The following is an 88,380-nucleotide window of genomic DNA, read 5'->3' as shown; positions in this document are numbered from 1 at the left end:
CACCAACCCTCCTTTCCCCCCCCCCCCCCCCGGCCTCCCCCCCCCCCCCCCCCCCCCCCACCCCCCCCCCCGCCCCCCCCCCCCACCCCCCCCCCCCCCCCCCCCCCCCCCCCCCCCCCCCCCCCCCCCCGGGACCCTTTCCCGACGGAGGACATCGATGTTCGGCGACTACTCGCTTGGTGACCTTGGCTCCATCTTCGTCATGCAGGGCTTTGCAGGACTGATCCTGTTCTCCGTCTACGTCCTGATGGCGCTGGGTCTTGCGATCATCTTCGGCCAGATGGGCGTCATCAACATGGCCCATGGCGAGTTCATGATCCTTGGGGCCTACGTCACCTGGATGACCTCGAGCTTCTTCCAATCCTATTTGCCGAGCCTGTTCAGCGGCTATTTCTTCCTCGCGATGATCCTGGCCTTTGTCGCATCCGGTGCGTTGGGGATGCTGGTGGAATGGGTGCTGATACGGCATCTCTACAAGCGCCCGCTCGACACGCTGCTCGCGACTTGGGGCCTCAGCCTGATCCTGCAACAGGCCTATCGCTCCGTGTTCGGCGCGCGCGAGGTCGGCGTCGAGCTGCCGCAATGGATGCTCGGCTCGCTGCACGTGACCGACAGCATCGAAGTGCCGATCAACGGCGTCTTCGTGATGTGCCTCACCGTCCTGATCACTGTCGGCGTCGCCTACGTGATGTACAAATCGCGCTGGGGTCGACAGGTGCGCGCCGTCGTGCAGAACCGCATCATGGCCGGTGCCGTCGGCATCAACACCGAAAAGGTGGATCGCTACACTTTCGGCCTCGGCTGCGGCATTGCCGGTGTCGCTGGGAGCGCCTTCACCATGATCGGCTCGACCGGGCCGACCTCCGGACAGCTCTACATCGTCGATACGTTCCTGGTGGTCGTGTTCGGCGGCGCGGCAAGCCTGCTCGGCACCATCGCATCGGCCTTCTCAATCTCGCAGACCCAATCCACCCTCGAGTTCTTCCTGTCGGGCTCGATGGCTAAGGTGCTGACGCTGCTTGCCGTTGTCGGAATCCTGATGCTGCGGCCGCAGGGTCTCTTCGCCCTCAAGGTCCGCAAATAACAAGAAGCAGGCAAGTCATGGTCATCAACTCACGCTTCTTCAATCGATCCGAGCTCATGGGCTTCCTCGTGCTGGCCGCCGTGCTGTTCGTCATCCTGCCGCTCTCGCTGGATGTGTTCCGTCTCAACCTCGTCGCGAAGTATCTGACCTACGCCTTCGTCGCGCTCGGTCTCGTGCTGTGCTGGGGCTACGGCGGCATTCTCAGTCTGGGGCAGGGCGTGTTCTTCGGCCTCGGCGGCTATTGCATGGCGATGTTCCTCAAGCTGGAGGCCTCCAGCGTCGAAAATACCAAAATCCAGTCGACGCCAGGCATCCCGGACTTCATGGACTGGAATCAGATCACGTCACTGCCACTGTTCTGGCAGCCGTTTCACAGTCTCGCCTTCACCATCCTCGCCATCATCTTGGTCCCCGGCATCTTCGCGCTGATCATCGGCACTGCGATGTTCAAGCGGCGCGTGGGCGGCACCTACTTTGCCATCATCACCCAGGCGGTGGCGGCCATCCTCACCATCCTGATCGTGGGCCAGCAGGGCTACACCGGCGGCATCAACGGCATGACCGACCTGCGCACCCTCAAGGGATGGGACATCCGGCCCGACCACGCCAAGGTCATCTTGTACTTCGTCGAAGTGGTGCTGCTGTTCGCCTGCATCGGCATCGCGCAGTTCATCCGCCTGACCAAGCTCGGCCGCATCCTGGTGGCTATGCGCGAACAGGAGGACCGCGTCCGCTTCTCCGGCTACAGCGTCGCCAACTTCAAGATCTTTGCGTTCTGTATGGCCGCGGTTTTCGCCGCGATCGGCGGGGCCATGTTCGCGCTCAATGTCGGTTTCATGTCGCCGTCCTTTGTCGGCATCGTGCCGTCGATCGAGATGGTGATCTACACCGCGGTCGGCGGACGGATGTCGATCTTTGGCGCGATATGGGGGGCCATTCTGGTGAACTTCGCCAAGACCAGCCTGTCGGAATCCTTTCCGCAACTCTGGCTGTTTGGTCTCGGCGCGCTGTTCATCGCGGTCGTGCTCGCTTTCCCGAACGGCCTGTCGGGGCTCTGGGCCGACTATGTGCAGCCGCGCGTCGACCGCCTTTTCGCCTCGCGCAAGAAGCCGGGCTGGAGCGACAATTCGGTTGCCGACGGCGCACCAGCAGAGTGAGGAGACCATCATGCTCGTTGGTCATCAGCCCAAGGAATTCCTGCTCGCGGTCTCCGGGCTGACGGTTTCCTTCGACGGCTTCAAGGCCGTCAACGATCTCTCGTTTTACGTCGAGGAGAACGAGATCCGCGTCATCATCGGCCCCAATGGGGCCGGCAAGACCACGGTGCTCGACCTGATTTGCGGCAAGACCAAGGCGACCGAAGGCTCGATCCAGTTTCGCGGGACCGAGCTGACCAAGCTGAAGGAGAACGAGATCGTCAAGGCCGGCGTCGGCCGCAAGTTCCAGACGCCGTCGGTGTTCGAAGACCTCACCGTGTTCGAGAATCTCGAGATCTCGTTTCCGCGCGGCCGCACCGTATTCGGCTCACTCACGTTCCAGCGTGACCAGCTGGTGAGGTCACGCGTCGGAGAGGTTGCCGAGATGATCTTCCTCAAGGACAAGCTCAACACCTATGCCTCCGAGCTCAGTCATGGCCAGAAGCAATGGCTCGAGATCGGCATGCTGCTGATTCAGGATCCTGACCTACTGATGCTGGACGAGCCCGTCGCCGGCATGAGCGTGTCCGAACGCACCAAGACCGCCGAGCTGCTCAACCGCATCATCAAAAATCGCTCGGTGCTCGTGATCGAGCACGACATGAAGTTCGTCGAGGACATCGCGCACAAGGTCACCGTGCTTCACCAGGGCCAGATCCTCTCGGAAGGCACCATGGAAAAGGTGAAGAACGATCCCAAGGTCGTCGAAGTTTATCTCGGTCACTAAGGAGCGCGACGATGCTGGCTATTTCTGATCTTCACGTCGCCTACGGCCAGAGCGAGGTGCTGCACGGGCTCAACGTCAAAGTCGCGCCCAACGAGATCGTGGCGATCATGGGTCGCAACGGCATGGGCAAAACCACGCTGATGAAATCGCTGATGGGGATCCTGCCGGCCAAGAGTGGCTCGGTGACCATGGACGGCGCCGAGCTCGGCAGCCTGCCGAGCTACGAGCGGGTGGCCAAGGGGCTCGCCTATGTGCCGCAAGGCCGCATGATCTTTTCTACCATGACGGTGAAGGAGAACATCGAGACCGGCCTCGTGGTCTCCGGCGGAGCCGAAGTGCCCGGTGACATCTACGAACTGTTTCCGGTGCTGCTGGAGATGAAGGACCGCCGTGGCGGCAATCTCTCCGGCGGCCAGCAGCAACAACTCGCGATCGCTCGTGCGCTGGCGACCAAGCCAAAAGTGCTGCTGCTCGACGAGCCGACCGAAGGTATCCAGCCGTCGATCATCAAGGAGATGGCGCGCACGCTCAAGCGCATCCGCGACGAGAAGGGGCTTTCAATCGTCGTGTCCGAGCAGGTCCTGAGCTTCGCGCTCGATATCGCCGACCGTGTGCTGGTGATCGAGAACGGCGAGATCGTCCGTGATGATCCGCGCGGCGCCGTCGATGCCGCGCAGGTCTCGAAATATCTGTCCGTCTAACCAACCGTGTAAAAGGGGAGCTTCTCGATGCCAGAGACACTGATCAAGGTCGATCTCACCAAGTCGGCCTATGAAAATGACATGGTGCATAACCGCTGGCACCCCGACATTCCGATCGTGGCCTGGGTCAATCCCGGCGACGACTTCATCATCGAGACTTATGACTGGACCGGCGGTTTCATCAAGAACAACGATTCCGCCGACGACGTGCGCGACATCGATCTGTCGATCGTGCACTTCCTCTCCGGCCCGATCGGCGTCAAGGGCGCCGAGCCCGGTGACCTCCTCGTCGTCGACCTGCTCGACGTTGGCCCGATGAAGGAGAGCATGTGGGGCTTCAACGGCTTCTTCTCCAAGCAGAACGGCGGCGGATTTCTTACGGATCATTTCCCGCTGGCGCAGAAGTCGATCTGGGACATCAAGGGTCTCTACACCTCGTCGCGGCATATTCCGGGCGTCAACTTCGCCGGCCTGATCCATCCCGGCCTGATCGGCTGTCTCCCCGATCCGAAGATGCTGGACACCTGGAACAAGCGCGAGGCCGAGCTGATCGCAACCAATCCGACCCGTGTGCCCGGCCTCGCCAATCCGCCGTTCGCGCCGACCGCTCATGGCGGCCGCGCCAAGGGTGAGGTCAAGGACAAGATCGGAGCCGAAGGCGCGCGCACCGTGCCGCCGCGGGAGCATGGCGGCAATTGCGACATCAAGGACCTTTCGCGCGGCTCGAAGATCTACTTCCCGGTCTACGTGCCCGGCGCCGGTCTCTCGATGGGCGATCTCCACTTCAGTCAGGGCGACGGCGAGATCACCTTCTGCGGTGCGATCGAGATGGCCGGCTGGCTGCATCTGAAGGTCGAGGTGATCAAGGACGGCATGGCGAAGTACGGCGTCAAGAATCCGATCTTCAAGCCGTCGCCGATCACACCGAACTACAAGGACTATCTGATCTTCGAAGGTATCTCGGTCGACGAGGCCGGCAAGCAGCACTATCTCGACGTCACCATCGCCTACCGCCAGGCCTGCCTGAATGCGATCGAATATCTGAAGAAGTTCGGCTACTCCGGCGCCCAGGCCTATTCGATCCTTGGTACGGCACCGGTTCAGGGGCACATCTCCGGCGTCGTCGACGTGCCCAATGCCTGTGCCACGCTATGGCTGCCGACGGAAATCTTCGACTTCGACGTGATGCCGTCCTCGGCAGGTCCGATCAAGCACATCAAGGGCGATATCCAGATGCCGATATCGCCGGACAAGTAATCCCTGCGCGACCGGATGCGAGACGGCGTATCTGTCGCCCCGCATCCGCCGCGACAGTTCTCTCACAGACAACAGCGTAGGGATGATGCGATGCCGGTCTATGAATATCTCTGTGACGATTGCGGTCCGTTCAAGGATATGCGCCCGATGGCCGAATGCGACGATCCGCAAGCCTGTCCGCAATGTGAAATCATGGCGCCCCGCGTGATTCTGACCGCCCCGAACTTCTTCTGCATGCCGTCGGAGACGCGCAAGGCTCACGCCGCCAACGAGCGCAGCACGCACGCGCCGCAGACGCTGGCGCAATACAAGGCCTCGCATGGCCCCGGTTGCGGCTGCTGCTCCACGGGTAAGAATTCGTCAAAGAACGCGCCGGATAAGAACAAGCCGGCGCGGCTGGTGACCAAGACCAGGAGCGGTGCCAAGGGTTTTCCCACCGCGCGGCCCTGGATGATCAGTCACTGATTCACGCGGCAATCTCAAACAGAGTAGAGGAGCAATTCAAATGCTTCACGGTGACATCTCCAGCAGCAACGACACCGTCGGCGTCGCGGTGGTCAACTATAAGATGCCGCGCCTGCACACCAAGGCCGAGGTGCTCGACAACGCCCGCAAGATCGCCGACATGGTGGTGGGCATGAAGACCGGCCTTCCCGGCATGGACCTGGTGATTTTCCCGGAATACTCCACCCAGGGCATCATGTACGAATCCAAGGAGATGTATGAGACCGCTTGCGCGGTGCCCGGTGAAGAGACCGCGATTTTTGCGGAGGCCTGCCGCAAGGCCAAGGTGTGGGGCGTGTTCTCGCTCACCGGCGAACGCCACGAGGAGCATCCGCACAAGGCGCCCTACAACACCCTGATCCTGATGAACGACAAGGGTGACATCGTGCAGAAGTACCGCAAGATCATGCCGTGGGTGCCGATCGAGGGCTGGTATCCCGGCAATTGCACCTATGTCTCCGACGGCCCGAAAGGGATGAAGGTCAGCCTGATCATCTGCGACGACGGCAACTTCCCGGAGATCTGGCGCGACTGCGCCATGAAGGGGGCCGAGCTGATCGTGCGCTGCCAGGGCTACATGTATCCGGCCAAGGAGCAGCAGATCCTGATTTCAAAAGCGATGGCATGGGCCAATAATGTCTATGTCGCGGTCGCCAACGCTGCCGGCTTCGACGGCGTCTATTCTTACTTCGGTCACTCCGCGATCATCGGTTTCGACGGCCGCACCCTCGGCGAGTGCGGCGAGGAGGACTACGGCATCCAATATGCCCAGCTGTCGAAGCATCTGATCCGCGATGCGCGCCGCAACGGCCAGTCGCAGAACCATCTCTACAAGCTGGTCCACCGCGGCTACACCGGCATGATCAATTCCGGCGAAAGCCCGCGCGGCCTCGCCGTCTGCCCCTATGATTTCTACAAGAACTGGATCGCCGATCCCGAAGGCACCCGGGACATGGTCGAGGCGATGACGCGCGCGACGCCCGGTACCGCCGAATGCCCGATCGACGGCATCCCGAATGAAGCGGCGCCCACCAATTACTAAGCCGTTGCCCAAATCAGTGTGTGTGAAGGCGTGCCGCTCGCTCCCGTTGGGACGCGGCGCCGCCCCAGATGATCAGTCATTGATGTGAACGACGGTCAATATTGCGACCGAACCGAACACGCAAACGTCGTGGATCGACCAGGCTGCGCCGGAAAAGCGTGCCTCTGGTGCAACATGGTCCGCTGAATCAGTCCGGTTTTGCTGTCCCCCAGCGATTCCGCCGATTCCGTAGTTCCACGGAGGGGCCCGGCGGCCTAGTTTGCCGGCGGCGCCGCTGGGGAGCGCTGGACTGAGGGCATCAAAGTGGAATTTGGGCCGCCGAGGGCTGGTCGGATTGGGCTGCGCCTTGCCGCGGTCGCTTCGTCTGTCGTGGCGGTCGTTCTCAGCCTCGGCCTATCGGCGACACCTGCGCAGGCGGACTGCGCGCCCGACCCGGCGGCAAGCGGGCAGACCGTCACCTGTAGCGGCACCGATGCCGACGGCTTTGCGGCAAGCGGCGGCGTCACCAATCTGACCGTAAATGTGCTGACTGGCGCCAGCGTCAACGATAACGGCACGGCGGCGATCAACGTCAATGACACCAACGTCATCACTAACAATGGCACGGTGGCGGCGGGCTCGGGCCTCACCGGCATCAATGGCGGCAATTCGAACACCGTGACCAACAACGGCGCCATCACGGTGCTTGATAACGGCCTCGGTATCTCCGCGCTCGATCACAACATCATCATCAATGCCGGGACCGTCACCACCGGCGACCACGGCAGCGCGATCTCGGTAGGAAACAACAATAGCGTTAGCAACAGCGGTGCGCTGTCCATCGGCGCGTCGGGCGCGGGCATCTTCGCGGTCCAGAGCAACACGATCACCAACGCCGCGACGGGCACGATCACCGGACTCGATGATTCAATCGGGATTTTCGCTTCGTTCGGTGGCACGACCGTGACCAATGCAGGCGCGATCAAGGTCGGCGATTCCTCCGGCTTCTCCGGCGGCATCGTTGCGACCATGGATAACAACACGGTCACCAACACCGCCACCGGCACGATTTCGGTCGGGCAGGGTGCCGCTGGCATCTTTATGCAGGGTAGTTTTCAAATCGTCAGCAATTTCGGCGCAATCACGGCCGGCGACTTTGGTGCCGGCATCGCCTTGTTCGGTGATGACGCCAAGGTCACCAATAGTGGCTCGATCAAGTCGGGCGATGGCACGTCCGCCGGCATTGCGGTGCAGGGCAATCGGGTCGCGATCAACCAAAACGGGACGATCAGCGTGGGTCTGGGCGGTGCGGGCATCGCGTTTACGGGCCTGTCCTCCACGATCAGCAACAATGGACGGATCACAGGGGCCGATTTCGCCGAGGGCATCGTAGCTCTCGGTGATTCCAACACCATCATCAACAGAGGTACGATCACGGTCGGCGATTCCGGCTTCGGCATCGACGTGAGCTCGTTCACAACGACAAACCACGTTGTCAATACCGGAACCATCACCGTCGGTGCTGGCGGCGTCGGCATCAGCGTGAGCGGCGGGGCCAACGTCTTCAACTCCGGGACCATCAACGCTGCGGCCGGAATCGCTGCAATCGAGTTTTGTGCCTGCGGCCCCAACACGCTGACGCTAGGACCCGGCAGCATCATCAACGGCCTGGTGCTCGGCACTGGCGTCGACACGTTCCAGCTCGGAGGCATCGGCAAGGATACGTTCAACCTCGACCTGATCGGTCCCCTTCTTCAGTATGACGGCTTCTCGACCTTCAACAAGGTCGACAATTCGACCTGGACGGTGACCGGCACGGGTAATCAGGACTGGAACGTGCTGGGCGGCACGCTCACGCTGGCCGGCACCATCAATGGCAATGTGAGTGTCGCGGCCGGCGGCACGTTCGGTGGCGTCGGCACGGTCGGAAGCTCCATCTCCGTCAACGGCGGCACGCTAGCACCGGGCAGTCCCACCGGGACGCTCAACGTGTCCGGTGATCTCTCGTTTACGTCGGCGTCGCACTACATGGTGCAGGTCTCGGGCACCAGCAACGGCGTCGCGGTCGTCACGGGAACGGCGACGCTCGCCGGCGCCACGGTCGTCGTCGTACCGACCGGCTCGATCGCGAAGCACTACACGATCCTGAACGCGGGCACGCTGCCCGACAGCTTCAATCCGGTCGTCGCGGGTTTGTCGTCGAACCTGCATGCGACCCTGAGCTACGACCCCAACAACGTCTTCCTGGATCTCGCGCTGGGCTATGGCGGCGGCCTCAATATCAACCAGCAGAATGTCGCCAACATTCTGACGCACTACTTCGACAACACCGGCAGCCTTCCCGTGGTGCTGGCGAATCTCTCGCCGACGGGACTGACGCAAGCCTCCGGCGAATCAGGGACGGGATCGCAGCAGACGACGTTCAATGCGATGAACCAATTTATCGGCTTGTTGACCGACGTCTTCAGCGCGGGACGCGGCGGCGCACCGGGCGCGACGCCCTATGCCGACGAGACGAACGCGACTGCCTATGCCGCGACCCGCAAGAACGCCAGCGACGCCCTTGCTTCGATCTACCGCAAGGCACCGCCGCTGACATTCGAGCAGCGCTGGGACGTCTGGGCCGCCGGCTATGGCGGCTCGCAGGCGACTGACGGCAATGCGGCGCTTGGCTCGAACAACGCCACCAGCAGCGTGTACGGCACGGCGGTTGGTCTGGATTATCGCTTCTCGCCGTCGACGATCGTAGGTTTTGCGCTCGCCGGCGGCGGCACCGGCTTCAATGTCAACGGGCTCGGCTGGGGCCGCTCGGATTTGTTCCAGGCCGGCGCCTTCGTGCGTCACAACGCAGGACCGGCCTATGTCACGGCCGCGCTGGCCTATGGCTGGCAGGACGTCACGACCAATCGCATCGTCACCGCCGCCGGCGTGGATCAATTGCGTGCGCAGTTCAACGCCAACGCGCTCTCGGGCCGTGTCGAGGGCGGCTATCGCTATGCCTGGCAGTGGATCGGCCTCACCCCCTATGCAGCGCTCCAGGCCACCGTGTTCAGCCTTCCGAGCTATTCGGAGTTCGCTGTGGTCGGCAGCAACGTCTTCGCGCTGAATTATGCCGCCAAGGACGTGACCAGCACCCGCACCGAACTCGGCCTGCGCGCGGACAAGTCCTTTGCCGCAGCCGGCGGCCTGATAACCTTGCGCGGCCGCGTCGCCTGGGCGCATGACTACAATCCGGATCGCACCATCGGTGCGGTCTTCCAAACGTTGCCGGGATCGGCGTTCGTGGTGAACGGCGCCGCCCAAGCACACGATTCCGCGCTGACCACAGCGGCGGTGCAGATGAGCTGGATGAACGGCTGGTCTGCGTCGGCGACTTTCGAGGGCGAGTTCTCGAACGTCACCCGCTCTTACGCCGGCAAGGGCGTCGTCCGCTACGCGTGGTAGGCGCTACCGTTTCTGCTGCGCCGGCTTCCGGGGCGGTCGCGGAGCGGCGGCCGGCGTGGGTGTCCCGCTCATCTTGTTGACGGCTTCGCTGACGTCGAGCAGCGAGCGACGGATGTCATCGAGGAAGTTCGCCGATTTCTTTTTCATGGTGTCGGCGAGTTCGTGCAATCCCTGGATCTTTTCGAACAGCTCATCCGCCTTGCCGTCGGCAAAGCCGGGCACCACGCCTTCGATCTTTGTGACCGCCTTGTCGAAGCCCGCGAAGGCGCTGTCGACCCTGGCCATGACGGAATCGATTTCGCCGCCCTTGCTCCGGAGATCGGCGGTGTAGTTCTCGAACGTGCGCAGGCCTTCCTTGATCGCCGGGGCGTTGCTGACGATCGTACGGTCGACGCTATGCAGGGTGTCGACGATCGATTCGGCATCGCTGAGATCGGCGGTCAGCACGGGGACGCCGTCCGAGTCCAGCGGCACTGGCGGCGCCGAGGGCGCGCCGCCGATCAGCGAGACCGCGGCGACGCCGGTGAGGCCCTGGAACTCGATGCCCGCGACGGTGTCCTTGCGTATCGGCGCGGTATTGTCGAGCATCACCAGGGCCACGACCTTGCGCGGATTGTCCAGCTTGATCGACAGGATTTGGCCGGCGGGGACGCCATCGAAATTGACCGGTCCGCCGCGGCGCAATCCGCTGGCGGAGCCCCCCTCGAATACCACGCGCAACTGGCTGCGGCTCTGGAGGGTGCGCCATTTCTGCACGCCGAGCACGCCGCCGAACGCCACGGCGATCACCGCCAGCGTCGCCGTTCCGATCACCAGATTGCTCGCGCGTGCCATGCGGGATGATTTTACGGCCAAAGCGGGGAAGTTGGAAGGATGATGGCGTGGCCGCAATAATAGGATGGGCGAGTTAGGGAAGCGTAACCCGCCACTTCCTCTCGCGTTTTGTCGCAAGGATTGGCGGATTACGCTGCGCTAAACCGCCCTCAGCGACATCAATGCCCGGCGGTGTTCATGGCCGCAGCATTGTTCAGCACGATCAGGGCATCGACGGCGACGCCTGTTTTGGCATTGATCAGGAACGGATTGACGTCGATCGAGGCGATCCGGTCGCCAGCATCCGCGATCAGGTTGGACAGGCCGACCAGCGCCTTCACCGCGGAGGCCTCGTGCAAGGCCGGTTTGCCCCGATAGCCGCGCATCTTGATACCGGCCTTGGTGCGGCCGATCAGGAGTCGAGCCTCAGCCTCGTCCAGCGGCGCGCCGGCGAGCGCGACGTCCTTCATCAGCTCGATGTCGATGCCGCCGGTGCCGAACAGCACGACCGGGCCCATCTCGGCATCGAGGGAGGCGCCGACCACCAGTTCCAGATCTGCCTTCACCTGTTGCGCGATCAGGATGCCGTCGAGCTTCGGCTTGCCCTTCAGCTTGCTCACCCGCGCGGTGATGTCGGCGAACGCCTTCTTCACCGCGGCCGGGTTGTTGAGATTCAGCACCACGCCGCCGATATCTGATTTGTGCAGGATCTCGGCGCTGACGACTTTGGCCACGACGGGGAAGCCGATCTGCTTGGCGATTTTCACGGCCTCGGCTGCCGTCTGTGCGATTGCCTCCTTCGAGATCGGGATGCCATAGGCCTTCAGCAGCTTCTTGGAGGCGACCTCGTCGAGCGCGGCGCCAATTGCCGATTTCAGCGCCTTCTCAAGCACGGCGCGCGCTGCAGGCTTCGAGCTGGAGACGATATCAGGCACTTCCTTGCGCAGCTTGGCGTAGTCGAGCAGCGACTTGATCGCAGTCACCGCGCGATCCATGCCCTGCATGACCGCGAGATGCGGCAGCGACTTGCGCAAGGTCTTGGTGAACTCCGTGAAGCCGATCGACATCGCGCTGATATAGATCACCGGCTTGCCGGCCCGGCTCGCCATCTCGTCGACGATGCGCAGATTGCGCTCGCGCAGCTCGTGCGGCGCTTTCGGCAGCTCGGCATCGATGATGACGATGTCGATATCGGGGTCGTCGATCATCAGCCCGATCGATTTCATGTAGACGGAGGGATCGACCACCGCGGCAAAGCCGGCGTCGAGCGGGTTGCCGACGATCGAGCCCGGCCCGAGCATCTTTGCCAGCTCCGAGCCGACATGCGAGCTGAGTGGTGCAAAATTCAGGCCTTCTGCATCGAAGGCGTCGATCAGCATGCCGCGCTTGCCGCCGGATAGCGTCACTGCGGCGAGCCGGTCGCCCCTGGGCACTGCGGCGTGGACGAAACATTCGGTGGTCTCGATCAGCTCGTCGAGCCCGCCGACCCTGATGACCCCTTCGCGCGTTGCAATGGCGTCGAAGGTCTCGATCGAGCCCGCGAGCGCGCCGGTATGTGCCATCGCCGCCGCGCGGCCGCCCTCGGACGCTCCGAGCTTGAGCGCGATCACCGGTTTGCTCGCGGCGCGCGCCGCCTTGCAGGCGTCCCGGAATGCCTTGGTGTTGCGCACGCCTTCGAGGTAGACCACGATCACCTTGATGCTAGGATCCTCGGCGAAATAGCGCATCAGGTCCGGCGTCTCGAGCCCTGCCTCGTTGCCGGTCGTCACCATGTAGCCGACCCCGACGCCGCGATCTTCCAGGGCCTGGCGGATCGCCATGACGATGGCGCCGGATTGCCCGGCAATCGCCACCGCGCCCTGTTCCATGGTGACGATACGGTCGTCGATATTGGTGAAGAGCTTTTCGCCCGCGCTCAAATTGCCGAGGCAGTTCGGGCCGGTGACCGCCAATCCCGTCTCGCGCACGGCCGCTTGCAGTTCGGCGGCGAGCTTCTGGCTTTCCTCGTCCTGCAACTCGCTGAAGCCCGAGGTGACGATGGTGGCCGAGCGCGCGCCGGCCGCGGCGGCATCGCGGATCACCTGCACGGCAAAGCGCGCCGGCACCAGCACCAGCACGTGGTCGGGCTTCTCCGGGAGGCTTGCAAAGTCCTTGTAGCAGGGGACACCCCAGATGGTGTCGCGCTTGGAATTGACGGGATAGAGCCCGCCCTCGTAGCCGTATTTGACCAAATTGTTCCAGATGCGCTCGGCATAGTTGCCGGGCTTGTCGGTCGCGCCCACCAGCACGATGTTGCGCGGATGCAGCATGGCGTGGATGCCCTTGACGATGTCGCTGGCATCGGGCGGCGGAGACCATGGGCGCGATGAAGCTGAGGCGGCAGATACGCGAGCTTCCATGGTGTGACCTCACCTGTTGTTCTTGTTGGCGGTGCGTCACTCTGTTCTATGGCGAGTTCTTCGGACTGGCAACCACGTGGGCGGGTATGCCGTGCGGTGGAATGAGCGCGCGCCAAGCCCTGGTGATCGACATTTTGGGATCACTGCTCGCGCCGTGGTTCAGTATCGCAGGATGCCGAGCTTGTAGGCGTAGTGATAGGCCAGCTGCTTCGCCAGATAAGGAGCGATGGCGCGCCGGATCTGCATCTGTGTCGGTTCGAAGCCGAGAATGCGTCGCCGCAGGATGCCCATCTCCCTGACGCCGACCGCATAGGTCGATGCCGTCTTTTGTGCGTCATGGATTCGGAAGCAGGCGAGAAATCGCGGCAAGCGTGCAAATTTGAATCCTGCGGCTTGCGCCCGCAGGATGAAGTCCCAGTCCATCGCGTAGTGTAAGCTCTCGTCGATCGGCCCGATCCTGTCCCATACGCGCTTGCGCCAGAACATCGTCTCTTGCGGAATGTAGTCGGCATATCGCAACGCCTTGCCGTCATGAGGCGGCAGCACGGCGCGGCCGACCTCGAGTCCCTCGCGATCGATGAAGACGCGATGGCCGTAGACGACGTCGACACGCGGATGTGCGATGAAGTAATTTGCGACATACGCAAGTGTCCCGGGCAGCAGCACGTCGTCGCTGTTGAGATAGGCCATGATCTCGCTCTCGGCGCCGACGAAGCCGAGATTGATGGCGCTGGATTGCCCCTTGTCCGGTTCGCTGCTCCAGCTCAGGCTATCGCCGCGCCTCTTCAGGAGATCGAGCGTGCCGTCGATCGAGGCGCCGTCCTGCACGTGATAATACAGGTCCGGATAGTTCTGGCTGACGATGCTGTCGATCGTGGCGCCGAGATATTGCGCATGGTTGTAGCTCGGAGTGACCATCGCGATTCTGGGCGCGCCCGGATGGATCGCAGGAGCTCGCGGGAAAGCCGTCAGGTTGAGCAGGCGCGGCGGATATTGCTCGAAGGTCCACATCGGCGGGCGGCGCCAGAGGCTCCGAAGCGAGGAGCGTCTTTGCCCGGCGGCGATAAGATCCTGGTTCCTCTCCAGGAGCGCGACGCGGCTTTCCAGCTGTTCGAGACGCTGCCTGAACTCCTCATCCATCACCGTCTTCTCGCAAATTACAGCGGAAATGCTCAATAGGCCATTCTGATGGGTCTGCGGTCGACGGCGCCGGTTCAGGGGTTCCATCGAGCGGCATTGTCCCTACAGGTCGGGCGGATTCAAGAGGGGGGTGCGGATCGATTGCGAACCGCTATTCATCAGTGCCGATCAGGGTAGCATGCAGGATGTAGCGCTCGGGGCCGGACGCGACGGCGTTGAACGGCCAGCAGGTCGCGAGCACGAGTTCGGCTGCCCGTGCCGCAGGATCGATCCCCGAGGCATCGAAGCGAACCACAGCGGAGGAATCCGCGCGAAAACGAAAGTGCTTGCCATCACTGCGTGTGACGTCGATCAGGTCACCAATGGCGACATTCCGCAGGAAACGGAAATGAGTGTCGCGGTGCGCTGCATATACGGCAACGCCCCGCTCGCCCGCGTCAGCCGTTTGGCGGATATGGCCGGGCCCGAAAGCGAGCGCCTGGCCGCTCGCGCCTTCCAGTACGATCGCGCGGGCGCCGATCCGCCTCACCTCGATTCGCGCAACCGGCCAAGTATCGGCCCATGACCATGGCCTGACCACCTCGCCGGTCGCAACGCTCTGGTCGAATGCGCGCTCCAGCAGCACCTGCGCGAGCCATGCTTTGGCATGGATGTAGGCGCCGTCGCCGAACAGGATGATGCCGATCAGGGCGAGAGCGAGGGGAGAGATGATGCGCGGCATTGTACTAATTCCCGTCATTGCGGGGAGCGAAGCGACGAAGCAATCCAGACTGTCTCCGTGGATGAGTTTCTGGATGCTTCGCTTGCAATGACGAAGGTGAGAGGGCGAGTTCAAAAAGGCGCGCGCGGCCGTTGGTGTGTGGGACGGGCAGCCGCGCGCGCTAACAGAGGAGTTCGGGGGGCTCCTCTCTCAAGCGGCGTCAGTGAGCAAGGACTGACGCCGCTTGAACACGAACAGGATCAGGGCGAGCACGACCAGGATCAGGCCTGCGGTCATTTTCAGCTCGGCCGAGGTCGCGGTCTTGGGCAGGCGGATCGCATCCGGTGCAGCGGGCGTCGGTCGCCTCGTGGCCGGCTGGTTGCGTGCATCGGCGTGACGCTCGCGGAGCTGCGCTGGGACCTGCTGTCGTTCGCCAAAGACCTTCGCGAAATCCCAACCGGCCGGCAGGTTGATCGGCAATTCGCTGGGCTTGAGCGGCTCGCCTTCGGGACGGCTCGGCGTCTTGTCGACCGCGACGAGGCTGGTGAGCCGCGTGACGATCTGATGGTCGAGCGCCAGTGCCAGGATTGCCTTGTCCGAGTCTTCGGGCGTCATTTCGCGCAGGGTGCGCGCCACTTCGGCATCGGCGATCTTGCGCTTGGCCCAAAGCTTCGACAGGCCGTTGCCTTCGGCCGTATTTTGCAGCGGCAGCGTCACCGACCATGGGCGGTCACCGACGCGGCCCTTGATTTCGACCGAGCCCGCAACCGTGTCGAGCTTTGCCGCCAGCACCAGCGGCTCGTCGCGATAGACGTCGGGAATGATCGTCGGTGTGACGTCGGCCTTCGCTTCGGAGAACTTTACGCTCAGCCCGGTCACGGCCGGGTTCTCGAGCTTGGCAAACAGGCCGCGCATACGCTCCTCGACCTGCTCGACGGAGCCGATATGGGTGAAGGCACCGCGGCCGAGCTCGGCGGCGCGCGTCATCAGATAGGTGTTGGGCGCCGACCCGATGCCGACCATGAACACGCGCGAGCGGCCGCGCATCGCCGTGATCGTTTCGAACAATTGCTGCTCGTTGCCGATCGCACCGTCGGTCAGGAATACGACCTGGCGAACCATGCCGGCGTCGCCAAGCTTGTCGGTCAGCGCGGCCCGCATCGCCGGCACCATCTCGGTGCCGCCACGCGCCTGCAGCGCGCTGACGAACGAGGTGGCTTCACCGACACGCTCGGCATCCGCCGCGACGGAGACCGGAAACAGCACGTCCATGGTATCGTCGAAACGGATGACGTTGAAACGGTCGGTCGGCTGGAGACGGGAGAGCGCGTAGGTGAGGCTCGCCTTGGCCTGAACGATCGACGTGCCGCCCATCGAGCCGGAATTGTCGATCACGAATATCACCTCGCGCGGCCGCGGCTTCTGCGTCGCCTGCTCGGCGGCGGGCGGGGTGACAAAGGCAAGCAAATAATCGGCGTCGCCGACGCGCTCGCGAAATAAGCCGACCGACGGCGCCTTCACGGCCGCTGGCTTCCAGGTCAGTTCGAAATCGCGGTCGGCAGCCACGGCACCGTCGGCAAGCGAGACGATTCGCATCGTATTGTCCGGGCTCGCGACCTTGACGTTATGATGGGGGCTCGTGACCTCGCCGAGCGCAAAGCCGGCGTTCAGACGCACCGTGATGCTGGTCGGATTGACCGGTGCATTCCTGGCGGGATCCAGCACGGGCGGCGAGATGCGGTCGCGGTCCGGCACCGGGTCCGAGTTGGTCGCGCCCCAGCCGGAGCCATCGTTGCGGAAATCGACGCTCTGGACGATCGGCGCCGGATTGTAGCGCGGCCCGACCACCAGCGGCAGGCGCAGCGAATATTCGTTGCCGGATTGATGCACCGGCTCCTGATATTCGATCTGCACCAGCACGGTTTCGCCAGGGCCGATATTGGCGACCGAGTTGGTGAAGATGTTCGGCCGCTCCTGCTCGGTGAGCGCGGCCTTCTGGCCGGCGCGGCGCGCCTCTTCGTAGATCATGCGCGCCTGTTGCCGCTCCTTGATGTCCCCGACGATGACGCGGTTGCCGACCACCATCTTCAGCGAATCGACGGCGCCGTCCGCGGGGAGCGGATAGACATAGGTCGCCTCGACCCAGTCCTTCGTCGGGTTGCGAAAGATTTGGGTGACTCGTGCTCGCAGTGTCGGGCCCGACACCGTGATGTCGACGTCGATGCCGAGGCGGATCGCTTCCGTGTAGGCGCCATCCTCCTTGAGGAGGAGAGAACCGGATTTGGCATCGCCGGGCTGGAGCAGGCTGGCCTGCTCCGTCGTCGCCGACCAGCCCGGCTCGAAGCTCACCAGCAGGGCCACGAAGGCGACCAGCATCACCGCGATGCCCTGCGCCAGAAGGAACAGTCCGACCACGATCAGTCTGCCCAGCCAAGGGTGTTCGTTGCTGTCCGTCGTGTCAAAAGTATCCATTTGGCCTGCTCCCGAGCATGTTTGCTGGCCCCGAGCATCCGCCGGGACGGCCCGATTTCGCGAGCAGAATGATCGGCAATGTTCCGCCACGGCCGGCCCGGCCGGCCGCCTCCGAGATGGCGAAGTGCGGTTTTGTGCTGGTTTGTCCGTCCTGCTAGGATGTCGTCCTGGAGCAGGGCCACGATGCAGACGCAGGACAAATTCACCGACAAGCAGCTGTCGGACGAGCAGAGCCGCGAGATCGCGGAGACCATTCGCGAGGAGCTCGCCAGGCGCCGGATCTCCCGGCAGGCGCTGGCCGAGCAGGCCAAGCTCAGCCTGTCGACGCTGGAGAAGGTGCTCGGCGGCCGACGGCCGTTCACGCTGGCGACCACGGTGCGGCTGGAGCAGGCGCTGGGCGTCTCCCTGCGCAGAAGCGCCGCCGTAGTGACGCCTCCGGCCGCAAACGATGTCGCGCCCGACAGCCTCGGCTCCTATGCCCATCGCGCGGTGACGTGGCTCGAGGACGTCTACATCACGCTGCGACCGTCGTTCGGCGACAAGGACGCGATCTTCGCCTACCGCACCGAGATCGTCTGGGAGCCGAAGGTCTCTTCACTGGTGTTCCGCGAGGGCGAGCGGACCGATGCCGCCTATGAACACACCGGCGAGGTCGCCGTGCCGCATCAGTCCGGCTTCATCTATCTCGTCATCATCAAGCACGGCCAGCATCGCGTGATCACTGTGTCGCGGCCGACGGTCGCCGGCGAGATGTACGGGATCATCTCGACGCTCCGCGCCGGTCCCGGCTCGCAGCTGACGCCGATCGCAGCGCCGATCGCTTATGTGCCGCTCCGAAACTTCGCGAAGCCCTCGCTGGGTCGGGTCGCGCCCGGCGATGCTAACCACGAATTGTACCAAAGGCTTCTGCGCCGAACGGTGGAAGAATCGTTCGCGCTGTTTCTGTCGGTATAGCCCGCAAGAAATTATCCGGAATGACGAGCATGCGTCTATAAGGGGACATGCAGGACGCGTCCGCACTCTACGACGGCAAATCTCCGCTGTTCTCAATCATTATCCCGCTCGAATCTCACCGCGGGCAGTGGGAGATGTCCTGGCTCGGCTGGACGTCGCAAACTGCCGACACATCGCTCTACGAGATCATTCTGGTCGTGCCTCCGGATTTCACGGCACGCGAGCAGTTGAAGGCGCTGGCCGGCAACAGGGCTCGCCTCGAATTCACCGATTCCGAACACGACATCGGGCTCTGCGCATTCGGCGCGACGAAGGCGCGCGGCAGCTATCTGTTCTTCACGGAATCGCACTGCCGGCCCGAACCCGACGTGATCGAACTCTGCATTCGCGCGATCGATGCTCATCCCGATTGGGCCGGCTTTTCCTGCCGTTCGATCCCGATCTGCCATAACCGGTTATCCGTGGCAGAGGCCGCCATGTACCAGGCCGACATCGAGTTCGGTATGAAGCAGCATCCCTGGCGCAAGGTCCTGGATCAGTGTTTCGTGACGCGGCACGACGTCTACCGGGAATGCGGCGGCCTGCGCGAGGAGCTCGGTCATTTCGCCGAATGGGTGCTCGCCGCCGCCTATCACGCGAGAGGTCATTCCATCGGCTATCTCGAGGAGGCGCGCTTCCATCACTACTATGTCGGTGAGATCGGCGAGCTGAAGCAATTCACGCTCGACTTCGTGCAAGGCGAGATTCGCTATCTGAGCGAGGCCCGCAACGATGCCGGCAGCGAGCTGCTCGACATTCCGGTCGAGTGGAGCTCGCGGAGCGAGGCCGGCGCGTCGCTCGCCCGCAATGCACTGAACGCGCTCCTGCGCTCCAGCCTCGGTGACGGCGGGGGAGGGCCTGGCGAGAAATGGCTGGCGGTATGGCGTTGGGCCGTGCCGGCGCTGCTCGGCGGTCTCGGCGCGCGCGGTTTCGCGCGGCTGGCGGCATGGCACGCGCGGGCCGTGCTGGTCGCTGTGACGGCCGCCGGATCGAGCGATGCGATCGCGCGATGGATGCGGCGATACATCGCCGCGCTGATCCGGCATCAGAGGCTCGATTGCATTCACCGTCTCGGACGAGATGCGGGACCTGTTGACGGGCTCCTTGGTGAGCGCGTTGTCGCGCAGATCGGATTCCATGCCGAAGAGTTCTCTGCCGGTCACACTTTCCGCTGGAGCGAACCAGAGGCAGCCGTGCGCATCAAGGGGAAGCCGGGCCGCACCATTGTCCGCGTTCGAAGCCCCGCACTTCGCGCACCGCTAGATACGATAGACACGCGATTCTATGTCGATGGCACGGCCATCCGCCCCGAAGCGGTCGTGACCGGTTGTGACAGCTACACACTGAGCCTCGATCTGCCGCCGTCAGGCATCGCCACCCTCGCCTGGGCATGCCCCATGTTCAGGGGCGTCGGCGATTCGCGTCGTCTCGGCCTGCCGATCGCGGGCATCGACGTCGGCGACGACATGATCGAGGTTGAAAGCGCGGGAACAGCGCCGTCGCTTGCTGGAAAAGAATAGCGGCCCTTCGGCCGCTATTCGGTCGATTCAGGCTGTTGCTCTCAGTCGAACTAGCCGCCCGTTTCGGCGCTGATGATATCGCCGAACAGTTCCCACTGGCCCTTCTTGAACCGCCACATCTTGAGCTGCTCGATCGGCGCGAAGTCCGTGGCGGAGGTGTTGATCTTGATGCCCGGGATCAGTGTGTCGGGCACGAAGTCCTTGAGGCTCGCTGCCTGCTTCATCACATTCTCACGGGTCAGATTGTCGCCCGCCTGCTTCAGCACCTGCACCATGGTCTGGGCTGCGGCATAGGCGTAAACCAGATTGGCGTCCGAAATATTTGCACCGGGTATGTATTTGTCGACGAAGACCATGAACTTCTTCATGCCCTCATCATCCTTCCACTGCGGATCCGACGCATCCTTCAGATAACCAGCCGACAGCACCCCTTCGGATGCCTCGAGTCCGGCAGGCTTCATCACCGCGCCGATGGACACCGAGACATCGGTCATGAGATGCATCGGCTTCCACTCAAGCTCCGCGATCTTCTTGATCGCCTGCGCCGCGAATTTCGGCGTGGCGATGTTCACGAAGACATCGGCGCCGGTGCCCTTGAGCTTGACGATATGAGCATCGATCGAGGGTTCCGACGTCTCGTAGCTCTCTTCGGCCACGATCAGTTTCGATGCCTTGTCACCGAACACGTCCTTGATGCCGGCGAGGTAGTCCTTGCCGAAATCGTCGTTGGCATAAAAAATCGCGACCTTCGCGTCCGGCTTCTCCTTCAGAATATACTTCGCGAAGATCTGTGCCTCGACGCGGTAGCTGGGCTGGAAGCCCATCGTCCAGGGAAAGTTCTTCGGGTCATTCCACTTGCTGGCGCCTGTGGCGAGGAACAGCTGCGGCACCTTCTTGGAATTGTGATACTTCTGCACGGCGGTCTGGGTCGGCGTGCCCAGCGCGTTGAACACCAGGAAGACCTCGTCGCTCTCGATCAGCTTGCGGATCTGCTCAACGGTCTTAGGCGGCGAGTAGCCGTCGTCGTAGGAGATCCAATTGATCTTTCGGCCGTTGATGCCGCCCTGATCGTTGATCATCTTGAAATAGGCTTCCTCGGTCTTGCCGATGACGCCGTAGGCGGAAGCCGGGCCGGAATAGGCCTCGACATTGCCGATCTTGATCTCGGTGTCGGTGACGCCGGTGTCGTACGCCTTTTGCGCATACGCGGTTTGGGCTGTCAGCAGCACCAACGCCGTTGCTGCGGCGAGCAGGGAGAGTTTCTTGTTCATGAAAATTCCTTGGCTTTTCTGGGTTGGAACACGCACGTCAAAAAGAAAAGTGCCCGCGAGAGGGGCGCTTTGATCAGGCGTTGGCGGCTTTCTTGTCGACTTCCGAGGCGCCCGAGAATTCCTTGCGCAAGGTCGGCTTGTGGATCTTGCCGGTGGCGTTGCGGGGTAACGCATCGACGAAGCGGACCTGGCGTGGACATTTGAAGCGCGCGAGATTCGCCGCGCAGTGCGCGAAGACATCTGTCTCGGTCAACCGCTGGCCGGGCTTGGCCGCGACGATGGCGAGGCCAACCTCGCCCCATTGCGGATCGGGAATGCCGATCACGGCGGCTTCCGCGATAGCGTCGAGTTGGTGCAGGACGTTCTCGACCTCGGCCGGATAGACGTTCTCGCCACCGGAAATGTACATGTCCTTCCAGCGGTCGACGATGTAATAAAAACCTTCCTCATCGACGCGTGTCGCGTCGCCCGTGTGCAGCCAGCCATCGGTGAACGACGTCTTGTTCGCCTCCGGCCTGTTCCAGTAGCCGGGCGTAATGTTCGGTCCCTTGACCCAGAGCTCGCCGAGTTCGCCGACATCGGCGTCGCCGCCGTCAGGACGCACGATGCGCACTTCAGTGTGCAGCACCGGCTTGCCGGCGGAGCCGGCTTTCCGTGCCGCATCCTCGCGGTCGAGCACCAGCACGGCCGGCGAGGTCTCGGTCATGCCGTAGCCCTGCTGGAGTGCGACGCCACGCGCCTCCCACACCTTGAGCAGCGGCACCGGCATTGGTGCGCCGCCGACACCTCCCACGATCAACCGGCCGAGGTCGGTGGTCGCGAACGCCGGATGCTGGGCCATGAACTGGTAGATCGCGGGCACGCCGAAGAACACGTTGATGCCCTGTGCGGGATCGTTGATCAGGCCGAGCGCCGTGCCGGGATCGAAGGCGCGCATGATCATCACGGTGCCGCCGGCGTGCAGCACCGGATTGGTGTAGCAATTCAGGCCGCCGGTGTGGAACAGCGGCAGCACGGTGAGCAGCACCGAGGACGGCCCGATGCAGGCGGGGCCGCCGAGATTGACGCAATTCCAGAAGGTCATGCCATGGGTGATGGTGGCGCCCTTGGGATGACCCGTTGTGCCCGAGGTGTACATGATGGTCGAGACGTCATCGAGGGTCACCTCCTCGATTTTCTCGAGTGGCTTTGCGGCGGCGATGCCGGCCTCATAAGTCCCGCTGGGGCCAAGCAGCAGGCTCGTCGCAATGCCGCAGAGCCTTGCCACGGCCAGCGCCGTTTCGGCGAGATCGGTGTCGTGGATCATCACCTTCGGCGCGCAATCTGCGGTGATGAACTGGAGTTCGGGAACGGTGAGGCGGGTGTTCAGCGGCACGAAGATCGCACCTAACCGCCCGCAGGCGAATTGCACCTCCAGCGTATCGGTCGTGTTCAGCGCCAGCACCGCGACCCGCTCGCCGCGCGAGACTTTCAGCGCATGGCGCAGAAATGACGCGAGACGCGAGATGCGCGCGTCGAGCTGCGCATAGGTAAAGCGGCGCTCGCTCGCGAGGTCTATCACCGCAATCTTGTTCGGTGTGCGGCGGCCATGGTGGGCGATCCAGTCGTAGTAACGAACGGCCAAGAATTCCTCCCTCGGCGGACTTGTGCCGCCCGCGTCCCTATTGCCATGCACCATGCCCGGCATGGCCCAAGGGCCAGCCGGAGTTTGTGCACCATCCTTTTTTTGATCCGGAGTTGGCGCGCGAGCGATGAAAATCGTCTTGCGTTGAGTTGCTAGAGCGAGCTTGCTTGGAGCGGGGCTCGGCCAGCCACTCCGCGCAAGTGAGCCGCCAAGGTTCCGGCCATGGTGGACGAGACGAATCCGCCAGCAAGGCGAGAGTGCGATGATGAGCCCGTTCTATACCGCCGAGCATGACGCCTTTCGCGAGGTGATGCGCCGCTTCGTCGACAAGGAGATTGCGCCCTTCGCCCACGAGTGGGATGAGGCCGGTGAATTCCCCCGCGCGCTCTATCGCAAGGCGGCCGAGATCGGGCTCTTGGGACTCGGTTTCCCCGAGGAATATGGCGGGATCGCCGCCGACCAGTTCATGAGGATCGTCGCCAGCCAGGAGCTGGCGCGGGCTGGCGCCGGCGGTGTCAGCGCCAGCTTGATGAGCCATACGATCGGTTCGCCGCCGGTCGCGCGGGCCGCGCGCCCCGAGGTGAAGGCGCGCGTGCTGCCTCAGGTGCTCGCGGGTGAGAAAATCTCCGCGCTCGCGATCACCGAGCCGGGCGGCGGCTCTGATGTCGCGGGCCTCCGCACCAAGGCGCGGCGCGACGGAGATCACTACGTCGTGAGCGGCGAGAAGACCTTCATCACATCCGGGATGCGTGCCGACTATTTGACCGTTGCGGTGCGCACCGGCGGCGAGGGCGCCGGCGGCGTCAGCCTGCTCCTGATCGAGGGGGATACGCCCGGCCTGTCCCGGACAAAGCTGAAGAAGATGGGCTGGTGGGCCTCCGACACCGCGACCCTGCATTTCGACGAGTGCCGCGTACCGGCGGAAAACCTGATCGGCGAGGAAGGCCAGGGGTTCAAGATCATCATGCGGAATTTCAACAGCGAGCGCATGGGCATGGCGGCGGGCTGCACCGCGTTCGCGCGCGTCTGCCTCGACGAGGCCATTGCCTACGCCAAGGAGCGCAAGACCTTCGGCAAGCCGCTCGCGCAGCACCAGGTGATCCGCCACAAGATCGTCGACATGGCGCAGAAGGTCGCCGCATCGCAAGCGATGCTGGAGATGCTGGCCTGGCGGCTGGAGCAGGGCGAAAGCCCGGTCGCCGAAATCTGCATGATGAAGAACCAGGCGACCCAGACGATGGCGTTCTGCGCCTCGGAAGCGGTGCAGATTTTTGGCGGCGCCGGCTTCATGCGCGGCATCAAGGCCGAGCGCATCTACCGTGAGGTCAAGGTCAACGCGATCGGCGGCGGCACCGAGGAGATCATGAAGGATCTCGCGTCGCGGCAGATAGGGTTGTGACCTCTTTCTCCGTCATGGCCGGGACGAGCCCGGCCATGACGAGCACCTCAGAGATACCAAGAACTGGGCTAATTAAGATGCTGTTCACCGCCGACCACGACGAGATCCGCCGTTCCTTGCAAAAATTCATTGCCAACGAGATCAATCCGCATGTCGATGAATGGGAGAAGGCCGACATCTTCCCGGCGCACGAGCTGTTCAGGAAGATGGGCAGGCTCGGCTTTCTCGGGCTGAACAAGCCGGTCGAATTCGGCGGCTCCGGCCTCGACTATTCCTATGCGCTGATGATGGCGGAGGAACTCGGCGCGATCAATTGCGGCGGCGTGCCGATGGCGATCGGGGTGCAGACCGACATGGCGACTCCTGCGCTGGCGCGGTTCGGCTCCGATGAAGTGCGGCGCGAATTCCTGGCGCCCTCGATCTCTGGCGACTATGTGGCCTGCATTGGCGTCTCGGAGCCCGGCGCGGGTTCTGACGTGGCCTCGATCAAGACCAATGCGCGCGGGGACGGCGACGATTACGTCATCGATGGTGGCAAGATGTGGATCACCAACGGCACCCAGGCCGACTGGATCTGTCTGCTCGCCAATACGGGCGACGGGTCCGTTCACCGCAACAAATCGCTGATCTGTGTGCCCATGAAGACCAAGGGCGTCACGGTCGCGCGCAAGCTCGACAAGATGGGCATGCGTTCCTCCGACACCGCGCAGATCTTCTTCGACAATGTCCGCGTGCCCAAGCGCAACCGGATCGGCGAGGAGGGCAAGGGCTTTACCTACCAGATGATCCAGTTCCAGGAGGAGCGGCTCTGGGGTGCGGCCGCCTGCCTGAAGGCGCATGAATACATTATCAACGAGACCATCGAATACACCCGCAATCGCAAGGCCTTTGGGAAGTCGATCCTCGACAACCAGGTCGTTCATTTCAAGCTCGCGGAGATGCAGACCGAGGTCGAGCTGTTGCGCGCGCTGATCTACTGTGCCGGAGAGGCGCTTGTGGCGGGCGAGGATGTCACGAAACTTGCGACCATGGCCAAGCTGAAGGCCGGGCGACTCGGCCGCGAGCTTACCGACGCCTGCTTGCAATATTGGGGTGGAATGGGCTTTACCAACGAGACGCCGGTCAGCCGTGCCTATCGCGACAGCCGTCTGACATCGATCGGCGGCGGCGCCGACGAGGTCATGCTGATGGTCCTGTGCAAGATGATGGGGACGCTGCCCGGCAGCAAAGGAAGTTCCTGATGATCACGCTCTATCACTGCGACGCCGCGCGCTCATTCCGTCCGCTCTGGATGCTGGAGGAGATGGGGCTGCCCTACGAGCTCAAGATGCTGCCGTTCCCGCCGCGGGTCTTCGCCAAGGAGTATCTCGCGCTCAATCCGCTGGGCACGATTCCCTTCATGGTCGACGGCGAGACGAAAATGACCGAGTCCTCCGGCATCTGCCACTATCTCGGCATCAAGCATGGACCGACGCCACTGATGGTCGGACCCGAAGATCCCGCCTATGGCGCGTTCGTGAACTGGATGTATTTCAGCGACGCCACGTTAACCTTCCCGCAGACGCTGGTGCTCCGATACACCCAGCTCGAGCCGGAAGAGCGCCGCAATCCGCAGGTCGCCGGCGACTATGCCAAATGGTTCTTGGGCCGCCTGCGCGCCGTCGAGGCAGCCACCGCAAATACCGAGGCCTTGTGCGCGGGCCGCTTCACTGCCGCCGACATCGTGATCGGTTACGCGCTCCGCCTCGCCGATACTATCGGGCTTGCCAAGGATTTTGGGCCAAATGTCGCAGCCTATTGGGCACGCTTGCAGCAACGGGATGGTTTCAAGCGCGCGGTTGCTGCGGAGCAACAGGCCGGCGTCGAGCAGAACGTGGCGCCAAGGGTGAGGGCCTGATTGTCGTTCTGGCGAAAGCCGGGACGGCCATGTTGCCGGGAGTTCCGGGTCGTCGGGACTGCCGCTGTTTTGCGCTTCATGATAGCGCTATCCCGCCGTGACAGCGCCCAGATTTCCGCTAAGGTGACCTCCGTCCGCAGCGGCCAAAGAGCCGCGCGAGGAGGATCCCAATGGAAGATAACGGTCGCGAATCCGACCATTTGATGCTGATCACGCCGGAGCGGGTATTCTATGCCGGCCTGCTCGGCCGCCCCCGCAAGCGGACGCCCGGCTGCTGCCATGTCTATGTCGCGGTGAAGGGCAGTCTGCATCTGACGATCGATGATGCGCTCGCCACCGGCGAGCTGTTCGTTACCCTACCGAACCAGCGGCATTCCATTGCGAGCGACTACCGCACCGCGATCAGCGTGACGCTGGAGCCGGAGAGCATGCCCGATGGCGTGATCGAGGTCCTGGCCGAGCGGCTCACCGGACCCGACAGGGCCGTCTATGCCCGCAAGATCCTCGCCGCCTACACGCTGCTGCGCCAGCGTCGCTACGGCGACATCACCACCGCCGAATTCGACCAGATGTGTTTTGGCGAGGCGCTGCCGCGCCGCGTGCTCGACCCCCGCGTGACGCGTGCGGTCGCCCGTATCGGCCGCTTCACGGGCGAACCCGTGACGGCGGACACATGCGCGGCGGAGGCCGGACTTTCCGCTTCGCGCTTCCTGCATCTGTTCAAGGAAGAGACCGGCATCTCGTTCCGCTCCTTCCGCGCCTGGAAGCGGGCGCGTCACCTGCTGCACTTCGCCAACCAGGACCTCAACCTCGCCCATCTCGCGCAGGACATCGGCTATCCCGACTCCACCCATTTCAGCCACTCGATCCGCCGCTTCTACGGCCTGAAGCCGCGCGCGATCTTCGTCGGCTCGCGCGATCTCGCGATCTATCGCAGCAGCGAGACCGTGAGGCTGGCGGAGGCGAGCTAGCGTCGTCTCGTAGGGTGGGCAAAGCGAAAGCGTGCCCACCATCTTCGCGAGGTATTGAGAGATGGTGGGAACGGCGCAAGAGCGCCTTTGCCCACCCTACGGTTTATCGCCTTTTTCCAGCTTCTCCGCGCAAGAAGCCGCCTGCCGCCCATCACATGATCGCAAACGTTGAATTATCAACGTGCGAGACATTCAAGGCATGAGCGACAAGGCCGTCATCACCTGCGCGCTGAACGGCGTGCTCACCGACCCGAAGCAGCACAACGTGCCTGTCACGCCCGAGCAGATGGCGCGCGAGGCCAAGGCTGCGTTCGATGCCGGCGCGTCCATCATGCACATCCATCTGCGTCAGCAGGCGCCGGACAAGGGGCATCTGCCGTCCTGGGAGGTCAGCGTCAGCAAGGAGATCCAGCAGGCGATTCGCGAAGCCTGCCCTGGCGTGATCATCAATCACACCTCCGGCGTCTCCGGGCCGAACTACAACGGTGCGCTGGATTGTATCCGCGAGACCAGGCCGGAGATCGCGGCCTGCAATGCCGGCTCGCTAAATTACCTGAAGGTGAAGGCCGACAACAGCTGGGCCTGGCCGCCGATGATGTTCGACAATGCGGTCGAGAAGGTGAAGGACTATCTCGACGTCATGAACGCGGTCGGTACCATCCCCGAATTCGAATGTTTTGACGTCGGCATCGTCCGCTGCGTCGGCATGTACCGCCAGGTCGGCATGTACAAGGGCCCGCTCGAGTATAACTTTGTGATGGGCGTCGCCTCCGGCATGCCGTCGGATCCCGATCTGCTGCCGATCCTGATTAAGCTGAAGCGTCCCGAGGCGCAATTTCAGGTCACCGCGATAGGCCGCGAAGAAATCTGGCCGCTGCACCAGCGCTGTGCGGAGCTCGGCGGTCATCTGCGCACCGGTCTCGAAGATGCCTTCTATCTCGCCGACGGCAAGAAGGTAACGTCGAACGGCCAGCTGATCGACGCCATCGCCGCCTGCGCCCGCCGTGCCGGCCGCGAGATCGCGAGCCCGGCGGAAGCGCGAAAGATTTTTGGGACGAATAGGTAAATTATCGCCTCAACCGTCATTGCGAGCGAAGCGAAGCAATCCAGAATCTTTCCATGGATGCGCCTGGATTGCTTCGTCGCTTTGCTCCTCGCAATGACGAGCAGGATTGAGTCATGTCCATTCTCGAAAACACGATTTCTCCCGGCAGTGCCGCCTATCGCGCCAACCGCGACGGCATGCTTGGCCTGATCGACCGCATGCGCGCGCTGGAAGAGCGCACGCGTGCGGCATCAGCCGCGGCGAAAGACCGCTTCCACAAGCGCGGCCAGCTGTTGCCGCGCGAGCGCGTCGCGCTGGTGCTCGATCCCGGCGCGCCCTTCATCGAGCTGTCCACGCTCGCCGGCTACATGTTCGACGTATCTGATCCGGACAAGAGCGTCCCCGGCGGCGGCGTCATCGCCGGCATCGGTTTCGTCTCGGGCATCCGTTGCATGGTCAGCGCCAACGATTCCGGCATCGATGCCGGCGCGCTTCAGCCCTACGGCCTCGACAAGACGATACGCGTGCAGGAGCTCGCGCTGGAGAACAAGCTGCCCTACGTCCAGCTGGTCGAAAGCGCCGGCGCCAATCTCCTGCGCTACCGCGTCGAAGACTTTGTCCGCGGCGGCAACATCTTCCGCAATCTCGCGCGACTCTCCGCAGCGGGCCTGCCCGTCGTGACCGTAACCCATGGCTCCTCGACCGCCGGCGGCGCCTATCAGACCGGCCTGTCCGACTACATCGTCATGGTCCGTGGCCGCACCCGCGCCTTCCTCGCCGGGCCGCCGCTGCTGAAGGCCGCCACCGGCGAGATCGCGACCGAAGAGGAGCTTGGCGGCGCCGAGATGCACACGCAGGTGTCGGGACTTGGCGACTACCTCGCCGAGGATGACCGCGACGCCCTGCGCATCGCGCGCGAGATCATGGCGGCGCTGGAATGGGAACGGCCGGGCAGGGCGAGCGCGGAATATAAGCCGCCGCGCTACGATCAAGACGAACTGCTCGGCATTATGCCGATGGACCACAAGCGCTCCGTGGACATGAAGCAGGTGATCGCACGTATCGTCGATGATTCCGACTTCACCGAGATGGCGCCGAACTACGGCCCGGCCACCGTCTGCGGCCATGCCCGCATCGAGGGCCAGACCATCGGCATCATCACCAACAACGGTCCGCTCGATCCGGCCGGTGCCAACAAGGCGACGCATTTCATCCAGGCGTGCTGCCAAACCCGAACGCCGCTGCTCTATCTGAACAACACCACCGGCTACATGGTCGGCAAAGCTTACGAAGAAGCCGGCATGATCAAGCATGGCTCCAAGATGATCCAGGCGGTGACGTCGGCGACAGTGCCGCAGATCACCATCTATTGCGGCGCCTCGTTCGGCGCCGGCAATTACGGCATGTGCGGGCGCGGCTTCCATCCGCGCTTCTGCTTCTCCTGGCCCAACGCCAAGACTGCCGTGATGGGCGGTGAGCAGGCCGCCGAGACCATGGCGATCGTCACCGAAGCCGCAGCCGCGCGTCGCGGCAAGCCGGTCGAAAAAGAAAAGCTCGATGGCATGAAGGCGCAGATCGTCGGCGTGTTCGACGGCCAGATGGACGTGTTCTCGACCAGCGCGCGCGTGCTCGACGACGGCGTGATCGATCCGCGCGACACCCGCGCGGTGCTGTCCGAAGTGCTCGCGATCTGTCGTGAAGGTGACGCGCGGAGCCCACAGCGCATGCAATTCTCGGTGGCCCGCCCATGAGGAACGGATCAGTGCAGCACCGGCCGTTCTTCAAGGTCCTGATCGCCAATCGCGGCGAGATCGCACTGCGGGTGATGCGCAGCGCGCGGAAGCTCGGCCTCGGCGTCGTCGCGGTCTATTCGGATGCGGATAGGGATGCGCTTCATGTGCAACAGGCCGACCAGGCCGTGCGAGTCGGCGAAGCGCTGCCGGCGCAGTCCTATCTCAACATCGCCGCGATCATAGCGGCCGCAAAGGCCAGCGGCGCGGATGCCGTTCATCCCGGCTATGGCTTCCTCGCCGAGAACGAGGAGTTTGCGCAAGCCTGCAAGGATGCCGGCCTCGTCTTCATCGGCCCGTCGCCGCAGGCGATCGAGACAATGGGCAACAAGGCCGGTGCCAAGGAGATCATGAAAAAGGCCGGCGTGCCCGTCGTGCCCGGCTATCAGGGCGCCGATCAGGGCGATGAAGTCATGCTCGCGGAGGCGAGAGAGATCGGCTTTCCCGTGATGATCAAGGCGGTCGCCGGCGGCGGTGGGCGCGGGATGCGGCTCGTGGCGGATGCCAATTCGTTCCCGGATGCACTGCGTAGCGCGCGGTCCGAGGCGAAGGCGGCGTTTGGCGATCCGACGGTGATCCTCGAACGCGCCATCCAGAATCCCCGTCACATCGAAATTCAGGTGTTCGGCGACAGCCATGGCAACGCCATCCATCTTGGCGAGCGCGACTGCTCGGTGCAGCGGCGGCACCAGAAACTAATCGAGGAGGCGCCGTCGACCGCAGTCACGCCCGACCTGCGTGCGAAGATGGGCGAGGTCGCGGTCGCCGCGGTGAAGGCGTTGCGTTACGAGGGCGCCGGCACGCTCGAATTTCTGCTCGATGCGAGCGGCGGATTCTACTTCATGGAGATGAATACGCGTCTCCAGGTCGAGCATCCCGTCACCGAGGCCATCACCGGGCTCGATCTCGTCGAATTGCAGCTGCGCGTCGCGCGCGGCGAGTCGCTGCCGGTCAAGCAGCAGGACATTCGCTTCACAGGCCACGCCATCGAGGTGCGGCTGTGCTCGGAGGACGCCGCGCAGGATTTCATGCCGCAGTCCGGGCGCATGGCGCGCTGGCAGGTGCCGGATGGCATCCGCGTCGAACATGCGCTGCAATCGGGCTCCGAGATTCCGCCGTTCTACGATTCCATGATCGCGAAGGTGATCGGCCATGGCGCGACCCGCGAGGAGGCGAGGGGGCGGCTGATCGTCGGCCTGGAGCAACTGACCGGATTTGGTGTGACTACCAATCAGACTTTCCTGATGTCATGCCTGCGTCATCCCGGCTTCGCCAAAGGCGAGGCGACCACGGCGTTCATTGGTGCCCATCGCGACGAGCTGCTGGCGCCGCGCGCGGACGCCGCATTCGACATGGCCTTGGCCGGCCTGCTGCTCTACGTCACGAACCCCCAGGCACCGTCGTGGCGCCGCGGACGGAGCCTCGCGGCAACGTTCCCGCTGCCGGCGAAAATCGAGATCGCAGGCCAGGCGCTTGAGCTAGAAGTCTGGCGCGAGCGCGATGGCAGCTACATTGTTGCCAGGGACGGCCGGCAAGACAAGTTCGAGATCGACCAACTCGATCTCGACGTGATCCGCTTCCGCCATGACGGCGTGATGGACAGTGCCAAATTCCTGCGCGACGGCGACCGGCTCCACCTCCAGCGCCGCGGCATCCCGCTCGCGGCGACCGATCTCACCCTCGCCGCGCCGAAGGCGGCCGCAAGCAACGGAGACGGCAAGGTTCGCGCTGCCATGAACGGCCGCGTCGTTGCCGTCCTGGTCAAGCCGGGCGACCGCGTCACTGCCGGCCAGCCGGTGATGACGTTGGAAGCGATGAAGATGGAGCATGTCCACAAGGCCGGCATCGACGGCGTCGTCGCCGCGATCGACGTCGCCGAGGGCGAGCAGGTGACAACGGGCCGGATCGTGGCGGAGATCGGGGCTGAGTAGGGCGGCAAGCTCAACTCGTCGCCCCGGCGAAGGCCGGGACGACAGCGGAGCTACTGGCTCCGCCCCGTTCCGCCATTGAGCAAGCACGCCACCTGGTGCCCGTCCCCCGCGTCCACCAACGCCGGTCGTTCCGTCCTGCATCGCTCCATCGCATACCGGCAGCGGGTGTGAAACGCACAGCCCGGCGGCGGATTGACCGGGCTTGGCACGTCGCCGTCGACCAGCGGCACGAGCTTTTTGGCGAGCGGGTTGGCGACCGGTACCGAGGCGAGCAGGGCCTGCGTGTAGGGATGGCGCGGATTGCGGAACAGCTCGTCCTTGTCCGCGATCTCGACGATGCGGCCGAGATACATCACGGCGACGCGGTGACTGATATGGGCGACCACGGCGAGGTCATGCGCGATGAAGAGGTAGGAGAAGCCGTGCTGCCGTTGCAGATCGATCAGGAGATTGATCACCTGCGCCTGGATCGAGACATCGAGCGCGGAGACCGGCTCGTCGCAGACGATCAGGCGGGGCCCGAGCGCCAGCGCGCGGGCGATGCAGATGCGCTGGCGCTGGCCGCCGGAGAATTGATGCGGGAAGTTGCGCATCTGGTCGGGCCGCAAGCCAACCTGCTCGAACAGCTGTGCGGTACGTGCCTCCAGCGCTTTGCCGGTCGCGAGCCCGTGCACGAACAGCGGCTCGCCCACGATGTCTCCGGCAGTCATGCGCGGGTTGAGCGAGGCGAAAGGATCCTGGAATACGATCTGCATCGAACGACGGTGTGGCCGCAGCGCGGACTTGGAGAGATGCGTGATGTCCTCGCCTTCGAGGCGAATCTGGCCCGAGGTCGGCTCGACCAGCCGCAGCACGCTGCGCGCCACCGTCGACTTGCCGCAGCCGGATTCGCCGACAAGGCCCAGCGTCTCCCCGACCCCAACCGAAAACGAGACGCCGTCGACCGCATGCACTGTGCCGATTTGTCGGCGCAACACGCCGGCGCGCACCGGATAGTGCTTCTTGAGTTCGGTGACTTCGAGCAGTGCGTCGGTCATGCCACCTCCGCCACTTCGGCTGCGCGCCAGCAGGCCGCGAGATGGCCGCCGCCCCAATCGATGAGCGGCGGATATTCGGCCTCGCAGCGCTTGATCGCGAGCTTGCAGCGTGGCGCGAACGCGCAACCTTTGGGCAGCCCCACCAGCGACGGCACGGTGCCGGGAATTTCGTTCAACCGTGCCGGCGCGGCAACGCCGGGCGCCGGCACCGCCGGGATCGATGCCATCAATCCGCGCGTGTAGGGGTGCTTTGGCGCGGCGAACAGCGCCTCGACGCTCGCTTCCTCGACCTTGCGTCCCGCATACATCACGATGACGCGTTGCGCGGTCTGCGCGACGACGCCGAGATCATGCGTGATCAGCACGAGCCCGGTGCCGAGCTCTTTCTGAAGGTCTAGGATCAGCGCCAGAATCTGCGCCTGGATGGTGACGTCGAGCGCGGTCGTGGGCTCGTCCGCGATCAGCAGCACCGGCCGGCACGCCAGCGCCATCGCGATCATGGCGCGCTGGCGCATGCCGCCGGACAGCTGATGCGGATATTCCCGCGCGCGCCGAGCCGGCTCGGGGATGCGCACCAGGCGCAGCATCTCGATTGCGATGCCCCGGGCCTCTTTGCTCGACATGTTCCGGTGCAGCCGCACGGTCTCGACGATCTGGTCGCCGATCCGCATCACCGGATTGAGCGAGGTCATCGGCTCCTGGAAGATCATCGAGATGCGGTTGCCCCTGACGGCACGCATCTCTGCTTCGTCCAGCGTCAGAAGGTCGGTGCCTTCGAGCGTGACGGAGCCGCCGACGATGCGGCCGGGTGGATCCGGCACCAGCCGCATCAGCGATAGTGCAGTGACGCTCTTGCCGCAGCCGGATTCGCCGACGATCGCCAGCGTCTCGCCGCGCTTCACCGTGAAGGAAACATCATCGACGGCCTTGAACAGACCGGAGTTGGTGAAGAACACCGTCTTCAGGTTCTTCACCTCGATCACGAGATCGGAGTTCTCAGCCATCAGCCGCGCTGCCGGGGATCGAGGATGTCGCGCAAGGCGTCACCGAACAGATTGGCGCCGAACACCGCGAAGCTGATGGCGATGCCCGGGAAGATCACCAGCCATGGCGCCGTGCGGACATATTCGGCGGCGGATTCAGAGAGCATGCGCCCCCACGACGGGTACGGCTCGGGAATGCCGAGGCCGAGGAAGGAGAGCGAGGCTTCCGTGAGGATAGTCGAGCCGAGCTGGGCCGTCGCAAGCACGATCAGCGGCGCCAGCGTATTCGGCAGCACGTGACGGAGCGCAATGCGTACCTCGCTCATGCCGATCGACTTGGCGGCCTCGATGAATGGCAGCTCGCGCAGCGCCAGCGTGTTGGCGCGGATGACGCGCGAGACGGTCGGGATCAGCGGAATGGCGATCGCAATGATGACGTTCGGCAAGGACGGCCCAAGCGCCGCGGTCATGATCAGGGCCAGCACCAGCAGCGGCAGCGCCTGGAGGACATCGGAGACGCGCTGGAACACGAGATCGACCCAGCCGGAGAGATAGCCGGAGGTGAGGCCGACGATCACGCCGATGCTGCCGCCGAGCGCCGTCGAGCCGATGCCGACCGCGAGCGAGATCCGCGCGCCATGAATGATGCGGCTGAAGACATCGCGGCCGAAGGAATCCGTGCCCATCCAGTGTGCCAGGCTTGGACGCGCCAGTGCCCGAGCGGCATCGATCGTCAGCGGATCGTAACGCGCGATGAAGTCGGCGAAGATCGCGGTGAACACGAACAGGGTCATGATGACGAGCCCGGCCGCGCCCAGCACATGCCGCTGCGCCAAAAACAGCACGCGCCGCCAGCCGACGGTCGCGTGCGCCCCGGCGCGCCTCAGTTCAACGTCATAGTCGATCGCAGCCAACAGGTTCTCCTAATCCGTGTACCGGATACGCGGGTCGAACACCGCGTACAGCATGTCCACGATGAAATTCGCGCTCACCACGACGATGGCAATCAGCATCACCAGGTTCTGCACGATCGGATAATCGCGCCAGCGAATCGCCTCGACCAGGAAGCGCGCGACGCCGGGGATGTTGAACACCGTCTCCGTCACGATGAGGCCGCCGATCAGGAACGCCGCTTCGATGCCAATCACGGTGATGACGGGCAGAATCGCATTCTTCAGCGCATGCTGATAGTTCACAGCGGCGTCCGATGCGCCCTTGGCACGCGCGGTGCGGATATAGTCCTGCCGCAGCACCTCCAGCATCGAGGATCGCGTGATGCGCATGGTCAGTGCCGCGCTGCGGAAGCCGACGGCTGCGGCGGGCACGGCATAGGTCGCAAACGCTTCCAGCCAAGTCGCTGGATTCGGGTTGAAGATCGGCATCTGGTTGAACATCGCCACCGAGGCGGTGAGGATGAGCAGGCCAAGCCAGAACGAAGGCAGCGACAATCCGCTGAGGCTCACCACACGCAATGCGTAGTCGAGCCTCGTTCCCTGCTTCACCGCGCTGATCACGCCAAGGGGGATGCCGATCGAGGTCGAGAACAACAGCGCCAGGCCCGCGAGCCGTGCGGTGATCGGGATCCGTGGCAGGATCTCCTGGAGCGCCGGCTTCTCGGAGACGTAGGAGTAGCCAAAATCGCCGCGCAGGAAGCCGCTGATCCAGTGCCAATATTGCACCACCAGCGGCTGGTCGATGCCGAGCTCCTTCTCCAGATTGGCCTTGTCGGCGGGGTCCACATAGCCCGCGGCGGCGAACAGGATGTCGACGATATTCCCGGGGACGATGCGCAGCAGGAAGAAGATGACGATCGAGATCCCGAACAGGGTCAGGAGCATCAGCAACAGGCGCCGCACCAGATAGGCAAACATGCATCGCCTCCCGTCGAACCCGTCAGCCGCCCGCGCTACTTGTCCATCCAGACGTCCTCGTAGCGATAGCCATTGTAGGAGCTGTTCGACATCACCGTCACGCCCTTGACGTAAGGTTGCCAGCAGCTGCCGGTACGTGCGTGGAAGATGATCGGGCGGGCGACGTCCTCCTGCAGCTTCTTGTCGATGTCCCACACCAGCTTCTTGCGCTTGTTAATGTCGGTCTCCTGGGACTGCACGTCGAACAGCTTTTCGATCTCCTTGTTGCAGTAATTGGTGTAGTTGCGCTCGGAGCCGCAGGAATAGTTCTCGTAGAAGGACTGGTCGGGGTCGTCGACGGCATTGCCGGTCAAATTGAGCCCGAGCATGTAATCCTTCCGCGCGATCTTCGGGAACCAGTTTGCGGTCTCGACCACGTCGAGCTCGCCGTCGATATAGATACTCTTGAGCTGATCGATCAGAATCACCGCAGGATCGCGGTAGACCGGAATGTTGCGGGTCGAGACCTTGACGGCGAGATGCTTATCCGGCCCATAGCCGGCCTTCTGCATCAGCTTTTTCGCTTCCTCACGGTTGGCGTTGATGTCGGGGCCGTAGCCCGGAATGGTCTCGAGCATCTCCTTCGGCATCCCCCACAGCCCATTCGGCGGCGGCAGCAGGGTGCCGCCGATGTCACCCTGGCCCTCGAACAAGATCGAGATGAAGGCCTTTCGGTCGAGCGACAGCGCCATGGCGCGACGGATGTCGATATTGTCGAACGGCGGCGCGGACGAATTGACGATGATGTTGGTGGCGACATTGTTGGGCTCGACCACGCAGACCGCGTTCGGCGCCTGCGATTTGACGTCCTTGAGCAGCGGGATGCTCACCTCGGTCGGGAAGGTCATGTCGAACTTGCCGGCGACGAACGCGAGGATCGCGGTGGAGCGGTTCGGGATGATGGTGAACTCGATGCCGTCGAGATAGGGCCGGCCCTTGCGCCAATAGTCGGGATTGCGGGTCAGCTTGATCGATTCATTGGCCTTGAACTCGACGAACTTGAACGGCCCGGTGCCGATCGGGTGCGTGCGCATGTCGCCGGGCGAGACGTGGCAGGGATAGACCGGCGTGTAGCCCGAGGCGAGCAGCGCCAGCAGCGAAGGCTGTGGCCGCTTCAGATTGAAGGAGACCTCGAGATCGCCGTTGGTGGAGACGTCGTTGACCTGTTCGTACCAGCTCTTGCGCGGGTTCTGCCGGAACTTCTGCTGCGACTTGCCCATCAGCATGTCGAAGGTGCATTTGACGTCCGCCGAGGTGAACGGCTTGCCGTCGTGCCACTTCACGCCCTGGCGTAGCTTGAAGGTCAGCGTCTTGTTGTCGTTGACCCAGGCCCAGCTCTCGGCGAGCTCGGGCACGATGGTGTCCATGCTGTTCTGCGCCACGTCCTGCTTGTAGATGACGAGGTTGTTGAACACCGGCATGAAGGGAACGTTGAGCGAGTAGGTCGCGCCTTCGTGGATCGAGGCATTGCCGGGACTGTCGCGGTGGTACATCCGCAAAATGCCGCCCTGCTTGGGCTCGCTGGCGAGTGCAACGCTCGAAAACGCAAGCAAAGATAGCGCCGCCGTCGCGGCGAGCGCCCGTACGCTCCGCATCCTCGTCCTCCCTGGACATCGGCCTTTTGCGGCCTGTTTGTCCCGACGATAGCGGCGCGTGCGCGGTGAGGCAACCGTCAAGGTCCGCTACTCTCTTGGCAATTCGGACGACGGAAGGCCGCAGGGGTTTCTCTCACGATGAGAGGGAAGTTTCTCCGGCGACAGCGGCCCTTCACACAATCCTTGACGCCTTGTTCCCCCAATACCGGTCCCGCAGCAGCCGCTTGTACAGCTTCCCCGTCGGCAGCCGCGGCAACTCCTTCTCGAAATCGACCGAGCGCGGCACCTTTTGCCGCGACAGCGACGCCCCGCAGAACGCGATCAGCTCCTCGGCGAGCGCCTCGCCCGGCACGGCCCCGGGCATCGGCTGCACCACCGCCTTCACCTCTTCGCCGAGATCGGAATTGGGCACGCCGAACACCGCGGCGTCCGCAACCTTCGGATGGGTGATCAACAGATTCTCGCACTCCTGCGGATAAATGTTCACGCCGCCGGAGATGATCATGAAGGTCGCGCGGTCCGTTAAATAGAGGAAGCGATCCTCGTCGACATAGCCGACGTCGCCGACCGTGCTCATGCTGCCGTCGGTCGAGCGCGCTTCCTTGGTCTTCTCGGGATCGTTGAAATATTCGAACGGTGAGGCCGTCTTGAACCAGACCTGTCCTGGCGTGCCGGTGGGGCATGGCTTCATGGTCTCATCGAGAATATGGAGGTCGCCGAGCAGCACCTTGCCGACGGTGCCGCGGTGGGCGAGCCATTCCGCGCTGTCGCAGGCGGTGAAGCCAAGGCCCTCGGTGGCGCCGTAGTATTCGTGGATGATCGGTCCCCACCATTTGATCATGTCATCCTTGACCTGCGCCGGGCAGGGCGCGGCGGCATGGATCGCGATCTCGAGCGAGGAGAGGTCGTAGCGCGCGCGCACCTCCTCCGGCAGCTTGAGCATGCGCGAGAACATCGTCGGCACGAGCTGGGTGTGGGTGATACCCCATTGCTCGACGAGCTGGAGGTAACGCTCGGGATCGAAATTCTCCATGATGATCGCGGTGCCGCCCATGCGGATCGTGAGGTTCACGGCGGCCTGCGGCGCCGAATGATAGAGCGGCGCCGGCGACAGGTAGATCATGCCCTCGCGGTAGTGCCAAAGCTTTGTCAGGAAATCGAACAACGGCAGATTGTGTTTCGGCGGCTCCTCCGGAAGCGGCCGCAGAATCCCTTTTGGCCGTCCCGTCGTGCCCGATGAATACAGCATGGCGGTGCCGAGCCATTCATCCGGGATCGGCGTCTTCGGCAGGTCGGCGGTTACCTCAGTGAGGCCGACGATGCGCTCGCTCTCGCCCGAGCCGTCGGCGACGATGCACAGCTTGATGTCGGGGCAGACCTTGATCGCCTCGCGGGCGATATCGAGCTTCGCAACCGACGTGATCAGGATTTTCGACTGGCTGTTGACCAGGAGATAGGCGAGCTCGCCCGGCGTCAGGAACGAGTTGATGCAGGTGTAGTAGAGGCCGGAGCGCTCGCCCGCGCCGCAGGCTTCGAGGTAGCGGGAATTGTTCTCCATGAAGATCGAGTAGTGGTCGAGCCGCTTCAGGCCATACTTGCGCAACAGGTGCGCCAGCCGATTGCTGCGCGCATCGAGCTCGCGATAGGTGACGGCCTCGCCGGTCGTCGCCATGATGAAGGCGGGCTGGAGTGGGCGCAGGCGGGCATGCTGACCTGGGTACATCAGTCCTCCGGCTTTGGATCATGCGGCAAGAAGCAGGATTTCGCGCACTTGAGCGGGGCTGTCGATCTTGCGCGGGTTGCGCGGGATCCAGTTCGTGCGCATCGCAGCGTCCGCGATGGCGTCGAAATGCTCCGGCGAGACGCGCACATCGGCGAGGCTGCGCGGCATGCCGAGCGAGCGGATGAAGGCATCGAGCACATCGGCTGCCGCGCGGCCGGGAAAGCCCATTGCGGCCGCGACGATCATCTGGCGCTCGGCATTGTCGCGCGCATTCCAGCGCATCACGGCCGGCAGCATGACGCAGGAGGTGTAGCCATGCGGTACGTCGAAGGCTGCGCCCAGCACGTAACCGATGCCGTGGCTCGCGCCCATCGGCACGCCAGCGGCGAGCGCGCCCATCGACAGCCAGGTGCCGATCTGCGCATCCATTCGCGCGTCGAGGTCAGCAGGGTCAGCCTTCACCCGTGGCAGCGCGTCGGCGAGCATGGCGAGGCCCTTCACCGATTGCGCGTCGGCATAGGGGTGCGTCTCGCGCGAGCAGATCGCCTCGACGCAATGATCGATGGCGCGGATGCCGGTCGAGAGGAATAGCCATTCCGGCGTGTGCACGGTGATGGCGGGATCGAGGATGGTCGCGCGCGGAACGCTGAGCGGATGCCGTAGCATCTGTTTCACATGGGCGGTGCGGTCGGTGACGCCTGCGATCGAGCTGAACTCGCCGCCGGCGATCGTGGTCGGCACGCTGATCTGACGCACGGTCGGCGCCGTCATCTCGGGCGCGACGCCCTTGTGCACGCGGATACGCTCGATGCCGTCGACATCGTCGATGCCGTTGGCGAGGCAGAGCTGCACCGCCTTGGCGCCGTCGGTGATCGAGCCGCCGCCCACGGTGACGATCAGGTCGGCGCCCGCTTCGCGCGCCGCATTGGTGGCGGCGATCACCGCCTCGCGCGGGGTGTGCGCCGGCATGGCATCGAAGACGCCCGCGCAATTTGTGCCCAGGGCTTGTTTGATCTTGGCGATTTCGTCGGTCTGCCGGTTGAGCGTGCCCGAGACCATCAGGAAGGCGCGGCGCGTCCCCAGCCGGTCCATCTGGGCGACCACGGCCTCGGCCGCGGGGTGGCCGAACACGACTTCCTCGATCGCGCCGTAAACGACACGTCCCTGGTGCACGCCTGTCCTCCCCGGACAATTCGTCTTGTTTTATGAGGAGCAATCTAGCCGAGCCGGCTCCGCCCGTCATGTGCAAAGACGCTAACGCACTCTCCGCTTGCTCTCCCGGCTCACGGGGAGAGGCGAACAAGCCCTGTCAACCCGTCATCCGGTCAGGGCATTCCTCCGAGCATTGCCTGCGCTTTGGTCTTGAAGAGTTCATCATTGCCACCCATCTTGTGGCGCCCGCGGGTACAGGCGTACCCTGCTTTTTCCGCGGCTTTGATGCGAGGACCTGGGATGACTGGACCGGACGGAAGCGAGCAATTTGTCAAAACGCACGATTTCGTTTCGCCTCGGCCTTACGCCATCGTCGGCCTTCTCGCCGCGGCGTTCGTGCTCACCGGTTGCGGCCAGCCGGCCTCGCAAGCGAGCGCTCCCCCGCCGGCGCCGGTAACCGTCGCCCAGCCGGTCAAGCGCACCGTCACCGATTGGGACGAGTTCACCGGCCGCTTCGAGGCGATGGAGGAGGTGCAGGTCCGCCCGCGCGTCGGCGGGTTCGTCAACTCTGTCGAATTCCAGGATGGCGCCATCGTGCGTCAGGGCGATCTGCTCTATGTCATCGACCCACGTCCGTTCGAGGCGGTGGCCACGCAGGCGGAGGGGCAGCTTTCCGATGCGCGTGCCAAGGTGGAGCTTGCAAAGCGGGAGCTCGATCGCGGTTTGAGCCTGGTGCAGACCAGCGCCGTCTCCGAGCAGGTGGTCGATCAGCGCCGTCAGGCCTTGCAGGCCGCGCACGCTGCCGAAACACAGGCCGAGGGTGCGCTCAAAGTCGCCAAGCTCAATATCGAATTCACGCATGTGACGGCGCCGCTGACCGGCCGCGTCAGCCGCCACCTTGTCAGCCCTGGCAATCTCGTGCAGGGCAGCGATACCGGAACGTCGACGCTGCTCACCTCGATCGTGACGCTCGACCCGATCTATATCTATTTCGACATGGATGAGGCGACCTTCATCAAATACAGCAAGCTGTGGTTCGAAGGCCGCCGCCCGAGTTCGCGCGATACGGCGAACCCGGTGCAGGTGACGCTCGCCGGCGAGACGAAACCATCCCGTGAAGGCAGCATCAATTTCCTCGACAACCGCCTCGATGTCTCCACCGGCACGCTGCGCAGCCGCGCCGTGGTCAAGAACACCGATCTTTCGATCCTGCCCGGTCAGTTCGGGCGTATCAGACTGATCGGCAGCGCGCCCTATGAAGCGCTGCTGATCCCCGACGTTGCGGTCGCAACTGACCAGTCCCGCAAGATCGTGTTCGTGGTCAAGCCGGACGACACCGTCGAGGCGCGTCCCGTGACGCTCGGACCGCTCGACGAGGGCCTGCGCGTGATCCGCGAGGGATTGAAGGCGGACGACCGCGTCATCGTCAACGGCATCCAGCGCGCCCGCGTCGGTGCCAAGGTCGCACCGCAGACGGCACCAGCGCCCGCCGGTGGCAAATCATGAATCTTGGCCGTCTCTCCATCAACCAGCCCATCCTGGCGATGGTGCTGTCGATCGTGCTGCTGATCGTCGGCGCGCTCGCGTACACCACGCTGCCAGTATCCGAATATCCGCAGGTGGTGCCGCCGACCGTCGTCGTCACCACGCAATATCCCGGCGCCTCCGCGCAGACCGTGTCCGACACGGTTGCAGCGCCCATCGAGCAGGAGATCAACGGTGTCGAGGACATGCTGTATCTTTACAGCCAGGCGACCTCGAACGGCCAGCTCACCATCACCGTCACTTTCAAGCTCGGCACCGATCTCGACAAGGCCCAGGTGCTGGTGCAGAACCGCGTCGCGATCGCGCAGCCGCGTTTGCCTGAAGAGGTTCAGCGCAACGGCGTCACCACACGCAAGAACTCGCCCGACATCTTGATGGTCGTGTTCATGCTGTCGCCGGACGACACTTTCGACCAGCTCTACATCTCCAACTACGCGCTGCTCCAGGTCCGCGACCAGCTGCTCCGGATCGACGGCGTCGGCGACATCCAGATCTTCGGCGCACGCGACTATTCGATGCGGCTATGGCTCGATCCGGATAGAATCGCCAATCTCGGCCTGACGTCGGCCGAAGTGCTCGCCGCGATCCGCGCGCAGAACGTGCAGATCGCGGGCGGCCAGATCGCCGAGCCGCCGATCGCCGACCGCGCGTTCCAGCCGAACCTCACCTTTACCGGGCGATTGAAAGACCAGAAGCAGTTCGAGGACATCCTGATCAAGGCCGGCTCCGACGGCCGCACGGTGCGCCTGCGCGATGTCGCCCGTATCGAGCTCGGTGCACTCGCGTACTCCACCAACAGCTTCCTGCTGCGCAAGTCGGCGGTCGCCATGCTGGTGACGCAGCGACCGGGATCGAACGCGCTCGCGACCGCGAAGCACATCTCGGACACGATGACGAAGCTGAAGGAGACCTTTCCGAAAGGCCTCGACTTCAATATCGGCTACAACCCGACCGAGTTCATCGCGCAGTCGGTCCACGAGCTGATCAAGACCATCTACGAGGCCATGTTGCTCGTGGTCATCGTAGTTCTGGTGTTCCTGCAGGGATGGCGCCCCGCGATCATTCCGATCATCGCGATCCCGGTGTCGCTGGTCGGCACTTTCGCGGTGATGGCGGCGCTCGGCTTCTCGATCAACAATCTCACGCTGTTCGGGCTCGTTCTCGCCGTCGGCATCGTGGTCGACGACGCCATCGTGGTGGTCGAGAATGTCGAGCGGCATCTCGAGCATGGCATGAGCCGGCGCGACGCCGCGCTGAAGACCATGGAGGAGGTGGGCGGCGCATTGGTGTCGATCGCGCTGGTGCTCTGCGCGGTGTTCGTCCCGACTGCGTTTTTGGGCGGCATTTCCGGGCAATTCTTTCAGCAATTCGCCGTCACCATTGCGGTCGCGACCGCAATCTCCTGCTTCTGCTCGTTGACGCTGTCGCCGGCGCTGGCCTCGCTTCTTCTCGTTCCGCACGAGGAGAAGCGGCCGCCGGCGCGCTGGAATATCCTCGCCCGCGGCTGGAGTGCTTTCACGGGCGTCTTTAACCGCGTGTTCGACCGTCTCGCGCATGGCTATGCAGGCCTCGCCAATTTCGTGATCCGGCATTCGGCGGTGATGATCCTGATCTACGTCGTGCTGATCGGCAGCGCCGGTTGGCTGATCGCTACCACGTCGCAAGGCTTTATTCCGGCGCAGGACCGCGGCTACGTCATCATCTCCGTGCAATTGCCGGGCGCGGCCTCGCTGGCGCGCACCACCGAGGTCGTGCGCGAGATCGAGCGGATCGCGCTGGATACGCCGGGTATCATCCGCGTCGCCGCTTTCGCCGGCTTCTCCGGCGCGACGCGGACGCAGGCCGGTAACGCGGCGGCGCTCTTCCCGGTGTTCGACGAGCCCGAGGCGCGGATCAAGAAGGGATTGTCCGCGAACGCCATCACGGTCGAGCTGCGCAAACGCCTGGCCGCGATTCAGGGTGCCTTCATCATCGTGATTCCACCGCCGGCCGTGCCCGGCATCGGCACCGGTGGCGGCTTCACCATCCGCATCCAGGACCGCCAGGGCCGTGGGCCGGAGATGCTCGCCGCAGCTACTGACGAGCTTGTCGCCGCGGCGCGCAAATCGCCCTCGCTGCTCGCTCCCTCCGTGTTCTCGCCGTTCTCGGCCAATACGCCGCAGCTCTTCGTCGACATCGACCGCACCAAGGCGCAGAAGCTCGGTGTTCCCATCGCCGGCATCAACGACACGATCCAGACCTATTTCGGATCGACCTATGTCAACGACTTCAACCTGTTCGGCCGGACCTATCACGTCACAGCGCAGGCGGATTTTCCGTTCCGCAAAGAGCCGAGCGATCTGTCGCGCCTACGCACGCGGAACGCCTCCGGCGACATGGTGATGCTGGGCAGCGTGGTCGAGTTCAAGGACATCTCCGGCCCCGACCGTGTCGCGCGCTACAATCTCTACGCGGCGTCCGAGTTGCAGGGCGAGCCGGCGCCAGGCACCAGCTCGACCACCGCGCTCAACGCGATCAAGAAGCTCGCGGACGACACCCTGCCAAGCGGCTTCAGCTTCGAATGGACCGATCTGTCCTACCAGCAGATCACTGGCGGCAATGCGGGTCTCTACGTGTTCCCGATTTGCGTGCTGTTCGTCTATCTGGTGCTCGCCGCGCAATATGGCAGCTGGACCTTGCCGTTCGCGGTGATCCTGATCGTGCCGATGTGCCTGTTGGCCGCCACGATCGGCGTGCGCATCATGGGGCAGGACGTCAACATCCTCACCCAGATCGGTTTCGTCGTGCTGGTGGGGCTGGCGGCAAAGAACGCGATCCTGATCGTCGAGTTCGCCCGCGACATCGAGAAAGAAGGCAAGCCGCGGCTGGAGGCCGTGATCGACGCCTGTCGGTTGCGCCTGCGGCCGATCCTGATGACGTCCTTCGCCTTCATCCTCGGCGTGCTGCCGCTGGTGATCTCGTCCGGCTCGGGCTCGGAGATGCGGCAAGCCGTCGGCGTCGCCGTGTTCTTCGGCATGATCGGTGTCACCCTGTTTGGGCTTCTGTTCACGCCGATCTTCTATGTGGTGGTGCGGAACCTGGCCGAGGGGAAGAACGAGGGGAAGCCGAAGGCGGTGGGCTGATAAGTACCAAATGGCGCGCCACCGACCCTTCAATATTCACGCTGTCGTCCCGGCGAAGGCCGGGGACCCATAACCCTCGAACGTGGTTTAGTGAAGATTCGTCGTTCGGTACTCCTACCGACCGCAACCGAGGGATTCCGCGGTATGGGTCCCGGCCCCCGTGCGCAATTGCGCACTAGGCCGGGACGACGCCGTTTGCTTGGCACGCCCTTCATACTAACGACCAACATGCAATGGATGGGCACCGCCGGGGTTCTTCACTAGTATCCGCGCGATTTCAAAACAGAAAACTGCTGGGAGCTAACACATGAAATCAGCACTTTTGGCCGCTGCCGCAATGTCGGCTTTGTTGCTGGCCGCGCCGGCCTCTGCGCAAGGCGTCAAGATCGGCATCCTCAACGACCAGTCCGGCGTCTACGCCGATTACGGCGGCAAATGGTCGGTCGAGGCCGCCAGGATGGCGATCGAGGATTTCGGCGGCGAGGTGCTGGGCCAGAAGGTGGAGCTCGTCACCGCCGACCACCAGAACAAGCCGGATCTCGCCACCTCGATCGCGCGCCGCTGGTACGATGTCGAGAACGTCGACATGATCACGGAGCTGACGACCTCGTCGGTCGCGCTCGCGATCCACGAGCTCTCCAAGGAAAAGAAGAAGATCGACATCGTCGTCGGCGCTGCGACCTCGCGCCTCACCGGCGATGCCTGCCAGCCCTATGGTTTCCACTGGGCCTATGACACCCGCGCGCTCGGCGTCGGCACCGGCGGCTCGCTCACCAAGGCCGGCGGCGACAGCTGGTTCTTCCTCACCGCGGACTACGCCTTTGGCTACGCGCTGGAAAAAGACACCAGCGAGATCGTCACCGCCAATGGCGGCAAGGTGCTTGGCTCGGTGCGCGTGCCGCTCAACTCCTCGGACTTCTCCTCCTTCCTGCTCCAGGCGCAGAGCTCGAAGGCGAAGATCGTCGGCCTTGCCAATGCCGGCCTCGACACCACCAACTCGATCAAGCAGGCGTCCGAGTTCGGCATCGTCTCCGGTGGCCAGAAGCTCGCGGGCCTCTTGATGACGCTCGCCGAAGTGAACGGCCTCGGCTTGCAGGCCGCGCAGGGCCTGGTGCTGACCGAGGGCTATTACTGGGATATCAACGACCGCACGCGCAATCTCGGCGAACGCTTTCTCAAGCGCACCGGCCGGATGCCGAACATGATCCAGGCCGGCACCTATTCGGCGACGCTGAGCTATCTCAAGGCGGTCAAAGCCGCCGGCACCAAGGATCCGGATGCGGTCGCCAAGAAGCTGAAGGAGCTGCCGGTCGACGACGACTTCGCGCAAGGCGGCAAGGTGCTCGAGAACGGGCGCATGGTCCACGACATGTATCTGTTCGAAGTCAAGAAGCCCTCGGAATCGAAGAAGCCCTGGGACTATTACAAGCAGCTCGCGGTCGTTCCCGGCGAGAAGGCGTTCTTCACGGCCAAGGAGAGCGGCTGCCCGCTGACGAAGTAGGGATCAGGACCCCGCCAATAACTCCGATGTCGTCCCGGCGAAGGCCGGGACCCACAACCCCAGGGAGAAGTTGTGGGCCCGAACTGGTAACTCCAAGTCTTCGTCAAAATCACATCCCGTGGTTATGGGTCCCGGCCTTCGCCGGGACGACACTGAGTGTGTGGCGGTTGTCCGCCCTCACACCAGCCGCAGCACCAACGCTCCGAGCGTCCCGGCCCACAGCACAATGGCCGCGATACCCTGAATAAAAAATCCCGGGCCGCGTTTTGCGGCGGCTTTCGAATAGCCGATGAAGTAGACGATGCGGCCGACGATCCAGACAGTGCCGATCGTCGCCGCGCCGGCATCATTGATGTAAATCGCGAACAGCCAGAGCGACGGCAGGAAGATCGGCATCCATTCCAGCGTGTTCATCTGGATCCGGAACGCGCGCTCGAAATCCGGATGGCCCGACATTGCAGGCACCTTGACGCCGGTTTTGGTGCGCGAGCGCGACACGTTGATGGTGATGAAGAAGTAGAACAGGATCGCCAGCAGCGTGACGAGGGCGGTGAGGTGATACATCGCTAGTCCCTTCGAAGAGGTCCCGGTTCAATACCCGGTCAGCTCGAGATAGCCAACGCCGTCATGCGTGCCGGCAAAGCTGATCGGCCCTTCCCAATAGGAAAAACCGGTCCCCATCCACGCCTTCGGATTGAGCGGCTTGCACTGGATCGAGAACGACCGCGAGGGGATCGCGATCTGCCATTCGACCGGCAGCTTATGTCCCGCGACCTCGGCGGTCGCCTTCGGACTCATCTGGATGTCGTCGCCCGCGATCATGTGCGTGTCGCCTGTGGCGCTGATCCAGTTGCCGAACGGATGATTATGGCCGTCCTTCTGGCGCAGCCGGTACAGCATCAGCTTGTCGCCGGACGCCAGATGCAGCGACAGCCAGTCCCAGCCGGTCTGGTCGGTGTCGAGCGGCTGGCTGCTCCATTCGCGGTCCATCCAGGCCTGGCCGGAAACATCGACCGGTCTGTCGTCGATGGTGAGCGTGCCGCGGGCGCGATAGAACGGCTGGCTGTAATAATAGGAGGCCTGACCGCGCTCCGACTTGCGGCTGTAGCCGCCGTCGCCCTGCAACACCACCGGACGATCGGCCTCGAGCGTCAGCACGTAACTGAAGTCGGCGCCCGAGGCCTTCAGCGTCAGCGGCGCTAAAGCGCGATCTTCGGTGCGCTCGGATCCGTTCATCTCCCAATCGTCGATCCAGGCCGAGAACGGTTTCGCCGTGACGCCGGCCTGTCCCACACCACCGCGGGAAAACAGCTCGTTGAAGCGGTGGGTGTCGGCGCGCGTTACCGCGGCATGCGCCATCCACACCTGTTGATTGGCCCAGCCCTCGCCCTGAGGCCCCGGCTGCGTCGCCTGCCGGAACAGCGTCCATTGCAGGCCGCAAGCCGCGCCGCTGCCATCGACGAGATTCGCCGTGAGATACCACCACTCGATGCGAAACTCCGGATGCGGCCCGTGATCGCCGGGAAAGGCGAACGTCTTCCCCGGTGTGACCTTCGCAAAGCCGTCGGCCGTTTCGCCGAGCCCGGCATAACCTTGCGCGCCCGCGCGGCTGACAGCCGCGAGCGCGGCGATCCCGCCCGCGAAGGTGCGCCGGGAGATCCTGTCAGCGCTCATTGGCAAACACCTTGACGAGGCCCGCCGGCTGCATCCGGGCCAGTCGGATCATCGGCGGCAGCGCGGCAAGCAACGAGGCGAACAGCGCGATCGCGACCAGTTCGACCAGTTGCAGCGGAAACACATGGAACGGCAGCCGCCAGCCGAACGCCTTCACGTTCACGATCGCGATCAGGCACCACGCCACCAGCAGCCCGAGCGGCACGGCCAGGAGCGAGGTGAACAGCGCGATCGACAGCGTCTTGGTCAATTCGATCGCGGCAAGGCGCGGCCGCGTGATGCCGATCGCCCAGAGCGGCGCGAGCTGCGGCAGGCGGGAGTTCGCCAATGTCAGCAAGCTGGTCAGAAGCGCGATCCCGGCGACGCCGAGCGTGAACGCGTTCAGCGCCGAAGTCACCGCAAAGGTGCGGTTGAAGATCCGGATCGACTCCGCCTTCACCGTCGCCTGGTCGGCGACGCTGCGGTCGTCGAGCGCAAACTGCTTCTGCAGCGCCGTGATCAGGCTGGGGATATTCTCCTTCGCGACGATGAGACCGATGCGCGTCTGCGGCGTCTGCGGGAAATGCCGGATCAGCGCCGCGACATTCACCGCCAGCTGTCCCTTGGGGTTGCCGTAGTCGGCATAGATGCCGACGATGTCGAGCTCCCAGGTCCCGCCCGGCGCCGGGACGTCAACGACGTCACCGACGCGGACGTTGAGGCGGCGGCTCAGCTGCTCGCTGATGAAAGCGGCATTGCCGGGTATGAGTTGTGTCCAGGCACCGGGTGCGGCTTCGAGCAGCGGCCAGCGCTCGCGATAGAGCGCGTGATCGGGCAGGCCGAGCAGTTCCACCGGCTGGCCCTGCACCTGCGCCTCGGCACGTCCGCCCGACAGGATCGCCTGGACATCGCTGCGCTCCTTCAGCCAGTTGCGGATCGCGACGCCTTTCGCATTGTCGGAGGCGCTGATGTAGACGTCGGCTGCGAGCCGCCCGTTGAGCCAGCCGATGAAGGTGCGGCTGAACGTTTCCACCATGGTGGACACCCCGACATTGACGGCGAGCGCGAGCAGCAGCGCCATCAGCGCCAGCGACAAACCCGAGAGCTGCTGCCGACTGTCCGCCCAGAACCACAGCGCGAGCGGCCTCCGCGCCAAACGCTGCCCGGTCCGCAGGATGATGTCGAGGAAGGCCGGCAAGATCAACGCCGCGCCGAGCATCAGCGCTGCCAGCACGCCAAAGCCCGCGATCAGCGATTGCCCGTACTGGAGCAGCAACAGCGCGACGGCGAACACGGCGCAGGCAGCCCCGCTCTGCAGGATCAGCCAACGGCTCTGCCTCTGTTGCCAGGCGCGCGGCTGCGCGGTCGCCAGCACCGGCATCCTGACAGCCTTGATCAGGCTGGTCGCCGCGGCCACCAGCGCGCCCACAATGCTGATGCCGATCCCGGCGAGCCACCATTCAGGTCGCAAGCTGAGCTGCCCCGGGATTTGCGCGCCGTAGAGCCCTCGCAGGGATGCTGCGACGTCGGGCAAGAGCGCGGCCGCAATGAAATAGCCGCAGGCGAGCCCGATCAGGCCTGCGACCAGCGACAGCGCCACGAGCTCGACCACCAGCACGGTGTTGACCAGTCGTGCCGAGGCACCGCAGGCCCGCAGCGTGCGCAGCATCGGCAGCCGCTGCTCGAAGGCGAGGCCGACGGCTGAATTGACGATGAAAAGACCGACGAAGAACGACAGCAGGCCGAACGCGGTGAGGTTGAGGTGAAAGCTGTCGGTGAGACGCTCCAGCTCGGTCTCCGCATCCGGCTCAACCCGCTGCAAGCGGTCGCCGACGACGCTCGCTAAGGGCGCGGGCTTGCCCTTGGGCTTGCCGATCAGAAGCCGCGAGATCTGGTCCGGCTTGTTCAGCAGCCGCTGCGCAACGCCGATATCGACCACGAGCACGTCGGGCACGAGCTGCGGCAGCACGCGCAGCGGCGGCAGTATTGCGCCGTTGCTGATCGGCGGCGCTGCGCCTTCCCGCTCCTGCAAGTCGGTCAACGTTTCCTTTGCCACCAGCGTCTGGCCCGGCGGCGCCACGAAGCTGCTCAGATCGGCGGCGCCGAGGCGCGGTGCGTTGCCGACATCGACCGGCAGCGTCACCGGCTCGATGCCGAGCAGCCGGACCGAGCGCCCGTTGACCTGGACCCGTCCCTCCAGCATCGGCGAGACCGGCCAGCCGGCGCGGCGCAGCTTGACGAACAGCTCCTGCGGAAAAGTCGCGGCATCAGGCGCGACCAGCATCGGCGTGCGCGCGCCGCCGAAGGTTGCCGCGGCGCGGTCATAGGCGCTGCGGGCCTGCTGGTTGATCGCCTGCACGCCGCTCCACAGCGCAGTCGCCGCGATCAGCCCGATCAGGAGCGTCGCGAACTGCATCTTGTGGCGCCGCCAATGGCTGAGCAGCACGGCGAGGACCCAGAGCGCGCGCCTCATGCGATCCGCCCGGCATGCAGGTTGACGTGGCGATCGAGTGCGGCGGCCAGATGCAGGCTGTGCGTCACCATCAGAAAGCCGCAGCCGGTGCGCGTGACGAGGTCGCGCGTCAAGGCCAGCACGTCCTCGGCGGTGGCCTCGTCGAGATTCCCGGTCGGCTCGTCCGCTAGCAGCAACGACGGCTTCGTCGCTAGGGCCCGGCCAATCGCGACCCGTTGCTGCTGTCCGCCCGACAATTGTTCTGGATAACGCTTGAGCAGGCCGCCAAGCCCGAGACGCTCGATCAGCTCCTTGTACCAAGCCTCGTCGTACCGGCCGGCGATCCGTGCCTGAAACACCAGATTATCCCCGACCGACAGACTCGGGATCAGATTGTATTGTTGAAACACCAGGCCGATCCGGTCGCGCCGCAGGCCCGCGCGTCCCGCATCGGACAATTTGGTGACCTCCGTGTCTTCCAGTCGGATCGTGCCGCCATCGGCGGCATCGAGCCCTGCGATCAGGTGCAGCAGTGTGCTCTTGCCGCTGCCGGACTCGCCGGTCAGTGCGACGCGTTCGCCGGCCTTGAGATCGAGATCGACGCCGCGCAGGACATGGACCGGCTCACCGGCCGAAGAGAACGTCTTGGAGAGGTTTTGGATGCTCAGCACGATGAATGGCGCCGGACGGAATTAGCGGAATTGCTGCGTAGCACACTTGCTGCGGAAATGCCGGGTTGCGTTGGTATTGAAGCCGTTGTTAGCTCCTAAGAGGACCACATCAAAAAAGTGCCAAAAAGGGACGACGGGGAGAACGATGAGCGCTCAGGCAACGCAGCCCGCGGCGGGCAAGATGACGGGGATGTCCAAGGAAACGTCGAAGGAAACGCAAAAGCAAACGCCAAAGGGCGCTTGGACCGTTACATTTCTCCTGTTTCTTTTCATGCTGGTGAACTTCGCCGACAAGATCGTCGTCGGTCTCGCGGGCGTTCCGATCATGACCGAGCTGAAGCTCGAGCCCGAGCAGTTCGGTCTGCTCGGCTCGTCGTTCTTCTTCCTGTTCTCGATCTCGGCGATCGTGGTCGGCTTCATCGTCAACAAGGTACCGACCCGCTGGGTGCTGTTGACGCTCGCGGTGATCTGGGCGCTGACGCAGTTTCCGATGGTCGGCACCGTCTCTTTCACCACACTCCTGATTTGCCGCATCGTGCTCGGCGCCGGCGAAGGCCCGGCGGCCTCGGTGGCGATGCACGCGATCTACAAGTGGTTCCCCGACGAGAAGCGCACGATGCCGACCGCAATCCTGTCGCAGGGTTCGGCCTTCGGCGTGATCCTGGCGGTCCCGGCGCTGAACTGGATCATCGTCAACCATTCCTGGCACTATGCGTTCGGTGCCCTCGGAATCGTCGGCCTGATCTGGGTCGCCGCCTGGCTCGCACTCGGCAAGGAAGGCCCGCTGGACACCCACGCATCGGCCGTGATCGAACCGAAAATACCCTATCTCCAGCTTCTGACATCGCGCACTTTCATCGGCTGTGTGACCGCGACCTTCGGCGCCTATTGGGCGCTGTCGCTCGGGCTCACCTGGTTCACGCCCTTCATCGTCAAGGGCCTCGGCTTCTCGCAGTCTCAGGCGGGCTTCGTCTCGATCCTGCCCTGGGTGTTCGGGGCGACCATCGTCATTCTCACGGGCTGGATCTCGCAGGTGATGCTGGCACGCGGCTACACGTCGCGGATCTCCCGCGGCGTGCTCGGCTCTGTGCCGCTGATCGTCGGCGGCCTGATCCTCGCGATGATGCCGCACGTCCAAGGTGCCGGCCTCCAGATCGCCCTGCTCGTGGTCGGCTCCGGCCTGTGCGGCGCGATCTACGTCGTCTGCCCGCCCATGCTCGGCGAGTTCACGCCGACGTCGCAGCGCGGCGCGGTTCTCGCGATCTACGGTGCGCTCTATACGCTTTCCGGCATCATCGCGCCGCTCGTGATGGGCAGCGTAATCCAGCGCGCCGGCAGCATGCTCGACGGCTACATGACCGGCTTCACCATCAACGCCGCGATCATGGTCGGCTCCGGTGCGCTCGGGCTGCTCCTGCTCTGGCCCAACACGGAAAAGGCCAGGCTGACCGGTGGAGCTGCTCCGCAGGCAGCGCCGCTGAAGAGCGCGGTGTCGCCGACGTAAGGGGCCACTTCAGCCAACCCAATCACAACTGTCATCCCGGCGAAGGCCGGGATCCATAACCACGATTTTTAGTTTGGCGAAGACTTGGAGTTGGCAGCTTTGCGCCACAACTCCGATTCGTGGTTATGGGCCCCCGGCCCCTATGCGCAATTGCGCACTAGGCCGGGACGACAATTGAGTTTGTTGCTCAAGCCGCGATTTGCCGCTTCCGCTCCGTGAACGGCGACAGCACCACCGTCGCGACCATGAAGATCACGGATGCGCCGAACACCCAATGCGGCGCGCTCTGGTCCATAATCCAGCCGAACAACAGCGGGCTGACGATGCCGCCGAGATTGAAGCCGGTGGAGACGATGCCGAAGGCGCGCCCCGCCGCGCCGGGAGGTGCTGCATTGCGCACCAGCATGTCGCGCGAAGGCGCGATCACGCCGGAGAGGAATCCCGCGGCCGCCATCGTGGCGGTCAGCGCCCAGCCCGGCAGCGTGACCAGCGCGATCAGCAGCACGATCGCCGCGTTCGCGGCGAAGCAGGCGGCGGCGACATAGCCGTGGCGCTCGGTGTGGTCGGCAAGAAAGCCGCCCGCGAGCACGCCGGCGGCGCTTGCACCGAGGAAGGCGGTGAGCGCGACATTGGCCGCGGAATAGGTCACGCCATAGCCACTCATCAGCGCCACCACGCCGAAATTGTTGATGCCGGCGACCGACAGGCTGAGCAGCATGAACAGTGCCGTCAGCGTGATCAGCGCCGGCGTGATCACGGCCTGTTTGGGTGCGTTCTCGGTGCCTGGCTTGGTCTTGTGCGCGCCGGCATCGGGAATGTTCATGGTCACCAGCAACACCGCGACCAGAACGCCGATCACGCCCGATGCGATCAGCGCACCGACACCGCCTGACACGATGACCATCGCGGCGACGATCGCCGGCGCCACCGCGCCGCCGAAATAGCCGGCAAAGGTATGGATCGAGAAGGCGCGGCCCATCCGCGCTTCGTCCATGTGCTCGGCGAGGATGGCGTAATCGGCGGGATGGTAGACGCTGTTGGCGAGCCCGAGCAGCACGGCGCAGGCGATCAGCGAGGTGTAGCTGAGATGCAGGCCAAGCAGGATCAGCGCGAGGCCGCCGAGGGTGAGGCCGCCCAGCAAAATCTTTCGCGCGCCAAAATGGTCGACGAGATAGCCGGTCGGCGCCTGCGTCAGCCCCGACACCACGGCCGACACGGTCAGCGCGAAGCCGAGCTCGACGTAGCCGACGCCGAGTTGATTTTTGAGGAAGGGAAACAGCATCGGCAGGACCAGCAGATGAAAATGGCTGACCCAATGCGCGATCGAAATTCCCGTCAGCGTGCGTAGCGCGCTGTCCGCCTTGCCTTGCTGCGGTGCGGCGAGAACGTCGACCATTGCAGTTCCGTTTCACGTCCTTTGGAGACGCGCAAACTATCGGGCAGAGCGGTTATTTGTCCATGAACGCAGGCGCATGGCAGTAGCGCGGGGCAGGACGACAGTTGAGAGCGTGGCAAGAGACGAGCCCCTCAAAACGGCTCGTCGTCCGGCCCGTAGCGGTCGCGCTTTGGTGTCGCGATGTCGCCGTCTTCGTAATCATCGTCTTCGGTGTCGCGCGGAGGCTGAGGCTTCTTCGCCTTGTCTTTTGCTGGCGCGTCGTCCGCAATTTTGGGCGGCGCGCTCGGCTTGCCGATCTTGGCCATGGCTGGTCCCGGACAGTGATGCTGCGCCCAAACCTATCCGGAAGATATGTGCAGTTCCTGACTTATCTCAAGGCGGTCAGTGCACCACCGGCCCGCCGGCCTTTTTCCAGGCATCGATGCCGCCGGCGATGTGGGCGGTGTTGGTGAGCCCGGCCTCCTTGGCGGCGGCGACAGCCATCGCAGAGCGTTCGCCGAAGGCGCAGAAGAACACGACGCGGCGACCGGTGGCGGCCGCGACCTCGCGCAGCATGCCGCCGGGCTTGAGGCTGTCCTCAACGGACGGATAGGGTGTATGCAGCGCGCCTTCGAGCATGCCGTGCTTCATCCGCTCATTGGTCTCGCGCAAATCGACCAGCAGGATATCGGGACGGCCGAGGCTGCGGATCGCCTCGACGGCGCGGAGCACGCGGCCCTCTTTCTCCAGCTCCTCCTGGTGCAGGCCGACATGCATGTTGGCGGGCACCGCGACGTCCATCATCTTCGGATTGGGCAGCTTCAGATTGGCCATCAGCTCGATATAGTCGTCGACCGAGCGCACCTGGAGCCGCGGATTGTAGCGTTTCTCCTCGCCGATGGTGGAGACGGTGTCGCCCTTGTAGTCATGCGCCGGGAACACCATGGTCTCGTCGGGCAGCTTGAGCAGGCGGTTGAAGATCGAATCGTACTGCGCGCGCGACGAACCGTTCTGGAAATCGGTGCGGCCGGTGCCGCGGATCAGCAGCGTGTCGCCGGTGAAGACGCGGTCGCCCATCAAGTAGGAGTAGGAGTCGTCGGTGTGGCCGGGCGTGTACATCACGTCGAGCGACAGGCCCTCGATCGTCACCTTGTCGCCGTCGGCAACCCGCATCGCCACCACGTCGGCCTTGGTCTGGTCGCCCATCACGGTCATGCAATGGGTGCGGTCGCGCAGCTCGCCGAGGCCGGTGACGTGGTCGGCGTGCAGATGGGTGTCCACGGCCTTGACCAGCTTGAGATCGAGCTCGCGCAGGAGCTGGCAGTAGCGGTCGACCTTCTCCAGCACGGGATCGAGGATCAGCGCCTCGCCGCCGGCGCGGCTCGCCAGGAGATAGCTGTAGGTGCCCGAAACACTGTCGAAGAGCTGGCGGAAGATCATGGCAAGACCCGGCGTGAACTACCCCGAGATTCTACTACATTTCGAGCTTACAAGAGAAGCAATTCACTGTGTAAGCAAGAAAATTTGGAAGATTTTTATTCCTGTGACGGGCGGGTGGGCGTCACCTAGCCACCGCTGCCATTCCCCGCGAAGGCGGGGAATCCAGTACGCCGCGCCCTCCCGTACCCCTCGCGGTCTCGGAGTACTGGATCGCCCGCCTTCGCCGGCGATGACACCGAGTATGCCGCGACGCTTCGCCCCGCAAAAGGCTCAGGGCCTCACCACCGTGTATCCGTTCTCGCTGAGGAACAGGATCTGCCCGACCCCGACCTGCACCGGCGTAGCGGCAGGGATGAACTCCGGCCGCTTGCCGGTCTCCCGCTCGATCGTGTCGACAGTGTTGAGGCAGATGTCGAAGCGTACGCCTTGCGCGATCAGGCTCTCGACCTGCTTGCGGCGCTCGCTGCCGGTGAACAGGAGGTCGATGCCGGGACCGAACGCCACCACCTCGATTGCGACCTTGTCGGGGTCGTAGGCCTTCAGCAAATTGTTGGCGACGCTGAGCACCAGAGCTTGCTTCCTGGCATCGCCATCGGAGAGCTGCAGCACGATCTTGTGCTCGGCGAACGGCTTGTCCTGGAGCGGCACCTGCTGCGCGAAAGCCGGTGGCATCGCCGCCCAGGCGAACAGCGCCAGCAGCATCGCGGATAGGGTTTGCGACCGCATCATCCCTGTCCTGCGATGCCCGGATTACCCTCGACGCCCTTTAGCGTGACGCCGGAGCCGAGCCGCTCCTGAAACATCCGGCCCGAGCGCAGATATTTTGCCACCACATCCCACACCGGCGCGCCTTGCTGGCCGTTGACCGAGGCCCAGCCCGCGACCTTGTAGCGGTGGCTGGCACTGAGCGCCTTGCCGCCATTGAGCTTCAGCTCCGAGATCCGGCTGCCGATCGTCGCCGTCGGCGTGCAGGTGTAGCTGAGCCCACCGGCGCGCACCATGTCGCCGCCCTGCTGGTAATAGGGATCGGTATTGAAGAGGTTGTCGCAGACGTCTTCCAGCACGTCCTTGATCTCCGCGCCGGTCATCTCCTGCACATAGGTCTCGGGATAGCTGATCGCGGTTTCCGCGAGCAAATCCTCCATCGTCAGTGCCTGGCCGGACAGTCCGGTGACGCCCCAGCGGAAGCCCGGCGACAGCGCGATCTCGGCGTCGAACTCGGTGCGCAGCGCGCTGCAGATCAGCTCGTCGACCGGGCCGGCGAAATTGTCGCGTCGATACAGCAGGCGATCGGGCGTCGCGATCTTCTCCAACCAGTCGGTGACGAAGGGTGCCCGCAACTGGCCGATCAGTTCGGCCATCCCGGGATCGGGTTTCAACAGCTCGGAATAGACCGGCAGCAGATGATATTTGACGTCGCCGACCTTGCCCTTGTCGAGCGCGAGATCGAGCACGGCCAGAAATTTTCCGTTGGAGCCGGCATTGGTGACGAGCGTCGTGCCGCTCGCATTCTTCACGGCGATGGGCTGCGGGATCGCATCATGGGTATGGCCGCCGAGGATGACGTCGATACCGGTGACGCGGCTTGCGAGCTTGAGATCGACGTCCATGCCGTTATGCGACAGCAGGATGACCGCATCGACCTTGTCGGTGCCGCGCAGGCCGTCGACATGCTTCTGGAGCTCTTCCTCGCGGATGCCGAAGGACCAGTCCGGCGTGAACCGTTTGGGATGCGCGATCGGCACGTAAGGGAAGGCTTGGCCGACGATCGCGACGCGATGGCCGCCGAGCTCCTTGATCACGGAGGGCTTGAACACGCGTCCCGTCGCCTTGTCGAAGGCCGGGGCATCATTGAATGCGGCTTCCTCGGTGAGAAAAACGTTCTGCGCCAGAAACTCGCCCCTGAAGCGCGCGAGATTGTCGCGCAGCGCCTGCTCGCCATAGGTGAATTCCCAATGCCCGGTCATCGCCTCGACACCGAGCAGGTTTGCGGCCTCGACCATGTCGCGGCCCTGCATGATGTTGGCAAGTCCCGAGCCTTGCCAGAGGTCGCCGCCGTCAACGAGCACGGAGCGTTTTTCGCCGACATCGCCACGCAAGCGGTCGATCAGCGTCTTCAGATGGGCGAAGCCGCCGAGCTTGCCGAAGCGGCCTGCGGACTTCTCGAACTCGAAGCAGCTGAAGGCATAGGCATCCGCGCTGTCGGGCCTGATGCCGAAACGGTCGAGAAAGGCGCGGCCGACCAGATGCGGCGGCCGTCCCGCCATCTCGCCGATCCCGATATTGACGCTGGGCTCGCGAAAATAGACTGGATTGAGTTGCGCATGCGTGTCGGTGAGGTGAAGGATGCGCGCATTGCCGAACCGTTCGAGGTCGTAAATGCTCGCAGCCTCAGCACCGAGCGCAAGCCGCGGCAGGCTCAGCGATGCGGCAGCAAGGCCTGCATTCTTCAGGAAATCGCGGCGGCGGATCGCCATCCAGAAATTCTCCGCGCCCTCTCACGGTCGCAAGGCTGTTGCACAAGCGAACAGTCTAACGGATTTCCATCGCCTTCCAGGCTTCTTTTTCGGAAATCGCCTGGAAGATCGACGCCTTCGCCAGCGCCTCGGCCTCCCTGGCTGCGGCCACGGCGCGGTCGAAATCGCCGCCATCGGCCGCCTTCTTTGCGGCGGCCAGCGTCGAGACGGTCACGGTCCATTGGTTGCGCATGCCGGCGGCCTCCTTGGAGGCGGCCTCGGCGGCGGCAAAGGCCGCCTTGTAGTCTGCCTCATCTGCCGCGCGCGCCGCCGGCGCGAGCCCGAGGGTAAGCAGCAAGGCAAGCAGCCGGGCGAAAGGGAGTGACAGCTTCATGGCCGCGCTCCCGGTCCCGATATCGGCAGGCCGTTGGCGACGTAGGACAGGAAATATTCGACGTCGCGATATTCATCCGCCTGCGGCTCCAGCGGAACCGCGCGGGTCTGGCTGTTGCAGGTGACGAAGCGGCGGCTGGTGGTGCCCATGCCGCTCCATTCGGAGCGGTAGATCGGCATCGCGTTCAGAATGCCAAGCGCCGGCGCCAGGATCTCGGCGCGGATGCGCTCACCCGGGCTCTGCACATGGCAGCTCGCGCAGGAGAAATTCAATTGGCCGCGGCGGGTGTAGAAATAGCGCTTGCCGTTCTCGAATGCCGCGAGCGCGCGAGGATCGTCGGGGATCTTGATGTCCATCGGCTTGCCGCGCGAGGTGAAGGCCATGTACGCCGTGAGCGAGGCCATCTCGTCCTTGACGTAGGAATAGGGCGCCTCGCCATTGGCCTCGCGGCAGCGGTTGAGCGCCAGCTCCAGCGTGACGACCTTGCCTTCCTTCTCGTCGAAATAAGGATAGTTCTGGCGGATGCCGATGCCGCCGTTCGGGAAGCAGTCCGCATAGGTCTTGCCGTTCTTGAACGGGGTGGCGAACATCTCCTTGCCGGCGTCTAGCGCGAACTCGTAGGGCGGGAATTCCTCCTTCTCCTGCCACTGCCGCTTCATGTCCTCGTTCATGGAATAAGGACCGTTGACGAAATCCTCGTGCTTCACATCAGGGAATTTCTGGAAGAAGAAGTTCTGGAACGCCTTGGCATCGGCGATGGGATCGACCTTGTCGGCCGCCACCACGCGTGGAGAGGTGAGGGCCAACGCGACGAGCGCGGCGCTCAACGAACCAAGCAGGATGGAGGTGCGGGCCTTCATCACGAGATCTTCGCAGTGGTCGTGTCCGACGCACCCTTGTTATCCGTCCAGGAGACCTTGAGATCGTCGCCCTTCTTGGCTCCCTTGAAGCTGAACTTGACGTAGGGGTCCTTCGAGACGGCGGTGCCCCAATCGGCAACGAAGACGTCCTTGCCGTTACATTCGAATTTCAGCTGCTGGATGTAATGCGCCGGGATCAGCTCGCCCTTGGCGTCCTTGACGAAGCCGGTATCCATCGGGTGCTGGATCAGCGCCTGCACCTCGGTGATGTCGCCGTTGGTGGTGGCGCGGACGCGAATGCTGGATGCCATCTCGATCTTCCTCGCTTAGCCGCCGCAGCCGCCGACGGTGACCTTGACCTCTTTGGTCGCGCTGTAGAGCTTGCCGTCGGCCTCCACGATCGCGACCACGTTGGTGGTCTTGGCCATCTTCAGCCGGTTGGCGACAGCAGGGATCGTGCCTTCGGGAATCCTGTAGCTGGCGGCCAGCGCGCTGGGATTCTCGGCCACGAAGAATGAAATCGAGGTGACCTTGTCGAGTGTCGTCGTCACCGAGATCGGCACCACACCGCCGTTCTCGGCGATCTCGGGGGCGTCCAGCTTGACCTTGTCGGACGGCTCGGCGGTTTTGCCGTAGAGCGCCTTGATGGCGTCAGCCTCGCTCTTTTGCTTGAACGCCTCTTCCGGATATTTGTCGTTGGCCGCGGCGCGCGCGGGCGCGGCGCCGAACGGCAGATTGCCGAGGCCGAGCAACGCGACCGAGGCTGCGCCCTGAAGGATCAGGCGCCGCGTCGCGCTTGGGCCGGTGAGTGTGGTCATCTCTGGTCTCCCAACCAAATCTCGTGGCATGCCTGAAGTCACAGGGTCTGCAGGAAATCAACGATCGCGCTGATCTCCTGTTCGGTCAAAATCCGGTTCCGGCCGAACGGCGGCATCATGGTCTGCGGATTGCGCTTGGTCTCGTCGAAGATGATCGCGGTCAGTTCGTTGCGATCGGGGTACTTGGCCTTGAGGTCCTTCAGTTCCGGCCCGATCGTTCCCGGCAGGTCGCCACCCCTGATGACATGGCAGGTCAGGCAATTGCCCTTGCCGCGGTCGAAAGCGAGTTTCTGGCCGTCGGCCACAGCGGACTGCGCCCACGCCGGGGTGGCGAGGCCGGCTGCAATGGCCAGCAAGATGAACAGAACGGGCGTCCGGGAAAAGGCGGTCAAGGCGTTATTCCGAGGCGTTATGCGATGGTCTCGATTACAAAATAGAAGCGTTCCAAAGCACAAAGGGCGCCGCCTGACAATCAAGACTATCCACGCGACAAAATGGAGTTAATATCTTCCCGATTGCAACTAAAGAGATTATTTGTTCAGCCGATTTGGTCCGAGAGTTAGGGGCCGTGGCGCGGGCCGGCTGTTTCCTGAGCGTTTGGGCGCTCAACCTGTTTTCATCGCGTTCTCGTTTTTTCAAGGGGACCTCACTTGGCTGAATATGTCGTCGAATTCGGCAGGGATGGCGGTCGGGTCGAGTCGGATGGGCGGCTCGATGCGCCGGCATTTCATCGCAATCACGAGCCGCTCTGGGCGGCACTGGAACGGCATCTCGCCGGCTGCACCGGCAACGTGGTCGAGCTCGGCAGCGGAACCGGCCAGCACGTGGTCTACTTCGCCCGTCACACGCCCGGCCTGATCTGGTGGCCCAGCGATCTCAACCAGCGCCACCTCAAGAGCATCGAGGCCTGGCGCGTTCATTCAGGCCTCAAAAACATCCGCTCGCCGCTGCGGATCGATCTCACCGATCCGGACTGGTGCCCGGAGATGAAAAGCGGGCAGGGGCCGTCGAGTCTTGCCGCATTGTTCTGCGCCAATGTCATCCACATCGCGCCATGGAGCGTCGCCGAGGGTCTGTTCGCCGGCGCCGGCCGCTATTTGCGGGCCGACGGCAAGCTGTTCCTCTACGGCCCGTTCAAGCGCGGCGGCAAGCACATCGCGCTCAGCAATGCGGTGTTCGACACCTCCCTGCGTGAAGGCAATCCCGACTGGGGCGTGCGTGACATCGCCGATGTCGAGGCGCTTGCCCGCGGCGTTGGTCTTCGCCTTGTCGATACGATGGACATGCCCGCGAACAATCTGACCTTGGTATTCGCGCGATAGGAGGTCGTCATGCCCGGGCTTGTCCCGGGCATCCACGTTCTTCGTGCACCAGCTAAGGCGTGGATGGCCCGGTCAAGCCCGGCCATGACCGTGCGGAGATGTCAGCGCCGCAAACGCTAGCCCTCGTCCTTCCACCCGATCTTGTCCTTTAAGAACCGAAAGCCAATCACCTCGAACCCGGCGCGCTCCTTGTTGTCCTTGCCGTAGCCGTGGCCACCGGCTTCAGGCTCGTAGAACCAGGCCTCGTAGCCCATGGCCTGGAGCTTTGCCGCCATCTTGCGCGCATGCCCGGGATGGACACGGTCGTCGCGTCGCGTGGTGGCGATCAGGATCGGCGGATACGGCTGGCCGGCCTTGACGTTGTGATAGGCGGAGTAGGACTTGAGCCAGTCCCACTCCTCGGGCTTGTCGGGATCGCCATATTCCGCGATCCAGCTCGCGCCGGCGAGCAGCTTCGTGTAGCGGCGCATGTCGATCAGCGGGATGGTGCAGAACAGCGCGCCGAAACGTTCGGGGTATCGCACCAGCATGTTGGTGATGAGGATGCCGCCGTTCGATCCTCCCTGTGCGGCAATGCGCTTTGCCGTTGTCACGCCGCGGCGGACGAGATCGGCGGCAACGGCCGCGAAATCGTCGTGCGACAGTTTCTTGCCGGCGAGCCGGCCGGCATCGTGCCAGCGCGTGCCGAATTCGCCGCCGCCGCGCAAATTCGCCTGCACCGTGGTGCCGCCACGCTCCAGCCACAGCTTGCCGAGGGACGGGTTGTAATACGGCTTCACCGAATGGGCGAAGCCGCCATAGGCGCTCATATAGACCGGTGCGTCGCCGGTCTCGCCGGCGGGGCCGGTCTGCACATAAGGGATGCGCTCGCCGTCGATCGAGATCGCCTCGTGCTGCGTCACCACCAGTCCGTCGGCGTTGAATGTTTTCGGCGCCTGCTTCAGCACGGTCGGGCTCGCGACGCCGCGCTCCATCAGCAGCAGCGACGGCGGCGTCAACGGATCCTGCACATTGGCAAGCAGGTCGCCATTGCTCTCGGAGGGATGGCGATCCAGCGGCCAGATGTCCACGACGCCGATCTGCGGCAGGCCGCCGAGTGACTCGCGGCTCCAGCTCGTGACGGACGGCGTGCAGATCTCGAATCGCGGCTGGAGCTCGTCAAGGATCGACAGCACCAGCCTGCCTCCGGCCCAGAACAGACCTTGCAGGGCGCGGCGAGATTCCGGCTCGAACAGCACCGCGAAATCGCGGCTGCCGGCGAGGAAGGCCGAGAGCGGCATGCCGAGCACGGTGTCGGCGGCATAGGTTCTGCCCTCGATCGACCAGGCTTCGCGCAGCTTCATCGCGAACCAGTCGCCATGCGCCTGCAACCAGATGCCGGTCGGCAGATCGAGCTTCGTCGTCGCACCGTCTGCATCGCGCAGCCAGAGCGCATGATTGAAGAAGTCGATCTGGTCGACGATCCAGCTGCGCGGGGCCGCAGCGGTGTCGTCGACGATGCCGGAGATCGCCATATGATCGGCCGTGGTCTCGATGATCACCTGCGCCTGATCGACAGGCTGGCCGCGTCGCCACAGGCGAACCGTCCGGGAATATCCCGAGCTCGTCGCCATGCCTTCGCCATGGGCGCTCGACAACAGCAGCGTGTCGGCATCGAGCCAATCGGCGCCGCCCTTGGCTTCCGACAGCGCAAATCCGTCCGCAACGAAACTCTTGGTGTCGAGGTCGAATTCCCGCAAGGTGACGGCATCGCTGCCACCGCGCGACAGCCCCAAAATGGCGCGCGCGCTTCCCGGCTGCGTGGTGATGCCGCTCAGCAGCCAGTCCTCGCCTTCGCGTGCCGCGAGCTGGTCGACATCCAGCATGATTTCCCACGTCGGATGCGGTTTGCGAAACTCCGCGAGGGAAGTCTTCCGCCACAGGCCGCGCGGGTTGGTGGCGTCCTTCCAGAGATTGTGCAGTTCGGTGCCGCGGCGGCTGACATAGGGAATGTTGTCGGGACGATCGTAGATCGCCGCGAGGATGTCGCGATCGCGCGCGAAGGCCGCTCCGCCGAACGCGTCGAGTGTCAGGCTGTTCTGCCGCGTGACGAAATCGAGCGCCTGCTTGCCTTCGATCTCCTCCAGCCAGAGCCAGGGATCGTCGTCAGGAGCGCTGAGCGTAGGCCTGTCGTCGACGGACATGAACGAAACTCCGGAAGGTCGTGGCGGATAGGATTTGATCGAGCGCAAGCCGTCAAGTGCGCGGCCCATTATCATCGGCCCGATTGCGTCAGAGACATGGCCTGCGCCCGTTTGCGCCGGTTGCCCGCCCTCCCGCGTCCCGCCATAGTGCCGGGAATCAAGCGAGCCCTTGAAAGCACTTAAAAGCCCGTTGGGGCGGAAATGCCGATGCTGGATGTGACTGCAGCCAATGAGGTCGCCGCCGACGCCCGCGTGCGCGCCAATGTGGTGCGCCTTGCCGCCGCGCAGGCGCTGACCGGCGCCAATTCGGCGGTGATCTTCGCCACCGGCTCCATCGTCGGTGCGACGCTTGCACCCGACATGTCGCTCGCGACGGTACCGCTGTCGATGTACGTGCTGGGGCTTGCGGCCGGCACGCTGCCGACCGGCGCGATATCGAGTCGCTTCGGCCGCCGCTGGGCCTTCATCATCGGCACGGGCCTGGGTACGCTCACCGGCCTGCTCGGCTGCTTCGCGATCCTGCACGCTTCGTTTCCGTTGTTCTGTCTGGCGACTTTTCTCGGCGGCCTCTACGGCGCGGTGGCGCAGTCCTATCGCTTCGCTGCCGCCGACGGCGCCAGCGCGGCGTACCGACCCAAGGCGGTGTCCTGGGTAATGGCGGGCGGCGTGTTCGCCGGCGTGCTCGGTCCGCAGCTCGTGCAATGGACCATGGATGTCTGGCAGCCTTATCTCTTCGCCTTCAGCTTCTTGGTCCAGGCGGCTGTCGCGCTCATCGCGATGGGCATCGTCGCCGGGGTCGACATGCCGAAACCGGCGCCGGCCGATCTTCATGGCGGGCGGCCGCTGCTCGAGATCGTGACCCAGCCACGCTTCATCGCAGCGGCGCTGTGCGGCGTCATCTCCTACCCCATGATGAACCTGGTGATGACCTCGGCGCCGCTTGCCATGAAGCTGTGCGGCTTGAGCGTTTCAGATTCCAATTTCGGCATTCAATGGCACATCGTCGCCATGTACGGGCCGAGCTTCTTCACGGGCGCGCTGATCGCCCGCTTCGGCGCGCGCAAGATCGTTGCCGCCGGCCTGCTGCTGGAGGCCGGCGCGGCCGGCATCGGCCTGTCCGGCATCACCGCGATGCATTTCTGCGCCACGCTGATCGTGCTCGGTGTCGGCTGGAACTTCTCCTTCATCGGCGCCTCGGCGCTGGTGCTGGAGACGCACCGGCCGCAGGAGCGCAACAAGGTGCAGGCCTTCAACGATTTCCTGGTGTTCGGCATGATGGCGATCGGCTCGTTCTCGTCCGGCCAACTGCTCGCCAGTTACGGCTGGTCCGCGGTGAACATGGTGGTGTTTCCGCCGGTGCTGCTCGGTCTCGCCGTGCTCTCGCTGGCGTCCTGGACCCGTCGCCGCAAAGCGCGGCTCGACGCGGCCATGGGCGAGTTCCCGGATGCGATCTGAGATGGCGGGAGGCTGTCAGCAGCGTTGATAGTTCGATCCAGGTCGAAGTGGTTTTCTGGTGAAGGTTACTAGATGTCGTCATGGCCGGGCTTGTCCCGGCCATCCACGTCTTGGGCGCGCGGATCGAAGAACGTGGATGCCCGGAACAAGTCCGGGCATGACGGAGTAAGCGGCATGCTCGATAACCCTCGACACGACGGATCCGTCGACGAATCCTCTCTCCGCTACGAAGGCTGGCGCATCGTTGCGGTCTGCTTCCTGCTCGCGACCTTCGGCTGGGGGCTCGGCTTCTACGGCCAGAGCGTCTATGTCGCCGAGCTCCAGCGTGCGCACGGCTGGTCGGCCTCGCTGATCTCGTCGGCCACGACGTTCTTCTATCTGTTCGGCGCGCTGCTCGTCGTCTTCGTCGGCGAAGCCGTCAACAAGTACGGCCCGCGCCTCGGCCTGATCGCAGGGACGCTGGCGATGTCGGCCGCGGCGGTCGCGATCGGCGCGGTGCGCGAACCGTGGCAGCTTTATCTCGCGAACGCCGTGCTCGCCTTCGGCTGGGCCGGCACGAGCCTGGCCATGATCACCAACACGATCAGCCTGTGGTTCGACCAGAAGCGCGGCATGGCGATCAGCCTCGCGCTGAACGGCGCAAGCTTCGGCGGCATCGTCGGCGTGCCGCTGCTGGTGAGCTTGATCGGCCATGTCGGCTTCGCCAGCGCTATGTTTATCGTCGCCGGCGCCATGCTGGTACTGCTCGTGCCGGTGATCCTGATTGTCGTTGGCCGCCCGCCCGATCTCCATGGCCGGCGCGCCGCGACGAAAACGAAGCCGCAATCGTCGGCGCAGATTCGTAGCCAGGCGTTGCGCGATGTCGGCTTCCTCACCGTGACCATTGCCTTTGCTTTGGTGCTGTTCGCGCAGGTCGGCTTCATCGTCCACCTGATCTCGTTCCTCGATCCCGTGATCGGGCGCGAGCGCGCGGCCGTCGCGGTTGCGGTGCTGACCGCGATGGCGGTGATCGGCCGGGTGCTGTTCTCGCTGGTGATCGACCGACTCAACCAGCGGCTCGCCTCGGCGCTGTCGTTCCTGAGTCAGGCCGTGGCGCTGTGTGTCGTCATCAATTTGCACAATGATTACGTGCTGATCGCCGCCTGCGCGTTGTTCGGCTTCTCGGTCGGCAATCTCATCACGCTGCCGTCGCTGATCGTGCAGCAGGAATTCGATTCCGCCTCGTTCGGCGTGCTGATCAGCCTCAACACTGCGATCAACCAGGTGACCTATGCGTTCGGCCCCGGCGTGGTCGGTTTTCTGCGCGATTTCTCCGGTGGCTATGAGCTGCCGTTCTATCTGTGTATTGCGCTGGAGCTGGTGGCGGCGGCGTTGATCATGGTGCGGGGGCACACAAGGCGATCGACCCCTTCAGCCTGATCGCGGCGCGCGCGGGGCCCTCTTGGGCGACCTCGCCTTTCCCAATGCCGCGACCCGCATGAGGCGGCGAAAATGCGGGCATTCCATGTGACTTGGCGCCGGACAGGCCGCGGCATGGCGCAGGCCGTCGCGCATCGCGATAAGCTTGCGGATCGTTCGGTCCAACTCGTCGGCCTTGGCGGCAAGCTTCCGCCGGTCGATACGCGGCCGTCCGTCGGGTGCGAACATCCGGGCAACTTCATCGAGCGAGAAGCCCGCCGCGCGCCCCAGCGCGATCAGCGCCAGGCGATCCAGGATCTCCAGATCGAACAGCCGGCGCAGGCCGCGCCTGCCGATCGGGGCAATCAACCGCTTTTCCTCATAGAATCGCAGCGTCGACGCCGGAACACCGGAGCGCCGTGCGACTTCGGCGATATCGATCGTCATCACGCCTCTTGACCTCAGGTTCACTTGAGCTGGCAGTATGCCGCGTCCAACGCCGCCAAGGCAAGACGAAAGGGGAAACCATCATGGACGCTATGCAGAAGGCGATCGAGCAGATGAGGCTTTGGAATGGTCCCGCCGGACGCGCCTGGGTCGAGACCCAGGACATCCTGGATGAGATGTTCAAGCAATTCGAGAGGCCGCTGTGCGAGGCCGTTCCTGCCGGCTCCAATCGTCGCGTCCTGGACGTCGGCTGCGGCACTGGTGGTCTGACCGTTGCGGTCGCGCGAAAGCTCGGGCAAGGCGGCCGTGTGGTCGGCATCGACATCTCCGCGCCGATGATCGGGGCGGCGCTGGCCCGCGCCGAGCGCGAAGGCACCTCGGCCAGCTTTATCTGCGCCGATGCGCAGCACCATAAATTCGGCCCGGCGAGCTTCGATACGATCATTTCACGTCTCGGCGTGATGTTCTTCGAAGACTTCGTTGCGGCCTTCGCAAATCTGAGGCGCGCTGCCGCCGAAGGCGCCGGGCTCGCCGTCGTTGCATGGCGGGGCGCAGCGGAGAATCCGTTCATGACGGCGGCCGAACGAGCCGCCGCGCCCCTTCTGCCGAATATGCCTGCCCGTCCATCCGGCGGTCCGGGGCAGTTCGCCTTCGCTGGCAAAGATCGGGTCAGGACCATCCTGCTGGAGAGCGGCTGGACCGAGATCGACATCCGGCCGGTGGATATTCCATGCCGCTTTCCTGCCAGCGAACTCGCTCGCTATGTCGGTTGGCTGGGACCCGTCGGAACGATCCTGCAGGACGCCGACAGGGGATTGCGCGAAAGGGTCGTGGATGCGGTGCGGCCCGCCTTCGCCCCCTACGTGGAGGCAGATGCGATCCGTTTTACCGCCGCATGCTGGATGATCCAGGCGCGGGCTTCAACCGACGCGGCAGGCGAGGTCTCGAATGGGTGAAATGATTGAATTTCTGGTCGGCGCCGCCTTGATCGGATCCGGTGCAACGGCCGTGATCGATGGTTGGGCAGTTCTCCGCGCGCATGTTCTTGGAATCCCATCGCTAGACTATGGACTCCTAGGTCGCTGGCTCATCCTGCTCGCGCGCGGACAGTATCGGCATCTTAAGATCGCGGCACCCGATCCGGCTCCACGCGAGCGCCTGATTGGGTGGGCCGCGCACTACCTGATCGGCATTGCGTTCGCGGCCGTCTTGCTGGCGATCTGGGGGCTCGATTGGCTCCATTCCCCGCGTGTCGGCCCCGCATTGATCGTCGGAATCGGCAGCGTGGCGGCACCTTTCCTGATCATGCAGCCGGGCATGGGCCTCGGCATTGCAGCCCATCGCGCGCCACGTCCCAACGTGGCGCGTCTCAACACGCTACTCACGCATGCCGTGTTCGGCGTCGGGCTCTATGTGGCCGGATGGGTCCTGAGGCTCGTGCAGTGGCGAGGTGCGGACTAGGCCTCCCGCTGCTTCAGCAGCTCCTCCACATCCAGCCGCTTCGTGAACATCGAAAGCTTGCCGTCCGGCCCGAATGGCCATTGCTCCCGCGGCTTGTCCCAATACAGCTCCACACCGTTCTGGTCCGGATCGCGCAAATACAGCGCCTCGCTGACGCCGTGGTCGCTGGCGCCGTCGAGCGCAATGCCGGCCGAGAGCACGCGGTGCAACGCATCCGCCAGCGCCGGCCGCGTCGGATAGAGGATCGCGGTGTGATAGAGCCCGGTCGCATCAGGCGGCGGCGGCGAGCCGCCCTTGCTCTCCCAGGTGTTGAGCCCGATGTGGTGGTGATAGCCGCCGGCCGAGATGAAGGCCGCGCCCGAGCCCATGCGCTGCATCAGCTCGAAACCGAGCACGCCGCAATAGAAGCCCAGCGCGCGATCGAGATTGGCGACTTTGAGATGGACGTGGCCGATCCTGGTGCCGGCGGCGACGGCTTGGTTTTGCGACATGCGGCTGCTCCGTTGATGAACTCCACATAAGTCCGGCCTCGGGACAGTGCTACCGGCCGATCCCGAAACCCAGCGTTTCCGGATAGGCAACTTACGACAGCTCCCGCACCTCGCCCTCCGGCAGCTCGAACTCAAACGTGTTCAGCGTCATCGACACCAGCGTGTAATAGCCGCAGAGACCAATCACCTCGACCACGCCGCGCTCGCCGAGCAGCTTCACCGCCTCGTCATAGAGGCCCTTCTCGACGCCGTGGCCCTCATGCAGCGATTTTGCGACGTCGTAGATCATCTTAGCCCTGGGATCGTCGAAGACGGGCGTGCGGCGGTCGCGGATCGCGTCGATGATGTCAGGGTCCATGCCGCCCGCAAGCGCCAGCCGCTTGTGCGCGTACCATTCGTAATGGGCGGTCCAGTGCCGCGCCGTCACCAGGATCGCGATCTCCGAAAGTTTCGTGGGAAATATCGTATCGTAACGCAGGACCTCGCCGAGCCGCGTGGCGTGACGGGCCATGTCGGGGCTGTTGAGCCAGGCCATCATCGGTGCCGGCGGCCTGCCGCGCTTGCCGGCAATCGACTCGTCATAGGTCTGCCGCTGGCTCTCGTTCATTTCGCCAGGCGAAAGAAGCTTCAGGCGCATTGTTGTTTCCTCTTTGTTTTCAAGCTCGCCGTGGCGGCGACTATAGCGGATGCGTGACACGGAAGTGGTTGAATTCCGCGGGAGCTTGGCCCAGAGTCGCGCCCAACAAACCGACATAGATTGATGGAAACGACCTATGACTGACTCCAGGGCCAGCGAGACTGAGACCGCCGATCTCGAAACATTCCGCAGCGAAACGCGCGCCTGGTTGGAAGCCAATTGCCCGCCGGAAATGCGCAAGCCCGCGACGTCCGACGCCGACGTGTTCTGGGGTGGACGTAACGCAAAATTTTCGTCCGAGCCGCAACGCATCTGGTTCGAACGCATGCGCGACAAGGGCTGGACCGTACCGGACTGGCCGAAGGAATATGGCGGTGGGGGCTTAAGCGCCGCCGAGCACAAGGTGCTGCGCGCGGAGATGGCCAGGATCGGCGCGCGGCCCCCGCTGTCGAGCTTCGGGATCTGGATGCTCGGGCCGGCGCTGCTGAAATACGGCAACGATGCCCAGAAGAAGGAGCATCTGCCAAAGATCGCCGCGGGCCTGATCCGCTGGTGTCAGGGCTATTCCGAACCGAACGCCGGCTCCGATCTCGCCTCGCTGCAGACCCGCGCCGAGAGCGACGGCGATCATTTCGTCATCACCGGCCAGAAGATCTGGACGTCCTACGCCAACTACGCCGACTGGATCTTCTGCCTCGTCCGCACCGATCCCGCCGCAAAGAAGCACGACGGCATCAGCTTCATCCTGTTCGACATGACCTCGAAGGGCGTGACGACCAAGCCGATCCTGCTGATCTCCGGCTACTCGCCGTTCTGCGAGACGTTCTTCGACAATGTCCGCGTGCCGAAATCGCATGTGGTGGGCACCGTCAACCGCGGTTGGGACGTCGCAAAATATCTGCTTCAGCACGAGCGCGCGATGATATCAGGCATGGGCGAGCGCGGCGTCGGCCGTCCGCTCGGCCAGATCGCGGCCGATTCCCTCGGCACCGATGCGCAGGGACGGCTCGACGATTCCATGCTGCGTGGCCGGATCGCCAGCTTCGACGTCGACGAAGCGGCTCTTGCCGCCTGCGCCGAGCGCGCGGTCGATCTCGCCAAGGCCGGTCAGGCCCATCCGGCGTTCTCGTCGGCGATGAAATATTACGGGACCGAGCTCAACAAGCGCCGTTACGAGATCCTGATGTCGGCCGGCGGCGTCGATGCGCTGGAATGGGAGAGCGAGCGTTCGAAACAAGGAGCGCGTCCGCGCGCCTGGCTGCGGACCAAGGCCAACTCGATCGAGGGCGGCACCACCGAGGTCATGCTCGGCATCGTCGCCAAGCGCATCCTCGATTTGCCGGGGGCGTAACCCCAGCGTCGTTCCGGGGCGGTCCGCAGGACCGAACTAAGGTGCGCGGTTGCGCACCTGAGAACCTCGAAATTCCGGGTTCACGCTTCGCGTGCCCCGGAATGACAACAACAGACATGCATTCCGCCAGACGTTAGAGACATTGCACATGGCCCTCGTCCTCACCGAAGAACAATCGATGCTCCGCGACAGCGCGCGCGGGCTGATCAGCGACAAGGCGCCGGTGTCGCATTTGCGGCATCTGCGCGATAGCAAAGACCCCATCGGCTTCTCCAGGGAGTTTTGGCATTCCTTCGCCGAGATGGGTTTTGCCGGCTTGCTGGTGCCGGAAGAGTTCGGCGGCAGCGGCCTCGGCTATGTCGAGGCCGGGGTGGTGATGGAGGAGATCGGCCGCACGCTGATGCCCTCGCCCTTCCTCGCAACCAGCGTGGTCGCGGCCTCGGCACTGAACCGTGGCGGCAATGCCGCGCAGAAGTCGGAGTATCTGCCGAAGATTTCCAACGGCTCCCTGCTCGCGACGCTCGCGATCGACGAGGGCGCAAAACACCGCCCGCTTCAGACCTGCCTCCAGGCCGTGCGCGCCGGCAACGGCTTTAAACTCTCCGGCGCCAAGGCGCTGGTGGTCGACGGTCACGTTGCCGATCTCCTCATCGTCGCTGCGCGTACGGCGGGTTCGGCCGGCGAGCGCGAGGGGCTGACGCTGTTCCTGGTCAACCCCAAGGCCAAGGGCGTTGCGATCGAGCGCACCATCATGGTCGACGCGCACAATGCGGCGCGGATCGAGCTTGCCAATGTCGAGGTCGATGCCGACAGCGTGCTCGGCGAAGTCGACCAGGGAGCCGGCTTGCTCCACGGCGTGCTCGATATCGGGCGGGGCGCAGTGGCCTCCGAAATGGTGGGTCTGAGCGAAGAGGTGTTCAACCGTACCGTCGAGTACCTGAAGAGCCGCAAGCAGTTCGGCAAGCTGATCGGCGAATTCCAGGCGCTGCAGCACCGCGCCGCCGAACTCTATGTCGATATCGAGATCACCCGCGCCGCCGTGATGAAGGCGCTGCAAGCGCTCGATACGGACGTCGCCAAGGCGGCGTCAGCCGTCGCAGTGGCGAAAGCCCGCGCCGGCACCACCGCCACGCGCGCGGTGCAGGAAGGCGTGCAGATGCATGGCGGCATGGGCATGACCGACCAGTTCGACATCGGCTTCTTCATGAAGCGCGCGCGCGTGTGCGAGGAATTGTTCGGCGACGCCAATTACCACACCGAGCAGCTGGCAAGGGCGCGGGGGTATTGAGGCGCACCGTCGCGTCGCATTGGGTGTCATCGCCCACCTTGTGCGCAATTGCGCACTGGGGCGGGCGATCCAGTACGCCGCGGCCCCTCAGTATGCGATTGATGTCTCGGAGTACTGGATCGCCCGTCAAGCCGGGCGATGACAGTTGAGAGAGTGGAAAGCGCCTGCCCCAAGCTCGTCATTGCGAGCGCAGCGAAGCAATCCAGTCTGTCACCGAGGAGCGACTCTGGATTGCTTCGTCGCTGCGCTCCTCGCAATGACGGCGGATAGAGCGCCTTACCGCACCGGCGGCGCGTACTGCACGCCGCCCGCATTCCACAGCTGGTTCATGCCGCGCGGGATCTTCAGCTTCGACTTCTCGCCGATGTTGCGCTCGTACATCTCGCCGTAATTGCCGACGTGGCGGATGATGCGGACCACCCAATCCTTGGTCAGGCCGAGCTGCTCGCCGTAATTGCCCTCGGTGCCGACCAGCCGCATCACTTCCGGCTTCTTCGACTTCAGGGCCTCGTCGATGTTCTCCGAGGAGACGCCGAGCTCCTCGGCGTTGATCATCGCGTACAGCGTCCACTTCACGATCATCATCCAGTCGTCGTCGCGCTGGCGCACGACGGGGGCGAGCGGCTCCTTGGAGATCATGTCCGGCAGGATCATGCTGTCGCCGGGCTTCGACAGGTTGATCCTCAGCGCGTAGAGCTGGGAGACGTCGGCGGAGAGCGTGTCGCATTTGCCGGTGTCGTAGGCCTTCACCACGTCGTCCAGCTTGTCGAACTTCACCTCTTCATACTTCATGTTGTTGGCACGGAAGTAATCCGCGACATTGAGCGCCGTGGTGGTCCCGGTCTGGACGCAGACCTTGCTCCCGGTCAGGTCCAGCGCGGTTTCCTTGTTGCGCGCGCGCGGCAGCATGAAGCCTGCGCCGTCGTAATAGGCGACCGCGGGGAAATAGAGATCGTAGTCGAGCTCGCGCGCCATGCTCCAGGTCGAGTTGCGCGAGAGGATGTCCACTTTCCGGCTCTGCAATTCCTTGAAGCGCTCGTTGGCATCGAGCGCGACGAATTTCGCCTTGCTCGGGTCGTTGAAGATCGCGGAGGCCACCGCGCGGCAGAAATCGACGTCGAAGCCGGTCCAGTTGCCCTTGTCGTCGGGGATCGAGAAGCCCGGCAGGCCCTTGTTGACGCCGCACAGCACCTCTCCGCGGCGTACGGTGCGCTTCAGGGTGCGGGTGTCGTAGAATTCATAGATGATGGCCAGGACGGCGACCAGCACGGCGACTGCGAGCCCGATCAGCAGGCCGCCACGAAAAGTGCGCATCATGTTGCTCTCTCGAAATAATCGGGAAAAGGAATATTCGCTAAGGCGAGGAGATCAGATCAGAGCTCGGGCTTCTGCCGGATGACGACCTTGGTGCCGACAGGGACGCGATCGTAGAGATCGGCGACGTCGCGGTTGACGAGCCGGAAGCAGCCGGAGGAGACCTTGGTGCCGATCGTGTCGGGCCGGTTGGTGCCGTGGATGCGGTAGACCGTGGTGCCCAGATACATGGCGCGCGCACCGAGCGGATTACCGGGGCCGCCGGCCATGAAGCGCGGCAGATAAGGCTGGCGCTGGATCATCTCCGGCGGCGGCGTCCAGTCCGGCCACTCCTTCTTGTTGGTGATGTTCACCAGACCCTGCCACTGAAAACCGTCGCGGCCGACGCCGATGCCGTAGCGGATCGCACGACCGCCAGGCTGCACCAGATAGAGATGCCGTTCGGCGGTCGAGATGATGAGGGTGCCGGGCGCTTCGGTGGTGCGGAAGTAGACGACCTGCTTCTGCCATTCCGGATCGAGTTCATAGGCATCGTCGGCGACCAGGCCCGGCTCGTCGCCGCGGTCGGGCTGCTGGGCGTAGGCGTGGGGCGCGGACAGGATCAGGCCGATCGCAGCCACAAACATCCCGGTCAGGCGACGAAAATCCGTCATTTCAAGCTCTCCCCGCGGCCAAAGCCAAATCATCTGGAACCATCAAATCTCAGGGCCATCTTCATGGCAAGTTCAAGGCACCCTTAGACCATATGTCACGAGAATGCTTTGGTTTTTTGACGGACCGCGCGCAATGCCACAAACGGGGGATGGCGCGAAAAGCAGTGGCCATGGCGTCGCCTAGGGTGGGCGACCAAATTTGCATTCACAAACCCCGTCATGCCCGGGCTTGTCCCGGGCATCCACGTTCTTAGCACTGGCGGTAAAAGACGTGGACGGCCGGGACAAGCCCGGCCATGACGATGTGGAAGCAGCGCGATATCAGATCTGGTTATTCTCCGGCGCGATCCCGAGCCGCCGGACGATCTCCGTCCCCACGGCCCGGGCCTCAGGCCTCGAACCGATGCGAGGGCTGCGAAACCGTTGTCCGGACTGCAATCGGATCACGACGATGCAGTGCTCGTCCTCGGAGCGGCCGCGGCGCTCGACCGTGATCGTCTTGACGTCGCGCCCTTCGATGTGGTCGGCGCGCAACGTGCCGTCGCCCCACAGGCGTTCGACCCGGATATCGCCCTGGCGGATGATCCAGAACGCGCCGGTCACAAGGTTGGCATATCGGGAAACGCCGAAAGCGGCGAGCGCGCCGACGGGCAGCAGCACGATGTCGACCGACCCGGGCGACAGGCCACGCCAGAGCCTGTAGGCGTAGGGAACGGCGCACAATGCGACGACGATCAGTGCGACGATCCTGATGTCTCTCTTCGAGAACGGCTCGAGGGGGTCGCCGAGACGCATCTCGGGATTGCTGGCATCGAGCGGATTGACCGGAGCCTCGACGTCGGGGACGTCGAATTGCGCGGCGATCCGCGCCACCGTGTCGTGCACATGGGTGACATCGGCGATCGGCGGCGATGTCAGGCGCTCACCGGAGGCCAAGGTGAAGGCGAGCTGGAAGCGGGCTTTCGCCCTCTTGCTGCCGGGAACCTGCAATCCCCTGATGTCGTCCTTGGCGACGATCCGCGTCCGCAGTTTTCCGAACGGGCGCTGCTCGCCGATCAAGATCTCGTCCGGCGTGATGATCCACACCACCGCCGGCGCCAGCATGATGATGCCGACGAACGCCGCTCCCACGAGCAGCGCGACCACGGAGATGATTACCTCCAGAGTGTCGTGCGTGAACAGGCCCGGCGTGAAGCACAGCGCAACGGCAGCCGCAAAGCCGGACATGACCAGCCGCTGCGCAATCGAGGCGCCCTCGCGAAGGCGAATGTCGGTGCTGTTGGTGGCGTCGTCCATCGCGGGCGGCTGATTACGTGGCCCGCGAAACTCCACGGACGGGTCCGTGGAGTCAAGCAACAAGGGCGCGACCCGTGCCGGGCGTCAGCTATTGGCGTTCAGCAGCTTTGCCACGGTGCGGTCGATCTCGTCATAACGGCCTTCGCCCTCGTGCTGGAATACGATCTTGCCGTTCTGGTCGATGATGTACTGCGCCGGCCAATATCGGTTGCGGTAAGCGTTCCAGGTCCTGGAATCATTGTCCTGCGCCACCGGATAGGTGATGCCGTGACGCTTCAGCGCCGCCTGCACATTGGAGGCCGAGCGCTCGAACGGGAACTCCGGCGTGTGCACGCCGACCACGACGAGGCCCTTGTCCTTGTACTTGGCATAGAGATCGGTGACGTGCGGCAGCGTGTTGACGCAGTTGACGCAGCCATAGGTCCAGAAGTCCACCAGCACGACCTTGCCGCGGAGATCGGCGATATTAAGCGGCTTCGAGTTGAACCAGTTGTTGATGCCGGCGAAGTCGGGCGCGGTGTCCTGGCTGGCGGCCGCGGTGACGACAGGGACGGCGCGCGCGGCCTCGTCGCAGATGCCGGGGATGACGGCGCCTGTTACGGCGATGCCGATCAGTGCGGCGGAGACGGCGAGCAGTTTGAAAGTCATGGAAAGATCCTCCGGTGAAGCTGAGGGATGATCACAGGCCGATCTGGCCGGTGGGATAGAAGCCGGTGAGCCACGCCACGATCAGCGTGTCGTATTGGAAATAGGCGGCGAGCGCGAAGCCGATCACGACGACGCCAAAGCCCTGCTGCAGCCGCGGCGAGATGCGCGCGAGACTGCGCACCCGCGTGGTGGCGGCTTGCCCGCCATAGGCGATCGCCAGCATGGGAATGGCCGCACCGATGGCGTAGGCGATCAGCAGCGTGCCGGCCCAGCTCGCATTCTCAGTGGTTGCGACCAGCGTCAGGATCGAGCCGAGCACCGGGCCGGCACAGGGCGTCCAGACCAGGCCGAGCGTGGTGCCGAGCACGAGCCCGCCGAGTGCGCCCTCGCGCTGCGTGGCGCTGGAGTTGCCGAGATCGAGCCAGCCGTTGAGCCGGATCGACAGCCATTCGAACGGTGCCGGCCACAGCATCAACAGGCCGAAGCCGAGCAGCAGGATCGAGGCCGCTTCGCGCAGCACGTTCGGATCGAAATTAAACAGCCGCGTGATGGCGCCGAGCAGCAGCGCGGTCGCGGAGAACGAGATGACGAAGCCGAGCGCGATCATCGCCGGACGAAGATGCGAGCTGCGGCCGATTGAGGCGCCGAGCAGGATCGGCAGCATCGGCAGCGTGCACGGCGCGGCGATGGTGAGGATGCCGGCGAGGGCAGCGAAGAGAAGTTCGAGCATGGGGCACTCGTGGAGAGGGTCACGAGGGCAGTTCGGGATGAGAGAGGCAGTCGTTACGCCGCGTCACGCCTTCGTGACGGGAGTGCTGCTGCCGCAGCGGTGCCCCAAACACAAAACGACCCGGAGGGGGGCATCCCGTCCGGGTCGCTGGAGGTCTTGGGAGGTTTAACGAAACCGTATGTGAGCTTTATAGGAGGGAAGTTTTTCCGCCTGATGTTGTGCTTTGTTTCAATTGTTTCGTCGGCGGTAACACTTCCGTGTCCGGGGTAGGGTCTAAACTTGTGTCCTATCCCATTGAAATATCTGAACTTCAGGCGGCGAAGCGCTCGACGCCACAGCCCTTAAGCAATTCGGCCAGTTGCTTGCGGGCGTAGAACATCCGGGTCTTCACCGTGCTCTGCGGGATGCCGATGATCTGTCCGACCTCCTCCACCGACTTCTCATGGTAGTAGACCAGCGTGATGATCTCACGATGCGCGGGCGACAGCTTCTGAACGCAGGCGCGCAGGATGGCGCTGGTGTCGCTGCGGTCGAGCGAGGTCTCCGGCGTGTCGCAACCATCGGCGATCTGGCGCACGTCTTCCTGGTCGATATCCTCGAAGCGGCGCTGGCGCATCGCAGTCAGCGCCTTGAAGCGAGCGATCGAGAGCAGCCAGGTCGAAACCTGCGAGCGGCCCTGGAATTGGCCGGCGGTCCGCCACACGTCCAGAAACACCTGGCTGACCAGGTCTTCCGCCGTGGTCGCGTCGCGCACGATCCGCAGGATGAAGCGGTAGACGCGCACATTGTGCCGGCAATAAAGGATGTGCATGGACGTCCGGTTGCCGTCGGCAATGCTTTCGAGAAGCATGTCGTCCGAGGTCGCCTGAGCGGCAATGATGCTCTGGCTGGCTTGGGCGTTGATGGCGATGACGTTCGGCATTGACTTGGCTCCCCGTAGCGCCGCAACCGAGCGGCGTTTCCTTGGACCAAAGTGTTAATGAGCCAACGTTTCGGGACGTCTGCACGAAAAGCGGAAAATGGTTTCGTGCGCCGACAAATTGTTTCGTCGAATTAGCCGCGACGAAACATTCGGGGCAAAAAAGCGTGTAATTTCAATGTACGGAAAATACGGGGATGGGATTAGGCAGCGAGCGGATGCGCCGGGAACGTATTTCGGGCCTTTGCGTTCGCACTCCCGTGTCGTCCTGGACAAGCGAGCAAAGCGAGCGCCGATCCATGACCCATGACCCCAGGGAGACGTTTTGCGGAAACGCGTGGTTGCCAGCCTCGCGCCACAATCTCTGCCTGGGGTAATGGGTCCTGGCCTTCGCCAGGACGACGATGGGAGGCGCTACGCCTTCTCGCCCGCCGGCGAGAACAGATAGCCGCCGCCGCGGATGGTGCGGATCACGGCGGGTTTTGCCGGATCGGGCTCGATCTTGCGGCGGATGCGCATGATGCGCAGGTCGACGGCGCGGTCGAAGGCTTCGGCGTCGCGGGCATTGGCCAATTCCAGCAGGCGCTCGCGCGACAGCACGCGCTTCGGATTGGCCGCGAACACTTTCAAGAGCCCGAACTCGGATGCGGTCAGCGGATGCTCGTTGCCCTCGTCGTCGCGCAAGGCCTGCGCTTCGAGATCGAGCCACTTCGTCCCGAACCGTACCAATTGCTCCTTGTCCGATTTCGCAGCCGCCGTGTCCGCCACGGCTTTCGCCGGCGCGCTCCGGCGCAGCACCGAGCGGATGCGTGCCATCAGCTCACGCAGCTCGCACGGCTTGGCCACGTAATCGTCGGCGCCGAGCTCGAGGCCGACGACGCGGTCGATCGGGCTTGCCGTCGCCGTCAGCATGATCACCGGCACGTTGATGCGGCTCTTGAGGTCGCGGATGATCGAGAGCCCGTCTTCCTCCGGCATGTTGAGGTCGAGCACGACGAGGTCGGGCATGCTGCCGTCGATCGCCGTGCGCAACGACTTGCCGCCGTCGCACAGCGTCACGGTGAAGCCGTGCATCTTGAGGTAATCGCCGACCATCTCCCGGGCCGGGGCCTCGTCGTCGACGATCATGATGTGCTGGCTTTGGGTCATGGTCCTGAGATCACGAAATTTCGGGCGCGGGGAGGGTGATGGTGAAGGTCGAGCCCTTGCCGGGGCCCTCGCTCTCGGCGGTCACCTCGCCGCCGTGCATGTCGATAATACGCTTGACGATGGACAACCCAAGCCCGGTCGAGCTCTCGCCGGCGGTCGGTTTTGCCGACAGCCGCTGGAACCGGCCGAACAGGCGGCCGAGATCTTCCGGCGACAGGCCGGCGCCCTCGTCGCTGACGCGGACGATGGTGTCGCCGCCCTCATGGCTGACGACGACGCCGATCTTGCCGCCGATCGGTGAGTATTTGATGGCGTTGCTGATCAGATTGTCGATCGCCTCGCGGATGCGGTCGGTGTCGCACATGGTGACGACGTTGACGGGCGCGGTGACGCTGATCGCCTGCTGCTTGTTGACGGCGAGCGGCTGGTTGGCCTCGGCGACCTCCTTGACCAGGGCCGCGACGTCGACGGGCTCGCGGCGGATGGTGATGTCGAAGGCATCGGCCATCGCATCCGAGATCAGATGATCGACCATCGTGGTCAGGCGCTTGGTCGCATCGCGGATGTGATCGACCTGGGCCACGACGCCGCCTGACGACGCGCCGGTCGAGATCAACTCCTTCAGCATCTCGGTGCGGCCGAGGATGACGCCGAGCGGATTCTTCAGATCGTGGGCAACGGTACCGAGGATTTCGTTCTTGAAGCCGTTGGCGCGTTGCAGCCGCAGCCATTGCGCCGAGAGGCGGCGGTTGGCCTGCATCAGCGCGCGGGTGCGCTGGGCGACGCGGTCTTCCAACTGGGTGTTGGCGGCCTGGAGCTGCTGGTAGAGGATGACGTTGTCGAAGGCGATCGAGAGCCGGCTGGAGAAGATCTCAACCAGCGAGCGGTCGGTCTCGGACAGCTCGCGCTCGGCCTGAAGCAGCACCACGACCTCGCGGCCGCTTCCGGTGCGCAAATAGATCACGCTGCGGTGGTCGGCGAATTCGTTCTTGCGGCCCTGGAACGCGGCTTCCACCATCGCGCGCAGATCGGGGTCGAGCGCCTTCGACGAGGTGGTGCCGATGAAGCGGCTGTAGCAGCCGCTGCCGGCGAGCACCGAGAGCTCGGGGTCGATGCCGCCATTGTCGCGCAAAACCAGGATACCGGCGCAATCGACGTTGAGCAGCGAGGCAAGCTGGGTCAGTACGCCCTCGGCGAGCCGCTGCATCGACTTGAAATCGTACAGCGTCGAAGCCGCGTCGATGATGATCTCGAGCCCGCGCCTTGTCTGCAGCATGCGCTCGAGCTGCTGGTAGGAGCGCAGCGCCGCGGTCAGCGAGGTGAACAGCTTGTCGGCGGTGAGCTCGGTCTTCGCTTTGTAGTCGTTGATGTCGTACTGCACGATCACGCGCCGTTCAGGCGCTTGACCGGGCTGTCCGGTGCGCAGGATGATGCGCACGGTCTCGTTCTTGAGCTCGTTGCGGATATACTCGACCAGCTCGAGGCCGGCGACGTCCGTCTCCATGATGACGTCGAGCAGCACGGCGGCGATGTCGTTGTGCGCGGCCATCAGCTTGCGACCTTCGGCCGCGGAATGGGCGGAGAGGATCTCCAGGCCCTGGCCGTTGAGGAAATAGTCCGAGAGCGCAAAACGCGTACCGTCATGCACGGCCGGATCGTCGTCGATGACGGCGATCTTCCATTTCCGGGCGTCAACATCCTCCGATGCGGTACCGGTGTCGTCGATCAGGTGGAGGACATCGTCCTGTTCGGCCATTGAGAAGTCCCGTCAGTCTCTGTGCTTTGCCCGCCGCCCTTGGCGACCCGGGGCATGATAATGCGAAAAGTAGTGCCTTGTCCCAGCTTGGATTCCAGCATCATGCGACCGCCGAGCTGCTGGGTGACGAGGTTATAGACGATATGGAGGCCGAGTCCCGTGCCACCTTCATTGCGCCTGGTGGTAAAGAATGGGTCAAAGGCCTGGCGCTGCACGTCGGAGGTCATGCCGGCCCCGTCATCGGTGAAGATGATCTCGACGTCGTCGGCCCCGCGGGGCCGCGCCGAGATCGTGATCGTGCCGGCGCGGCCGTCGGCAAAGGCGTGGTTGGCGGCATTGAGGAATAGGTTGGTCAGGATCTGGCCGTAGGAGCCGGGATAGCCATCGAGCAGCAGTCCCTCGGGCATGTCGACATGGAGCGTGATCGGCGACCGCTTCAGCACCGGCCGCAGGCTCGCGATGATCTGCTCGGTGGCTTCGCTGAGTGAGAACTGCCGCCGCTCGGCATGGGAGCGGTCGACCGCAACCTGCTTGAACGACTGGATCAGCTCGCCGGCGCGCTGGAGGTTGGCGACGAGCTGCTGCGAAGCGTCGCGCGAGGACTGCACGAATTCTTCCAGCTGCGAGCGGCGCAGGCCGCCGTCGCCCTTGAGCTGGGCCTCGAAGATCTCGGTGCGCCGGGCAAAGCTCGACGCAACGGTGAGGCTGATGCCGATCGGGTTGTTGACCTCGTGCGCGACGCCGGCGACGAGGCCGCCGAGGGCTGCGAGCCTCTCGGCATCGATCAGATTCTGCTGCGCGGCGTTGAGCTCGAGCAGCGCGCTTTCGGCCTTCTCCTTGGACGCGCGCAGCTCGTCCTCGGTCTGGCGCTTCGCGATGGCGTTCTCGCGGAACACTTCCACCGCGCGCGCCATGGCCCCGACCTCGTCGCGCGCGCGCGTGCCCTGCACCTCGCGGCCGAGGTCGCCGAGCGTGATCGCGCGCATCGCCGCCATGATCTGCTGCAGCGGCAGCCGGATCGACAGCGCGATCAGCACGCCCGCGGTGAGGATGATGCCGAGGAAGATCACGGCGATGGAGAGAACGCGACGGGAAATGTCCGCCAGCGTGCGGTCGAACGTCTCCTGCGCCTTTTGCTCGCGCTGGCGCATCTTGGTTGAGAGATCGTCGATGGCGCCGATCGCCTCGGCCTGGTTGGCGTCGATGGTGTTGCGCAGCAGCTCGGTACGGTTCGTGAGCTGCTCGGAGAGCTTTGCAAAACCCTCGCGCAGCGCGGCGGTCCGGGCGGCGAGTCGTCGCAGCGCCATGCGCTGGAGGTCGTTGTCGGCGAGATCGATCATCACGGGGATGGTCTTCTCGATGGTCTCGGTGTTGCGGCGGGCGTCGTCGGCCGCACCCGATGACAGCGACAGATAGTAGGAATTGGCCGCGACCAGCATCGCGGTGAAGGCCTCGCGCGACTTGCCCAGCGAAGGCCAGATCAGCGCGTCGCGATGGCCGGTGGCGCCTTCGATGATGGAGTAAAGGCCGGCCATGTCCCTGGCCGGTGCCTGCACCTGATCCTCGTAGGTCTTCGCGATGGTGGCCTGCACGCCGCGCAGCTCGCCGAAGCCGTTGAGGAAGCGGTCGGTGGTGCGCTCCAGCTCCTCGACCGAGCCCGACAGCATCGGGTCCTTGGCGGCGCGATTGGTCAGCGTCCCCAGCACCGCCTCGCGCAGCAGCAGGATCTCGGCGAACAGGTCGGGGCTCGGCTGGTTGATGTAGCGGTGGATCAGATTGTGCAGCCGCCCGGTCTCGCTTTCGAGCAGCGCCAGAATCCGGTCGGATTCGCGCACCTGGCGCACGTCGTCCCAGGCTGAGCCGAGCACCTGCGAGCCGTTCCAGATCAGCCCGACCAGCACGATGACCACGGCGGAGTTCAGCGCCGCGATCGACAGGATGCGCCAACGGATCGGCACCGCCCGGAGCACGCCGACCAGCCGCGCGCGCAGCCGCCCCATCGGGCCGGGCGACCTGTCTGCATGCTCGCTGTGTCCAAGCCCGGGCAAGAGGCCTCACTCCACCTTGCGAATGCGTTCGATCAGCGCGGCCGCGGCCGGATCCTGCCCGGCCTTGGCGTAGATCGCGACCATCGCGTCTTCGAACGGCTTGCGGTCGATATCCCTGACGATGGTGACGCCCGCTGCTTCCGCCTTGCGCTGCGACTGCTCCTCCAGGTCGCGCCATTTCTCGCGCATGAAGCGGCTGGAGCGCTGTGCGGCTTCCCTGAAGATGGTTTGCTCGTCGGCCGACAGGCTTTTCCAGGCCTTCAGCGAGATCACCAGCACTTCGGGGCTCATGGTGTGCTCGGTGAGGGCGAGATAGCCGGCATGTTTGTAATGGTCCGTCGTCACGTAGGATGGCCAGTTGTTCTCGGCGCCGTCGATCAGGTGGTTGGCAAGCCCGGCAAGCACCTGCCCATAGGGCATCTCGACCGGCTCCGCGCCGAGCGCGCGGATCATCTGGCTCATCAACTCCGACTGCTGCACCCGGATCCGCAATCCCTTGAGGTCCGCGACGTTTCTGACCGGGCGGGCGCCGTTGTAGATCGATCGCGCGCCGGAATCGTAGAAGGCGAGGCCAACGAAGCCGTAGGGCTCGAAGCTGCCGAGGATCTCGCTGCCGATCGGCCCGTCCAGCACCTTCTGCATGTGCTCGATGGACCGGAACAGGAACGGCATCGCCAGCACGTTCATCGCCGGAACGAAATTGCCGATCAGCGCCACATTGGTCCGGTTGAGATCGATCGCACCGACCCGGGTCTGCTCGATGGTCTCCTTCTCCTCGCCGAGTTGGCGGGAGTGGAAGACCTTGACCTCGTGCCGACCGCCGCTGCGCTCGGCGATCAGGGCGCCCATGTAGCGCAGCGCCTGCACGGTCGGATAATCCTCGGTCTGGGTGTCGGCGGCGCGGAACTCACGCGCAGCAGCTCCCGTCGCGCAGAGGGCGATCAAAAGCGCGACGAAAACCACCCCGGTCCGCGTGCGTTCGGCACGGTTCAACACTGGCACACTCAACCCCTCAGTGGTGGAGTCTATGGCGGGAGGAAAAGGTTCAATGCAATCTAGCAGATGGTCGTGGGAAGGCCATCCCGCCGGGCGCCTCGACGTGATTGTGCGGCGCGGCCGGGGCTCATTCCCGGTTGAAACCGCAAATGCCGCGCCTTAAGCAGGGGCAGCCGCTTTCGTCGGTGCGGCATGGAAAGAGCCATCGTGACTTCAGCATCGCGCCTTTCGCAGGTCGTCGCCGTTTTTGCGGCCCTCTCATTGGCCGCGCCGGTGCGGGCCGCGACCGACATCGCGTGGTGGCACGCCATGTCCGGCGAACTCGGCCGCCAACTGGAAAAGCTCGCCTCCGACTTCAACGCCTCGCAGCCGGATTATCGCGTGGTGCCAACTTACAAGGGCAGTTACACCGAGACGGTGACGGCCGCGATCTTCGCCTTCCGCTCGCGCAGCCAGCCCGCGATCGTCCAGGTCAACGAGGTCGCCACCGCCACCATGACCGCGGCCAAGGGCGCGATCTATCCCGTGTTCAGCCTGATGCGGGACATGAAGGAGCCGTTCTCGCTCAATGACTACCTTCCCGCGGTCTCCGGCTACTACACCGATGCGGCCGGCAATCTCTTGTCCTTCCCTTTCAATTCGTCGACGCCGATTCTTTATTACAACAAGACCATGTTCCGCGACGCAGGGCTCGATCCGGAGGCGCCGCCGAAGACCTGGCCGGAGCTTGGCGCTGCTGCAAAACGCCTGCGCGATCGCGGCGCGGTGTGCGGCTTCACCACCTCCTGGCCGTCCTGGATCCATGTCGAGAATTTTTCAGCCTTCCACAATCTGCCGCTGGCAACGCGGGCGAACGGCTTTGCCGCGTTGGATGCCGAGCTGACCATCAACAATCCGTCTCTCGTGCGTCACGTCTCCGAGCTCAGCGAGTGGCAGAAAACGAAAGTGTTCGACTATAGCGGCCGCGGCCAGTCGGCCGAGCCGCGCTTCCAGAACGGCGAATGCGGCATCTTCATCGGCTCCTCGGCGACGCGCGCTGACATCAAGGCGAATTCGAAGTTCGAGATTGGCTACGGCATGATGCCGTATTGGCCCGACGTGAAGGGTGCGCCGCAGAATTCGATCATCGGTGGCGCCACGCTGTGGGTGCTGCGCGACCGTCCGCGCGAGGAATACAAAGGCGTGGCACGATTCTTCGCCTATCTGTCGCAGCCTGGCGTGCAGGCCGCCTGGCACCAGAACACCGGCTATCTGCCTGTCACCCGCGCCGCCTTCGAGCTGACGCGCGCGCAAGGTTTTTACGAGCGCAATCCGGGCTCGGCGATGTCGTTCGAAGAGATCACGCTGCATCCGCCGACGGAGAATTCAAAGGGCATCCGGCTCGGCTCCTTCGTGCTGATCCGCGGCGCGATCGAGGACGAGCTGGAGCAGGCCTTTGCCGGCCGCAAGAGCGCGCAAGCCGCGCTCGATGCTGCGGTCGAACGCGGCAACAAGATCCTGCGCCAGTTCGAGCGCGCCAGCCCGGATAGGTAGGGGGAGGGATGGTAGCTCGGCGTTAAGGCGCAAGGCCATTCCACAGCGTCATGGCCGGGCTTGTCCCGGCCATCCACGCCTTGGCCGCAGCACGAAGAACGTGGATGCCCGGGACAAGCCCGGGCATGACGAGCTCAACAGCCGTTAGGTTACGATGTCGATGAAACTCCCTCACTGCGCCGACGCGGCAAGCTTTCGCGCCTTTCGCGCCGACCCTCCGCGATGGCTGCCGATCGCGCTCGACATCGCCCGCAGCCACGATCTCGATGCCAGCGCGCCGCACGTCTTTGCGACCGGCACCAATCTCGTGGTCGGGCTCGGCGATCGCCTGATCCTGAAAATCTTCCCGCCGCTGCTCCGCGCGCAGTTCGTCTCCGAGCACGGCTCGCTGGCCCAACTTGCCGGTCGCATTGATTTGCCAATTCCCGAGATCGTCGCGGAAGGCGATCGCGACGGCTGGCCTTATCTGATCATCACACGCCTTGCCGGCACGCTCGGCTCGGAGGTCTGGCCGTCGTTGCCGGAAGCGCAGAAGGAGCGCGTGCTGCGACAGATCGGCGAGACCATCGCCGCCGTGCAGCGCGCGCCGCTCGGCTCACTCGCGCAGATCCAGCCGCGCTGGGACGACTTCATGCGGGCCCAGATGCAGGGCTGCAAGGCGCGGCACACGCGTCTCGGCCTGGCGCCGAAATTCCTCGCCGGCCTCGACGATCTCCTGCGTGATGCGGCCGCGCTCATTCCGATGGATGCGTCGCCGGTGATCCTGATCGGCGAATACATTCCGGAGAACTTCCTGCTCGCCCGCCACGACGATCAATGCTCGCTCGCCGGCCTGTTCGACTTCGGCGACGTGCTGGCGGGATGGCGGGACTACGATCTGCTCGGCCCTAGCGCCTTCATGGCAGCGGGCCGGCCGGGCAGGGTGCGCAACCTGCTCGAAGGCTTTGGCTATGCGAAGCTCGACTTCGCGCTCAAGCGACGGCTGATGGCCCTGATGCTGCTGCATCGCGCCAGCGACCTCAACAGCCACATCTGCATCGAGGGCTGGCAGGAGCAGGCGGATGATCTGGTCGAACTTCAGGAGCTGATCTGGCCGGGGTGACGGGCCGCGATCGATAGCCGCGCCACCTAGGGGCGAGACGCGCTCACGCAATAGGCTGGTATTGTCGAAAGCCTATTTTTTAGGCAAATATACCTGTTTGTATGCAATGTCCGACGGCTTGGCTTCTGATCGACGGCCCGGATAGCAGCCTTTTCCCATAAACATTTCATAGGCTTATGCTGGTTTAATCCTTGCTTAAGCCTTGGCACGAACCTTGCGAATCCAGTTCCAACCAGAAAACTTTTGTGTTGGAGCCATTCCATGAAGCGCCGCGATTTCCTCAAGTCCGTTTCCGGATTGGCCGCAGGCGCGGCGCTTCCGGCCATGCCGTCCGTGATCTCGTCGGCCAAGGCCGATGCGCGCTCGGAGACGCTGCTGATCGTCTCGGAAGGCGGCCCCAACAATCTCGATATCCACGGCGTCGGCACCAACGTGCCCGGCTATGAGGTGTCCTGGAATTGCTACGACCGCCTGCTCAGCCACGAGATGAAGACCGGCCCCGGCGGCGTGCCCTATTACGACCGCGACAAGTTCAAGGGCGAACTCGCCGAGGAGTTCAAGATCGACGACATGTCGGTCACCTTCAAGCTGAAGAAGAACGCCAAATTCCACGACGGCGCGCCTGTGACCGCCAAGGACGTGAAGTGGTCGCTCGACCGCGCCGTCAGTGTCGGCGGCTTTCCCACCTTCCAGATGAGCGCGGGCTCGCTCACGAAACCCGAGCAGTTCGTCGTGATCGACGACTACACGGTACGTGTCGACTTCCTGAAGAAGGACAAGCTGACGATCCCCGATCTCGCGGTGATCGTGCCCTGCATCATCAATTCCGAACTGGTGAAGAAGAACGCCAGCGAGAAGGATCCCTGGGGACTCGAATTCACCAAACAGCAGACCGCGGGCTCCGGCGCCTACAAGGTGACGAAGTGGACCGCCGGCACGGAAGTGGTGATGGAGCGCAACGACGATTGGGTCGGTGGCCCGCTGCCGAAGATCAAGCGCGTGATCTGGCGCATGGTGCCGCAGGCCGGCAATCGCCGCGCGCTGCTGGAGCGCGGCGACGCCGACATCTCCTATGAGCTGCCGTTCAAGGATTTCCAGGAGATGAAGGCGAGCGGCAAGCTCAACGTGGTGTCGCTGCCGTTCTCCAACGGCATCCAGTATATCGGCATGAACGTGACCAAGCCGCCGTTCGACAATCCCAAGGTACGTCGGGCGGTCGCCTGCGCGATTCCCTATCAGAAGATCATGGACGCGGTGATGTTCGGGCTGGCCAACCCGATGTTCGGGGCGCCCAAGGACAAGCCGACCGAAGTCGCCTGGCCGCAGCCGCACAAATACAACACCGACATGGACAAGGCGAAGGCGCTGCTGGCCGAGGCCGGCTACCCGAACGGCTTCGAGACCACGATCTCGTTCGACCTCAACTTCGCGGGGGTCAACGAGCCGCTCTGCGTGCTGGTGCAGGAGAGCCTGGCCCAGATCGGCATCAAGACCACCATCAACAAGGTGCCCGGCGCCAACTGGCGCACCGAATTGAACAAGAAGGAAATGCCGCTCTTCACCAACGTATTCTCGGGCTGGCTCGATTACCCCGAATACTTCTTCTACTGGTGCTACCACGGCAATAATTCCGTCTTCAACACCATGAGCTACAAGTCGGCGGGGATGGACAAGCTCATCGACGGCGCACGCAATGCTGCCGCCACCGGCGACACCGCGACCTACGACGCCGACGTGAAGGGCTTCGTCGATCTCGCCTATAGCGACATCCCGCGCATCCCGCTGTACCAGCCGTTCGTCAACGTCGCGATGCAGAAGAACATCAGCGGCTACCAATACTGGTTCCACCGGAGGCTGGATTATCGCGCGATGGCGAAGGGGTGAGGGGATGGCGGGCGCTGTCCTTCGCAGTGAGGTGAGCACGCTTTTCAGGCTCCCTCCCCCCTTGTGGGGGAGGGGTGGGGAGAGGGGTAGCCACAAACTCCGATCTCTCCCGGAGCGGGGGGGCGGCCCGCCGCCCCCCCCCCCCCCCGGCGCGCGGGGGGGCGGGGGGCGGGGGGGGGGGGGGGGGGGGGGGGGGGGGGGGGGGGGCCGAGCCCGCGGGCGGCGCAAA

Annotated in this window: 73 protein-coding genes and 1 pseudogene; 31 read left to right on the top strand and 43 right to left on the bottom strand. The window is 64.1% G+C overall.

Translation table 11 applies throughout. The features are described from left to right. The first annotated feature begins 157 nt into the window (after nucleotides 1-157). From urtB to AC0L23_RS08015, 8 genes are all read left to right on the top strand, one after another. Nucleotides 158-1,084 (top strand): urea ABC transporter permease subunit UrtB, encoded by a 927-nt coding sequence (urtB, locus tag AC0L23_RS08050; RefSeq protein ID WP_018455942.1) that lies wholly within the window; start codon nucleotides 158-160, stop codon nucleotides 1,082-1,084. A gap of 17 nt (nucleotides 1,085-1,101) precedes the next feature. Beyond that, on the top strand, nucleotides 1,102-2,241 hold the full coding sequence (gene urtC, locus AC0L23_RS08045; protein WP_018455943.1) for an urea ABC transporter permease subunit UrtC: 1,140 nt from the start codon (nucleotides 1,102-1,104) through the stop codon (nucleotides 2,239-2,241). A gap of 10 nt (nucleotides 2,242-2,251) precedes the next feature. Beyond that, nucleotides 2,252-3,007 carry an urea ABC transporter ATP-binding protein UrtD gene (gene urtD, locus AC0L23_RS08040; protein WP_018455944.1) on the top strand — a complete coding sequence of 252 codons (756 nt, stop codon included), beginning with the start codon at nucleotides 2,252-2,254 and terminating at the stop codon, nucleotides 3,005-3,007. 11 nt (nucleotides 3,008-3,018) lie between these two features. After that, nucleotides 3,019-3,708, top strand: a complete 690-nt coding sequence (gene urtE, locus AC0L23_RS08035; protein WP_085348670.1) for an urea ABC transporter ATP-binding subunit UrtE — start codon at nucleotides 3,019-3,021, stop codon at nucleotides 3,706-3,708. A 27-nt stretch (nucleotides 3,709-3,735) separates the two neighbouring features. Further along, on the top strand, nucleotides 3,736-4,965 hold the full coding sequence (gene fmdA, locus AC0L23_RS08030; RefSeq protein ID WP_007598072.1) for a formamidase: 1,230 nt from the start codon (nucleotides 3,736-3,738) through the stop codon (nucleotides 4,963-4,965). 90 nt (nucleotides 4,966-5,055) lie between these two features. Further along, complete coding sequence (locus AC0L23_RS08025; RefSeq protein WP_018455946.1) at nucleotides 5,056-5,430, top strand: FmdB family zinc ribbon protein; 375 nt, start codon at nucleotides 5,056-5,058, stop codon at nucleotides 5,428-5,430. A gap of 40 nt (nucleotides 5,431-5,470) precedes the next feature. Then, complete coding sequence (locus AC0L23_RS08020) at nucleotides 5,471-6,511, top strand: aliphatic amidase (protein WP_085348669.1); 1,041 nt, start codon at nucleotides 5,471-5,473, stop codon at nucleotides 6,509-6,511. A gap of 369 nt (nucleotides 6,512-6,880) precedes the next feature. Next, nucleotides 6,881-9,934, top strand: a complete 3,054-nt coding sequence (locus tag AC0L23_RS08015; protein WP_240543366.1) for an autotransporter outer membrane beta-barrel domain-containing protein — start codon at nucleotides 6,881-6,883, stop codon at nucleotides 9,932-9,934. A 3-nt stretch (nucleotides 9,935-9,937) separates the two neighbouring features. On the opposite strand, the gene AC0L23_RS08010 is transcribed toward AC0L23_RS08015, so the two are convergent. The 5 genes from AC0L23_RS08010 to AC0L23_RS07990 form a co-directional block, all read right to left on the bottom strand. Beyond that, nucleotides 9,938-10,768 (bottom strand): MlaD family protein, encoded by an 831-nt coding sequence (locus tag AC0L23_RS08010; RefSeq protein ID WP_085361928.1) that lies wholly within the window; start codon nucleotides 10,766-10,768, stop codon nucleotides 9,938-9,940. A gap of 158 nt (nucleotides 10,769-10,926) precedes the next feature. Then, on the bottom strand, nucleotides 10,927-13,146 hold the full coding sequence (locus AC0L23_RS08005; protein ID WP_085361927.1) for an acetate--CoA ligase family protein: 2,220 nt from the start codon (nucleotides 13,144-13,146) through the stop codon (nucleotides 10,927-10,929). A gap of 159 nt (nucleotides 13,147-13,305) precedes the next feature. After that, complete coding sequence (locus AC0L23_RS08000; protein WP_085361926.1) at nucleotides 13,306-14,286, bottom strand: glycosyltransferase family 2 protein; 981 nt, start codon at nucleotides 14,284-14,286, stop codon at nucleotides 13,306-13,308. 151 nt (nucleotides 14,287-14,437) lie between these two features. Beyond that, nucleotides 14,438-15,007 carry a class GN sortase gene (locus AC0L23_RS07995; RefSeq protein WP_085361925.1) on the bottom strand — a complete coding sequence of 190 codons (570 nt, stop codon included), beginning with the start codon at nucleotides 15,005-15,007 and terminating at the stop codon, nucleotides 14,438-14,440. Nucleotides 15,008-15,196: 189 nt separating this feature from the next. Then, entirely contained in the window at nucleotides 15,197-17,458 is a 2,262-nt protein-coding gene (locus AC0L23_RS07990; RefSeq protein ID WP_085361924.1) for a marine proteobacterial sortase target protein, read from the bottom strand. Between the two features lie 183 nt (nucleotides 17,459-17,641). Between AC0L23_RS07990 and AC0L23_RS07985 the strand changes: the two genes are divergently transcribed. Together AC0L23_RS07985 and AC0L23_RS07980 are read left to right on the top strand one after the other, a co-directional pair. Continuing rightward, nucleotides 17,642-18,412, top strand: coding sequence for a helix-turn-helix transcriptional regulator (locus AC0L23_RS07985; RefSeq protein WP_085361923.1), 771 nt, complete (start codon nucleotides 17,642-17,644; stop codon nucleotides 18,410-18,412). A 47-nt stretch (nucleotides 18,413-18,459) separates the two neighbouring features. Further along, the gene (locus AC0L23_RS07980; RefSeq protein ID WP_085361922.1) at nucleotides 18,460-19,971 is read left to right on the top strand and encodes a glycosyltransferase family 2 protein; all 1,512 of its coding nucleotides are present in this window, start codon (nucleotides 18,460-18,462) and stop codon (nucleotides 19,969-19,971) included. A gap of 50 nt (nucleotides 19,972-20,021) precedes the next feature. On the opposite strand, the gene AC0L23_RS07975 is transcribed toward AC0L23_RS07980, so the two are convergent. Further along, the gene (locus AC0L23_RS07975; protein WP_085385510.1) at nucleotides 20,022-21,242 is read right to left on the bottom strand and encodes an ABC transporter substrate-binding protein; all 1,221 of its coding nucleotides are present in this window, start codon (nucleotides 21,240-21,242) and stop codon (nucleotides 20,022-20,024) included. Between the two features lie 73 nt (nucleotides 21,243-21,315). Beyond that, nucleotides 21,316-22,866 (bottom strand): acyl-CoA synthetase, encoded by a 1,551-nt coding sequence (locus AC0L23_RS07970; protein ID WP_026233060.1) that lies wholly within the window; start codon nucleotides 22,864-22,866, stop codon nucleotides 21,316-21,318. A 262-nt stretch (nucleotides 22,867-23,128) separates the two neighbouring features. Here AC0L23_RS07970 and AC0L23_RS07965 point away from each other — a divergent pair, with 262 nt between their 5' ends. From AC0L23_RS07965 to AC0L23_RS07935, 7 genes are all read left to right on the top strand, one after another. Further along, nucleotides 23,129-24,265, top strand: coding sequence for an acyl-CoA dehydrogenase family protein (locus AC0L23_RS07965; RefSeq protein ID WP_085361920.1), 1,137 nt, complete (start codon nucleotides 23,129-23,131; stop codon nucleotides 24,263-24,265). Between the two features lie 77 nt (nucleotides 24,266-24,342). Then, nucleotides 24,343-25,506 (top strand): acyl-CoA dehydrogenase family protein, encoded by a 1,164-nt coding sequence (locus AC0L23_RS07960; RefSeq protein ID WP_085361919.1) that lies wholly within the window; start codon nucleotides 24,343-24,345, stop codon nucleotides 25,504-25,506. Continuing rightward, complete coding sequence (locus AC0L23_RS07955; protein WP_018455959.1) at nucleotides 25,506-26,162, top strand: glutathione S-transferase family protein; 657 nt, start codon at nucleotides 25,506-25,508, stop codon at nucleotides 26,160-26,162. The genes AC0L23_RS07960 and AC0L23_RS07955 overlap by 1 nt, the downstream gene beginning before the upstream one ends. A 170-nt stretch (nucleotides 26,163-26,332) precedes the next feature. After that, nucleotides 26,333-27,133 (top strand): helix-turn-helix domain-containing protein, encoded by an 801-nt coding sequence (locus AC0L23_RS07950; protein ID WP_018455960.1) that lies wholly within the window; start codon nucleotides 26,333-26,335, stop codon nucleotides 27,131-27,133. Between the two features lie 199 nt (nucleotides 27,134-27,332). Then, nucleotides 27,333-28,199: a beta-keto acid cleavage family enzyme gene (locus AC0L23_RS07945; RefSeq protein WP_018455961.1), complete on the top strand. Its 867-nt coding sequence runs from the start codon at nucleotides 27,333-27,335 to the stop codon at nucleotides 28,197-28,199. 113 nt (nucleotides 28,200-28,312) lie between these two features. Then, nucleotides 28,313-29,929, top strand: coding sequence for an acyl-CoA carboxylase subunit beta (locus AC0L23_RS07940; protein WP_018455962.1), 1,617 nt, complete (start codon nucleotides 28,313-28,315; stop codon nucleotides 29,927-29,929). Beyond that, complete coding sequence (locus AC0L23_RS07935; RefSeq protein WP_085394870.1) at nucleotides 29,926-31,899, top strand: acetyl-CoA carboxylase biotin carboxylase subunit; 1,974 nt, start codon at nucleotides 29,926-29,928, stop codon at nucleotides 31,897-31,899. Before AC0L23_RS07940 ends, AC0L23_RS07935 begins: the two co-directional genes overlap by 4 nt. 50 nt (nucleotides 31,900-31,949) lie before the next feature. Here the strand turns inward: AC0L23_RS07935 and AC0L23_RS07930 are convergent, their stop codons facing one another. The 7 genes from AC0L23_RS07930 to AC0L23_RS07900 form a co-directional block, all read right to left on the bottom strand. Continuing rightward, on the bottom strand, nucleotides 31,950-32,936 hold the full coding sequence (locus AC0L23_RS07930; RefSeq protein ID WP_018455964.1) for an ABC transporter ATP-binding protein: 987 nt from the start codon (nucleotides 32,934-32,936) through the stop codon (nucleotides 31,950-31,952). Then, on the bottom strand, nucleotides 32,933-33,940 hold the full coding sequence (locus AC0L23_RS07925; RefSeq protein ID WP_018455965.1) for an ABC transporter ATP-binding protein: 1,008 nt from the start codon (nucleotides 33,938-33,940) through the stop codon (nucleotides 32,933-32,935). Before AC0L23_RS07925 ends, AC0L23_RS07930 begins: the two co-directional genes overlap by 4 nt. Next, a complete protein-coding gene (locus AC0L23_RS07920; RefSeq protein WP_473356809.1) occupies nucleotides 33,940-34,833 on the bottom strand; it encodes an ABC transporter permease in 894 nt (297 codons plus the stop codon). The genes AC0L23_RS07925 and AC0L23_RS07920 overlap by 1 nt, the downstream gene beginning before the upstream one ends. A 9-nt stretch (nucleotides 34,834-34,842) precedes the next feature. Continuing rightward, nucleotides 34,843-35,790, bottom strand: coding sequence for an ABC transporter permease (locus AC0L23_RS07915; RefSeq protein WP_018455967.1), 948 nt, complete (start codon nucleotides 35,788-35,790; stop codon nucleotides 34,843-34,845). A gap of 35 nt (nucleotides 35,791-35,825) precedes the next feature. Beyond that, nucleotides 35,826-37,424, bottom strand: coding sequence for an ABC transporter substrate-binding protein (locus AC0L23_RS07910; RefSeq protein WP_085361917.1), 1,599 nt, complete (start codon nucleotides 37,422-37,424; stop codon nucleotides 35,826-35,828). A gap of 172 nt (nucleotides 37,425-37,596) precedes the next feature. Further along, a complete protein-coding gene (locus AC0L23_RS07905; RefSeq protein ID WP_085348657.1) occupies nucleotides 37,597-39,147 on the bottom strand; it encodes an AMP-binding protein in 1,551 nt (516 codons plus the stop codon). Between the two features lie 18 nt (nucleotides 39,148-39,165). After that, a complete protein-coding gene (locus AC0L23_RS07900) occupies nucleotides 39,166-40,320 on the bottom strand; it encodes an iron-containing alcohol dehydrogenase (RefSeq protein ID WP_085348656.1) in 1,155 nt (384 codons plus the stop codon). Nucleotides 40,321-40,599: 279 nt separating this feature from the next. Between AC0L23_RS07900 and AC0L23_RS07895 the strand changes: the two genes are divergently transcribed. The 3 genes from AC0L23_RS07895 (at nucleotide 40,600) to AC0L23_RS07885 (ending at nucleotide 46,467) form a co-directional block, all read left to right on the top strand. Next, nucleotides 40,600-41,805, top strand: coding sequence for an efflux RND transporter periplasmic adaptor subunit (locus tag AC0L23_RS07895; protein ID WP_018455971.1), 1,206 nt, complete (start codon nucleotides 40,600-40,602; stop codon nucleotides 41,803-41,805). Then, nucleotides 41,802-44,966: an efflux RND transporter permease subunit gene (locus tag AC0L23_RS07890; protein WP_085348654.1), complete on the top strand. Its 3,165-nt coding sequence runs from the start codon at nucleotides 41,802-41,804 to the stop codon at nucleotides 44,964-44,966. Before AC0L23_RS07895 ends, AC0L23_RS07890 begins: the two co-directional genes overlap by 4 nt. A gap of 307 nt (nucleotides 44,967-45,273) precedes the next feature. Then, nucleotides 45,274-46,467, top strand: a complete 1,194-nt coding sequence (locus AC0L23_RS07885; protein ID WP_085361915.1) for an ABC transporter substrate-binding protein — start codon at nucleotides 45,274-45,276, stop codon at nucleotides 46,465-46,467. A 177-nt stretch (nucleotides 46,468-46,644) separates the two neighbouring features. Here AC0L23_RS07885 and AC0L23_RS07880 read toward each other — a convergent pair whose 3' ends face one another. The 4 genes from AC0L23_RS07880 to AC0L23_RS07865 are packed head-to-tail and all read right to left on the bottom strand — an operon-like array spanning nucleotide 46,645 to nucleotide 51,243. After that, nucleotides 46,645-47,031: an MAPEG family protein gene (locus tag AC0L23_RS07880; RefSeq protein ID WP_085361914.1), complete on the bottom strand. Its 387-nt coding sequence runs from the start codon at nucleotides 47,029-47,031 to the stop codon at nucleotides 46,645-46,647. Between the two features lie 27 nt (nucleotides 47,032-47,058). Further along, on the bottom strand, nucleotides 47,059-48,141 hold the full coding sequence (locus AC0L23_RS07875) for a lipocalin-like domain-containing protein (protein WP_085361913.1): 1,083 nt from the start codon (nucleotides 48,139-48,141) through the stop codon (nucleotides 47,059-47,061). After that, nucleotides 48,131-50,593, bottom strand: coding sequence for an ABC transporter permease (locus tag AC0L23_RS07870; protein ID WP_085361912.1), 2,463 nt, complete (start codon nucleotides 50,591-50,593; stop codon nucleotides 48,131-48,133). The genes AC0L23_RS07875 and AC0L23_RS07870 overlap by 11 nt, the downstream gene beginning before the upstream one ends. Further along, a complete protein-coding gene (locus AC0L23_RS07865; RefSeq protein WP_085361911.1) occupies nucleotides 50,590-51,243 on the bottom strand; it encodes an ABC transporter ATP-binding protein in 654 nt (217 codons plus the stop codon). The genes AC0L23_RS07870 and AC0L23_RS07865 overlap by 4 nt, the downstream gene beginning before the upstream one ends. A gap of 145 nt (nucleotides 51,244-51,388) precedes the next feature. On the opposite strand from AC0L23_RS07865, the gene AC0L23_RS07860 reads away from it, so the two are divergent. Beyond that, nucleotides 51,389-52,747: an MFS transporter gene (locus AC0L23_RS07860; protein WP_085349635.1), complete on the top strand. Its 1,359-nt coding sequence runs from the start codon at nucleotides 51,389-51,391 to the stop codon at nucleotides 52,745-52,747. Between the two features lie 187 nt (nucleotides 52,748-52,934). Here AC0L23_RS07860 and AC0L23_RS07855 read toward each other — a convergent pair whose 3' ends face one another. The 10 genes from AC0L23_RS07855 to soxX form a co-directional block, all read right to left on the bottom strand. Then, nucleotides 52,935-54,143, bottom strand: a complete 1,209-nt coding sequence (locus AC0L23_RS07855) for an MFS transporter (protein ID WP_018455979.1) — start codon at nucleotides 54,141-54,143, stop codon at nucleotides 52,935-52,937. A 131-nt stretch (nucleotides 54,144-54,274) separates the two neighbouring features. Next, nucleotides 54,275-54,448 (bottom strand): hypothetical protein, encoded by a 174-nt coding sequence (locus tag AC0L23_RS07850; protein ID WP_018455980.1) that lies wholly within the window; start codon nucleotides 54,446-54,448, stop codon nucleotides 54,275-54,277. A gap of 76 nt (nucleotides 54,449-54,524) precedes the next feature. Continuing rightward, nucleotides 54,525-55,562, bottom strand: a complete 1,038-nt coding sequence (locus AC0L23_RS07845; RefSeq protein ID WP_018455981.1) for an MBL fold metallo-hydrolase — start codon at nucleotides 55,560-55,562, stop codon at nucleotides 54,525-54,527. 270 nt (nucleotides 55,563-55,832) lie between these two features. Then, nucleotides 55,833-56,291, bottom strand: a complete 459-nt coding sequence (locus AC0L23_RS07840) for a DsrE family protein (RefSeq protein WP_018455982.1) — start codon at nucleotides 56,289-56,291, stop codon at nucleotides 55,833-55,835. Then, nucleotides 56,288-58,039, bottom strand: coding sequence for a thiosulfohydrolase SoxB (gene soxB / locus AC0L23_RS07835; protein WP_473356808.1), 1,752 nt, complete (start codon nucleotides 58,037-58,039; stop codon nucleotides 56,288-56,290). The genes AC0L23_RS07840 and soxB overlap by 4 nt, the downstream gene beginning before the upstream one ends. A 55-nt stretch (nucleotides 58,040-58,094) precedes the next feature. Then, nucleotides 58,095-58,412: a hypothetical protein gene (locus AC0L23_RS07830; protein ID WP_085349637.1), complete on the bottom strand. Its 318-nt coding sequence runs from the start codon at nucleotides 58,410-58,412 to the stop codon at nucleotides 58,095-58,097. Then, nucleotides 58,409-59,272, bottom strand: coding sequence for a sulfur oxidation c-type cytochrome SoxA (gene soxA, locus AC0L23_RS07825; protein WP_085385505.1), 864 nt, complete (start codon nucleotides 59,270-59,272; stop codon nucleotides 58,409-58,411). Before soxA ends, AC0L23_RS07830 begins: the two co-directional genes overlap by 4 nt. Next, nucleotides 59,272-59,583, bottom strand: a complete 312-nt coding sequence (gene soxZ / locus AC0L23_RS07820) for a thiosulfate oxidation carrier complex protein SoxZ (protein WP_018455986.1) — start codon at nucleotides 59,581-59,583, stop codon at nucleotides 59,272-59,274. The genes soxA and soxZ overlap by 1 nt, the downstream gene beginning before the upstream one ends. A 15-nt stretch (nucleotides 59,584-59,598) precedes the next feature. Beyond that, nucleotides 59,599-60,090, bottom strand: a complete 492-nt coding sequence (soxY, locus tag AC0L23_RS07815; protein ID WP_018455987.1) for a thiosulfate oxidation carrier protein SoxY — start codon at nucleotides 60,088-60,090, stop codon at nucleotides 59,599-59,601. A 38-nt stretch (nucleotides 60,091-60,128) separates the two neighbouring features. Continuing rightward, nucleotides 60,129-60,482, bottom strand: a complete 354-nt coding sequence (soxX, locus tag AC0L23_RS07810) for a sulfur oxidation c-type cytochrome SoxX (RefSeq protein WP_018455988.1) — start codon at nucleotides 60,480-60,482, stop codon at nucleotides 60,129-60,131. 258 nt (nucleotides 60,483-60,740) lie between these two features. On the opposite strand from soxX, the gene AC0L23_RS07805 reads away from it, so the two are divergent. Continuing rightward, nucleotides 60,741-61,412 carry a DUF938 domain-containing protein gene (locus AC0L23_RS07805; RefSeq protein WP_018455989.1) on the top strand — a complete coding sequence of 224 codons (672 nt, stop codon included), beginning with the start codon at nucleotides 60,741-60,743 and terminating at the stop codon, nucleotides 61,410-61,412. A gap of 116 nt (nucleotides 61,413-61,528) precedes the next feature. On the opposite strand, the gene AC0L23_RS07800 is transcribed toward AC0L23_RS07805, so the two are convergent. Next, nucleotides 61,529-63,595: a prolyl oligopeptidase family serine peptidase gene (locus AC0L23_RS07800; protein ID WP_085385566.1), complete on the bottom strand. Its 2,067-nt coding sequence runs from the start codon at nucleotides 63,593-63,595 to the stop codon at nucleotides 61,529-61,531. Between the two features lie 207 nt (nucleotides 63,596-63,802). On the opposite strand from AC0L23_RS07800, the gene AC0L23_RS07795 reads away from it, so the two are divergent. Both AC0L23_RS07795 and AC0L23_RS07790 read left to right on the top strand, forming a co-directional pair. After that, nucleotides 63,803-65,050, top strand: a complete 1,248-nt coding sequence (locus AC0L23_RS07795; RefSeq protein WP_085385504.1) for an MFS transporter — start codon at nucleotides 63,803-63,805, stop codon at nucleotides 65,048-65,050. 174 nt (nucleotides 65,051-65,224) lie between these two features. Next, a complete protein-coding gene (locus AC0L23_RS07790; protein WP_085385503.1) occupies nucleotides 65,225-66,469 on the top strand; it encodes an MFS transporter in 1,245 nt (414 codons plus the stop codon). On the opposite strand, the gene AC0L23_RS07785 is transcribed toward AC0L23_RS07790, so the two are convergent. Continuing rightward, complete coding sequence (locus AC0L23_RS07785; protein ID WP_085361906.1) at nucleotides 66,461-66,895, bottom strand: helix-turn-helix domain-containing protein; 435 nt, start codon at nucleotides 66,893-66,895, stop codon at nucleotides 66,461-66,463. The genes AC0L23_RS07790 and AC0L23_RS07785 overlap by 9 nt on opposite strands. Before the next feature lie 92 nt (nucleotides 66,896-66,987). Here AC0L23_RS07785 and AC0L23_RS07780 point away from each other — a divergent pair, with 92 nt between their 5' ends. Further along, nucleotides 66,988-67,851 carry a class I SAM-dependent methyltransferase gene (locus AC0L23_RS07780; RefSeq protein WP_198957653.1) on the top strand — a complete coding sequence of 288 codons (864 nt, stop codon included), beginning with the start codon at nucleotides 66,988-66,990 and terminating at the stop codon, nucleotides 67,849-67,851. Further along, a complete protein-coding gene (locus AC0L23_RS07775) occupies nucleotides 67,844-68,356 on the top strand; it encodes a DUF2938 domain-containing protein (protein WP_085361904.1) in 513 nt (170 codons plus the stop codon). The genes AC0L23_RS07780 and AC0L23_RS07775 overlap by 8 nt, the downstream gene beginning before the upstream one ends. Here the strand turns inward: AC0L23_RS07775 and AC0L23_RS07770 are convergent. Continuing rightward, nucleotides 68,353-68,847 carry a VOC family protein gene (locus AC0L23_RS07770; protein WP_085361903.1) on the bottom strand — a complete coding sequence of 165 codons (495 nt, stop codon included), beginning with the start codon at nucleotides 68,845-68,847 and terminating at the stop codon, nucleotides 68,353-68,355. The genes AC0L23_RS07775 and AC0L23_RS07770 overlap by 4 nt on opposite strands. Nucleotides 68,848-68,938: 91 nt before the next feature. Then, nucleotides 68,939-69,484, bottom strand: coding sequence for a carboxymuconolactone decarboxylase family protein (locus AC0L23_RS07765; protein ID WP_085361902.1), 546 nt, complete (start codon nucleotides 69,482-69,484; stop codon nucleotides 68,939-68,941). A 136-nt stretch (nucleotides 69,485-69,620) separates the two neighbouring features. On the opposite strand from AC0L23_RS07765, the gene AC0L23_RS07760 reads away from it, so the two are divergent. Both AC0L23_RS07760 and AC0L23_RS07755 read left to right on the top strand, forming a co-directional pair. Further along, nucleotides 69,621-70,835 carry an acyl-CoA dehydrogenase family protein gene (locus tag AC0L23_RS07760; protein WP_085361901.1) on the top strand — a complete coding sequence of 405 codons (1,215 nt, stop codon included), beginning with the start codon at nucleotides 69,621-69,623 and terminating at the stop codon, nucleotides 70,833-70,835. A 148-nt stretch (nucleotides 70,836-70,983) separates the two neighbouring features. Next, nucleotides 70,984-72,123, top strand: coding sequence for an acyl-CoA dehydrogenase family protein (locus AC0L23_RS07755; protein ID WP_085361900.1), 1,140 nt, complete (start codon nucleotides 70,984-70,986; stop codon nucleotides 72,121-72,123). Between the two features lie 276 nt (nucleotides 72,124-72,399). On the opposite strand, the gene AC0L23_RS07750 is transcribed toward AC0L23_RS07755, so the two are convergent. The 10 genes from AC0L23_RS07750 to AC0L23_RS07705 form a co-directional block, all read right to left on the bottom strand. Then, nucleotides 72,400-73,437, bottom strand: a complete 1,038-nt coding sequence (locus AC0L23_RS07750) for an amino acid ABC transporter substrate-binding protein (protein ID WP_085362044.1) — start codon at nucleotides 73,435-73,437, stop codon at nucleotides 72,400-72,402. Nucleotides 73,438-73,496: 59 nt separating this feature from the next. Continuing rightward, a complete protein-coding gene (locus AC0L23_RS07745; protein ID WP_007597994.1) occupies nucleotides 73,497-74,090 on the bottom strand; it encodes a L,D-transpeptidase in 594 nt (197 codons plus the stop codon). A gap of 321 nt (nucleotides 74,091-74,411) precedes the next feature. Continuing rightward, nucleotides 74,412-75,386, bottom strand: coding sequence for a hypothetical protein (locus tag AC0L23_RS07740; protein WP_085385501.1), 975 nt, complete (start codon nucleotides 75,384-75,386; stop codon nucleotides 74,412-74,414). Nucleotides 75,387-75,470: 84 nt separating this feature from the next. Continuing rightward, nucleotides 75,471-76,034 (bottom strand): thioredoxin family protein, encoded by a 564-nt coding sequence (locus AC0L23_RS07735; RefSeq protein ID WP_018456003.1) that lies wholly within the window; start codon nucleotides 76,032-76,034, stop codon nucleotides 75,471-75,473. A 31-nt stretch (nucleotides 76,035-76,065) separates the two neighbouring features. Then, nucleotides 76,066-76,764: a cytochrome c biogenesis CcdA family protein gene (locus AC0L23_RS07730; protein WP_085361899.1), complete on the bottom strand. Its 699-nt coding sequence runs from the start codon at nucleotides 76,762-76,764 to the stop codon at nucleotides 76,066-76,068. A 310-nt stretch (nucleotides 76,765-77,074) separates the two neighbouring features. Beyond that, nucleotides 77,075-77,686: a sigma-70 family RNA polymerase sigma factor gene (locus AC0L23_RS07725; RefSeq protein ID WP_018456005.1), complete on the bottom strand. Its 612-nt coding sequence runs from the start codon at nucleotides 77,684-77,686 to the stop codon at nucleotides 77,075-77,077. A gap of 411 nt (nucleotides 77,687-78,097) precedes the next feature. Then, nucleotides 78,098-78,832 (bottom strand): response regulator, encoded by a 735-nt coding sequence (locus AC0L23_RS07720; protein WP_085361898.1) that lies wholly within the window; start codon nucleotides 78,830-78,832, stop codon nucleotides 78,098-78,100. Between the two features lie 10 nt (nucleotides 78,833-78,842). Further along, entirely contained in the window at nucleotides 78,843-80,588 is a 1,746-nt protein-coding gene (locus AC0L23_RS07715; RefSeq protein WP_085361897.1) for an ATP-binding response regulator, read from the bottom strand. Beyond that, nucleotides 80,558-82,588, bottom strand: a complete 2,031-nt coding sequence (locus tag AC0L23_RS07710; RefSeq protein WP_085385497.1) for a sensor histidine kinase — start codon at nucleotides 82,586-82,588, stop codon at nucleotides 80,558-80,560. The genes AC0L23_RS07715 and AC0L23_RS07710 overlap by 31 nt, the downstream gene beginning before the upstream one ends. A gap of 54 nt (nucleotides 82,589-82,642) precedes the next feature. Continuing rightward, the gene (locus tag AC0L23_RS07705) at nucleotides 82,643-83,638 is read right to left on the bottom strand and encodes a TRAP transporter substrate-binding protein (RefSeq protein ID WP_026233068.1); all 996 of its coding nucleotides are present in this window, start codon (nucleotides 83,636-83,638) and stop codon (nucleotides 82,643-82,645) included. A 186-nt stretch (nucleotides 83,639-83,824) separates the two neighbouring features. Here AC0L23_RS07705 and ugpB point away from each other — a divergent pair, with 186 nt between their 5' ends. From ugpB to AC0L23_RS07690, 3 genes are all read left to right on the top strand, one after another. Then, the gene (gene ugpB / locus AC0L23_RS07700) at nucleotides 83,825-85,165 is read left to right on the top strand and encodes a sn-glycerol-3-phosphate ABC transporter substrate-binding protein UgpB (protein ID WP_085349649.1); all 1,341 of its coding nucleotides are present in this window, start codon (nucleotides 83,825-83,827) and stop codon (nucleotides 85,163-85,165) included. 154 nt (nucleotides 85,166-85,319) lie between these two features. Beyond that, a complete protein-coding gene (locus AC0L23_RS07695) occupies nucleotides 85,320-86,267 on the top strand; it encodes an aminoglycoside phosphotransferase family protein (RefSeq protein WP_085361896.1) in 948 nt (315 codons plus the stop codon). A 261-nt stretch (nucleotides 86,268-86,528) separates the two neighbouring features. Further along, the gene (locus AC0L23_RS07690; protein ID WP_085361895.1) at nucleotides 86,529-88,151 is read left to right on the top strand and encodes an ABC transporter substrate-binding protein; all 1,623 of its coding nucleotides are present in this window, start codon (nucleotides 86,529-86,531) and stop codon (nucleotides 88,149-88,151) included. A gap of 44 nt (nucleotides 88,152-88,195) precedes the next feature. On the opposite strand, the pseudogene AC0L23_RS07685 reads toward AC0L23_RS07690, so the two are convergent. Further along, nucleotides 88,196-88,380: pseudogene (locus AC0L23_RS07685) on the bottom strand (hypothetical protein); the annotation flags it as partial.

This window comes from Bradyrhizobium sp. MI1.4, from assembly GCF_055811315.1.
The sequence above is the reverse complement of the archived record's forward strand: the minus strand, read 5'-3'. Positions and strand labels throughout refer to the sequence as shown.

Excerpts from the sequence above, each read along its gene's own strand:
- urtB (WP_018455942.1), top strand. The coding sequence starts at position 158 with ATGTTCGGCGACTACTCGCTTGGTGACCTTGGCTCCATCTTCGTCATG.
- urtC (WP_018455943.1), top strand. The coding sequence starts at position 1,102 with ATGGTCATCAACTCACGCTTCTTCAATCGATCCGAGCTCATGGGCTTC.
- urtD (WP_018455944.1), top strand. The coding sequence starts at position 2,252 with ATGCTCGTTGGTCATCAGCCCAAGGAATTCCTGCTCGCGGTCTCCGGG.
- urtE (WP_085348670.1), top strand. The coding sequence starts at position 3,019 with ATGCTGGCTATTTCTGATCTTCACGTCGCCTACGGCCAGAGCGAGGTG.
- fmdA (WP_007598072.1), top strand. The coding sequence starts at position 3,736 with ATGCCAGAGACACTGATCAAGGTCGATCTCACCAAGTCGGCCTATGAA.
- AC0L23_RS08025 (WP_018455946.1), top strand. The coding sequence starts at position 5,056 with ATGCCGGTCTATGAATATCTCTGTGACGATTGCGGTCCGTTCAAGGAT.
- AC0L23_RS08020 (WP_085348669.1), top strand. The coding sequence starts at position 5,471 with ATGCTTCACGGTGACATCTCCAGCAGCAACGACACCGTCGGCGTCGCG.
- AC0L23_RS08010 (WP_085361928.1), bottom strand. The coding sequence starts at position 10,768 with ATGGCACGCGCGAGCAATCTGGTGATCGGAACGGCGACGCTGGCGGTG.
- AC0L23_RS08005 (WP_085361927.1), bottom strand. The coding sequence starts at position 13,146 with ATGGAAGCTCGCGTATCTGCCGCCTCAGCTTCATCGCGCCCATGGTCT.
- AC0L23_RS08000 (WP_085361926.1), bottom strand. The coding sequence starts at position 14,286 with ATGGATGAGGAGTTCAGGCAGCGTCTCGAACAGCTGGAAAGCCGCGTC.
- AC0L23_RS07995 (WP_085361925.1), bottom strand. The coding sequence starts at position 15,007 with ATGCCGCGCATCATCTCTCCCCTCGCTCTCGCCCTGATCGGCATCATC.
- AC0L23_RS07990 (WP_085361924.1), bottom strand. The coding sequence starts at position 17,458 with ATGGATACTTTTGACACGACGGACAGCAACGAACACCCTTGGCTGGGC.
- AC0L23_RS07985 (WP_085361923.1), top strand. The coding sequence starts at position 17,642 with ATGCAGACGCAGGACAAATTCACCGACAAGCAGCTGTCGGACGAGCAG.
- AC0L23_RS07980 (WP_085361922.1), top strand. The coding sequence starts at position 18,460 with ATGCAGGACGCGTCCGCACTCTACGACGGCAAATCTCCGCTGTTCTCA.
- AC0L23_RS07975 (WP_085385510.1), bottom strand. The coding sequence starts at position 21,242 with ATGAACAAGAAACTCTCCCTGCTCGCCGCAGCAACGGCGTTGGTGCTG.
- AC0L23_RS07965 (WP_085361920.1), top strand. The coding sequence starts at position 23,129 with ATGATGAGCCCGTTCTATACCGCCGAGCATGACGCCTTTCGCGAGGTG.
- AC0L23_RS07960 (WP_085361919.1), top strand. The coding sequence starts at position 24,343 with ATGCTGTTCACCGCCGACCACGACGAGATCCGCCGTTCCTTGCAAAAA.
- AC0L23_RS07955 (WP_018455959.1), top strand. The coding sequence starts at position 25,506 with ATGATCACGCTCTATCACTGCGACGCCGCGCGCTCATTCCGTCCGCTC.
- AC0L23_RS07950 (WP_018455960.1), top strand. The coding sequence starts at position 26,333 with ATGGAAGATAACGGTCGCGAATCCGACCATTTGATGCTGATCACGCCG.
- AC0L23_RS07945 (WP_018455961.1), top strand. The coding sequence starts at position 27,333 with ATGAGCGACAAGGCCGTCATCACCTGCGCGCTGAACGGCGTGCTCACC.
- AC0L23_RS07940 (WP_018455962.1), top strand. The coding sequence starts at position 28,313 with ATGTCCATTCTCGAAAACACGATTTCTCCCGGCAGTGCCGCCTATCGC.
- AC0L23_RS07935 (WP_085394870.1), top strand. The coding sequence starts at position 29,926 with ATGAGGAACGGATCAGTGCAGCACCGGCCGTTCTTCAAGGTCCTGATC.
- AC0L23_RS07930 (WP_018455964.1), bottom strand. The coding sequence starts at position 32,936 with ATGACCGACGCACTGCTCGAAGTCACCGAACTCAAGAAGCACTATCCG.
- AC0L23_RS07925 (WP_018455965.1), bottom strand. The coding sequence starts at position 33,940 with ATGGCTGAGAACTCCGATCTCGTGATCGAGGTGAAGAACCTGAAGACG.
- AC0L23_RS07915 (WP_018455967.1), bottom strand. The coding sequence starts at position 35,790 with ATGTTTGCCTATCTGGTGCGGCGCCTGTTGCTGATGCTCCTGACCCTG.
- AC0L23_RS07910 (WP_085361917.1), bottom strand. The coding sequence starts at position 37,424 with ATGCGGAGCGTACGGGCGCTCGCCGCGACGGCGGCGCTATCTTTGCTT.
- AC0L23_RS07905 (WP_085348657.1), bottom strand. The coding sequence starts at position 39,147 with ATGTACCCAGGTCAGCATGCCCGCCTGCGCCCACTCCAGCCCGCCTTC.
- AC0L23_RS07895 (WP_018455971.1), top strand. The coding sequence starts at position 40,600 with ATGACTGGACCGGACGGAAGCGAGCAATTTGTCAAAACGCACGATTTC.
- AC0L23_RS07890 (WP_085348654.1), top strand. The coding sequence starts at position 41,802 with ATGAATCTTGGCCGTCTCTCCATCAACCAGCCCATCCTGGCGATGGTG.
- AC0L23_RS07885 (WP_085361915.1), top strand. The coding sequence starts at position 45,274 with ATGAAATCAGCACTTTTGGCCGCTGCCGCAATGTCGGCTTTGTTGCTG.
- AC0L23_RS07880 (WP_085361914.1), bottom strand. The coding sequence starts at position 47,031 with ATGTATCACCTCACCGCCCTCGTCACGCTGCTGGCGATCCTGTTCTAC.
- AC0L23_RS07875 (WP_085361913.1), bottom strand. The coding sequence starts at position 48,141 with ATGAGCGCTGACAGGATCTCCCGGCGCACCTTCGCGGGCGGGATCGCC.
- AC0L23_RS07870 (WP_085361912.1), bottom strand. The coding sequence starts at position 50,593 with ATGAGGCGCGCGCTCTGGGTCCTCGCCGTGCTGCTCAGCCATTGGCGG.
- AC0L23_RS07860 (WP_085349635.1), top strand. The coding sequence starts at position 51,389 with ATGAGCGCTCAGGCAACGCAGCCCGCGGCGGGCAAGATGACGGGGATG.
- AC0L23_RS07855 (WP_018455979.1), bottom strand. The coding sequence starts at position 54,143 with ATGGTCGACGTTCTCGCCGCACCGCAGCAAGGCAAGGCGGACAGCGCG.
- AC0L23_RS07850 (WP_018455980.1), bottom strand. The coding sequence starts at position 54,448 with ATGGCCAAGATCGGCAAGCCGAGCGCGCCGCCCAAAATTGCGGACGAC.
- AC0L23_RS07845 (WP_018455981.1), bottom strand. The coding sequence starts at position 55,562 with ATGATCTTCCGCCAGCTCTTCGACAGTGTTTCGGGCACCTACAGCTAT.
- AC0L23_RS07840 (WP_018455982.1), bottom strand. The coding sequence starts at position 56,291 with ATGATGCGGTCGCAAACCCTATCCGCGATGCTGCTGGCGCTGTTCGCC.
- soxB (WP_473356808.1), bottom strand. The coding sequence starts at position 58,039 with ATGGCGATCCGCCGCCGCGATTTCCTGAAGAATGCAGGCCTTGCTGCC.
- AC0L23_RS07830 (WP_085349637.1), bottom strand. The coding sequence starts at position 58,412 with ATGAAGCTGTCACTCCCTTTCGCCCGGCTGCTTGCCTTGCTGCTTACC.
- soxA (WP_085385505.1), bottom strand. The coding sequence starts at position 59,272 with ATGAAGGCCCGCACCTCCATCCTGCTTGGTTCGTTGAGCGCCGCGCTC.
- soxZ (WP_018455986.1), bottom strand. The coding sequence starts at position 59,583 with ATGGCATCCAGCATTCGCGTCCGCGCCACCACCAACGGCGACATCACC.
- soxY (WP_018455987.1), bottom strand. The coding sequence starts at position 60,090 with ATGACCACACTCACCGGCCCAAGCGCGACGCGGCGCCTGATCCTTCAG.
- AC0L23_RS07800 (WP_085385566.1), bottom strand. The coding sequence starts at position 63,595 with ATGTCCGTCGACGACAGGCCTACGCTCAGCGCTCCTGACGACGATCCC.
- AC0L23_RS07795 (WP_085385504.1), top strand. The coding sequence starts at position 63,803 with ATGCTGGATGTGACTGCAGCCAATGAGGTCGCCGCCGACGCCCGCGTG.
- AC0L23_RS07790 (WP_085385503.1), top strand. The coding sequence starts at position 65,225 with ATGCTCGATAACCCTCGACACGACGGATCCGTCGACGAATCCTCTCTC.
- AC0L23_RS07785 (WP_085361906.1), bottom strand. The coding sequence starts at position 66,895 with ATGACGATCGATATCGCCGAAGTCGCACGGCGCTCCGGTGTTCCGGCG.
- AC0L23_RS07780 (WP_198957653.1), top strand. The coding sequence starts at position 66,988 with ATGCAGAAGGCGATCGAGCAGATGAGGCTTTGGAATGGTCCCGCCGGA.
- AC0L23_RS07775 (WP_085361904.1), top strand. The coding sequence starts at position 67,844 with ATGGGTGAAATGATTGAATTTCTGGTCGGCGCCGCCTTGATCGGATCC.
- AC0L23_RS07770 (WP_085361903.1), bottom strand. The coding sequence starts at position 68,847 with ATGTCGCAAAACCAAGCCGTCGCCGCCGGCACCAGGATCGGCCACGTC.
- AC0L23_RS07765 (WP_085361902.1), bottom strand. The coding sequence starts at position 69,484 with ATGCGCCTGAAGCTTCTTTCGCCTGGCGAAATGAACGAGAGCCAGCGG.
- AC0L23_RS07760 (WP_085361901.1), top strand. The coding sequence starts at position 69,621 with ATGACTGACTCCAGGGCCAGCGAGACTGAGACCGCCGATCTCGAAACA.
- AC0L23_RS07755 (WP_085361900.1), top strand. The coding sequence starts at position 70,984 with ATGGCCCTCGTCCTCACCGAAGAACAATCGATGCTCCGCGACAGCGCG.
- AC0L23_RS07750 (WP_085362044.1), bottom strand. The coding sequence starts at position 73,437 with ATGCGCACTTTTCGTGGCGGCCTGCTGATCGGGCTCGCAGTCGCCGTG.
- AC0L23_RS07745 (WP_007597994.1), bottom strand. The coding sequence starts at position 74,090 with ATGACGGATTTTCGTCGCCTGACCGGGATGTTTGTGGCTGCGATCGGC.
- AC0L23_RS07740 (WP_085385501.1), bottom strand. The coding sequence starts at position 75,386 with ATGGACGACGCCACCAACAGCACCGACATTCGCCTTCGCGAGGGCGCC.
- AC0L23_RS07735 (WP_018456003.1), bottom strand. The coding sequence starts at position 76,034 with ATGACTTTCAAACTGCTCGCCGTCTCCGCCGCACTGATCGGCATCGCC.
- AC0L23_RS07730 (WP_085361899.1), bottom strand. The coding sequence starts at position 76,764 with ATGCTCGAACTTCTCTTCGCTGCCCTCGCCGGCATCCTCACCATCGCC.
- AC0L23_RS07725 (WP_018456005.1), bottom strand. The coding sequence starts at position 77,686 with ATGCCGAACGTCATCGCCATCAACGCCCAAGCCAGCCAGAGCATCATT.
- AC0L23_RS07720 (WP_085361898.1), bottom strand. The coding sequence starts at position 78,832 with ATGACCCAAAGCCAGCACATCATGATCGTCGACGACGAGGCCCCGGCC.
- AC0L23_RS07715 (WP_085361897.1), bottom strand. The coding sequence starts at position 80,588 with ATGGCCGAACAGGACGATGTCCTCCACCTGATCGACGACACCGGTACC.
- AC0L23_RS07710 (WP_085385497.1), bottom strand. The coding sequence starts at position 82,588 with ATGGGGCGGCTGCGCGCGCGGCTGGTCGGCGTGCTCCGGGCGGTGCCG.
- ugpB (WP_085349649.1), top strand. The coding sequence starts at position 83,825 with ATGGAAAGAGCCATCGTGACTTCAGCATCGCGCCTTTCGCAGGTCGTC.
- AC0L23_RS07695 (WP_085361896.1), top strand. The coding sequence starts at position 85,320 with ATGTCGATGAAACTCCCTCACTGCGCCGACGCGGCAAGCTTTCGCGCC.
- AC0L23_RS07690 (WP_085361895.1), top strand. The coding sequence starts at position 86,529 with ATGAAGCGCCGCGATTTCCTCAAGTCCGTTTCCGGATTGGCCGCAGGC.